Annotated in this window: 100 protein-coding genes and 1 other RNA gene (2 of these 101 cut by a window edge); 55 read left to right on the top strand and 46 right to left on the bottom strand. The window is 57.4% G+C overall.

Annotated elements, in window-relative coordinates:
- Positions 1 to 1,056 carry the 5' portion of a peptidylprolyl isomerase gene (locus tag AU11_RS11855; protein WP_081848087.1) on the bottom strand. It extends 315 nt beyond the left edge of the window, so 1,056 of the gene's 1,371 nt are visible here — the first part of the coding sequence; its start codon is at positions 1,054 to 1,056; its stop codon lies off the left edge, out of view.
- A complete protein-coding gene (locus AU11_RS11850; protein WP_043319571.1) occupies positions 1,056 to 3,659 on the bottom strand; it encodes an LPS-assembly protein LptD in 2,604 nt (867 codons plus the stop codon). Before AU11_RS11850 ends, AU11_RS11855 begins: the two co-directional genes overlap by 1 nt.
- Positions 3,660 to 4,009: 350 nt before the next feature.
- Here AU11_RS11850 and AU11_RS11845 point away from each other — a divergent pair, with 350 nt between their 5' ends.
- The 8 genes from AU11_RS11845 to trpC all read left to right on the top strand — a co-directional run bounded on the left by AU11_RS11845 (position 4,010) and on the right by trpC (position 12,326).
- Entirely contained in the window at positions 4,010 to 5,116 is a 1,107-nt protein-coding gene (locus AU11_RS11845; RefSeq protein ID WP_043319570.1) for an aminoglycoside phosphotransferase family protein, read from the top strand.
- A 23-nt stretch (positions 5,117 to 5,139) separates the two neighbouring features.
- A complete protein-coding gene (gene murU, locus AU11_RS11840) occupies positions 5,140 to 5,835 on the top strand; it encodes an N-acetylmuramate alpha-1-phosphate uridylyltransferase MurU (protein ID WP_043319569.1) in 696 nt (231 codons plus the stop codon).
- A gap of 211 nt (positions 5,836 to 6,046) precedes the next feature.
- Entirely contained in the window at positions 6,047 to 6,715 is a 669-nt protein-coding gene (gene rpe / locus AU11_RS11835; RefSeq protein WP_043319568.1) for a ribulose-phosphate 3-epimerase, read from the top strand.
- A gap of 612 nt (positions 6,716 to 7,327) precedes the next feature.
- The gene (trpE, locus tag AU11_RS11830) at positions 7,328 to 8,809 is read left to right on the top strand and encodes an anthranilate synthase component I (protein WP_043319566.1); all 1,482 of its coding nucleotides are present in this window, start codon (positions 7,328 to 7,330) and stop codon (positions 8,807 to 8,809) included.
- 36 nt (positions 8,810 to 8,845) lie between these two features.
- Positions 8,846 to 9,703: an ion transporter gene (locus AU11_RS11825; RefSeq protein WP_051687213.1), complete on the top strand. Its 858-nt coding sequence runs from the start codon at positions 8,846 to 8,848 to the stop codon at positions 9,701 to 9,703.
- Positions 9,700 to 10,278, top strand: a complete 579-nt coding sequence (locus tag AU11_RS11820) for an aminodeoxychorismate/anthranilate synthase component II (protein ID WP_043319565.1) — start codon at positions 9,700 to 9,702, stop codon at positions 10,276 to 10,278. The genes AU11_RS11825 and AU11_RS11820 overlap by 4 nt, the downstream gene beginning before the upstream one ends.
- Positions 10,279 to 10,492: 214 nt before the next feature.
- Positions 10,493 to 11,527, top strand: a complete 1,035-nt coding sequence (gene trpD / locus AU11_RS11815; RefSeq protein ID WP_043319564.1) for an anthranilate phosphoribosyltransferase — start codon at positions 10,493 to 10,495, stop codon at positions 11,525 to 11,527.
- A gap of 4 nt (positions 11,528 to 11,531) precedes the next feature.
- Positions 11,532 to 12,326: an indole-3-glycerol phosphate synthase TrpC gene (gene trpC / locus AU11_RS11810; protein WP_043319563.1), complete on the top strand. Its 795-nt coding sequence runs from the start codon at positions 11,532 to 11,534 to the stop codon at positions 12,324 to 12,326.
- Between the two features lie 60 nt (positions 12,327 to 12,386).
- On the opposite strand, the gene AU11_RS11805 is transcribed toward trpC, so the two are convergent.
- The 4 genes from AU11_RS11805 to crp all read right to left on the bottom strand — a co-directional run bounded on the left by AU11_RS11805 (position 12,387) and on the right by crp (position 19,869).
- A complete protein-coding gene (locus AU11_RS11805; RefSeq protein ID WP_043319562.1) occupies positions 12,387 to 13,961 on the bottom strand; it encodes a sulfotransferase in 1,575 nt (524 codons plus the stop codon).
- 86 nt (positions 13,962 to 14,047) lie between these two features.
- Entirely contained in the window at positions 14,048 to 16,516 is a 2,469-nt protein-coding gene (locus AU11_RS11800; protein WP_043319561.1) for a TonB-dependent receptor, read from the bottom strand.
- Positions 16,517 to 16,733: 217 nt separating this feature from the next.
- Positions 16,734 to 18,860 carry a transporter substrate-binding domain-containing protein gene (locus tag AU11_RS11795; RefSeq protein ID WP_197023831.1) on the bottom strand — a complete coding sequence of 709 codons (2,127 nt, stop codon included), beginning with the start codon at positions 18,858 to 18,860 and terminating at the stop codon, positions 16,734 to 16,736.
- Between the two features lie 373 nt (positions 18,861 to 19,233).
- Positions 19,234 to 19,869 carry a cAMP-activated global transcriptional regulator CRP gene (crp, locus tag AU11_RS11790; protein WP_051687212.1) on the bottom strand — a complete coding sequence of 212 codons (636 nt, stop codon included), beginning with the start codon at positions 19,867 to 19,869 and terminating at the stop codon, positions 19,234 to 19,236.
- A gap of 337 nt (positions 19,870 to 20,206) precedes the next feature.
- On the opposite strand from crp, the gene AU11_RS11785 reads away from it, so the two are divergent.
- From AU11_RS11785 to AU11_RS11765, 5 genes are all read left to right on the top strand, one after another.
- Complete coding sequence (locus AU11_RS11785; protein ID WP_043320461.1) at positions 20,207 to 20,614, top strand: OsmC family protein; 408 nt, start codon at positions 20,207 to 20,209, stop codon at positions 20,612 to 20,614.
- 127 nt (positions 20,615 to 20,741) lie between these two features.
- Complete coding sequence (locus AU11_RS11780; protein ID WP_043319557.1) at positions 20,742 to 21,266, top strand: asparaginase domain-containing protein; 525 nt, start codon at positions 20,742 to 20,744, stop codon at positions 21,264 to 21,266.
- 120 nt (positions 21,267 to 21,386) lie between these two features.
- Positions 21,387 to 22,904, top strand: coding sequence for an aldehyde dehydrogenase (locus tag AU11_RS11775; protein ID WP_043319556.1), 1,518 nt, complete (start codon positions 21,387 to 21,389; stop codon positions 22,902 to 22,904).
- A gap of 165 nt (positions 22,905 to 23,069) precedes the next feature.
- A complete protein-coding gene (locus AU11_RS11770) occupies positions 23,070 to 23,459 on the top strand; it encodes an STAS/SEC14 domain-containing protein (RefSeq protein WP_043319555.1) in 390 nt (129 codons plus the stop codon).
- Between the two features lie 90 nt (positions 23,460 to 23,549).
- Entirely contained in the window at positions 23,550 to 24,308 is a 759-nt protein-coding gene (locus AU11_RS11765; RefSeq protein WP_043319554.1) for a TerC family protein, read from the top strand.
- An 82-nt stretch (positions 24,309 to 24,390) separates the two neighbouring features.
- Here AU11_RS11765 and AU11_RS11760 read toward each other — a convergent pair whose 3' ends face one another.
- Positions 24,391 to 26,904: a choice-of-anchor D domain-containing protein gene (locus AU11_RS11760; protein ID WP_043320460.1), complete on the bottom strand. Its 2,514-nt coding sequence runs from the start codon at positions 26,902 to 26,904 to the stop codon at positions 24,391 to 24,393.
- A gap of 225 nt (positions 26,905 to 27,129) precedes the next feature.
- Positions 27,130 to 29,361, bottom strand: coding sequence for a hypothetical protein (locus tag AU11_RS11755; protein ID WP_043319553.1), 2,232 nt, complete (start codon positions 29,359 to 29,361; stop codon positions 27,130 to 27,132).
- 236 nt (positions 29,362 to 29,597) lie between these two features.
- Between AU11_RS11755 and AU11_RS11750 the strand changes: the two genes are divergently transcribed.
- Positions 29,598 to 31,811, top strand: coding sequence for a transporter substrate-binding domain-containing protein (locus AU11_RS11750; protein ID WP_197023830.1), 2,214 nt, complete (start codon positions 29,598 to 29,600; stop codon positions 31,809 to 31,811).
- An 87-nt stretch (positions 31,812 to 31,898) separates the two neighbouring features.
- On the opposite strand, the gene AU11_RS11745 is transcribed toward AU11_RS11750, so the two are convergent.
- Positions 31,899 to 32,276, bottom strand: a complete 378-nt coding sequence (locus AU11_RS11745; protein ID WP_043319552.1) for a RidA family protein — start codon at positions 32,274 to 32,276, stop codon at positions 31,899 to 31,901.
- Between the two features lie 447 nt (positions 32,277 to 32,723).
- Here AU11_RS11745 and AU11_RS11740 point away from each other — a divergent pair, with 447 nt between their 5' ends.
- Both AU11_RS11740 and AU11_RS11735 read left to right on the top strand, forming a co-directional pair.
- Positions 32,724 to 35,543, top strand: a complete 2,820-nt coding sequence (locus AU11_RS11740; protein ID WP_043319551.1) for a hypothetical protein — start codon at positions 32,724 to 32,726, stop codon at positions 35,541 to 35,543.
- A complete protein-coding gene (locus AU11_RS11735; protein WP_156035294.1) occupies positions 35,521 to 36,636 on the top strand; it encodes a hypothetical protein in 1,116 nt (371 codons plus the stop codon). Before AU11_RS11740 ends, AU11_RS11735 begins: the two co-directional genes overlap by 23 nt.
- A 63-nt stretch (positions 36,637 to 36,699) precedes the next feature.
- On the opposite strand, the gene AU11_RS11730 is transcribed toward AU11_RS11735, so the two are convergent.
- Both AU11_RS11730 and AU11_RS11725 read right to left on the bottom strand, forming a co-directional pair.
- Positions 36,700 to 38,193 (bottom strand): CoA-acylating methylmalonate-semialdehyde dehydrogenase, encoded by a 1,494-nt coding sequence (locus AU11_RS11730; RefSeq protein ID WP_043319549.1) that lies wholly within the window; start codon positions 38,191 to 38,193, stop codon positions 36,700 to 36,702.
- A gap of 407 nt (positions 38,194 to 38,600) precedes the next feature.
- Entirely contained in the window at positions 38,601 to 39,887 is a 1,287-nt protein-coding gene (locus AU11_RS11725) for an aspartate aminotransferase family protein (protein ID WP_231492018.1), read from the bottom strand.
- Between the two features lie 211 nt (positions 39,888 to 40,098).
- On the opposite strand from AU11_RS11725, the gene AU11_RS11720 reads away from it, so the two are divergent.
- The 6 genes from AU11_RS11720 to AU11_RS11695 all read left to right on the top strand — a co-directional run bounded on the left by AU11_RS11720 (position 40,099) and on the right by AU11_RS11695 (position 47,753).
- A complete protein-coding gene (locus AU11_RS11720) occupies positions 40,099 to 41,025 on the top strand; it encodes a LysR family transcriptional regulator (protein ID WP_043319547.1) in 927 nt (308 codons plus the stop codon).
- A gap of 140 nt (positions 41,026 to 41,165) precedes the next feature.
- Positions 41,166 to 42,293, top strand: coding sequence for a StlD/DarB family beta-ketosynthase (locus AU11_RS11715; RefSeq protein ID WP_043319546.1), 1,128 nt, complete (start codon positions 41,166 to 41,168; stop codon positions 42,291 to 42,293).
- An 11-nt stretch (positions 42,294 to 42,304) separates the two neighbouring features.
- Positions 42,305 to 42,985, top strand: a complete 681-nt coding sequence (locus tag AU11_RS11710; protein ID WP_197023829.1) for an iron-containing redox enzyme family protein — start codon at positions 42,305 to 42,307, stop codon at positions 42,983 to 42,985.
- Between the two features lie 68 nt (positions 42,986 to 43,053).
- Positions 43,054 to 43,965, top strand: a complete 912-nt coding sequence (locus tag AU11_RS11705; RefSeq protein ID WP_051687210.1) for a hypothetical protein — start codon at positions 43,054 to 43,056, stop codon at positions 43,963 to 43,965.
- A gap of 193 nt (positions 43,966 to 44,158) precedes the next feature.
- The gene (locus AU11_RS11700) at positions 44,159 to 46,009 is read left to right on the top strand and encodes an ABC transporter transmembrane domain-containing protein (protein WP_081848179.1); all 1,851 of its coding nucleotides are present in this window, start codon (positions 44,159 to 44,161) and stop codon (positions 46,007 to 46,009) included.
- Positions 46,010 to 46,112: 103 nt separating this feature from the next.
- A complete protein-coding gene (locus AU11_RS11695; RefSeq protein WP_043320456.1) occupies positions 46,113 to 47,753 on the top strand; it encodes an acetolactate synthase large subunit in 1,641 nt (546 codons plus the stop codon).
- 19 nt (positions 47,754 to 47,772) lie between these two features.
- On the opposite strand, the gene AU11_RS11690 is transcribed toward AU11_RS11695, so the two are convergent.
- The 8 genes from AU11_RS11690 to AU11_RS11650 form a co-directional block, all read right to left on the bottom strand.
- The gene (locus AU11_RS11690; protein ID WP_043319543.1) at positions 47,773 to 48,702 is read right to left on the bottom strand and encodes a tetratricopeptide repeat protein; all 930 of its coding nucleotides are present in this window, start codon (positions 48,700 to 48,702) and stop codon (positions 47,773 to 47,775) included.
- 195 nt (positions 48,703 to 48,897) lie between these two features.
- Positions 48,898 to 49,302 carry a hypothetical protein gene (locus tag AU11_RS11685; RefSeq protein ID WP_043319541.1) on the bottom strand — a complete coding sequence of 135 codons (405 nt, stop codon included), beginning with the start codon at positions 49,300 to 49,302 and terminating at the stop codon, positions 48,898 to 48,900.
- 18 nt (positions 49,303 to 49,320) lie between these two features.
- A complete protein-coding gene (locus AU11_RS11680; protein ID WP_051687209.1) occupies positions 49,321 to 49,698 on the bottom strand; it encodes a DUF3574 domain-containing protein in 378 nt (125 codons plus the stop codon).
- A gap of 200 nt (positions 49,699 to 49,898) precedes the next feature.
- Positions 49,899 to 50,318 carry a hypothetical protein gene (locus AU11_RS11675; protein WP_043319539.1) on the bottom strand — a complete coding sequence of 140 codons (420 nt, stop codon included), beginning with the start codon at positions 50,316 to 50,318 and terminating at the stop codon, positions 49,899 to 49,901.
- 187 nt (positions 50,319 to 50,505) lie between these two features.
- Positions 50,506 to 50,715, bottom strand: coding sequence for a cold-shock protein (locus AU11_RS11670; RefSeq protein WP_043319538.1), 210 nt, complete (start codon positions 50,713 to 50,715; stop codon positions 50,506 to 50,508).
- Positions 50,716 to 50,974: 259 nt separating this feature from the next.
- Positions 50,975 to 52,582 (bottom strand): ABC-F family ATPase, encoded by a 1,608-nt coding sequence (locus AU11_RS11665; RefSeq protein WP_081848082.1) that lies wholly within the window; start codon positions 52,580 to 52,582, stop codon positions 50,975 to 50,977.
- A 257-nt stretch (positions 52,583 to 52,839) separates the two neighbouring features.
- On the bottom strand, positions 52,840 to 53,268 hold the full coding sequence (locus AU11_RS11655) for a DUF1294 domain-containing protein (protein ID WP_051687208.1): 429 nt from the start codon (positions 53,266 to 53,268) through the stop codon (positions 52,840 to 52,842).
- A gap of 2 nt (positions 53,269 to 53,270) precedes the next feature.
- On the bottom strand, positions 53,271 to 53,639 hold the full coding sequence (locus tag AU11_RS11650) for a PH domain-containing protein (RefSeq protein WP_043319535.1): 369 nt from the start codon (positions 53,637 to 53,639) through the stop codon (positions 53,271 to 53,273).
- A 175-nt stretch (positions 53,640 to 53,814) separates the two neighbouring features.
- On the opposite strand from AU11_RS11650, the gene AU11_RS11645 reads away from it, so the two are divergent.
- From AU11_RS11645 to AU11_RS11605, 9 genes are all read left to right on the top strand, one after another.
- Complete coding sequence (locus AU11_RS11645; RefSeq protein ID WP_043319534.1) at positions 53,815 to 54,180, top strand: DUF3302 domain-containing protein; 366 nt, start codon at positions 53,815 to 53,817, stop codon at positions 54,178 to 54,180.
- Positions 54,181 to 54,191: 11 nt separating this feature from the next.
- Positions 54,192 to 55,346: an HlyD family secretion protein gene (locus AU11_RS11640; RefSeq protein WP_043319533.1), complete on the top strand. Its 1,155-nt coding sequence runs from the start codon at positions 54,192 to 54,194 to the stop codon at positions 55,344 to 55,346.
- 35 nt (positions 55,347 to 55,381) lie between these two features.
- Positions 55,382 to 56,737, top strand: coding sequence for an efflux transporter outer membrane subunit (locus tag AU11_RS11635; RefSeq protein ID WP_231491876.1), 1,356 nt, complete (start codon positions 55,382 to 55,384; stop codon positions 56,735 to 56,737).
- Between the two features lie 61 nt (positions 56,738 to 56,798).
- Positions 56,799 to 57,248 (top strand): ion channel, encoded by a 450-nt coding sequence (locus AU11_RS11630; RefSeq protein ID WP_231491868.1) that lies wholly within the window; start codon positions 56,799 to 56,801, stop codon positions 57,246 to 57,248.
- 74 nt (positions 57,249 to 57,322) lie between these two features.
- A complete protein-coding gene (locus AU11_RS11625; RefSeq protein WP_156035292.1) occupies positions 57,323 to 58,222 on the top strand; it encodes a hypothetical protein in 900 nt (299 codons plus the stop codon).
- Between the two features lie 58 nt (positions 58,223 to 58,280).
- Entirely contained in the window at positions 58,281 to 59,657 is a 1,377-nt protein-coding gene (locus AU11_RS11620) for a TolC family protein (protein ID WP_197023828.1), read from the top strand.
- Complete coding sequence (locus AU11_RS11615; protein WP_043319527.1) at positions 59,647 to 60,633, top strand: HlyD family secretion protein; 987 nt, start codon at positions 59,647 to 59,649, stop codon at positions 60,631 to 60,633. The genes AU11_RS11620 and AU11_RS11615 overlap by 11 nt, the downstream gene beginning before the upstream one ends.
- The gene (locus AU11_RS11610; protein WP_043319526.1) at positions 60,630 to 61,769 is read left to right on the top strand and encodes an ABC transporter permease; all 1,140 of its coding nucleotides are present in this window, start codon (positions 60,630 to 60,632) and stop codon (positions 61,767 to 61,769) included. The genes AU11_RS11615 and AU11_RS11610 overlap by 4 nt, the downstream gene beginning before the upstream one ends.
- Positions 61,766 to 62,944: an ABC transporter permease gene (locus AU11_RS11605; protein ID WP_043319525.1), complete on the top strand. Its 1,179-nt coding sequence runs from the start codon at positions 61,766 to 61,768 to the stop codon at positions 62,942 to 62,944. Before AU11_RS11610 ends, AU11_RS11605 begins: the two co-directional genes overlap by 4 nt.
- Here AU11_RS11605 and AU11_RS11600 read toward each other — a convergent pair.
- Both AU11_RS11600 and AU11_RS11595 read right to left on the bottom strand, forming a co-directional pair.
- Entirely contained in the window at positions 62,917 to 64,326 is a 1,410-nt protein-coding gene (locus AU11_RS11600) for a glutamate decarboxylase (protein WP_043319524.1), read from the bottom strand. The genes AU11_RS11605 and AU11_RS11600 overlap by 28 nt on opposite strands.
- 42 nt (positions 64,327 to 64,368) lie before the next feature.
- Positions 64,369 to 65,334, bottom strand: a complete 966-nt coding sequence (locus AU11_RS11595; protein ID WP_043319523.1) for a linear amide C-N hydrolase — start codon at positions 65,332 to 65,334, stop codon at positions 64,369 to 64,371.
- A 219-nt stretch (positions 65,335 to 65,553) separates the two neighbouring features.
- On the opposite strand from AU11_RS11595, the gene AU11_RS11590 reads away from it, so the two are divergent.
- The 4 genes from AU11_RS11590 (at position 65,554) to AU11_RS11575 (ending at position 68,143) form a co-directional block, all read left to right on the top strand.
- Entirely contained in the window at positions 65,554 to 66,813 is a 1,260-nt protein-coding gene (locus AU11_RS11590; protein WP_197023827.1) for an RNA polymerase sigma factor, read from the top strand.
- A gap of 89 nt (positions 66,814 to 66,902) precedes the next feature.
- On the top strand, positions 66,903 to 67,286 hold the full coding sequence (locus tag AU11_RS11585; RefSeq protein ID WP_043319520.1) for a YciI family protein: 384 nt from the start codon (positions 66,903 to 66,905) through the stop codon (positions 67,284 to 67,286).
- 36 nt (positions 67,287 to 67,322) lie between these two features.
- The gene (locus AU11_RS11580) at positions 67,323 to 67,766 is read left to right on the top strand and encodes an SRPBCC family protein (protein ID WP_043319519.1); all 444 of its coding nucleotides are present in this window, start codon (positions 67,323 to 67,325) and stop codon (positions 67,764 to 67,766) included.
- A 26-nt stretch (positions 67,767 to 67,792) separates the two neighbouring features.
- Positions 67,793 to 68,143 carry a YciI family protein gene (locus AU11_RS11575; RefSeq protein WP_043319518.1) on the top strand — a complete coding sequence of 117 codons (351 nt, stop codon included), beginning with the start codon at positions 67,793 to 67,795 and terminating at the stop codon, positions 68,141 to 68,143.
- 73 nt (positions 68,144 to 68,216) lie between these two features.
- Here the strand turns inward: AU11_RS11575 and AU11_RS11570 are convergent, their stop codons facing one another.
- Positions 68,217 to 69,047 carry a hypothetical protein gene (locus tag AU11_RS11570; RefSeq protein WP_043319517.1) on the bottom strand — a complete coding sequence of 277 codons (831 nt, stop codon included), beginning with the start codon at positions 69,045 to 69,047 and terminating at the stop codon, positions 68,217 to 68,219.
- Between the two features lie 211 nt (positions 69,048 to 69,258).
- Here AU11_RS11570 and AU11_RS11565 point away from each other — a divergent pair, with 211 nt between their 5' ends.
- On the top strand, positions 69,259 to 70,875 hold the full coding sequence (locus AU11_RS11565) for a DUF1254 domain-containing protein (RefSeq protein WP_043319516.1): 1,617 nt from the start codon (positions 69,259 to 69,261) through the stop codon (positions 70,873 to 70,875).
- Between the two features lie 26 nt (positions 70,876 to 70,901).
- On the opposite strand, the gene AU11_RS11560 is transcribed toward AU11_RS11565, so the two are convergent.
- Positions 70,902 to 71,867 (bottom strand): YafY family protein, encoded by a 966-nt coding sequence (locus tag AU11_RS11560; protein WP_043319515.1) that lies wholly within the window; start codon positions 71,865 to 71,867, stop codon positions 70,902 to 70,904.
- Positions 71,868 to 71,975: 108 nt separating this feature from the next.
- Here AU11_RS11560 and AU11_RS11555 point away from each other — a divergent pair, with 108 nt between their 5' ends.
- Both AU11_RS11555 and AU11_RS11550 read left to right on the top strand, forming a co-directional pair.
- Complete coding sequence (locus AU11_RS11555; protein WP_043319514.1) at positions 71,976 to 72,599, top strand: glutathione S-transferase family protein; 624 nt, start codon at positions 71,976 to 71,978, stop codon at positions 72,597 to 72,599.
- Complete coding sequence (locus AU11_RS11550; RefSeq protein ID WP_043319513.1) at positions 72,596 to 73,000, top strand: GFA family protein; 405 nt, start codon at positions 72,596 to 72,598, stop codon at positions 72,998 to 73,000. Before AU11_RS11555 ends, AU11_RS11550 begins: the two co-directional genes overlap by 4 nt.
- A 397-nt stretch (positions 73,001 to 73,397) precedes the next feature.
- Here the strand turns inward: AU11_RS11550 and AU11_RS11545 are convergent, their stop codons facing one another.
- From AU11_RS11545 to AU11_RS11535, 3 genes are all read right to left on the bottom strand, one after another.
- Positions 73,398 to 73,862: a hypothetical protein gene (locus tag AU11_RS11545; protein ID WP_043319512.1), complete on the bottom strand. Its 465-nt coding sequence runs from the start codon at positions 73,860 to 73,862 to the stop codon at positions 73,398 to 73,400.
- 157 nt (positions 73,863 to 74,019) lie between these two features.
- Entirely contained in the window at positions 74,020 to 76,485 is a 2,466-nt protein-coding gene (locus AU11_RS11540; protein ID WP_081848079.1) for a GH36-type glycosyl hydrolase domain-containing protein, read from the bottom strand.
- 13 nt (positions 76,486 to 76,498) lie between these two features.
- The gene (locus tag AU11_RS11535; protein ID WP_081848078.1) at positions 76,499 to 77,971 is read right to left on the bottom strand and encodes a glycoside-pentoside-hexuronide (GPH):cation symporter; all 1,473 of its coding nucleotides are present in this window, start codon (positions 77,969 to 77,971) and stop codon (positions 76,499 to 76,501) included.
- Positions 77,972 to 78,456: 485 nt separating this feature from the next.
- On the opposite strand from AU11_RS11535, the gene AU11_RS11530 reads away from it, so the two are divergent.
- On the top strand, positions 78,457 to 79,026 hold the full coding sequence (locus tag AU11_RS11530; RefSeq protein ID WP_043319511.1) for a hypothetical protein: 570 nt from the start codon (positions 78,457 to 78,459) through the stop codon (positions 79,024 to 79,026).
- Between the two features lie 650 nt (positions 79,027 to 79,676).
- Here AU11_RS11530 and AU11_RS18685 read toward each other — a convergent pair.
- On the bottom strand, positions 79,677 to 79,784 hold the full coding sequence (locus tag AU11_RS18685; protein WP_369797832.1) for a nuclease-related domain-containing protein: 108 nt from the start codon (positions 79,782 to 79,784) through the stop codon (positions 79,677 to 79,679).
- Positions 79,785 to 79,958: 174 nt separating this feature from the next.
- On the opposite strand from AU11_RS18685, the gene nhaA reads away from it, so the two are divergent.
- A complete protein-coding gene (gene nhaA / locus AU11_RS11520) occupies positions 79,959 to 81,299 on the top strand; it encodes a Na+/H+ antiporter NhaA (protein WP_043319508.1) in 1,341 nt (446 codons plus the stop codon).
- A gap of 236 nt (positions 81,300 to 81,535) precedes the next feature.
- Here nhaA and AU11_RS11515 read toward each other — a convergent pair whose 3' ends face one another.
- The 6 genes from AU11_RS11515 to AU11_RS11490 form a co-directional block, all read right to left on the bottom strand.
- Positions 81,536 to 81,877 (bottom strand): hypothetical protein, encoded by a 342-nt coding sequence (locus AU11_RS11515; RefSeq protein ID WP_156035290.1) that lies wholly within the window; start codon positions 81,875 to 81,877, stop codon positions 81,536 to 81,538.
- Positions 81,878 to 81,978: 101 nt separating this feature from the next.
- The gene (locus tag AU11_RS11510; RefSeq protein ID WP_051687206.1) at positions 81,979 to 82,347 is read right to left on the bottom strand and encodes a hypothetical protein; all 369 of its coding nucleotides are present in this window, start codon (positions 82,345 to 82,347) and stop codon (positions 81,979 to 81,981) included.
- 42 nt (positions 82,348 to 82,389) lie between these two features.
- Positions 82,390 to 82,689: a hypothetical protein gene (locus tag AU11_RS11505; protein ID WP_043319506.1), complete on the bottom strand. Its 300-nt coding sequence runs from the start codon at positions 82,687 to 82,689 to the stop codon at positions 82,390 to 82,392.
- Between the two features lie 166 nt (positions 82,690 to 82,855).
- The gene (locus AU11_RS11500; RefSeq protein WP_043319505.1) at positions 82,856 to 83,488 is read right to left on the bottom strand and encodes a hypothetical protein; all 633 of its coding nucleotides are present in this window, start codon (positions 83,486 to 83,488) and stop codon (positions 82,856 to 82,858) included.
- Positions 83,489 to 83,794: 306 nt separating this feature from the next.
- Positions 83,795 to 84,568 carry a nuclease-related domain-containing protein gene (locus AU11_RS11495; RefSeq protein ID WP_043319504.1) on the bottom strand — a complete coding sequence of 258 codons (774 nt, stop codon included), beginning with the start codon at positions 84,566 to 84,568 and terminating at the stop codon, positions 83,795 to 83,797.
- A gap of 43 nt (positions 84,569 to 84,611) precedes the next feature.
- Positions 84,612 to 85,469 (bottom strand): DUF2971 domain-containing protein, encoded by an 858-nt coding sequence (locus AU11_RS11490; RefSeq protein WP_043319502.1) that lies wholly within the window; start codon positions 85,467 to 85,469, stop codon positions 84,612 to 84,614.
- Positions 85,470 to 85,986: 517 nt separating this feature from the next.
- Here AU11_RS11490 and AU11_RS11485 point away from each other — a divergent pair.
- Entirely contained in the window at positions 85,987 to 88,875 is a 2,889-nt protein-coding gene (locus AU11_RS11485; protein ID WP_043319501.1) for a pitrilysin family protein, read from the top strand.
- 72 nt (positions 88,876 to 88,947) lie between these two features.
- On the opposite strand, the gene AU11_RS11480 is transcribed toward AU11_RS11485, so the two are convergent.
- Both AU11_RS11480 and AU11_RS11475 read right to left on the bottom strand, forming a co-directional pair.
- Positions 88,948 to 90,021 (bottom strand): hypothetical protein, encoded by a 1,074-nt coding sequence (locus AU11_RS11480; protein ID WP_043319500.1) that lies wholly within the window; start codon positions 90,019 to 90,021, stop codon positions 88,948 to 88,950.
- A 400-nt stretch (positions 90,022 to 90,421) separates the two neighbouring features.
- The gene (locus tag AU11_RS11475; RefSeq protein ID WP_043319499.1) at positions 90,422 to 91,942 is read right to left on the bottom strand and encodes an aldehyde dehydrogenase family protein; all 1,521 of its coding nucleotides are present in this window, start codon (positions 91,940 to 91,942) and stop codon (positions 90,422 to 90,424) included.
- A gap of 234 nt (positions 91,943 to 92,176) precedes the next feature.
- On the opposite strand from AU11_RS11475, the gene AU11_RS11470 reads away from it, so the two are divergent.
- Positions 92,177 to 93,082 (top strand): AraC family transcriptional regulator, encoded by a 906-nt coding sequence (locus tag AU11_RS11470; protein WP_043319498.1) that lies wholly within the window; start codon positions 92,177 to 92,179, stop codon positions 93,080 to 93,082.
- Here the strand turns inward: AU11_RS11470 and AU11_RS11465 are convergent.
- Positions 93,075 to 93,686 (bottom strand): phosphotransferase, encoded by a 612-nt coding sequence (locus AU11_RS11465; RefSeq protein WP_043319497.1) that lies wholly within the window; start codon positions 93,684 to 93,686, stop codon positions 93,075 to 93,077. The two genes, AU11_RS11470 and AU11_RS11465, sit on opposite strands and share 8 nt — an antisense overlap.
- 346 nt (positions 93,687 to 94,032) lie before the next feature.
- On the opposite strand from AU11_RS11465, the gene AU11_RS17780 reads away from it, so the two are divergent.
- The gene (locus tag AU11_RS17780) at positions 94,033 to 95,271 is read left to right on the top strand and encodes an OmpA family protein (protein WP_051687205.1); all 1,239 of its coding nucleotides are present in this window, start codon (positions 94,033 to 94,035) and stop codon (positions 95,269 to 95,271) included.
- A 97-nt stretch (positions 95,272 to 95,368) separates the two neighbouring features.
- Here the strand turns inward: AU11_RS17780 and AU11_RS11455 are convergent, their stop codons facing one another.
- Positions 95,369 to 96,418, bottom strand: a complete 1,050-nt coding sequence (locus AU11_RS11455; RefSeq protein WP_051687204.1) for an AraC family transcriptional regulator — start codon at positions 96,416 to 96,418, stop codon at positions 95,369 to 95,371.
- Positions 96,419 to 96,599: 181 nt separating this feature from the next.
- On the opposite strand from AU11_RS11455, the gene AU11_RS11450 reads away from it, so the two are divergent.
- Complete coding sequence (locus AU11_RS11450) at positions 96,600 to 96,929, top strand: helix-turn-helix domain-containing protein (RefSeq protein WP_043319496.1); 330 nt, start codon at positions 96,600 to 96,602, stop codon at positions 96,927 to 96,929.
- 24 nt (positions 96,930 to 96,953) lie between these two features.
- Here the strand turns inward: AU11_RS11450 and AU11_RS11445 are convergent, their stop codons facing one another.
- The 3 genes from AU11_RS11445 to rpiA all read right to left on the bottom strand — a co-directional run bounded on the left by AU11_RS11445 (position 96,954) and on the right by rpiA (position 98,845).
- Entirely contained in the window at positions 96,954 to 97,298 is a 345-nt protein-coding gene (locus AU11_RS11445; protein ID WP_051687203.1) for a DUF4168 domain-containing protein, read from the bottom strand.
- A gap of 211 nt (positions 97,299 to 97,509) precedes the next feature.
- A complete protein-coding gene (locus tag AU11_RS11440) occupies positions 97,510 to 98,136 on the bottom strand; it encodes a transglycosylase SLT domain-containing protein (protein ID WP_043319495.1) in 627 nt (208 codons plus the stop codon).
- A 31-nt stretch (positions 98,137 to 98,167) separates the two neighbouring features.
- Entirely contained in the window at positions 98,168 to 98,845 is a 678-nt protein-coding gene (gene rpiA, locus AU11_RS11435; protein ID WP_043319494.1) for a ribose-5-phosphate isomerase RpiA, read from the bottom strand.
- A 150-nt stretch (positions 98,846 to 98,995) separates the two neighbouring features.
- Here rpiA and ilvA point away from each other — a divergent pair, with 150 nt between their 5' ends.
- Together ilvA and AU11_RS18480 are read left to right on the top strand one after the other, a co-directional pair.
- Positions 98,996 to 100,519, top strand: coding sequence for a threonine ammonia-lyase, biosynthetic (gene ilvA, locus AU11_RS11430; protein ID WP_043319493.1), 1,524 nt, complete (start codon positions 98,996 to 98,998; stop codon positions 100,517 to 100,519).
- Between the two features lie 331 nt (positions 100,520 to 100,850).
- The gene (locus AU11_RS18480) at positions 100,851 to 100,997 is read left to right on the top strand and encodes a hypothetical protein (RefSeq protein ID WP_197023877.1); all 147 of its coding nucleotides are present in this window, start codon (positions 100,851 to 100,853) and stop codon (positions 100,995 to 100,997) included.
- Positions 100,998 to 101,111: 114 nt separating this feature from the next.
- Here the strand turns inward: AU11_RS18480 and AU11_RS11420 are convergent, their stop codons facing one another.
- The 4 genes from AU11_RS11420 to AU11_RS11410 form a co-directional block, all read right to left on the bottom strand.
- Positions 101,112 to 101,723: a 5-formyltetrahydrofolate cyclo-ligase gene (locus AU11_RS11420; RefSeq protein WP_231491863.1), complete on the bottom strand. Its 612-nt coding sequence runs from the start codon at positions 101,721 to 101,723 to the stop codon at positions 101,112 to 101,114.
- A gap of 70 nt (positions 101,724 to 101,793) precedes the next feature.
- Positions 101,794 to 101,973, bottom strand: a non-coding RNA gene (gene ssrS / locus AU11_RS18110) — 6S RNA.
- 171 nt (positions 101,974 to 102,144) lie between these two features.
- Entirely contained in the window at positions 102,145 to 102,453 is a 309-nt protein-coding gene (locus AU11_RS11415) for a cell division protein ZapA (RefSeq protein ID WP_043319491.1), read from the bottom strand.
- Positions 102,450 to 102,656, bottom strand: coding sequence for a TIGR02449 family protein (locus AU11_RS11410; RefSeq protein ID WP_043319490.1), 207 nt, complete (start codon positions 102,654 to 102,656; stop codon positions 102,450 to 102,452). The genes AU11_RS11415 and AU11_RS11410 overlap by 4 nt, the downstream gene beginning before the upstream one ends.
- Before the next feature lie 306 nt (positions 102,657 to 102,962).
- Between AU11_RS11410 and AU11_RS11405 the strand changes: the two genes are divergently transcribed.
- From AU11_RS11405 to AU11_RS11370, 7 genes are all read left to right on the top strand, one after another.
- Complete coding sequence (locus AU11_RS11405; protein ID WP_043319489.1) at positions 102,963 to 103,550, top strand: UPF0149 family protein; 588 nt, start codon at positions 102,963 to 102,965, stop codon at positions 103,548 to 103,550.
- A gap of 32 nt (positions 103,551 to 103,582) precedes the next feature.
- On the top strand, positions 103,583 to 104,917 hold the full coding sequence (gene pepP, locus AU11_RS11400; RefSeq protein ID WP_043319488.1) for a Xaa-Pro aminopeptidase: 1,335 nt from the start codon (positions 103,583 to 103,585) through the stop codon (positions 104,915 to 104,917).
- Positions 104,914 to 106,167: an FAD-dependent monooxygenase gene (locus tag AU11_RS11395; protein WP_043319486.1), complete on the top strand. Its 1,254-nt coding sequence runs from the start codon at positions 104,914 to 104,916 to the stop codon at positions 106,165 to 106,167. The genes pepP and AU11_RS11395 overlap by 4 nt, the downstream gene beginning before the upstream one ends.
- A 96-nt stretch (positions 106,168 to 106,263) precedes the next feature.
- Positions 106,264 to 107,499: a UbiH/UbiF/VisC/COQ6 family ubiquinone biosynthesis hydroxylase gene (locus AU11_RS11390; protein WP_043319484.1), complete on the top strand. Its 1,236-nt coding sequence runs from the start codon at positions 106,264 to 106,266 to the stop codon at positions 107,497 to 107,499.
- Between the two features lie 103 nt (positions 107,500 to 107,602).
- Positions 107,603 to 108,664: a rhomboid family intramembrane serine protease gene (locus AU11_RS11385; protein WP_043319482.1), complete on the top strand. Its 1,062-nt coding sequence runs from the start codon at positions 107,603 to 107,605 to the stop codon at positions 108,662 to 108,664.
- Positions 108,665 to 108,670: 6 nt separating this feature from the next.
- A complete protein-coding gene (locus AU11_RS11380; RefSeq protein ID WP_043319480.1) occupies positions 108,671 to 109,882 on the top strand; it encodes a hemolysin family protein in 1,212 nt (403 codons plus the stop codon).
- 520 nt (positions 109,883 to 110,402) lie between these two features.
- A complete protein-coding gene (locus AU11_RS11370; protein WP_051687201.1) occupies positions 110,403 to 110,969 on the top strand; it encodes a CBS domain-containing protein in 567 nt (188 codons plus the stop codon).
- Positions 110,970 to 111,188: 219 nt separating this feature from the next.
- On the opposite strand, the gene AU11_RS11365 is transcribed toward AU11_RS11370, so the two are convergent.
- Both AU11_RS11365 and AU11_RS11360 read right to left on the bottom strand, forming a co-directional pair.
- Positions 111,189 to 111,890, bottom strand: a complete 702-nt coding sequence (locus AU11_RS11365) for a 2OG-Fe(II) oxygenase (protein WP_081848075.1) — start codon at positions 111,888 to 111,890, stop codon at positions 111,189 to 111,191.
- 140 nt (positions 111,891 to 112,030) lie between these two features.
- Positions 112,031 to 113,860: an SLC13 family permease gene (locus tag AU11_RS11360; protein ID WP_231491861.1), complete on the bottom strand. Its 1,830-nt coding sequence runs from the start codon at positions 113,858 to 113,860 to the stop codon at positions 112,031 to 112,033.
- A 289-nt stretch (positions 113,861 to 114,149) separates the two neighbouring features.
- Here AU11_RS11360 and gcvT point away from each other — a divergent pair, with 289 nt between their 5' ends.
- On the top strand, positions 114,150 to 115,238 hold the full coding sequence (gene gcvT, locus AU11_RS11355; protein ID WP_043319475.1) for a glycine cleavage system aminomethyltransferase GcvT: 1,089 nt from the start codon (positions 114,150 to 114,152) through the stop codon (positions 115,236 to 115,238).
- Between the two features lie 78 nt (positions 115,239 to 115,316).
- Positions 115,317 to 115,343 carry the 5' end (the start) of a glycine cleavage system protein GcvH gene (gene gcvH / locus AU11_RS11350; RefSeq protein WP_043319474.1) on the top strand. It continues 360 nt past the right edge of the window, so the window shows 27 of its 387 coding nt (coding positions 1-27); its start codon is at positions 115,317 to 115,319; the stop codon falls past the right edge of the window.

Below are 115,343 nucleotides of genomic sequence, written 5' to 3'. Positions count from 1 at the left end.
GGACCAGCCCAGGTCACCGCCCTGCAGCATGGTGCCGATATCTTCTGAATTGTCTTTGGCCGCGTCTTCAAACTTGAGTTCGCCGGCCTGGATCTTTTGGCGCAGGTCGGTCAGCAGGTTGTAGGCGGCGTCATCGTCGCGGATCGCGGAGGTTTTCACCAGGATATGACGCACCTTGGTCTGCTCTACTACCTGCTCGGTGGCACCGCGTTGCTCATGGATCTTCAGCAGGTGGAAACCGGCGTCGCTGCGGAACGGCTTGGTGGTTTCACCGACGCTGATCCCGTCCAGGGCATCGGCGAACAGGGTGGGCAGCTCCACGGTTTTGCGCCAGCCCAGATCACCGCCCTGCAGGGCGTTCTGGCCCGCTGAGCTGGAGATGGCCAGGGCGCGGAAGTCTTCGCCGCCCATGGTTTTCTCATAGATGGAATCTGCTTTGGCGCGGGCTGCGGTCACTTCCTCCGCCGGTGCGCTGGAGCTGACCGGAATCAGGATATGACCCAACAGGTACTGGGGCGACTTCCAGAACTCACCCTCTTTGGAGCGCAGGAAGTTGTTGATGTCCTGATCGGTAATCTGGATGCGGCGGCTGACGCTGCCCTGTTCCACCCGGCGAATAATCAGCTCCTGGCGGATCTGCTGGCGGAAGGCGTTGTTGGAGAGGCCATCCGCTTCCAGTTTCTGCTGGAACTGGGCCGGGGACATGTTCATGTTCTGCTGCACCCGGGCAATGGCCTGATCCAGCTCTTCCTCCGCGATGGTGACACCGGCGCGGGCACCCATTTGCAGCTGCAGGCGCTCGATAATCAGCTGTTCCAGTACCTGGCGGCGCAGTACGTCTACCGGCGGTGCCTGCACGTTCTGAGCGGCGATCTGCTGTGTGATGGTTTGCATACGCTGATGCAGTTCACTGGCCATCACCACATCGTCGTCCACCACGGCCACCACGCGGTCCAGCTGTTGTACCTGGGCCCAGGCGGGGAGCGCAATGGCGCTGGCTGCGGCCAGAGTCAAAAGACCGCGGCGAAGAGAGGTGAACATCTGCATTATTGTCATCACTGTTTCAGTACTTCTCGTTGTTCAAAGTTGGCAATGCCCTGGGTGAGTATGCGCGTGACCGAGCCGCCAATGCCAGCCAGGCCCTTCAACTGCAGTTCAATATAGACGCCTTCGTCGAATTCCAGCTCCTCCGGCGGGACGACGTCGGCCAGGTCATTGTCCAGTTCACGGCGCCACAGCAGGCGGGTGCGGTAGCAGCAGGTGTCGTATTCGATCCCTGCCAGGTACTCCAGTTCCCTTTCAAAGGTCAAATCGTAGTTGGCCCGTGCCAGGAGTGAAAGCCGGTCATTCACCGGCCACGCGGCGGAAAGGTCGATCTGCTTGACCGGGCCCTGGATCAGATAGGTGTCAGTGCTGTCGTACACCTCCTCCTTGCGCAGGTAGCGGTAACTGGCGTTGATCAGACGGAAATTGTCGTCCAGGTAGCGCAGGGTGACGTTGCCGCGGTTAATGGTGTGGTCGGTATCGTGGTAGATAACCTCACTGCTGATGCGCAGGGCGTCGCTGGGCCGGCTCTCCAGTCGCGCGGCGAACTCCGAGCGCGGTACATCCTCGATAAAGTCTCTCAGCTCGATACGACTGGCTTCCGAATAGAAGATCTGCCCGGCGCTGGCGGCGAATAGGTCGCGGCCGCTGCGCGGGTCGATAAACCGGGTTGTGAGGCCAAACGAGGCGCGATCGGCATCATCAATGCGGTCGTGACCGTTGAAGCGGCTGTCGCGGAACAACTGGTCGTAACTGAAGGTGAACAGTGAGGTGTCGTACAGCAGATCGTTACCCCCGTCGCTGGAGCTGTTGCTCACATTGAGGAAATCCGACTGGTCCGCGTCGGTGCTGGCCATCAGGAACAGGCGCGGCTCCAGCGTCTGCACATACTCCTGCTGGAACAGGTTGCCGTAGCGTTCGAAAAACAGGCCGCTGTCGATGGATATCTGGGCGGCGGAAGCCTCCGGGGTGTTCATGTCCGGGTCGGCGAGGAATGTCTCCGCCAGTTCGTAGCCCAGGTAGATGCCGTTGATCTGCGGGTTGAAGAAGCCCCACAGCCACTGTTTGTCCCAGCCAAAGCTGTAGTTGGCGTAGGCGCGGGTGGCGTTGACGAAGTCGCGGGTGCTGGTAGTGACACTGTCCGGGTCATCCACATCCGCGATGTACTGAATCGTCTGGGTATCCTCGTGATCGAAGGTGGTGATTTCGTGTTCCAGCAGTAACTGCCAGTCATCCCACTTGTAGTTGCCGTTTACGTTGAGTCGCGGCAACTGGCTGTAGGTATCGAAGCGGTCCTTCACCAGCTGCTGGTATTCCTGCGCGCGGAGACTGGCAAACCAGTGCTCGGTGGTGAGGCTGGCCTGCGCGGACTGGCCCAGGCTGGTCATGGCGCGAGCGCTGACGTTTTGCGGCACCTTGATCTCCGCGTTGTCCAGGTCGCGGAAATAATCCGGGTCGCTGACCTTGGTGTAATCGATCTTGGTGCGCCACAGGCCACCGGTACCACCGAGCTGGTTCAGGTTGGCATACCAGCGGTCTTCCCCTTTTGCCGGCAGCACCAGGTCTTCCGGAAAACCCTCGTTGATCAGACGGCGGGCATCTTCATCATTGCCGCCCTCGTCGTCCGGCAGCCCGGCCAACCGTACCTCGGTGCTGAAGGCCGGGCTCAGGTGCCGCCCCTCCAGTTCCAGGCCGGTACCCCGGTACTGCACATAGCGGGGGGCGATAGTGGCGTCCAGCTGCGGCGCGATATTCCAGTAGTAGGGCACTGCGATGTCCCAGCCGTTCTCATCGCTGTTGCTGATGCTCGGAAACAGGAACCCGGAAAGGCGCTCATCCCCCACCGGAAATCGCAGATAAGGGAAATAGAAGACCGGCACATCGGCAATCTCCAGGCGCACATTGCGCGCGGTGCCCTGGCGCTCCACATTGTCGATGGCGATCTCGCCACCAATCATGCGCCAGAAAACGTCGTCCGGTTCACAGCGTGTGTAATTGCCTTCCGTCAGAATCAGCTCCCCGCTGGCCTCGCGGGATGCGAAACGGGCAGAGCCGTGGGCGGCGTCCTCATGCACTACGTAGGTAGCATCTTCGATAGAGGCCGCCTTGCTGTCCGTGTGGACCTCGGCGGCCTTGCCGCGCACCAGCATGCCCGGTTCACGCATTTCGATGGCGCCACTCAGGTAGGCGGTGTTTTCCTCGCGGTTGACGTCGACCTGGTCGGCAAACAGCTGGCGGTACCCCTGAGTAATGTGCACGTTGCCACGCAATTGGGCGGTGCCATTTTCCAGCCAGTCGGAGCTGTCGGCGGTGGCGCGCAGGGGTGATTCTTCCGGCAGCTTGTCCGAATCGGGGTATGCTCGCAGCGGTTCCACAAACATGCCGCCACAGATCGGGGAAACCTGATTGCGCAACGTGGGGTCCAGCTGACTCTTGGGGAACCAGTCCAGGTACAGGTAGGGGTTTTCCACGGGCTCGGGCGCGGATTCCGTTTCGGCCGTTGCGGTGAGCGGCCACAGAGAGTGGGCGGCGAGCAGGCCGAAAGCGAGGGAGCGGGGGCGTGACAATTGTCCAATGGCCAGCGCAAGACGGCGCCAGCGGGAAGCTTCCAGCATCGAGTGATTGGTTCCAGCTATCTTTAGAGTCTGTCTTGTAATCCGGCCATGGAGTGTGGCCCTGATTTGGCCTTGGGCGAGACCGCGCGCGTGGCGCCGAAAAGCGCGATTCCGGCAAAGACGGAGCCGGCGCGCAAAAATCAGCGGTCGATTCTACTTGAATGGCCGTAACCATGGAAACCGCCCGTGCGTCGACTCGGCCAGATTAGCGGGTGAACCCGACCGCCGCTGCCGCTACAATGCACAGCTTTTAGGCGATAAAGCCCGCGGTGAAAAAGTGCCTCCGGGTATTTTCCGCCAATCGGTCGCCGCAGACCGTAAATGAACGTTTCGATAATGACAGGTGGTGGATGAACGAGTGTGTATCCCAGGTCCAGGATGAGCGCAGAGATCAGCTGCGCCAGTGGGCTGTCCGCGCCCTCCAGGCCGGCCACGAACCGCTGCAATTACCCCCCCTGGAAAACACCCTCCACCTGCAGCCCCTCTCGGGAGACGCCGGTTTCCGGCGCTATTTCCGTACCGATACCACCCCCAGCCTGATCGCGGTGGATTCCCCGCCGGGAAAAACCAACGTCAGCCGTTTTGTCGCCCTGGCGGATTACCTGCGCCGCAATGGTATCCACACTCCCCTGGTGATCTCCGCGGATATCGAACACGGCTACATGCTGCTGGAAGACCTTGGGGATACCCAGCTGCTCCGAGAGCTGGATGACGACAGCGTCTCTGGTCTCTACGCGGAAGTCATGAGCGAACTCCTGTGCCTGCAGCAGATCAGCCGCCAGGAGGGATTATTCCCGCCCTACAATCGCGAACTACTGCATATGGAGATGCGCCTGCTGCCCGAGTGGCTGGTGGGCAAACTGTTGCAGCGGGAGCTGAGCGAGGAGGAAAACCAGCTGCTGGAGCGCACCTTCGCGCACCTGCTCGACAGTGCCAGCAGCCAGCCCCAGGTGCTGGTGCACCGGGACTACCACAGCCGCAACCTGATGATCCGCGACGGCGAACGCCCCGGCGTGGTCGATTTCCAGGACGCTGTCTGGGGTCCGGTTACCTACGACCTCGCGTCACTGCTGCGCGACTGTTACATCCGCTGGCCTCGGGAGCAGGTGGAAAACTGGGCGCTCGCTTACGCCTCCACCGCCATGGACGCCGGGGTGATACCCCAGGTTAACGGCAAAACCTTCCTGCGCTGGTTCGACTGGATCGGCCTGCAGCGCCACTTCAAAGTCCTGGGACTCTTCCCGCGCCTGTATCTGCGCGACGGCAAACACGGCTACCTGCCGGATCTGCCCCTTGTCATACGTTACACCCTGGAAGTGTGTGATAAATACGAAGAAATGCAGCCGTTCGCCCAGTGGTTCCGGACCGAGTTGTTGCCGCTGATCGAGCAGCAGGACTGGTACCGCGACTACCGCACCGCCGGCGATCGCCGCAATGTAGAAACCGAATCCTCCTGATCAACGCGCGAAAAAGCCACCAGATGACAGCCAAAACCTCAAAGGCACCCACCGCCATGCTTCTTGCCGCCGGATTCGGCAAGCGCATGCGCCCGCTTACCGATCACACCCCAAAACCGCTCATCCCGGTGCTGGGCAAACCCCTGATCGAATACGCCATCGAGCGCCTGGCCAAAGCCGGTGTCACCAACCTCGTCATCAACCTCGCCCACCTCGGCGAGCAGATCCGCGAGCACCTGGGCAGTGGCGAGCGCTTCGGGGCAAGCATCCAGTATTCCGAAGAAAACGAACCCCTGGAAACCGCCGGCGGCATCACCAAAGCCCTGCCGCTGCTGGGGGATGCGCCTTTCCTGGTGGTCAACGGCGATGTCTGGTGTGATTTCGATTTCTTGGGCTGGGTCAACAACCCCCTACCGGAAAACTGCCCCGGCCGCCTTCTCATGGTGCCCAACCCGCCGCATAACCCCGAGGGGGATTTTGGCATCGACGACGGTCTTCTATCCGGCACTACCAAACCCAGATTTACCTTCGCCGGCATCAGCTACCTGCGCCCGGAAATTCTCACCAGCTACCCCAAAGCCCGCGAGCGCTACGGCCTGGGTGAAGTGTTCGCGTATAACGAAGACAAAATGCAGGCGGAAGTTTACGAAGGCGACTGGTGCGATGTGGGAACCCCAGAAAGGCTGAATAAGCTGGAAGAAAGACTAAGAGCGAGTTAACCCACCCGCTTACGAAGTACAAAAGTACAAATCGAAGGCCGGGTGCCGGGTGGGGCTTTTCAGGATCGTCGCAAACAGGATGTTTGCGCCGAAACTCCCAGGGATGGGTTCACCGTGGTCCTGAAAAGCCCCACCCGGTGCCCGGCCGCCACCGGCGGTCGTAAAAGCACCAAAGACCCTGGAGCTATAACCAAAGCACCGAGATGAGAAAATGCCAGACTACAAAATTGCACCCTCCATCCTCTCCGCCAACTTCGCCCGCCTGGGCGAAGAAGTCGACAACGTCCTCGCCGCCGGCGCCGACTGGGTGCACTTCGACGTAATGGACAACCACTACGTCCCCAACCTCACCATCGGCCCCATGGTCTGCAAGGCCCTGCGCAACCACGGCGTAACCGCTCCCATCGACGTTCACCTCATGGTCGAACCCGTCGATGACATGATCCGCATGTTCGCCGACGCCGGCGCCACCTACATCACCTTCCACCCGGAAGCTAGCAAACATGTCGACCGCTCCCTGCAACTGATCCAATCCCTCGGCTGCAAGGCAGGCCTCGTTTTCAACCCCGCCTCCAGCCTCGACGCCGCCAAATACGTACTCGATAAACTCGACATGATTCTCCTCATGTCCGTAAACCCCGGCTTCGGCGGCCAGAAATTTATTCCCGCCACCCTCGGCAAACTGAAGGAAGCCCGCAAACTCATCGACGACTCCGGCCTCGATATCCGCCTCGAGATCGACGGCGGTGTCACCAAAGACAACATCCGCGAAATCGCCCAGGCCGGCGCTGACAGCTTCGTCGCCGGCTCCGCCATCTTCAATGCGGATGACTATGCGGAAGTGATCAAGGTGATGCGTTCGGAGCTGGCGCAGGCCTGAGGGCCGCTTCGTAGCCTTGGGAGCTTTGTAGTGGACACCGTGGCGGCCAGATGCCGGGTGGAGCTTTTCGGGACCGCTGTGAATACGTCCCTGTACGCTTCGTCGGCAACATCCCTGTTGCCGACGATCCCGAAAAGCTCCACCCGGCACCCCGCCTTCGCATCATATTTCAGCGTTCTTAAGTACCATACGAAGCTGGAGTGCCGGGTAAAGGTTTTTGAAAGCGTCGCAAACAGGATGTTTGCGCCGCAGCGCCCAGGGATGGGTTCACAGCGGTTTCAAAAACCTTTACCCGGTGCTCCGGCGCCACAAAAGGTTATAAAGGACTTAATCAGGGCTGTTAAGAACCACGAAATCCCAAGCTTGCCGCCTCTACCAGAGATTTGTACACTTGCTCGCCGGAATACAGGGAAGCAACTCGACGCTGCGAGATTCTGACATTGAACTGCACTGCCCCCCACATCAACAGCTGGCGATGGCGCCACTGATCCTTAAAGCCTGAAGACCAGGAACTGGTCCGACGGGCGCCTCTCTCGCGGGTAGGATTTCACAACTCATGCGCAATCCAGACCCGAATACAAAACTCAACGCATTGCATACACCGGAGTCGCCATGACCCCCAGCGAATACGCCCAACTTGCGTCTAAAGGATTTAACCGCATACCTCTGGTCCGCCGCGTACTGGCAGACATAGAGACCCCGCTCACCACCTACATGAAGCTCGCCGCCCGCGATGGCGGTCGCTACAGCTACCTGCTGGAGTCCGTGCAGGGCGGGGAAAAGTGGGGGCGCTACTCCATTATCGGCCTGCCCGCGCGCACCGTACTGAAAGTGACCGGCTACGATATTGTGGTCGAGCGCGATGGAAAAATCGTCGAGCAACACACCGTCGAAGATCCACTCGCCTTTGTCGAGGAGTTCCGCGGGCGCTACAAAGTGCCGGAAATCGCCGGCCTGCCGCGCTTCAACGGCGGTCTCGTCGGCTACTTTGGCTACGACGTGGTGCGCTATATCGAGCCCAAGCTCGCCGACAGCTGCCCGCCGGATACCCTGGGTAACCCGGATATCCTGCTGATGGTCAGCGACGAGCTGGTGGTGTTCGACAACCTCGCCGGTGCCGTGCTGTTTATCGTGCACGCCGATCCGGAGCAGGGGGATGCCTTTGAAATCGCCCAGCGCCGCCTGGATCAGCTGGTGGGGCAGCTGTCGCAGCCGCTCGAGAGCGTCGAGCCGCTGGGGATCGACGGCGATCACACCGCCGAAGACACCTTTACGTCCCATTTCGGCGAAGAAGCATTCAAACAGGGCGTACATAAGGTCAAGGATTACATCCTCGCCGGCGACGTGATGCAGGTAGTGCCGTCCCAGCGCCTGTCGGCCCCCTTCACCGTTCCGCCGCTGAACCTGTACCGCGCCTTGCGCAGCCTGAATCCGTCTCCATATATGTACTTCCTCGATCTGGGGGATCACCAGGTGGTGGGTTCCAGTCCAGAGATTCTGGTGCACCTGGAGGACGGCGATATGACCGTGCGCCCGATCGCCGGTACCCGCCGCCGTGGCGCCACCGAGGAACAGGATCTGGCGCTGGAGAAAGATCTGCTGGCGGACCCGAAAGAAATTGCCGAGCACCTGATGCTGATTGACCTCGGCCGCAACGACGTGGGCCGGGTTGCGCAGACCGGTACCGTGCAGGTCACCGAAAAAATGGTGGTGGAGCGGTACTCCCACGTGATGCACATCGTCTCCAATGTGACCGGAAAAATTAAACCGGAGCTGCACGCCATCGACGCCCTGCGTGCGGCCCACCCGGCAGGTACCCTGTCCGGCGCGCCCAAGATTCGCGCCATGGAAATCATTGACGAACTGGAGCCGGAAAAACGCGGTGTCTACGGCGGTGCCGTGGGTTACCTGGCGTGGAACGGCAACATGGATACCGCCATCGCGATTCGCACCGCGGTGATCAAGGATGAAAAAGTGTACGTACAGGCCGGTGCCGGCCTGGTCGCAGATTCCGATCCGCAATCCGAGTGGGACGAGACCATGAACAAGGCGCGGGCGCTGTTCCGCGCCGTGGCCATCGCCACCGGGCAATAACTTATTTTTCTTGATCCATTGGAAGCAGTTGAACCGATGAATAGTGAAATTTCAGTAGGGCAGAAGCGTAGTTTTGCTGAACAGTGTCGCCGCCTGGTCGATACACCGATTTTCAATCAGGTGATTATCGCCCTGATCTCGGTGAATGCCGTGGTGGTGGGGCTGGAAACCTCCACCTGGGTGCTGGAGCGTTTCAGCGGTGCCCTGCACGGCATCAACCAGCTGATCCTGGGCGCGTTTATGGTGGAGGCGGCAATCAAGATGGCCGCCCACGGCAACCGCCCCTGGCGCTATTTTGCCAATGGCTGGAACTGCTTCGATTTCTCCATCATCGTGCTGAGCCTGATTCCGGCGGCGGGACCTATGGCCACGCTGGCGCGCCTGGTGCGGGTGCTACGGGTGTTGCGCCTTGTCTCCGCGTTCCCGGAACTGCGCCTGCTGGTAGACACACTGCTGCGCAGTCTGCCGAGCATGTTCCATATCAGTCTGCTGATGGGGATCATTTTTTATATATACGGGGTGGCCGGTTATTTCCTGTTTCACGAAATCGACCCCACCCACTGGCGCAACCTGCCTATCGCCCTGCTGAGCCTGTTCCGCATTGTCACCTTTGAGGACTGGACCGACATCATGTACACGGCGATGGAATCCATGCCTTACAGCTGGATTTATTTCCTCAGCTTTGTGGTGATGGGCGCGTTTGTGATGATCAACCTGTTTATCGGGGTGGTGCTGAACAATCTGGAAGAGGCCAAACTGCGCCGCCTGGACGAACTGGCAATGCCGCCGAGCCAGACCGAAATTCTGCGCGAACTCCGCGCAACCCAGGAGTCCCTCGCTCGCTTGCAGAAGCGGTTGGGAGACATGGGAGATGAGAAAGGAAGCGAATCATGATCCTGATGATCGACAATTACGACTCTTTCACCTTCAACATCGTGCAGTATCTGGCGGAGTTGGGCGCGGAGGTCGTGGTCAAACGCAACGATGAAATCACCGTAGCGGATATCGAAAAGTTGCACCCGGAGAAAATCGTAATCTCCCCGGGCCCCTGTACGCCGAACGAAGCGGGTATCTCCATGGAGACCATCCGCACCTATGCGGGCAAGCTGCCCATTCTGGGTATTTGTTTGGGACACCAGAGTATCGGTCAGGTGTTCGGTGGTCGCGTGGTGCGCGCCGGGGAAGTGATGCACGGCAAGACCTCGCCGATCATTCACAACAATGTCGGCGTATTTAATGGGCTGTCCAATCCGTTCGAGGCGACCCGCTATCATTCGCTGGTTGTGGAGAAGGGCAGTCTGCCGGATTGTCTGGAAGTTACTGCCTGGACCGAGACCGAAGACGGTGAGATCGACGAGATCATGGGCATCCGTCATCGCGAATTGCCGATCGAGGGGGTGCAGTTTCATCCGGAGTCGATTTTGACTCAGCACGGGCACGATATGCTGCGGAATTTTTTGGAGTCTTGAGGTATTGGTGCGGCGCTCCGTAGGTGGCCTGGTGGCGGCGCTGCTACCGGTATCCGTTTGCGAGACACGCCGTGAACCCATCCATGGGGGCTCTTCCGCGAGGTCCCTCTCGCGGAAGGTCTCGCAAACGGATCCCGGCATCAGCACCTTAGCTTTGGATGCCGGAGACATAGCGAACCCCGGGAAACGAAAATCTTAGGGAAGGGGAAGAATAATGAATATCCAACAGGCCATTGGAAAACTGGTCGAGGGTGAACATCTAACCCGTGGGGAAATGCGCGAGGCCATGGGCCAGATTATGCGTGGGGAAGCGGAAGACGCGCAGATAGGTGCATTTCTGGTGGCCCTGCGCATGGGTGGTGAATCCGTGGAGGAAATCACCGGTGCCGTAGAGGTGATGCGCCAATTGTGCACCAAGGTCGAGATCGATCAGACCAACGCGGTGGATATCGTCGGTACCGGCGGCGATGGTGCCAACCTGTTTAATGTCTCCAGCGCTTCCAGTTTTGTCGCCGCTGCCGCCGGCGCCAAGGTGGCCAAACATGGCAACCGCTCGGTTTCTTCCTCCTCCGGCTCAGCAGACCTGCTGGAAAAAGCCGGTATCTACCTTCCCCTGACCCCGGAGCAGGTCGCCCGCTGTATCGACGGTGTGGGAGTGGGCTTTATGTTTGCACCCAGTTATCACAGCGCCATGCGTCACGCCATTGGCCCGCGCAAGGCACTGGGCCTACGCACCATTTTCAATCTGCTGGGCCCGCTCACCAACCCCGCCGGCGTGAAGCGCCAGGTGATTGGAGTGTACGATCCGCACTACAGCCGTATGCTGGCGGAAGTATTGCAGACCCTTGGTTCCGAGCATGTGCTGGTGCTGCACAGCGATGATGGACTGGACGAGGTGAGCCTCGCTGCGGATACCCGCGGCTGGGAGTTGAAGAACGGTGAACTGAAAAAAGTCACTATTTCTCCGGAAGATTTTGGCATCGAGCGACAGAACCTGGACGGATTGTGCGTGGACGGCTCTGAAGAGTCACTGGCGCTGATCCGCGATGCCCTCGGCAAGCGCGAAACCGCCGCGGGAGACAAGGCAGCTGATATCATTGCCATGAATGCCGGCATGGCCATCTACGTGAGTGGTGTGGCGGCGAGCCGGGCAGAAGGGGTGAGCATGGCGCAGGACGCCATCTATAGTGGCCTCGCCGGAGAGAAGATTAACGAGCTGGCCGCCTTTACCAGCGCATTCAAAGAGTGAAGTAATGAATACCCCAACGATTCTGAAGACCATCGTCGAGCGCAAATGGGAAGAAGTGGCCGAGCGCAAGAAGCTGGTCAGTCAGGATGAAATGCAGCAGCGTGCGCTCAGGCAGCCAACCTGCCGCGGATTTGTCCAGGCCATCGAGGCCAAGCGCAACGCCGGTGAAGCGGCGGTGATCGCCGAGATCAAGAAGGCCTCCCCCAGCAAGGGCGTGATCCGCGAAGATTTTATTCCCGCAGAAATTGCCACCAGCTATGAGAAGGGCGGAGCCGCCTGCCTGTCTGTGCTGACCGATGTGGACTTTTTCCAGGGTGCCGATGAATACCTGCAGCAGGCCCGCAATGCGGTGCGCCTGCCGGTAATCCGCAAGGACTTTATTGTCGATCCGTATCAGGTGTACGAGGCCCGCGCCATCGGCGCCGACTGCATTCTGCTGATCGCGGCCTGCCTGGATGATGCACAGCTCACCGGCCTGAATGATCTGGCATTGGAACTGGGTCTGGATGTGCTGGTGGAGGTGCACGATCGCGCTGAGCTGGAGCGCGCACTGAAGCTGCCCAATCGCCTGATCGGTATCAACAACCGCAACCTGCACACTTTTGAAGTGCAGTTGGAAACCACCTTCGGCCTGCTGGAGCTGATTCCGGAAGATCGCATTGTGGTCACCGAAAGCGGTATTCACACTACCGACGACGTGGCGGCCATGCGCGGCCACAATGTGGATACCTTCCTGGTGGGTGAAGCCTTTATGCGTGAGGAAGAACCGGGCCGTCGCCTGATGGAGCTGTTCAACTAAAACGTCACCCCGGACTAGACCCGTGATCCGGCACTGCAGAGTGCGTAGCCCGAGGCCGGGTTAAATCAACCCGGCCTTCGCAAAGATTTCGATGGCCGGCTGCAACTCTTTTTCATACTTTCGCCAGCGTGCCACCGCACTGCGGTAGATGGGCTGGCGTACCTGTACGCTGCTCGCCGTGGAAACTGCCGCATCGGACTGGTGGAACTCCAGGCAGGCCTCCTCCCAAGGCAATCCCAGATAGTCCATCAATGCGTGGGCTTCCCTCCGCGGGTTCTCGGTAATTTGCTCATAACTTACCGTGTGGATCCTGTCTCTGAAAATTGTCTGCCAGTGATCGATCAGGTCCCGGTAGGCACAGATATAGCGCGCGGTGTCTTCCAGACTGTAGTGGTAGTGGTAGTAGCGAAAGTTGAAAGAAAACAGCTGGCGAAAATTGCTCAGGCACACATCCAGTGGATGCCGGTCGAGTACCACGATTTTCGCATTCGGCAGGCTGCGCAGAATAAACCCGAGATAGAGAAAATTCATTGGCAGCTTGTCGATCAGGTATGCGGCACTTCTGCCCCGTGCGCGGCAACGGGTTTCGTAGTCCTGCCCGATAGCTGCGGGGGCCACATTCATTGCTTCGGCAATGACGTCCAAATCCAGTGTGTGCGAAGAACCGGTGTTTGAGTGTCGCTTGATCGCCAGTGGAAACTCGTGAAGTTCACCCAGCGATTCGATTTGTGAGTGGCTGGCGAGAATACGCTCTACCAGTGTGGTGCCGGAGCGGGGCATGCCCACGATAAACAGAGATTGGTTGCCGAGCCCTGTTGCGCTATCCGGCGCAGTCGATGAGAACGCGGATTTCAGCCCGTCAAACAGTGCCGCGTCCTGGGCAAAGGAATAACCGATCTTTTCCCGGTAGCGATGCTTGGCTGTATTCAGACATTCGAAAGCCTGTGCGTAGTCGCCGCTGCGCTCACAATCACGCGCCAGCGCGTGGCTCAAGTAGAGCCGGTCCTCGGCGCTCAGTTGTGGTAGCTGTAGTCGTTTTTTCAATTCGGCGGTATTTTCTATACTCGCGTTGTTCTTTCCCAGTTCCGACAGTGCCCAGCGCGCGCGGGCGAAATCCGGCTGCAGCGCAATGGCTTTTTCATAGGCTGCGCGCGCTGCATCCATATTGCCGAGGAACTGCTCGGTAGAGGCGAGATTAAATTGAAATTGCGGATTTTCCGGTGCCAGTGACACGGCGCGGCGCAGGGGGTTGATGGCCTTGTGGTGTTCGTCGAATCGTGCGTATATCACACCCAGTGTATCGAGAATCAACGGCCTCTCGGGGTTTGCCGCGAGTGCCAAGTCTGCCGCCTGAAGTGCCCGGTCGTAGTCATTCAGTTGCGCATAGTAACGCGCCTTTTGCGCGAGATACTCAGGATTATCCGGGCTGCCAGCCAGTGCCCGTTCGACCATCTCGACTGCCTTGTAGAGATGGCCCGCCGCTGCCGCTGCGATACTGGCGAGAAACCAGGCATCGCTGTGCGCCGGGTCGCCCTGCAAGATCTGACGGCAGTAGTGGTGGAGTGCGCGCATGTCGCCCCGGTTGAGGGCCTGCTCTGCAGCACTGTGCAATTGCGCAATGGAGGGAGTCTGCATAGATGGCAATAAAGTAAGGATCAACAAATAAAAAAGCCGGCCGGGACAGTGTATCCCAGACCGGCTTGATGGAAAGCCTACAGGTGTCAGAAGCTGTAGGTGAAGCGGGCACCAATGGTGCGCGGTGTGCCCACGTACTGGCCGTAGGAACGCTGGGTAAAGCCGTTGCCCCACTCGATACCCGGACCGTTGTTTTCGTCCTGCAGGTTGCGGCGGCTGGTGCGGGTTCCAGTGATGTAATACTTGTCCCACAGGTTGTCTGCGAATGCCTGCACGGTCCAGTTGTCTAGGCTCAGGGTTGCGGACAGGTGGTGTACCGCATAACCCGGAATGGCTTCGCCGCCGCGGTCACCCGCAGTAATGCTGCCATCTTCCTCGACCATGTACAGCGGGTCTTCGGGGCCACCAACCATGTTGTACACATCGCTGGCGAACACGAGCCCGTAGTTCAGAGCCAGGTCATAGTTGCCCAATACCGTGGTGGAGTAGTTCAGGTTGAGAGAGCCCTGGTGTTCGGCGTGTCCCGGCAGGCGGGCGCCCGCATAGACATCGTAGGGGCCGACCAGACCCGGGGCATCCTCGGTGAGCTCGGCGTCGGTGTACGCGTAGGTGAAAGCCAGATCCAGACTGTCACTGATCAGCCAGCTTCCCTGGAGCTCAAAGCCCTGGCTGATGGCGGCGCTGCCGTTGCCGGTAATGGGCAGAGAGCCATTGGTGGTGGTGGTGGCAACCTGCAGGTCGCTCCAGTCGATGTAGTACAGCGCGGTGCTGATATTCAGGCGCTCGCCGACCAGGCCTTTGTAGCCGATTTCGTAGTTGTCGATTTTGTCCGGGTCAATCAGTACTTCTTCCGGCAGTGCGCACAGCTGCTGATTATCGCTGGCGATTTGCTCCGGGGTACATTCCGGTACGGAGTTGACGCCGCCGTTGCGGTAGCCCTGGGAGTAAGTGAAATACACCATGCCGGAATCGGTCGCATCCCACGCCAGGTTGAACTTGAACAGATCTCCCTCGTCTTCCCCCTGATTGGTACCCAGGTCTACGTTGATGGCGTCCTGAGGCGCTCCGAGGAACACGGTATCGTACAGAGGCAGTCCGAATCCGCCGGTAATATCGGTTTCAAAACTGTAACGACGGTAACCGCCGGTGACCGCGAGTGTGTCGCTCAGGCTATAGGTCAGTTCACCGTAAAAGGCGGATTCTTTTTCGTCGATATCCGTAAGCTGAATGTATTCCAGGCTGTCTGGGCGAAGCTGCACGGCATCCCAGTTATCCACAGCGAACTGGTCAAAGAAGGGGGTAAACTCTTCACTGATCGCGTCGGAGACATACTCGTTCTGGAAGTAACCGGCGACCCATTTGAAAGGACCTTCATGCTGTGAAGACATGCGCAGTTCAAAGGTGTCGGCTTTGTCTTTTACTTGTTCGCGTGTATAGGCCGAGAACGACGGGAAGGAATCGTAACCGTAGTCCAGATCGAGCAGCAGGTCGGTCTGATCGCGCTGGCCCAGCTCCTCATATTCGGATTGGCCGTAAACCATGGTGGCCTGGGCAAAACCGAGGTCACCGATCAGCTCGATACTGGTGAGTTTATTGGTGTAGTGATTGGGCTCTTCATAGCGCATGCCGGATTCGTAGGGTCCGGTACCAAATGAGAGCTGGTTGGCCAGTTGGCGACCCTCTGCCTTGGTATCCTGGTAGTAGTGCCACAGGTTGGCTTCCAGCCAGTCGTTTGCTAGCCAGCGCACATTGATACGGCCGGACTTGGTGTCTTCACCGTTGGCATCTTTGACTTTGCGCAGGTTCGCGGCGACATCGTCGGGATCATTGAAATCCGGATCCGGGTTGGAGACACCGGATTCACGCACCACATAGTTGTAATCGATAAAGCCGGGGTCCTGTACGCTGTCGGCGTTTACCCGAATGGCCAGGGTATCGGTCAGGGCGAAATTCAAAGTGGCGCCGTACTCCTGACCGATGCCGGAGCTTTCATTTGTGCTGCTTGCACTACCGCGGAAACTGGCACTGTAGCCCGATGGATCCGCTTTCGCCGGGATATAGCGGATGGCGCCGCCCATGGTGCCCTGTCCGTAAAGGGTGCCCTGAGGGCCGATAAGTACCTCCACCCGCTCGAGGTCAACGGGCTTCAGGTCCACCTGCAGGGGGATATCCCCCAGGTACATGGCCACGGTGCTGCTGCTGAAGCCCGGGCCCAGGCCACCGGTGTTGAGTCCGCGTACCATCATATCCGGTACTTCGTCCCGCGGGCCGCGGTCCACTACCGTCAGCCCCGGGGTGTAGTAAGCAATTTTGGCGATGCTGGTGAGGCGCAGGTCTTCAATCTTCTCTCCGCCCACCGCCGAAATATTGATGGGAATATCCATCACATTTTCTTCGCGCCGCGAGCCGGTCACCACAACTTCTTCGAAAGCGGGTTTGCTTTCGCTTTCCGTATTCTGTGCCGTGGCGAACTGCGGCAACGGCATCGCCGCGCACGAGATGGCCAGGGCCAGGTGGGATTTTTTGAGTGAGAGGTAGTTGTTGTTGTCCCTCATTGGATCTCCCTAAGACTATTTATTTATGTGTTGAGTTGGCTGTAACCAACGTACCAGTGCCGGGGAGAATAATTTGCTAAATGTGCGCGCTCAGCAGTGTTTAATTTTGCAGTATTGCTTTATTTTGGTTCTTTAGGCCGATATTTGTTCGTATTGTGCGTCATTTTGGTGCTTTCGCCAGTATAAAATGCTGGTCGGTCGTCCAGTGCCCTGATGGTTACTGGGATACCGGATGGGGCGGCACCTGATGGGTTGGTGAGAGGCGGTGTTGCACCTGGTTGAGGTCAATATCGCCGCTGGCGACGTTGGTGTAGGCGTGATACAGGTGGCTGATCTTGCGTACGTATTGGACTGGCTCCGCACCGCGGACATAGCCGTAGCGGGCTTTGGTGAAGTATTGGGGTTCGGACAGTTTGAGCATGGCCTGCTCCACATTGCCGAACCAGACATCCGGGTTGAGACCGAGCTCCCGGGCCAGTCGGCGCGCATCCAGTAAATGCCCGTAACCGGCATTGTAGGAGGCGAGAATAAACCAGAGTCTTTCCACCGCCGGCAGTGTGGGTTCAAACCGGTCGCGTACCCAGTTGAGGTATTTGAGTCCCGCCTGAATATTGCGGTCCGGCTCGAACAGCGGAGGCGGGAAGCCCATATCTTCCGCAGTGGCGGGCATTACCTGTAACAGCCCCTGGGCACCCACCGGAGATACAGCTTTCGGGTTGAAGTTACTTTCCTGCCACATCTGCGCCACCACCAGGCGCCAGTCGAAGCCGTATTCCAGCGATGAGTGTTTTACCAGGGTGTCGTAGGGGGAGAGGTCTTTCCCTGGAATAACACGCGCAGCGACGTGCTGGGTAAAGCGCTTGTTCGGCTCGAAATAAGCCGCGATTTTTTTCGGGTAGGCCTCGCTCTTGCGATACTTGGCGAGAAAGATATCGAGCTTTTTCAGCAGCTGTTTGTTTTGCGGCATGACCATCCACCCCTGTGGACGCGGGTCACTGACCAGGGTGCCGGGGGACAACTCGGGGTGCAGGGAGGCTGCCATCATCACATCATCGTTATCCACGATGGTGGCATCCAGTTCGCCCTCCGCGATTCGGTCGATAAGTTCGGCGATAGAAATATCCGCCGGGGCGACTTCTACGGCAACATCAATACCGCTGCGTTTCAGTGTGCGCGCGGTGGTGGTAAAGGGAGAGTTGGCCCTGACCGTCAGGGTGCGTCCGGCAAGATCCTGAATCTGTTTGATCTCCGGTTTGTTCCGGTTGCTGACAACCTGCTCCGGGGTTTCACGATAGGAGCGTGTGAAGGCAATCCCCTGGTCGATGCGTTCCTGGGTGATATTTTTTACGGCACCGGCGAAATCGCCTTTCCCGGCTTTCAGCCAGTCAATCAGGGTTTCATCGTAGGGCACCACAATCACTTGCAGCTGCAGGTCGTGCTTTTCTGCAAAGGCTTTCGCGAGGTCGTAGTCAAAGCCCATAAGCACGCCTTTCCACAGGTAGTAAACGGATGGGCGGTTGTAGGTGAGGAAGCGGATAACGCCGGACTGTTTGATTGCTTTCCAGTCGCTAATGCGTTCGCCCGGCGCTTTGACCAGGTTGCCGGTTAGATAGTTGTTAACCCTGGTGAGCAGCTTTTTTGAACCTTTGCGTACCGCCCAGGCAATATTCTCTCTCTCCGAAACCGCCGCGCCCACTCGAATATCCTTGCGGTAGCTGAGCATGTTATCCGCGATATAGTCATCGAGGATGGCCACGCGATTTCTCTTTTCTTTGAGCAGGTCGACCAGGGCATCCCGGTCCTCGTAGACTACGGCCTGCTTTATCGAAAGGTTGGCATCCGGATTCTGTGCAATCAGGCGCTCGGCGGTCTGTATGTAGACGGAGCCTGTTTGCGCGATTAACTCGGCGTCGCGTAGTTGTTCTGGATCACGGATGTCCGGACCGTCCAGACTGGTCACCAGCTTCTGCCGGGTCTGCAGCAGCGGTACCGTAAAATCGACGAGCTCGCGACGGGCTTCGGTGTCGGTCAGCGAGTAGGCTGCAATGTCCGCTTTCCCCGCCTGCACCATCTCGATGGCTTCCTGCGGGGTACGCGCCACAATCCATACGGTTTCAAGCTTCAGTTTTTCCGCTAGCTTGTTCGCCAGGGTGATGTGTTTCAGCGTGACGATGCTGTCCCTAGGTAGCCGGTCGAGTTCGGACCCGCCGAGATTGACGAAGCGGATAACGCCGCGGTCGCGAATTGCCGCCAGGTCACCGGTTTCGATATATGGGGGAATTGCCTGCGCCGCTGTGGCGCTGGCGTTGACTGGGGTCTCGCGGGGTGGCTGATTCCGTTCCACCGCGCCTCTGTCGCAGGCTGTTACCAGCAAGACCAATATGGTCGAAATTAACAGCGTAAATGCTGCGAGGTGGGCAGAGTTGTGACTGTTTCCCATTCCTGGCTCCCCGGGGTGCATGACCCCTGCGACTTACCGAATAGTAATGTCGCGGGTCCTTTCCTGCGCACGTTGCGGTAGCTGCCGGAAAAATTTTCTGAAAAGTTGGGCTTTGTGGGGTTGGGATGGCCTGAATGGCGACGGAAGGGGGTAGAGTTGCCGCTTGCCAACCTGTAGGGATGAACGGACGGTCGTATGATTGTGGGCGGGGCGACGCGTGGGAGGGGTGCGTTGCTGGCATTGGGCCCCGGCGCCTGGGGCCCATACCGAAGGTGGATCAGCGGGTCCCGTAGACCACCATGGTTTTACCTTTTACCGATACCAGGCCCTGTTCTTCCAGGGTCTTCAGTACCCGGCCCACCATTTCGCGGGAGCAGCCGACAATGCGGCCAATTTCCTGGCGGGTAATCTTGATCTGCATACCTTCCGGGTGGGTCATCGCATCCGGCTCGTTACACAGGTCCAGCAGGGTACGGGCCACACGACCGGTCACGTCGAGGAACGCAAGGTCACCCACCTTGCGGGTGGTGTTGCGCAGGCGGCCTGCCATCTGGGTGGCCAGGTTGAACAGGAATTCCGGGTGCTGACGGGTCAGCTCCTGGAACTTGGTGTAGGAGATTTCCGCAACTTCACACTCGGTCTTGGTGCGCACCCAGGCACTGCGGGTGTCCTGGTCGAACAGGCCCATCTCACCGAAGAAATCGCCGTCGTTCAGGTAGGCCACGATCATTTCGCGGCCCTCGTCGTCCTCGATCAGTACGGTGACGGAACCGCGCATGATGAAGTACAGGGACTCACAGCGGTCGCCAGCGTAGATGATGGTGCTCTTGGCCGGGTAGCGGCGGCGATGGCAGTGGGCGAGAAAGTCTTCGATGTTGCCAGTAGTCAGAGTGTCTTCGGTAGCGACCGTCACGGATCTACTCCTTTTCTTGAAATTTTTGTGCCTGATCCCGGGTAAGTGGATGATTATCCCGCTAAAACCCCGATGCCAACAGGGGGCATCTCAGGTTAATGCTCCGCAATGTGATCTGGGCCACTTTTTGCCCAGCTTAGGGGCAGGGTGTTGTTTATAGCGGTTGTCGGCAGCGGTGACAACCGTCGTTAGTGAAGGCTTACTCTGCAGAGCCTGCCGCCAGGGGATAATGTCTCCCGGGTCACTGGGGTCTCGACACGCTGCGGATTCCGGCGACTGTTGTGATAAGCTCCCGGCCCCCATCCAATCTGAAGGAGAGAGTTCCATGGCGGGCGTAATGCAGGGTCAGGTGACCTGGGTGAATGGTGTCACCTTTATCGGTGAGTCGGGCAGTGGCAATTCGGTTGTGATGGAAGGCGGCCAGAAGAATAACGGCATTCGCCCCATGGAAATGATACTGCTGGGTGTCGGTGGCTGCGCCTCCTACGATGTGGTGGGTATCCTGCAGAAGACCCGTCAGGACGTGGCCAGCTGCCATGTGGAACTGAAGGGCCACCGCCCGGACGCGGTACCGGCGCCGTTCGAGAAGATCGAGATGGAGTTCGTGGTGCGCGGGCGCAATATCAAGGAGTCCCAGGTGGCGCGCGCGGTGGAGCTGTCGGCAGAGAAGTACTGCTCCGCGTCCATCATGCTGGGCAAGGCCGGGGTGGAGATTGTGCACTCCTATCGGATCGAAGAAGTCTGAGCCGCCAACTTTGTTGTTGTAAGCCCGCAGCGTGCGGCTGCGGGTGACTGTCCCTAACGCTACAATTGTCTCGTTCTCCCGTGCCCACTAATATGCGCACATTTGTACTCATTCAGCGGGAAAAACGATGACAGATCTCAACCACAAGACCACCATCCGCATCCTCACCACCGGTGGCACCATTGAAAAGAGTTATTGTGAATCCGAGGGCACTCTCAAGAACCGCGCGTCCATCATTCGCGAGGGCCTGATCAGCAGCCTGCGTCTGCCCTATACCCATCTGGAACTGGAGAGCATCCTCAACAAGGACTCCCTGGAGATGGACAACAGCGATCGCGACCAGATCTGCGCCGCTATCGCCAGCACCGCACAGCAGGGCGACCCCATCGTTATCCTGCACGGTACCGACACCATGTCGATCACTGCGGAATACTGCTACGAAAAAATGGGGACCCCCGCTGTCCCTGTGGTGTTCACCGGTGCCATGCGCCCCATGGGCTTTATCGATTCCGATGCCCGCCAGAATGTCACCGAAGCCCTGCTCACCGCGCGCCTGATGCAACCCGGCTTCTATATCGCCTTCCACAACCGGGTGTTCCCCATCCCCGGTGCGCGCAAGAACCTGCAAACCGGTACCTTCGAAGCGATTTAACCTGAGCCATTTGACCCTGTTACACTGCGCCCTTTGATTTGTGATCACATTTTAGGTATAAACTGAACAATCCTTCAGTTTTACTGGCTGCCAACTTTCATATTGAAGACCGAGGTGTCCATGACCGATCAGCAGAAACCGCAATCCACCCCGCAATCCCTGCAGGAGTGGCTCGCCATGGCCGACACTCTCACCATCGAGGGGCGCGCCTTTATCAACGGCGAATATGTGGATGCCCGCAGTGGCCAGACCCGCCCCTGTACCAGCCCGGCGGACGGCCGCGAGCTGGCGCAGGTCGCCAACTGTGGTCCGGAAGATGCCGAGGTGGCGGTCAAGATTGCTCGCGACACTTTTGAATCCGGTGTCTGGTCCCATATGCCGCCTATGGATCGCAAGAAGATCCTGGTGCGTTTTGCCGAGCTGATCGAAGCCAACCGCGAGGAAATCGCCCTGCTGGAAAGCCTCGATGCGGGCAAGCCCATCAGCGATACCATGAATGTGGATGTGCCCAGCGCGGTGACTACCATCCGCTGGAATGCCGAGGCCATCGACAAGATCTACGACGAGATCGCCCCCACAGGCCCCACGGAGATAGGCCTGATTACCCGTATGCCCCTGGGGGTGGTCGCGGCGATTGTGCCTTGGAACTTCCCTCTCTCCACTACCGCGTGGAAACTGGGCCCGGCACTGGCCACCGGTAACAGCGTGATTCTGAAGCCCGCTTCCAACACCCCGCTCACCGCCATCAAACTGGCCGGCCTGGCAAAAGAAGCAGGCCTGCCGGATGGCGTACTGAACGTACTGCCGGGACCGGGCAGCAGCCTCGGCAAGGCCCTCGGCCTGCACATGGATATCGACGGCCTGACCTTCACCGGTTCCACCGAGGTGGGCAAGACGCTGACCGAATACTCCGGCCAGTCCAACCTCAAGCGCACCTTCCTCGAGCTGGGCGGCAAGAGCCCTAACATTGTTTTTGCCGATGCGGATCTGGACAAGGCGGCGGAAGCGGCGGCGCTGGCAGTGTTCTACAACCAGGGTGAAACCTGTACCGCGGGCACCCGTCTGCTGGTGGAAAAAGGCATCGCCGATACCTTTATCGAAAAGGTGAAAAAGGCCTCCGAGCGCTTCAAGCCGGGTCATCCGCAGGATCCGAACTCGGTGATGGGTGCACTGATCGACCAGAGCCAATTCGACACCGTCGAGTTCTACGTGGCCAAGGGCCTGGAGCAGGGCGCCAGCCTGGTGTGCGGCGGCAAGCCCGCGCAAGCGGTAGAGGGTGGCCACTACTACGAGCCCACCATTTTCCGCGGCGTAAGTGGCGACATGACCATTGCCCGCGAGGAAATCTTCGGTCCGGTGCTGTCCATCATCGAGTTCGAGACCGAAGAGGAAGCGCTGAAAATCGCCAACGACTCCATCTACGGCCTCGCTTCCGGCGTCTGGACCAAAGACATCAGCCGCGCCCACCGTATGGCTCGCGATATCCGTGCCGGATCTGTGTGGGTGAATAACTATTTTGGTGGCGATATCACCGTGCCGTTCGGCGGCTTTAAACAATCCGGTAACGGCCGCGATAAGTCCCTGCATGCGCTGGACAAGTACTGCGAGCTTAAGTCCACCTGGATCGATATCAGCTGAGGGATTGCCGAGTTATTGAAAACGAACGACTCCGTTGGGCCGCTTTTGCGGCCCTTTTTTTGTATGGGGTCCCACTACTGACAAATTGATCCTTTTGTTTCGCCGGCTGCTCGAGGCTATACCTCGTTATTGGCACTAGTAAACGGCCTATAGGGAGATGTGCTCATGAGCGATTATCACCACGGCTTTTCTGTCAGTATCGAACGCACCGGAAATCAGCGGGTACTTTTGACCTTGCACGCGCGCGGCAAGCTGGAGCACGAAGACTACGAAACCCTGGTGCCCATGCTCGAGTCCGCAATTGCGGGGATGGAACATCCCAAGATTGATGTACTGATGGACATGCGCGAACTGGAAGGTTGGGAAATCCGAGCCGCCTGGGATGACCTCAAGCTGGGTGTAAAGCACGGTCGGCAGTTCAACAAGGTGGCCATGGTGGGCAACAGGGCCTGGCAGGAAACCGCGGCCAAAATCGGTACCTGGTTTATCGGAGGCGAAGCCCGTTATTTTGAAGACAAGGCACCCGCCTTGGCGTGGCTGGACGAAACCCCGTAAACTCCTCCCGTTTACCTTCCGCACCGTTGCGAGTTGTGCTCAACGGAGCGCGACCGATCACTATGACAATAAATTGACAGGAACCGCCGCATGTTCGAATGGATTGCCAGTCCCGAAGCATGGATTGCCCTGGCCACCCTGGCCGCGCTGGAAATCGTGCTGGGCATCGACAACATCATCTTTATTTCCATCCTCGTAGGCCGCTTGCCGGAAAAACAGCGGGAGTCCGCGCGTTTTATCGGTCTGGCCCTGGCGATGATCACCCGCCTGGGGCTGCTGTTCTCCATCGCCTGGATCATGGGACTGACTGAGCCCTGGTTTACCGTGTTTGGGGAGGAAATCTCCGGACGGGATGTGATTTTGATTGGCGGTGGCCTGTTCCTGCTGTTCAAGGCCACCCACGAAATTCACAACAGCCTGGAAGGCGTCGATGGCGAGGCCACCTCGACCAAGACCGCCACCTACGGCATGGTACTGGCGCAGATTGCGATTCTGGATATTGTATTCTCACTGGACTCGGTTATTACCGCGGTGGGGCTGGTGGACCATATCTCCATTATGGCGATTGCCATCATTCTTGCAGTGGCGGTGATGCTGCTGGCGGCCAAGCCTATTGGCGATTTTGTCGACCGCCATCCCACCATCAAGATGCTGGCGCTGTCGTTCCTGATTCTTGTAGGGGTCACCCTGATTATCGAAGGCTTTGAGGTACACGTACCCAAAGGCTACATCTACTTTGCCATGGCGTTCTCGGTGGCGGTGGAAATGCTCAATATCCGCATGCGCAGCAAGAAGGCGAAAGTGGTCGAAGCGGTAGAATTACGCAAGCCAATCCGGGAGGCGGAGTAGGGGATACACGGAAACATCCATAAAAAAGGGGCGCTGGTGGAAAGCCAGCGCCCCTTTTTCATTTCTGTCTGCCGGTGGTGAATTACTGGCAGAGGCTGCGGATAGCGTGCGCTTCCTGTGCCGCATCCATCCACAGATACTCGTCGTCATCACCAAAATAGTAATAGACCGAGTTGTTGGGCAGGATCAGCACAGAAATACCGCCATAGCCCGACATAAACGGCAGCCAAAGAGGATTGCTGCATCCGCTCATATCGCTGCTGACTTCGTGGGCCCAGAAGCCGTTGTTGTATTTGTAGTCGGTGAGCGGTTCCAGACCGCGGTCACTGCTATCCCGCTGCAGGGCCGCATCCAGCTGCCCCTGGTGCAGTATGGACTGGTTATCGTCCGCCAGGAACGCGCCGATTTTCGCCACATCATCCCGTAACCACATCAGCCCCCAGCCGGCGAAAGGCTGTTGCACGCTGTCATAGGTGCGACGGGTAAATTCTGCGGTGGGGCTGACCCCCAGCGGCGCCAATACTTCGTCGAGGAGAATATCGGTGAAGATATCGCTGCTGCTGCCCTCAATACCCTGTAGGTAGGCGTTCATCGCGGTACCCAGAATGTAGGTGTCCGAGGTGTGATATACCCACTTGGTACCCGGAGTCGCCTTGCGTGGGTACTCGGTACAGCTGTAATTGATTTTGCTGGCGTGGTCTTCCGGCAGGAACAGGTCGTTGGTATGGCTGGCGCCTTCGTCGCTCATATAGCTGGCGAGTTTATAGTTGCCGGTACCCATATCCAGTGCATTGCCAAAGGTCACGTCATTCCAGTTGCCGTTGGTATTGCATTCGCTGATATAGCTGCCGATGGACTGGTTGAAGGTGCCCGGATATTTCTGTTCCAGTCGCATCAGCGCGCCACCGGCAAATACCGACTTGGCGCTGGAGTAGGACGGAACCACCAGGGATTCACAGTATGGGTAAGTACCCTGGCGAGTGCTGCAGCCACCGACATAGTGGGTGCCGTCGATCACTAAGCCCACCAGGGAAATTGCCAGCGGGTCCTTGCCGTTGGGGGTGGCGAAGGCGGTGTAATCCGTGCCCGGGTAGTCCTGTGCCAGTGCGCTTAGCGGCTTGCTTGGCATACGCGCTGCAACTTCCGCCTGGTAGTCACTGACCAGAGCCGCGCTGTTGCCGACGGACTGTGGCGTGTAGCTGGCGGAGAGCTGCCCCCACATATCAAACTGATAATACAGGCAGGTTTCACTGGCGATCTGATAGGCCACATCGGAAACGGAGCCGTCGTCCTTGAACAGGAAGCTCATCACCCCATTGTGCATGCAGTTGGCGTTTTTCTGTTGCAGGGCAAAGGGCAGGGCAACCCGGCTGTAGCCCGCATCGCCGTTTTCATTCCACACCCGTCCCGGTGTCAGTACATATTCCCATTCCGGGTGGCTGCTGGGAATGGAGCCCCGCTGCCTGGGTACGATATGACTGCCCGTCTGCACAAATTCAAAATCGAATTCCGGCAGGTGTTTACGTGTTGCATCCTGGGATCCGGTGTAGCGGAAGGTATCCTTGTGCTCATCAAAGGCACCGCCGCTGGCTTCGCCGAACAGCTCCAGAGAACCTTCAAACTGATTGGTGGGCATGGCTGCGTCGGCTGGCAGTGCATAGTGGGAAAAATTCACCAGGCTGCCGGGATCGCTGCCGTTGATCAGAGTGGTCATGGTAAGTGCGGAGCGGGAAACATTTCCGCTGCCGGTGAGCGGGTCAAAATCTTCCACACTGCCACCGCCCTCACTGGAAGAGCCGCTCAGGTTGATGGTGAGGCTGGATTCATCCGGGTCGTTGGAGGTCAGGGTAATGGCACTGCCAAAGCTGCCTTCGCTGGACGGCGAAAATGTCGCTGAAATTGCACAGCTGCTGCCTGCGGCAACGGTGCCGCAATTATTGCTGGTAATACTGAATGGCGCGGTGGGTGAGCTGGTGTTGCTGATCACCAGTGGGGCAGAACCCTGGTTGGATACGGTAATTACCTGGGAGCTGGTATTGCCCGGGGCAACATTTGAAAAGCTGACACTTGCCGGCGCGCTGATATCGGGATCGGTGGGCGCGCCGCCGGTGCCGGTGACCAGAGCCTGGTGACCGTAGCAGTAATCACCTGTGGTGGAGCCGGTTCCGCGGAAGCGGAGTTGCACGTCGGTATTGTTGTCGATCCCGGTCGGTGAGCTGCTGCTATTGAACTGGGTGCCATTGTCGTCACCATTGGCGACGGTGACCGCGGTGATCCAACTGCTGCCGCCATCGGTGGAAATTTCCCCGTAGCAGAATTCATTGTTCTCCAGTGAGCCCGCGGACATGGTCAGCGATACAGAAACCGCGGAATAACCGGCGGTCGATAACGTGTGGGTTGCACTGGATCCACCGCGCAAGCGCAAGGTGCCATTATGCGCATCCACAGTACCGGTTGCGCTCCAGTCGCTGATATTGCCGCTGCTGAAACTGTCGGAATATATAGTTTCCGCCTGAGCGCTGGCTGAGCCCGCCGCACTCAATAGCAGAATGGCCGTCGCGAGTCCTGCCCGCGATCGCTGGTCACTCGATTTCATATTCACACCTTGATTATTTTTATGAGCTGGGACTGCCGCTGCATGGGCGCGACGCGCGTACAGTGGCATGGACATAACATGGGCTTTCTGCAGTTAAATCTGTAGGGCCAGCTCTCTTGGGGTTGTAGTGCCAGTGGTGAACTGTCGTGAAATAAATCATCAGGCAGAAAAAAGGCGGACCCGCAGTCGGGTCCGCCGAAGCGCGATTGCGCAGGAGTCAAACGGTTACTGGCAGGCGCTCTGGATCTGGTGTGCTTCCTGAACCGCTTCCAGCCAGTAGTAAGTGTCGTTGTCGCTAAAGTAGTAATAAACACTGTCGTTCGGCAACAGAACCACAGTAATGCCGCCGTAGCCGGACAGGAAAGGAATCCACTGTGGGCCACTGCAGCCATTTAAATTACCGGCCACATTGTGTGCCCAGAAGCCGTTGTTGTAGCGGTAGTCGGCGAGCGGTACCGTGCCTGTATCGCCGCTGTTGCGCTGCAGGGCGGCATCGAGCTGATTGCTGTCGAGCATTTCCTGCCCGTTGATCTCGCCACCGTCGATACCTACAAAACTCGCGATTTTTGCCACATCGTCCGGCAGCCACATCAGGCCCCAGCCAGCGAATGGTTGCTCAACAGAATCGTAAGTGCGGCGGGTGTACTGGCCGGTAGGACTGACGCCAATCGGCTGCCACAGGTCGGCGACAATAGTGTCATCGAAGATATCGGCGTTGCTGCCCTGCTGATCCTTCAGATAATCGTTCATATGAGTGCCGGCGATGTAGGTGTCCGAGGTGTGGTACACCCACTGGCTGCCTGGTGTTGTCTTGCGTGAATACTGCGTACAGCTGTAACTGATCTTGCTGCTGTGGCTGTCGGTCAGGAACAGGTTGTCGGTATGGGAGGCGCCTTCATCTTCCATATAGGTAGCATTGCCGTAATTACCCGTCGCCATATCGAGAAGATTGTTCAGTGTCACATCAGACCAATTGCCGTTGCTGTTACATGCGGGAACGTGGCTTGCCACAGAGGTGTTGCGCACGCCCGGGTACAGCTTTTCCAGTCGCATCATCGCCACGCCGCCAAAAAACGATTTGGCGGAAGAGTAAGACGGTACCACCATGGAGTCGCAGTAGGGGTAGTTGCCATAGCGGGTAACACAATCGCCGCGGTAGTGGACACCACCGTAGATAAATCCAGCGGTGGAAACATGGCTGGCATCGGTACTGTTCGGTGCTTCGAAGGCGGAAGGGTCAGTACCCGGATAGTCCGTGCTGAGTGCGGACAGTGGTTTGGTCGGCATGCGCCCGGCGATCTCGGCCTGGTAGTCCTGGATCAGCTGGCTCTGATTGGCGATGGTTTCCGGGGTGTAGCTGGCGTCGAGCAGTCCCCACCAGTCAGCCTTGAAGTACAGGCAGGTCTCGCTGCTGATCTGATACGCCACCTTGGATGTCGAGCCATCCTCTTTGAACAGGAAAGTCATCACGCCGTTGTGCATGCAATTGGCGTTGCGCTGCTGCAGGGCAAAAGGTATTGCTGCGCGGGTGTAGCCGCTGTCGCTGTTTTCCTGCCATACACGTCCAGGGGTCAACACGTATTCCCAGTTGGGGTGCGCGCTGCCGATGGAGCCGCGTTGTAGCGGGAATATATGGCTGCCGGTCTGGACAAACTGGAAAGAAAATTCCGGCAGGTGTTTGCGGGTGTTATCGCCACTACCGGTGTAGTTGTAAGTATCCTTGACCTCCGAGAAACTTCCCCCTGAGGCTTCGCCACTGAGCGTCAGGGTTCCGGCAAAAGCATTCAGCGGGTGAGCCGCATTCTGTGGCACCGCGTAAGCGGAAAGATTCACCCGGCTGCCCGGGTCGCTTCCGTTCATCAGCGTGTTGTAAGTCAGCAGGCTGCGGGAAACATTTCCTGAACCGCTCAATTCATCGTAGTAATCGTCGTTACTTCCGCCGCCACTACTGCTGCCCCCGCCGCTATCCACGTCACCGGTGACGAGAATGTTGTCGCCGTAACAGTAATCGTAGTAGTCGTTGCCGCCATTGCGATAGCGAATCATCAACTGGGACTTGTTGTCCGCATCAATGGCCACACTGCTTGCGGTGTAAAGGGCGCTGTTATCCTGCCCGTTGGACAGGGTGAGCGCGTTTACCCAGGAACTGCCGCCATTATTCGATACTTCCGCGATACAGCTTTCACCGTACTCAAGGGAGTGCGCGGAGATGTCCAGGGAAATATTGACGTTTACATATCCGGATGTGGACAGGGTATAGGTCGCACTGGCGGTGCCGCCACGTAAACCGATGGAATAGTTTCCGTAATAGGCGTTTGCATAGACAGTGCCGGTCGTATTCCAGCCGGCGATATTTCCATCCTGGAAGTCTTCGTCCAGAAGGGTTGCCGCGCTCAAGCCTGGAGATGCACAGGCGCTGAGCAGAGCGGCGATCGTGAGATGTCGAATTATTTTCATGGTTTTATCGCATATGTCGTTTGCAGTTTTCTCAGGAGCTTGCGCGACCTGAACAGGCCGATTCAGGTTCTCGCAATCCTGAACCCGGCCATAGCGCCACTTGATGGCCGGTGATAGGACCAGCGCCCTGCGGATTGTTCAATAAGTGAGCGGAATCGAAATGTGTCACAGTTTGTGAGACATTTATTCCCCATGCGGAAGTGAATTACTCAGCAGAATTTAGAGGTATGCGGGAGATGGCAATTAAGCCTGATAGGGGACGTCGGCAGTTAATAGGGGTGGATGCAGTGCGCTGGGCCTGCAGTCTGCTGGTCATTCTGTTGCTTGCTGCCTGTGGCGCGGACCGCGATGTCCCCGCCCGGGCACAGGCGCCGGAAGCCGACCTGGAGCCACTGGTGGTGGACGAGGTCGAAGAGGAAGTGCTGCCGCCAACATTCGACAACTATATCGAGCGCGGCGACCTCGAAGCGATTACCGCACGGGGCACCTTGCGGCTGCTGGCTCCCCAGGGCCTGGAGGAGGAGTCGCTGCCGCGTGACGGGCTGCCCACCGGCGAGTGGCGTGAACTTGCGGAAAAGTTCGCCCGCCAGCGCGGGCTCGAGCCGCAATGGATCTATGTGGAAGACTTTGCACAACTGATTCCCGCCCTTATCGACGGGCGCGGTGACCTGATTGCGGTCAACTTTTCCCGCACCCCGGAGCGCGCCAGACAGGTCGCCTTCACCCGGCCCCTGGAGTACGTGCAGGAGCAGCTGATTACCCGTCGCGACCGTCAGCAACAGACGGCGGAGCTGGAAGTCGCACTGCGCAACGGCAGTGCCTTTGTTGCCACTCTCGCGCAACAATCCAGCGAAGAGCGGGTACTGATTCCCCGGGTACTGGAAGGACCCGTCACCCAGGATGAACTGCTCGATGGCGTAGCCGAAGGTGAATACGACGGTACCGTGATCGACAGCAATCTCGCCGAGGTCATGCTTGCGGATTACCCGACGCTGCAGGCGGAAAACCTGCGGGATAGCCGCCGCGCCATCGCCTGGGCCGTGCGCAGAAACAGTGCGCAACTGGAGCAGGCGCTGAATGAATATTTTACCGAGGAGCATCTGATTGCGGCCCAGCGCCGCGCCAGCGCCCTGCGTGACTGGGAGCAGATCAAACAGACCAAAACCCTGCGGGTGCTGACCCGCAACCATCCTGCGTCCTACTTTATGTGGCGCGGTGAGCTGATGGGGTTTGACTACGATTTACTGAAACGCTTTGCCAAGGATAACGGCCTGCGCCTCAGTATGGTGGTGCCCGGCCCCGAGGTGGATCTTGCGGATGCACTGGCTGAGGGAATGGGCGATGTTATCGCCGCGTCACTGACCATCACCGAGGCGCGCCAACAGCAGGGCCTGGTGTTTACCCGTCCCTATATGCAGGTGACCGAACAGTTGATTGCCGCGGTGGACAGCAGTGCGCAGCTGGATATGGCGGTACCCGTGGCTGAGCGTTTACAGGGGCAGTCGGTGGCGGTGAACCCGCTGAGCAGTTATTACTCCAGCCTGCAGCTGCTGCAGGCCTCCGTGAGCGGGGACGCGACGCTGGATATTCGCGCGGTGCAGGGGGCAACCACCGAGCAGCTGATTGATGCGGTGGCCGAAGGGCGCTATGACTACACCGTGGCGGACTCCCACCTGGTGCAGATCGAGCAGACCTACCGCGACGATTTTATGGTGGTGGGCAATCTTTCTGGCGAACAGGATATCGCCTGGGCGGTACGCGGGGATCAGCCGCAGTTGCTCGACAAGCTGAACGGCTTCCTCAATCAGTATTACCGCGGCCTGTTTTTCAATGTCACCTACAACAAATACTTCAGGGAAGAGAAGCGCATCCGCGGTAAGCACCGGGAGCGGCTGCGGGATACCTCGGAACTGTCTCCCTACGATCCACTGGTGCGCAAGCACGCGGTACCCGCAGACAGGGACTGGCGCATGGTGGTGTCGCAGATGTATCAGGAGAGCCGCTTCAATCCCAAGGCGCGCTCCTTTGCCGGTGCCCGTGGCCTGATGCAGGTGATGCCGCGTACCGGTCAGCAATTGGGCATTTCCGATTTATATCAGCCGGAAAACGGAATTCGCGCGGGTATCTCCTATCTCGGCTGGCTGGAAGAGCGCTTCCCGAGAGCCCTGCCATTTGACCAGAAAATTTATTTCACCCTCGCCGCGTATAACGCGGGCCACGGGCACGTGCGGGATGCGCGGGTGCTCGCGGAAAGGTTGGGGAAAGACCCGAACCGCTGGTTCGGCAATGTGGAAGAGGCCATGTTGCTGCTGTCACAGCCAGAGCACTATAAAAAAGCCCGCTTTGGTTACGTGCGGGGGCGTGAGCCTGTGAACTATGTGCGGGAAATTCGCGACCGCTATTTTGGCTACCTGTCGGTGGCGCAAAACGAGCGGGCGTCAGAGCGTTAATTCCGTGTGAATGCGGAAGGACCAGGCGATCCTTCCGTAATTTACCATTCAGGTGACCGGAGCAGGTGACCGGATCAGGTGACCGGATCAAATCCGCGCGGTGACCTGAATTTCAATCTTCATTGCATCGTCCAGCAGTCGCGCTTCAAAAACGGTGGCGGCAGGGCGCACCTCGCCCAGCCACTTCTGAAATACCGGCCAGCAAGGCTGGAAGTCATCCCGGTTCGGCAGGATATAGGTAACCCGCGCAATGCGCTCGATACTGCTGCCGGCTTCCTTCAACGCCTGCTCGATATTGGCGAAACACTGGTCTGCCTGCTCGGCTACATCGCCGCTGATACTGTTGGTAGCGTAATTGAAGCCGGTGGTGCCGGAGACAAAAACATAGTCGCCATCCACCACTGCGCGGGAGTAACCAATCTTGCTCTCAAACTCCGATCCGCTGGAAATCAGCTTTCTGCTCATTCTGTGTATTCCTTTCGTTGATTGGCTTCCCTGAAACAGATCTGGCCGGTGGTCACCCGCTCGGGCTTTTCTGCTCTGGTTGGCCGGTTTTTTGGCGCGCGGATGATGACACAGGGCAGCGTTTTCTCCTACGGCAAGAGAGCGTCGTCGTTAGCCCCTTTTACTCATGCAATGACACTTCTGGGTGGAATGTCACCACTTTGCTCGCAGGGCAATCAATGAGGGCCACAAAAATGATTAAAAGGGGCTATTGAGGCGCCAAACATCCACCGGCATCATTTTCCGCCTGTGACGAAGTGAGATACGCGTCACAGTTTTTGGGCGACTGCTTGGGGGCAGCCCGAAAAGGAGAGGTGGGCACAGAATGATCCAGTCAATGGGTGGTGTCCCGAGTTTTTCAAACGGTTATCGACAAGGAAGCACTCCAGCAGGAGTGAAGGGGAAAGCATGTATAAACAACTCGCACTGGCCATTGCGGTCACTGCACTCACAGCCTGCGGCGGCGGTGGCAGTTCTTCAGACAACGGAGGCTCCAGTAGCTCGAGCTCAAGCAGTTCGAGCTCAAGCAGTTCAAGCTCCAGTTCCAGTAGCTCGAGCGGTGGTAGCTCCAGCTCCAGTTCCAGCTCTGGATCCAGTAGCGGTGGTACAGGCAGCTCCATTCCCGTTGGCGGTACGGCCGCCAAGGGCATCATCGCCGGTGCACTTGTCGAGGCCTATGGCGCGGACAATACCCTGCTGGGCTCGGCCACCACTGGCGCTGACGGCAGCTATTCCATTGATCTCGCCGATTACACCGGCGCGGTAAAACTGGTACTGAAAAACCCGGCAGACAGTGTCGCCATGGTGACCTGTGATACCGCCGTGTGTCGCACCGCCGGCGACAGCGACGATGACACCGATAAAGATGGCAGCATCGGTTTCGGGGAAAAATACGCACTGGATTACCAGTTGAGCTCGGTGACTTTTGTTGATGCCAGCGCAACCAGTGTTTCCTCTAGCATTACCGCACTGACCACGCTGGTGGCTGAAAAAGCCGGCCCTGCACCCACCCAGGCATCCATCAACGCTGCCAACCAGTTTGTCAAAGATACCTTTGGTCTGGATGCAAACCCGAGCACCATCGCTCCGGTTGACCTGACCAGTGCCACGGAAGCCGGAGAGCAGGAACTGCGTTTCGCCCTGCTGAACGCGGCGGTAGAAGCCGCGGCTTCCGGTGACGTGGCTGCACAACTCGTCAGCCTCAGTGCCGGCTTCGATGCCAATACCGTTGATGCGGAAGCGGTGAAAGCGATCAGCGCTGCGTTGGAAGAAGTGGCCACTGCCACCAGCAAAAACAACGAAAGCCTAGCCGGTGTGGCCGACGCAGCCAGCGCAGCCCAGAGTGACGCCGACGAGGCCGTCGAAGAAAACTGTGGCGATCGCGCCAGCTGTACCCCACCGGTAGAAGTAGACTCCGAACTGGCAGATAACCTGCAGGCGGCAAAAAACCTGATTGCGACCGCGCGTAAAGTTTCCATAGAAGCGGTTGAAGCGATCCAGAATGAGCTGGATGGCGAATCGGATGGCTACAACGAGGAAAATATCGTTGTAAAACTGCAATCTGCAGAAGCCCTGCTGGACTCGGATGCTCAGGAAGTGATTGCCGGTTTCCGCGAGGTCAGTGATGTCCTGCTGAACCAGATCTCGGCAGTAGAGTTTGCCGCTGAACCAGCACTGGAAGCACCTTACACAAGTGTAACCGACGCAGCGGGCTACCTTTGGGACAAGTATCAGGAAGACACCGACTACGATTCCCGTGCCGATGCCCTGAGCCATTTCCCCGCGGGTACCATTTCTCGCAGCGGGACCGTCTGGACCCTGGCCGGAGGTATCTATGATATCGATGGTGACTCCTCTACCACTGCCGATCAGGTTGCGGTCAATATGGAAATCACGCTGCCAGTTCTTACTGGTGAGCCGGGCTCCCTGGCGTTGGCGGCGGCCGAGCATATATTCACGATCGAAGGTAGTGCGGGCCGTGATGATGTAAGCCTTTCTCTGAGCGACGCCTCCCAGGTGAAATTGAATCTTGCAGAGTCGTTCGGAGAAGAGTCGGAAGATGCGCCCGATATCAATAGCCTCTGGCTGATGATCAACGGTGGACTGGAAAATACTGAATACGCTTTCGAAGGCACCATTGAATTTGGCATTCGCAAATCTGCCGCACTACTCGCAGCTCAACCAGAAAATGATCACCTGGGTCTGTTGCCGGAAAAACTGCTGTTGAGCGGCGCCTTCTCTGATAAGGCAAATGAAACTTCTGTAGAAGCGCTGGTTTCACTCACTCTCGATAATATCGCCGAGTACAGTTTCACTCCGGAAGGCTACGAGCGCGATGACCTGACTTCCTATGCCTACAGCGCCGAAAACAACACGCTGACCGTGGTACATGGGAAAGTGGGCAACCAGGCTACCGTGGTTTATTCCTATCGCTACTCGGAAGAAAGCTATCAGCACTTTATCGACCTGAGCTGCAGTGTCGAGGGCGATGCACAGTGCCCGTGGGTAGGTGAGAGTTATGAATTCTGGGGGGTAAACGAACTGCTTGAAGGTGTCACCAGCCAGTACGAGTGTGAAAACGAACCCGTCTGGGGATTCTGGAACTGGGACACCAGCGGGTGTGTTAGCGGTGTGGCGGCTGGCCAGACTGATATCGCACAGGATATTCGCATCGCTTTCACCGCTGATCATCAGGACCTGATTAATGGCCTGGAAGCAACGGTGGCCGCCGAAGGTATATACACTGCGGGTCCGGAAGACTGGTGGGACGCAGGGCTGTGGACCACTTCGCTCTTTACCGGCAGCGATAGCGGCAGCCTCGTCGCAGTTCTGGATAACGCGGAAATGGACTTCGACGCAGAAGGCCGTTACCTGAAAGCGACCGCGCGCCTGCGCGCTGCGGGCAAGCTCTCTACGAATCTGCCAACCATGGATGTCGAGCTGGTGGTAAAACGCACCGGCTACGATATTGCCGAGGCGGTGCTAACCCTGTCCTGGGGCGCCGACCTGTTGCGTATCGACATCGACTACGCAGATGAAGCGGTGACCGAGGTGGTCCTGAGCGAGGGTGAGGGTACGTCCTTTATGCTGGAGTTCACGGAATCCGAAAATGATGAAACCCTGCGCGGTTACATCAGCAAAGACGGCACCGTTTACGGTACCCTTAGCAAAGAAAACGATATTTACCTGATCACCTGGATCGACAATGCGATTGAAACTCTGCTCTAAGCAGGGAGATATTCGCAGAAATGGATCGGGCCACCTCTGGTGGCCCTTTCTGTTTCTGGGGTTGATGAATGTGCCGCTACAGTCAGTCGCACTACCTAGCCCGGAAGTCTCTCTCGATTTTTACAGCCGCACCATCAGTGAAGCGCTGCCCATCAGTGAATTTGCCGGCAAATGGAAGCAGGCCCCGGGCCGCGGCGAGAATTCCTGGACCAGAAATCGCCTGGATACTGGTGTCTGGCTTGGTGACTGGGGGCTGTCTTACACGGTCCGTTACGATTACCAGTTGACCTATAACCGCGCCACGGCCGATCTCTACTATCGCGACGAGCAGGACCTCACTCCGCCTGAGGGTGCGGTGCCGGTATATCTGAACGCGCTGCAATTACTGGCCGACGGTATTCGCCTCAAGCGCCGCTGGAACCTGGACAGCGGCCTGTTCTTTCAGGCGGATGTCAGCCTGCTGAAAGCGCGGGAATTTCAGGATGGCACTATCGATGGGCTGTTGAGCAGCGACGAGCAGTTTTTTGCCGGTAATGCGTCTCTGGACTACCGCTATTCCGAAGATCTGTTGCTCGCGCACGATTTCGAAAAGCCCGAAGGTGAGGGGCTTACCCTGGATCTGGTGGCCGGGTACCAGAACAACCAGCGCAAAATGTTTGTGCGGGTGGAGGATGCCTACAGCCTGATTCGCTGGGAGCGGGCACCCTATACCTACGGTAAATTCGATACCGCCGACCGCGATGTAGAAGACGAGGTGCAGCTCGCCCCGGTATTTTCCGGTTGGCGCGAACTCGAGGACCATGAGTTCACCATGCCGGTGTACGCCACTGGCCGCTACGTCGAGCAGATGAGCGGCTATCAGCTTTCACTGGATGTAGAGTATTTCGCCGACACTGTGCGCTATCGCCCGGGAATCCGCTGGGGCAATTTACCCGGCAATCCGTATGTGGGTGTGGATGGTGAGGAGGGCCAATGGCTGTTCGCCCTGAGTGACGACAGTGCCCGGGTCAAATTCCAGTTGGGTTTTGACAACCCCAGCCTGGACAAATCCCACAGCCTGACCGTGGCCGTGGCCTGGTCGGCGCAGTTGTAATTCCGCACTCCAACGAAAAAACGCCCGCAGTATTGGCTGCGGGCGTTTTTTACTGGGCGGAAATTAATTGCTGGGGAAGGAGAACTGTGCTCCCTCACGTACACCGCTGGAAGGCCAGCGCTGGGTAATGGTTTTGCGCTTGGTGTAGAAGCGCACACCGTCCGGACCGTAAGTGCCGAGGTCACCGAACAGGGAGCGTTTCCAGCCGCCGAAGCTGTGGTAGGCCACGGGTACGGGCAGCGGCACGTTGATACCGACCATGCCTACCAGAATATTGTCACTGAAGTAGCGCGCCGCTTCGCCATCGCGGGTAAAGATGCAGGTGCCGTTGCCGTACTCGTGATCGTTGATCATCTGCATGGCCTGCTCCATGGAGTCCGCGCGCACCACCAGCAGTACCGGGCCGAAGATTTCCTCTTCGTAACAGGCCATGCCCGCTTTCACATTATCGATCAGGGTGCCGCCGACAAAGAAGCCGTTTTCAAATCCGGCGACTTTCGGGTTGCGGCCGTCCACCACAATGGTGGCGCCCTGCTCGGCGGCACTGGCGATATAACCGTTGACCTTGTTCATGTGCGCCTCGGTGATGACCGGGCCAAAGTCGTTGCTGCTGTCGCTGTAGGCACCCACTTTCAGGTCCTGCATGGCGGTGGACATCTTGTCGATAAACCTATCCGCCGCTTCGTCGCCCACGCAAACCGCTACCGACAGGGCCATACAGCGCTCGCCGGAGGAGCCAAAGGCCGCACCGGTCAGTGCTGCGACGGCATTGTCCATATCCGCATCCGGCATGATGATCGCGTGGTTTTTGGCTCCGCCCAGAGCCTGGCAGCGTTTACCGTGCGCGGTGGCGGTTGCGTAAACGTATTCGGCAATGGGGGTGGAGCCCACAAAACTGACCGCTTCCACGCGCGGATCCGTAAGCAGGGTGTCCACCGCCACTTTATCGCCATTGACCACATTGAATACGCCGTCCGGCAGGCCGGCTTCCTGCAGCAGTTGTGCCAGCAGCAGGGAGCAGGAAGGGTCGCGTTCGGAAGGTTTCAGTACAAAGGTGTTGCCGCACACAATGGCCAGCGGAAACATCCACAGGGGTACCATGGCTGGGAAGTTGAATGGGGTAATACCGGCAACCACGCCCAGCGGCTGCATCTCGCTCCAGGAATCGATATCCGGGCCCACATTGCGGCTGTGCTCACCCTTCAGCATCTGCGGCGCGCCACAGGCAAATTCCACATTGTCGATTCCGCGGGTCAGTTCGCCCATGGCGTCGTGAGAAATTTTGCCGTGCTCCTCGCCGATCAGCGCGCAGATTTTTTCCGCATTGTCTTCCAGTAATTGCCTGAACTTGAACATGATGCGGGCGCGCTTGGCGGGCTGGGTGTTGCGCCAGCTTTTATAGGCTTCCTGTGCTGCGGCAACGGCTTCTTCCACGGTGGCCTTGCCGGCAATCGCAACCTGCTTGGACACGGTGCCGGTGGCCGGATTGAAAACATCCTGGGTGCGCTCGGCGGCTTCGGTGGTACTGCCGTTAATAAAATGGCCTACGGTGTTCATGCTGTTTCCTCTCGAAAATATTTAATTGTTTTGTTCCCGTCATCCCGGGCTTGGTCCGGGGTCCAGCGCTACGAAGCTGGATAGTGCCACGTACACTGGATGCCGGATCAGGTCCGGCATGACGAACCGGGTCATCCCGGGCTTGACCCGGGATCCAGCGCTAGGAAGCTGGATGGTGCCACGCCCACTGGATGCCGGATCAGGTCCGGCATGACGAGCTATGTCATCCCGGGCTCGATCCGGGATCCAGCGCAACGAAGCTGGATGGTGCCGCGTCCACTGGATGCCGGATCGAGTCCGGCATGACGAACCGGGTCATCCCGGGCTTGACCCGGGATCCAGCGCTAGGAAGCTGGATGGTGCCGCGTCCACTGGATGCCGGATCAACTCCGGCATGACGATGATTGTTAACCCGCAGCAACCTCATTGATTGCATCGCCAAGCGCACTTACCAGCGTATCCACTTCCTCCGCCTCCGCCACAAATGGCAGGCCCAGCTGGATGGTGTCGCCACCGTAGCGCACGTAAAAGCCTTTCTCCCACATTTTCATTGCGATCTGGTAAGGGCGCAGTAGCGGTTCGCCCGGCGTCGGTTCGATAGTGAGGCCCGCGGCCACGCCGCAGTTGCGGATATCGGAAATCAGCGGTGTGCCCTTCAGCTGGTGCACCCGGTCTTCCAGAATCACTGCCAGCTCCGCTGCGCGGTTGAACAGGTTTTCATTTTCCAGGATATCCAGTGACGCCAACGCCGCAGCACAGGACACCGGATGGGCGGAATAGGTATAGCCGTGGGGCAATTCCAGCAGGTACTCCGGGCCACCCTGATCCATAAAGGTGTCGTAGATTTCCTGCTTGGCGATCACCGCGCCCATGGGCACTGCGCCGTTGGTGAGTTGTTTGGCGGTGTTGAGGATATCCGGGGTTACGCCGAACGCCTCCGCACCGGTGGCCGCACCCATGCGGCCGAAGGCGGTGATCACCTCATCGAAAATCAGCAGGATGTTGTGCTGGTCACAGATCTCGCGCAGGCGTTGCAGGTAGCCCACCGGTGGTGGCAGCACGCCGGCGGAACCGGCCATGGGCTCCACAATCACCGCCGCGATATTGGAGGCGTCGTGCAGGGCGATCATCTCCAGCAGTTCGTCCGCCAGGTGCGCTCCTTCCTCCGGCATGCCTTTGCAGAACCTGTTCTGTGGCAGCACCGTGTGGGGCAGGTGGTCGGCGTCTACCGCGGTGCCGTACAGGGCCCGATTGGCGCCGATACCGCCAACACTGATGCCGCCAAAGTTCACCCCGTGGTAGCCCTTGGCGCGGCCGATCAGTTTGGTCTTGGAGGGCATGCCCTTTTTGCGCCAGTAGGCGCGGGCAATCTTCAGGGAGGTTTCCGCCGACTCGGAACCGGAACCGGTGAAGAACACCCGGTTCAGTCCTTGCGGCATAAACTGGGTGATGCGCTCCGCCAGCTGGAATGCCTTGGGGTGGCCAAACTGGAAGGCCGGTGCGTAATCCAGGGTACGCAACTGCTCACTTACCGCATCGGCAATTTCCACCCGGTTGTGCCCGGCACCGCAGGTCCACAGGCCGGACAGTCCATCGAAAATCCGGCGTTCATCGGCGTCGGTGTAGTAGCAGCCCTCCGCCCCGGTGATGATCCGTGGGTCCTGCTTGAACTGGCGGTTGCCCGTGTAGGGCATCCAGTAGGCATCCAGCTGAGACTGGCTGAGCCCGGCAAACTTGTCGCTCACTCTTATTCTCCATTTGGCCGGGTATCCGGCGCGATTGACCGATGGGTTGCGACAAATGTAGAAGAGCTTTAATGTTTCATAAACTGCTGTTTATCGATGTTTAGTTTCACAATTATGAAACTAATGCTCCTGCAGGTAGAGTTCCCGGAGGATTAGCCGAATGGCCCGCAAACAAACCGCCCTGCTGGGCCAGCTCAGCGATATCGACCTGCGCTTGTTGAGAGTGTTTCGCGCGGTCGCCGAGGCCGGCGGTTTCTCGGCAGCCGAGCTGGAATTGAACGTGGGGCGCTCCACCATCAGCCGGCATATCAAGGACCTGGAGGTGCGTCTCGGGGTCACTCTGTGCCAGCGGGGGCGCGGCGGCTTTGCCCTGACCAGCGAGGGGCGCCAGATCTACCAGGCCACCCTGCGACTGCTGGGCTCCCTGGATACCTTTCGCGGTGAGGTGGCGGACGTCCACCGGCGCATGACCGGCCACATCTCCATCGCCCTGTTCGACAAAATGGTTACCAACCCCGCCGCCCACATCAGTGAGGCCCTGCGGCGCTTTGACGACCTGGCGCCAGAGGTGAGCCTGGATATCCATATCGAGCCGATCAATGAAATCGAGCGCGGAGTAATGGAGGGGCGCTTCCAGCTCGGCGTGGTACCCGCACACCGCACCTCGCCAAGCCTCGAGTACCAGCATCTGTTTTACGAGCAGATGTACCTTTACTGTGGCTACCGCCACCCGCTGTTTGGCACCGCGGATATTTCCATCGACGACGATGCCATTCGCGAGAGTAAATACGCGGGCCTCGGCTACCACTCGCCGAATATGGAAGTGGGCAACCGGTTGGGACTGGAGCGGGACATTACCGTCAACGACCAGGAAGCCATCGTCCACTGCCTGCAGACCGGGCGCTATATCGGTTACCTGCCGGACCACTATGCGGAGACGTTTTTGAAGAAAGGCGAGATCCGCGCAATCCACCCGCAGCGCTACCAGTACGAATGTGATTTCGTCGCGATCCAGCGGCTCTCGCCGCGGCCGTCGAGAATCGTGCAGACCCTGTGGGACTGCCTGGCCGAGGCGCATGCGGACTGATTGGTATTTCGGTCGATGTCTTGTTTGGAGAATTGTTTGGCGTATTGGTTGAAGTGTTGCCTGGTGTTTCCGGCACATCTGTCTCCGGACGATCCCGGTGATAATATGCCTGCCCAGAGAACGGACGGAAAGGAAAGTACATGCAGGACGTATTTATCACCGGCAGCGGCAGCTTTCTGCCCGGTGTACCGCTGGACAACCGCGAAATGGAATCGCGCATCGGGTTTCTGGGCGAGCACAGCCGCAAGCTCAAGGCGTTGACCCTGCGCCAGAACGGCATCCGCCATCGCCACTACGCCCTGGATGCTGAGGGCACCCCACTATTTACCAATGCCGAGATGGCTGCGTGTGCTGTGGAAGCCGCCTGTGATGCGGCACGCCGGGACCCTGTACAGTTGCAGTATCTCGCCTGCGGCACTACCCAGGCTGATTTGCTGGTACCGGGTATCGGCAGTGCGGTGCATGGCGAGCTGGGCGGTAGCAGCATGGAAATCAGCTCGCACCAGAGTGTCTGCGGCAGCAGCATGATGGCGATCAAATCCGCCTGGCTGAACATCCGCGCCGGCCAGCATCGTATTGCCGCCGCCAGTGGCAGTGAATTTTCCAGCCGCTGGTTTCAGCCTGATTTTTACCGCGCGATCGACTTCACCTCCATGAGCACGCAGCAGGCAATGCAGTACGAGTTTCTGCGCTGGACCCTGTCCGACGGCGCCGGCGCGCTGGTGATGGAGGCCGAGCCGGACCCGCAGCGCCCCAGTTTGAAAATTGATTGGATCGAACAGAAATCGTTTGCCGATCGTTTCCCCACCTGTATGTACGCCGGCACCCGCAGCAATGGTATGGAAGATTACCGACCCTGGGCGCACTATGGTTCTCCCGGTATCGCCTATGACCAGGGCGCCATCGTGTTGCGACAGGATTTCGAACTGCTGGACCAGATGTTTCCGGTCTGGATGGGGTACTTTCTCGAAGTACTGGACAAGCACCGACTGTCGCCGGGGGATGTCCGCTATTTTCTGCCGCATTACTCCGCGCGCGCACTGGGTGAAAAAATGAAAACATTGCTCACCCACTCTGCAGCCATGATTCCAGAGGAACGTTGGCGCAACCACCAGCAGGAGGTAGGCAACGTGGGCTCCGCGTCTATTTTCCTGTTGATTGACCGGCTGCTGCGGGAGGAGAAGCTGGAACGCGGTGATCGCATACTCTGTTTTGTGCCGGAGAGTGGCCGCTGCCTGGCGTCGTTTATGTGTCTGACCGCGGTGTAATGGAGAATAAAATGGAAGTTCTTGAAAACGAGCCGGCATTGATCATTCGCGAGCTGGGAAAAATCTGGGCGGATTTCGAGGGGCGCCTGGTCAAGGTGCCGATTGTCGCCCGCGCCCTGCGCGGCGCACTGCGACTGGAGGACTACCGGCTGCTGGTGCACGACCACTACCAACAGGTGCTGGATGGATCCCGCTGGATTGCCTGTGCGGTATCCTCCATCGGGCGGGAACATCTGGAGTTGCGCTCACGCTTTCTCGAGCATGCGCGCACTGAGCATCGCGACTATGAAATGCTGCAGCGGGATTACCAGGCCGTGGGCGGAGATGTAGCGACGTTGCGCAGCGGCAGGCAGAATATCGGTTCCCGTGCTCTGTCCGCATGGATGTTCCAGCGCGCAGGCAGCGCCGATCCGCTGGATCTGCTCGGCGCCATGTTTATTATCGAGGGGCTGGGCAAGCACTTTGCCGGGCTTTTTGCCCGCGCCCTGCAGCAACATCTGCAACTCGAACCTCATCAAGTCTCTTTTTATCGATACCACGCCGAGCACGACGAGGATCACCTGCAGGAACTGCAGGAAGTGCTGGAATCCGGTGTCCTGAAGGTCGACGGTCTGGCGGAGCGGATACTGGAAACGGCGCGCGTGACCGGACGCCTTTATCTGTTGCAGCTGGAAGAGCTGGGCCACTATTAAAAGCCCATGAATAAAAGACCGCGGTGAATAGGCCACTATTCAAAGGCTGCGGTTCAAAGGGAGAAACCATGAGCTGGAACAGCGACTTCGCACAGGAACGTATCGACCGGAGCGACCCCAACCCCTGGCTGGCGCTCTACCTGGATCGCAGCCTGCCTATCCACGAGCCGGCCAAGAAGGCGCTGCTGGCCGGCAACAATACCTGGTCGCGACGCCTGCTGTTACCGGTGGTGCGGCCACTGGCGCGGCTCAGCATCGTACTGGTGCAGCTGTTGCGAATAGTGATTCCGGAGCGCTGGAACTCATCCCGGCTGTTGCACAAAACCATTTACTGGGGGCTCAAATATTTTGTCCGCGGCGATGCCAACTACCTGATATTGCGTCATTTCAATATCGGCACCGAACTGCTGCAGTTTATTGCGGATAACGTCGGCGATGTGCGCATTGAAAGTACCCGCCCGCTGCGTCCGAAGAATTTGCGGGATCTGCTTGACGATACATTCCTGGTTCACGATCTGAATATCTACAACTTTATCGCCGAGTTGAATGAACAGCTGCGCCGTGACAATCGCGATATCGGCGCAGCCGAGCGGTTGGACTTTTCAGCAATCACCGATGGTGAATTTGATCTGCAACCGGGGGGGGATCACGCCACCAATGTGCTGGATCTGCAGACCGCTATCGAGATGTACACGCCACTGTATGCGCTGTTCCTCTCCGATCACGATTTCTGGCGCGCGAGTAACTCCCTGCAGCTGGACGAAACCATCTCGATCTATATCGGCAAGTTGCTGAACGACAGCATGGCCCTGTCCCTGGTCAGTAATCGCCACCCTATGGTGCCCCATTCGACACTGCAGGCGGGGTTCCGGCTGATGCTGCACGGGCTGGATGCGGAGCTGCTGCACGGATACCTGCGCAGTCTGAAACGGGCTGCGCTACCGCAGGCTGATGCCGTGGCACTGGAAAGCGAAGCCTGAAAAGGTTGGCCGTCACCGGCAGACAGTTACCGATAGATAGTTACCGATAGATAGTTACCGATAGATAGTTACCGATAGATGGCTGCCAGCGTATCACCCTGTACATTCAATCTATTCCCATAAGCGGATACACGTGAGTTCTGAGAAAAATACTTCACCGGCGGACTCCACCTCGACCCTGAGCGCGCGGCAAATGCTTATCGCACTCTGGCAATTCATGCGCCCCCACAAGGCGGTACTGCTGGGGGCGGCGATTGCGCTGGTGTTTACCGCTCTGGTGACCCTGTCCATCGGGCAGGGTGTGCGACAGCTGGTGGACCGGGGATTGTCCGGCAGCTCCAGCGAGGCCCTCACCCATACGGTTCTGGTATTGCTGGTGCTGGCGGGTCTGATGGCGCTGGGCACCTATGCACGCCACTACCTGATTTCATGGCTGGGTGAACGCGTGGTGGCGGATCTGCGCAAGGCGGTGTTCGATCATATCGTGACGCTGCATCCCAGCTATTTCGAGACCAATCGCAGCGGCGAGATCATGTCTCGTCTCACCACCGACACCACGCTGCTACAGCACATTATCGGGACCTCGTTTTCGATGGCGCTGCGCAGTGCACTGATGTTTGTCGGTGCGTTGATTCTGTTGCTGATCACCAACCTGAAATTGAGCCTGATGGTACTCGTCGGTGTGCCCGCTGTGCTGCTGCCGATTGTTTTGTACGGGCGGCGGGTGCGGAAACTCTCCAAGGCCAGCCAGGATTCCATCGCCGATGTGGGCAGCTACGCCGGGGAAATCATCCAGAACATTAAAACGGTGCAGAGTTACACCCGCGAAAACTATGAGAAGCAGGCGTTTGCCGGAGAAGTGGAGGCTGCATTTGATATTGCCCGGCGGCGAATACGCCAGCGTTCACTGCTGATTGCAGTGGTGATACTGCTGATGTTTGGCGCGGTCAGTGCGCTGCTGTGGGTGGGCGGCAACGACATGATTGCCGGGCGCATGACGAGCGGTGATCTGGCCGCATTTGTGTTTTATGCCTTCCTGATGGGTTCTGCGGTGGCGACCATTTCCGAGGTGTACGGTGAGCTGCAGCGGGCCACCGGCGCCACCGAGCGGCTGATGGACCTACTGGGTGTCGAGTCTGATATTCCCGCCCCGGCAGATAATGACGCTGCCGCAGCCGTCGCCGCGGCTCTGAACAGGACCCAACCTCAATCCCAGGATCAATCCCAAAATCATTCCCCGGCCCACGCCGACCCCCGGTACGATCTGCCCGTACAGATCGATTTCGAAGCGGTTGAATTCAATTATCCGTCGCGCCCGGATCAGCCGGCCCTGCACCAGTTGAGCTTGCATGTGGCGGCGGGCAAAAGTCTGGCGCTGGTGGGGCCCTCAGGTGCGGGAAAATCCACAATCCTGGAATTGCTGCAGCGGTTTTATGATCCACAGGGCGGGCGCATTACCCTGGATGGCGTGGATATTCGCGCGCTGGACACCGGTACCCTGCGCAGGCAAATAGCCGTTGTGCCGCAACAGCCCGCGCTGTTTACCGCCGATGTCTGGTACAACATCCGCTACGGCAAACCGGATGCCACTGAAGCCGAGGTCATTGCCGCCGCCAAAGCCGCCCATGCCCACGAATTTATCGAGCAATTGCCAGAGGGCTACAACAGTCACCTGGGTGAGCAGGGCACACGTCTGTCCGGTGGTCAGAAGCAGCGGCTCGCCATCGCCCGTGCCATTCTGAAAGACCCGAAAATCCTGCTGCTGGATGAGGCAACCAGCGCGCTGGATGCGGAAAGCGAATACCACGTACAGCAGGCGCTACAGGCTCTGATGAAAAACCGCACCACCATTGTGATTGCCCACCGCCTGGCAACCATCCTGCATTCGGACAGTATCGCCGTTCTCGAGCGCGGGCGGCTGGTCGCGCAGGGCAGTCACCGGGAGCTGGTGGCGTCATCGCCGCTGTATCAGCGCCTGGCGGAACTGCAGTTTCAGGACGGGGAACCGGGGAGCGGGGATATCCGTCAAGCCAGCGACGACTGAGTCCCGCAGACCCGCATCTGCTACCCTGCTTAACAGGTTATTGCGGCGTGGCGGTGATCAATCGCGCGCCGAGCCGGTTACAAAATCTGAGCGGGGATTTCTGGTGAAGGCATCTGACTTATTCGTGCGCGCCCTTGAAGCGGAGGGCGTGGAATTTGTTTTCGGCATTCCGGGGGAAGAAAACCTCGATCTATTGGAGTCCCTGCGCGGCTCCAAAATCAAACTGGTGATTGGTCGCCACGAGCAGGCCGCCGGTTTTATGGCGGCCACCTACGGCCGCCTGACCGGGAATGCCGGGGTGTGTCTCTCCACCTTGGGCCCCGGTGCCACCAACCTGGTGACGGCGGCCGCTTACGCGCAGCTGGGCGCCATGCCCATGGTAATGGTCACCGGGCAAAAACCCATCAAGAGCTCCAAGCAGGGGCAGTTTCAGATCATCGATATTGTCGACATGATGCAGCCGCTGACCAAGTTCACCAAGGTGATTGTCAGCGGTGACAATGTGCCGGCCCACGTGCGCGAGGCGTTCCGCCACGCGGAAGAGGAGCGCCCCGGTGCGACCCATATCGAACTGCCGGAAGATATAGCCCGCGAACACTCCACCATGCCGGTGCTGGAACCCAGTTATACCCGCCGGCCCATCGCCGAGGAAAAAGCCGTGTGTCAGGCCGCGCAGGCGATTGCCGCCGCGCGCAAACCTCTTTTACTGATCGGCGCTGGTGCCAATCGCAAGCTCACCGCGAAAATGCTGCGGGAACTGGTTATGAAACTGGGTATTCCCGTGGTGACCACGCAGATGGGGAAGGGGGTAATCGATGAAGCGAGCGCGCATTTTATTGGCAACACCGCGCTGTCCGATGGGGATTTCGTGCACCGCGCCATCGATCAGGCAGATCTCATCATCAACGTGGGTCACGATGTTGTGGAAAAACCACCATTCTTTATGCGGCCCGGTGGCCCGGCGGTGGTGCATATCAATTTCAGTTCCGCGCAGGTGGACCCGGTATATTTTCCACAGATCGAGGTGGTGGGGGATATTGCCAACAGTCTTTGGCAATTGAAGGAAGAACTGGAGCCCCAGGAGCACTGGAGCTTCGCCGATGCCCACCGTATTCGCAATGCCCTGCAGGCGCATATCCTCGAAGGCGCGCAGGAAGACAGTTTCCCCATAAAGCCCCAGCGGCTGGTGAAAGAGGTGCGCGATGCCGTACCCGAAGACGGCATCATCGCGCTCGACAATGGTATGTACAAAATCTGGTTTGCGCGCAACTATCAGGCGCACGAACCGAATACGGTTTTACTCGACAATGCGCTGGCCACCATGGGGGCAGGGCTGCCCTCGGCCATGGCTGCAAAGCTGGTGCACCCGGAACGCAAGGTGCTGGCCATCTGTGGCGACGGGGGTTTTATGATGAATTCCCAGGAGCTGGAAACCGCGGTGCGCCTCAAGCTCGATCTGGTCATTCTGGTACTGCGCGACGACGGCTACGGCATGATCAAATGGAAGCAGGCGCAGATGGACTTTCACGATTTCGGACTGGATTTTGGCAACCCGGACTTTGTGACTTACGCGCAGGCTTACGGTGCTTCGGGCCATCGCATAGAGAAAACCGCGGAGTTACAGCCCACCATCGAGCAATGTATGCAACAAGGTGGTGTGCACCTGATCGATATTCCGATGGACTACAGCGACAATGACCGGATCCTGAACCGGGAGATCCGCGAGTTATCTCGCAAGCTGTAAGCAAGTACATTAACCGCAATCAGCTCTCCTGGTCGGCATCGTTGGCAGTATCCGACAGCGATAGTGCCTGCTGGCTCTGCAGTGCGTAGACGCGCTTGAGATTATTCTTTGCCGCAGTATTTTTTTCGTCCAGCGACAGCGCCTGGGTATAGCTCAGCTCCGCCAGTTCCAGTTTTCCCTGCTGACGATACAGATAGCCCAGGGTATTCCAGAGGATGCTGGAGTCCGGTGTCAGCGTGAGCGCTTCACGCAACAGTGGCAGCGCTTCAGAAGTTCGCCCCGCGCGGGCCTTATCCATGGCCAGGTTGTTCAGATAGAGTGACTGTACTTCGGCGTCCGCAATCGCCACATGCCGGTGCAGGCTGCGCGGTTCGAAGTTCAGCTCGATAATTTGCGTACTCCAGCCAAATGAAACCTCCGCATTAATGTGCAGAATGTTCTGCACCAGCACGCGCCCGTCCGCACCGCGGGTCGCCCGCCGCGCCCGGGGCGCCTCGACCCGATTGAAATGTGCCGGCACACCCACTTCCCGCGCCAGAACCACGATCAATGCAGCGAACGAAATGCAGTTGCCGCGCCGGCTGGTAAACGCCTCTGCCGCGGTTGCGGTGGTATCCAGGTCGTACTCCAGATAAAAGCGATCCTGTTTCAGGGTGCGCAGAATCCGCCGGAACCGCTGCTTCGGTGACAGGCCTGGGCCGATGCCGTCTACAAAGTGTTTCATCTCCGGCGACAGTGCCAGCAGCCCCGGCGCGAGGTCTGAGGCTGGGGCGAGGGGCGTGTCTGAGGGCCACAGCTGATCGAGCTGCGCCAGGGCCAGCGCACTGCTGCCCGAACCATCGCTGGCCGGCACCGAGTAAGGCGCGTTCGCCCTCGCACTATCCGCTGACTGGGGGCCGCTGGCACAGCTGGCCAGCAGCACGCAGGTAAAAATCGCCATCCATTGCATTGGTCAATACTCCTGAAATTTGGATTATTGACGCACACAAGTTCTGTGCTGGATGCGCTGTGTCGATAAAAGTGCTGTTTTTGGCGGTGAGTGGAATGGGCTTGTGCCCTGTATCGGTACCGCGAGTATTGGGCGGGGATCAGCGGTGCGGTGAGCGGAGCCACAGGAAGGGTGACTGGGTGTGAAGGTCGGTTTCTATTGATCGCCGCCGTCGATCACCCGGAAGCGATTGCGGCGCGCAGATGCTATTTCAGCGCGCCTGCGCATCTGGCGTTCCAGTTTGATGCGGGCCTTCTCCTCATCCGAGGGCCAGCTGTCTGCCTCGGCCAGGGTGTGCCCAATCGCCTGCCAGATACGTGTGGGATTGAGACTGAGTGGGTTCTGGATGATCGGGTAGCGCTGCGCTTCATCGCAGACCTTGAGCCAGCCATGCCGCGGGTGAGAGACATGAATGGTCGCCCGGGTGCCGCTGGAAAAGGCGGAAAGCCGGATAAATGCCTCGTGAATACGTGCGCGCAGATTGCTTCGCCCCGCGGAAAAGGTGACCGTGTGATCGCGGAAGGTCAACCTGAGCTGGTACCACTGGCTGGGAAAGTTCATCTGACCACCCCGGTAGCGCTAGCGGAATGATACACACACAGCACTGCGCACTCTCAGAACGGACTCCTGCTGAAAGCGCCGCTTGTACGTGGTGGTGATCTCTTCAATAGCAGGCCCCACACCGGGCTCCTGGCGGTGCACCAGCGACAGTACGTGGCTGTCTTCGCGAATGATTTCGCCAGTGTCATCACGCCACTGCCCCTGCCCAGAGAGCACCGTCAGACCCGCGGGAAAATGCGGTGTCACAACACCTGCCAGAAATTCCGCCCACCGTGCATCGGTGACCCGGCCATCGGGTTTATCTGTACCGAAATAGATTAAATCATGAATCTGCGCCTGCTCCCCGGGTTGACAGGCCAGTGGGGCGGGGAAGGCGCAGCCTGTGACCGCTAACACGATTCCGGAGAGGGCTCCGGCGTACCCAATGCGGCAGGTGGCGGCGGAAAAAACTGTGGATGGGAAACCCCTGGGCCCTGATGTATTGTCCATGGTCAGGTACTTTATCCATTTAAGTCTTCATGAGCGGCAAATGCCCGGAGAACAGGTGCAGCAATTTATGAGGCGCCCACCGCCATTCTTTCTAAAGTCTGTGCTATCTAAAAAGCATTGCTTGCCGTAGTGGGTGGAATACTATCACCTTTGCGTTCAGGCACTGAGTAGGCGACTCCGCGGCACTCCATAAATGAGTAGCACCCAGGAATTGCTCCCGTTCCGCAGGCTTCTACCACCAATCCGTTGCCGCCGAGATTTTTGGTGCGCAGTTTCAGATCGCTTACCAGTTGCGATTTACTCGCCTTGCGTTCATCCATGCGTTCCTGACAGTAGCTGGCATCGACAAAACCGAGTGTCGTGGCATTGTACTGGTCGATTTCGGCGATGGAGTACTCGCGGACCATCTTGGTCTTGATGCGGTCTTCTACGTAGGGCTCCAAACTCGAATTGAATTGGATTCCACTGCACCCGGTAAGCGCGAGGCTGGCGGTCAAAATCGCAGGTACTGCGTGTTTGGTTGGCATGGTGATGGCCTCCGGTATTTATTTTTTGATCGAATATGGTGGCTAAGCCACCCATTACTTTAGAGTCGGAGATAGGCAAGATTGGACCCACAGTGGTGCAATAGGTTCTGATTATATCTGCGCCACAACAAAAACGGGCCCTATTGGGCCCGTTTTCGCAATCATTGAGATTTACATCGTTACGATGTTAAACCACTACGATGTTCTCAGCCTGAGGACCTTTTTTGCCCTGAGTTACGTTGAACTCTACGGCTTGGCCTTCGGTCAGGGTGCGGAAGCCGGTGCTGGCGATGGCGCTGAAGTGGGCGAAGACGTCCGGACCGGACTGCTGCTCAATAAAACCAAAGCCTTTTGCTTCGTCGAACCACTTAACGGTTCCAGTGACTGTATTTGACATATCAATATCCTGATGTAATTGAATTCATAAAAAGAGCCTTAAAAAGGCGGGTGTTGCTTGGAGTAAAGGCTCTTAAAACGACAGGACGAATAAATACGTCAAGTTCAGCATTAAAACGGTGTTCATAAAAGTCTTTCTTTCTAGCAGTTGATACTTTAGAGGTACAAAGCGCATCTGTCTATAAATTGTTCGGAATCTTGGCGTCAATCGTCGCAAAATTCCGGTTTAAGTGGGTATTCCCTCTTCCCCGGGGTGCCTCTCAGGCCGCCCGTGCCCCTTCCCGTGCCCGATCGGTCAGATATTCGTCATAGGTACCCTGGAAGTCCAGCAGACGCTGATCCTTGATCTCCAGGACCCGGGTGGCGAGGGATGACACAAACTGGCGGTCGTGACTGACGAAGATCAGGGTGCCCTCGTACTGGGAGAGCGCCTTGTTCAGGGCCTCGATAGACTCCATATCCAGGTGGTTGGTGGGCTCGTCCATGATGAGCACGTTGGTATCCATCATCATCAGCTTGCCGAACAGCAGGCGGTTCTTCTCGCCACCGGAACAGACCCGCGCTTTCTTGTTGGCGTCATCGGCGGTAAACAGCAGGCGGCCGAGCATACCGCGTACGGTCAGGTCATCGTGTTTGGGGGTGCGCCACTGGGACATCCACTCGAAGATGGTGAGGTCGTTGTCGAAGTCGGCGCTGGCGTCCTGGGGGCAATAGCCGATGGCGGCGTTCTCGGACCATTTCACCACGCCGTTGTTGGCCTGAATCTGGTCGACCAGGCAGCGCAGGAAGGTCGTTTTACCCACGCCGTTCTCGCCAATGACCGCCAGGCGTGCGCCCGCTTCCAGGATCATTTCGCCACCGGCAAACAGCGGTTCGCCGTCGAAGCCGTGGGCCAGGTCTTCCAGGGTCAGTGCCTGCCGGTGCAGCTTCTTGCATTGCTGGAAGGTGATGTAGGGTTTGACCCGGCTGGAAGGCTTTACCTCGTCCAGCTTGATCTTCTCCATTTTCTTCGCCCGCGAGCTGGCCTGCTTGGCCTTGGAGGCGTTGGCGGAGAAGCGGTTTACAAAGGATTGCAATTCTTCCAGTTCCGCGGACTTCTTTGCATTCTCCGCGTGCAGCTGTTCCTGGATCAGGGTGGACGCCGCCACAAAATCATCATAGTTACCCGGGAATACCCGCAGCTCGCCGTAATCGATATCCGCCATATGGGTGCACACCTGGTTCAGGAAGTGCCGGTCGTGGGAAATGATGATCATGGTGGATTTGCGTTGATTCAGCACTTCCGCCAGCCAGTGGATGGTGTGGATATCTAGGTTGTTGGTGGGCTCGTCCAGCAGCAGGATGTCCGGATCCGCAAACAGTGCCTGGGCCAGTAGCACACGCAGTTTCCAGCCCGGTGCAACCTGCTTCATCAGGCCAAAGTGGAGAGATTCCTCGATCCCGGCCTCCAGCAGAATTTCCCCTGCGCGGCTCTCGGCGGTATAGCCATCCAGCTCGGCAAACTGCACTTCCAGGTCTGCCACCCGCATGCCGTCTTCCTCGCTCATCTCCGCCAGTGAATAGATGCGGTCGCGTTCCTGCTTGATCGCCCACAGGCGCGTATCTCCCATGATCACAGCATCGATGACCGAGTATTCCTCAAACGCGAACTGGTCCTGGCTCAGAATGCCCAGAGTGCAACCGGGTGCCATGGAGACATTGCCGGAGGTGGGTGCCAGCTCCCCACTCAGGATCTTCATAAAGGTGGACTTTCCACAGCCATTGGCCCCGATCAGTCCATAGCGGTTGCCGTTACCAAATTTTGCGGAGATATTTTCAAACAGCGGCTGGGCACCAAACTGCATGGTGATGTTGGCGGTGGTGATCAAGAGCGTCTTCCCGGGGCTTATTGTGGTGAATCGTTTGCAGGTAAATGGATTGCAGTCGAAGGTCGGCGGTTTGCGGATGGCCGGCGTCGCCATAATCGAGAAAGATGGCGGGCCGCGCACTATACGGGGCTTGGGGTGGGGTGTCGAGAATATTGTCTGATTATTGAGCAGTTGGGTGCAGTAAGTCATGCAGTGGCCTCACCTTCCCCAGACCTTTCTGTGCGGATGCGACGCACGGTGGCCCCGGGCTTAGGTTTTTATACAGATGTGTACACAAACAGGGGGAACCCTGCGAGGAAACCGGTATTACCCCCACTGTGCAGCCAGGCCAACGCCATGAGATTTGCGGTAACCGTGAGCCAAAAGATCAGTCGGAATGGCTGCTTCCGGGTTTTGTGCCGCAGGTGCTGTTGTGCCACCAGCGCCCCGGGCCAACCGCCAAGTAGCGAAAGCAGGTGCAGGCTGTTCTCCTTGGTGCGCCGGCGGCCACTGCGGGCGGCCGATTTATCCAGGTAATAGACCAGGTAGGTCAGCAGACTCATTCCGGCATAGAACAATGGAATCACGGGTGGCAGCTGACCAATCAGTGTGAACACGGTAATCAGGCCAAAAAATATTCCTCCAATCGCTAGCGCGCGGGAGGTGCCGGCAGGGAGTCCGCCGGACTTGCGCTGACGGCGCTTCACGTCTAAAGCGCGTAGCGGGCTATGTAGTGCGCGATATCGATTAGTCGCGATTTGCCACTAAACTCAAAGCGAACCTTACCCAGGGACGAAAAGTGGAGTTCCAGCTCGCTGTCTATATCGAAGGTGCCGGAGGTCTCCACCGAATAGGCCACGATATTTTTATACGGCAGCGAGGTGAAATCTTTCTTACTGCCGGTAATACCCTGTACGTTGACCGCAATAATTCGTTTGCTGGTAAATACCACGCCGTCCCGCATGGATTTGAACGAATCGAGCACCTCCTCACCATCAATCAAAAGTGGCGCTACTTTTTCTGCAAAACCCGCGTTTTGCTTGAGCTTGAACAGGCTTTTATTTTCAAAATCGATCATGGGGGAGTTTCGCTGATTTCACTGGGTGAGTAGGTGGGATGTGCCGGTAGACTGCGACAATACTGCGGCTAAATCAACAGCCCTGATTGGCGATGTCGACGGGCTTCAACTATATGACTTTCTTGCCATGGAGAAATAATCAACAGTAATCGGCTCTGCTCAAGGATGCGTTCAGATGGGGTTCAAACTGACACATTGGGATTATCTGACCTTCCTCGTGATCGTGTGTGCGGGTATTGCGATCATGGCAATCCTGATCTGGATTGCCGGGCTTCCGGGGAAGATTGCCATCTCGCGCAAACATCCCGATGCGGAAGCGGTAAAGATTATGGGGTATGCCGGGTTTCTTGCGGTGGTGCCCTGGATCAACGCGTTTATCTGGGCATTCAAACCCACAGACACCATTGATATCCGTAACTTCCCCGAAGATGAAGCACGCGAAATCGAAGAGAAAATAGCCCGCCTGCGTGGCGAAGACGATAAGCCCGCGCCAAAAAACGGGCAGGACAAACAAGCGCCTGATAGCGATGCAACCAGTTAGGGAACCAGGCCATGCTGTTCGGATTTGTTCTCCTGTTTGTTTATGTGATTGCCGTCTGGCTCACTTTTTTCAAGTTCAAATGGATGAAGTTCAACATCGTCTGGGGCCTGGTTTCGGTCTCTGTTGGGCTGCATCTGCTGCTTATATTCATGATCGGGCTGCGATTCGTGACCCCGTACTCCACCAATGCCCGCCTGGTACAGCACACCATCCAGCTGACCCCACGTCTCAATGAACCCACTCTGGTGACAGACGTATTGGTGCAGCCCAATGTTCCGGTAAAGAAGGGGCAGCCCCTCTTTCAGTTTGACCGGCGCCCCTATGAACTCAAGGTAAAAGAGCTGCAGGCGGAACTGGCGAAGGCAACACAGAATGTCGAGGTGTTAGCCGCGGATGTACAGGTAGCGCGACAGCAGGTGGTCCGGCTTCAGAGTGAATTGGTGTACGCGCGTTACGAGCAGGAACTGTCGCAAAAGCTTGCCGGTCGCGGAGCCGGGCCCGAGGAAGATGTTCAAAAGTGGACGGCTAAGGTCGCCGCCAACGAGGCTTCGGTGCGGGAAGCCCAGGCCGAAGTGGCGCGGGCCGAACTTGAATACCACTCGGAAATCAACGGGGTAAACACCACCGTCGCCAGTATTCAGGCCAAACTCGATCTGGCCAGGTTTTATCTCGACAACACCCTGATGGTGGCGCCGGAAGATGGTTACCTGATCAATCTTCAGGTGCGCCCGGGTATGGTAGCAGGGGCTCTGCGGGTAGGAGCCATCGCCACGTTTATCTGTGACTCAGACCGCTATTTGCTGGCCAATTATTTTCAGGAAAATCTCAAGCACGTAAAAGAGGGGCAGGAAGTCGAGGTGGCGCTCGATCTTTATCCGGGACAGATATTTACCGGCAAGGTAGAGGCGATCTGGCGCGGCAGTGGCAGCGGGCAGATGCTGCCGAGCGGTCGCCTGCCGCATTTTGTCTATAAGCCCGAGGAGCTGCCGCAGGGACAGTTTGCGGTTGCCATCCGCATCGACGATAAAGATCAGTCCAAATTTCCTATTGGTACTCAGGGGCGCGCCGCTATCTACACCGATCCTTCCAGTGGTTTTGTGGTGCTGCGCAAGATTGGCATTCGCGCCTATTCCTGGTCCAACTGGCTCTATCCCTTCGCCGGATGATGTGTCGGAACTGGATCTTTCTCGCGGCCGTTGTCGTGACCATCGCAGGTTGTGCACTGAAGCCGCTTCCTGCACCCGAGGAAATACTCAACGAGGCGTTACCACCGCAGACAGGCATTCCTGAGCAGTGGGTGGCCGCCGCCTATTCGGCGCCGGTTCACAGTGGCTGGCTGCAATCGTTTAACGACCCGACGCTGGTCGCTTTAGTCAATGAGGCTCTAGCGAACAACCGAGACCTGCTAGAGGCCGCAGAGGCGGTTGCCATAGCCCGGGAGACGATAGCCGTGGTTGGTGCGCAGCTGTTGCCCCAGATTGGTGGTCAGCTGGGCGGCAAGCGCACCTATGACTATGGTGGTCGCGATGACGTAAAGCACTCGTTCACCCACACACTGATTGCGCTTGGCCTGAACTGGGAGCTGGATGTGTGGGGCAGACTGCGCGCGGAGCGTGCGGCGGCAGCAATCGACTACGAAGTGGCGGCACTGGACTACGCCTACGCACGCCAGTCCCTGGCCGCCACCGTGGCATTGAACTGGTATCTGGTGAGTGAGGCGCAACAGTTACTTTCTCTGGCAGAACGCGCCGTGGGAATTTACACGCGCCTTTACGACCTGGCGGACTTTCGCTACCAGAGCGGAAAAACCTCTCAACTGGATGTGGCGGACAGCCGCGCGCGGGTGGAGTCGGCGCAGGCCAATCTCCAGTCTGCGCGTATTGCGTTCGGGCGCGCAGTGCGCAGTCTGGAAGTCTTGCTGGGGCGATACCCGGCGGCGGAACTTGCCGCCGCCAGCCACTATCCCGCGGTTCCACCGGTGGTGGCCGCGGATACGCCCATCGCGCTGGTCAGCCGTCGGCCGGATATTCTTGCCGCCGAATACGCTGTACTCGCCGCCTTTCGCCGGCAGGAGGCCGCACGCCTTGCTTTGCGCCCAAGCTTTTCCCTTTCATTGACCGCAGAGCGTCTGGGGGATCATCTGCTGGAGCAGTTACACCTGAGCCAGGATCGCGCCTCTGCACAATTGGGTTCGATCATCCCAATCTATGAGGGCGGTGCCCTGTGCGCCTATGTACGCATCACTACGGCGCAGCAGGCACAGGCGGTGGCCAATTACGGCAGCAGTCTGCTGAGCGCCTTTCGCGAAGTGGAAAATGCGCTGGAAAGTGAACGGCTACTGGAGAAGCGACTCGGCTTTGCGCGGTCTTCATTAGCGGACAGAGATCGCGCAGTGGAAATTGCGATTGATCAATATCAGGCAGGGAAGCGGGATCTGCTATGGGTGGAAATTCTGCAGACTGAGCAACTGGTGGCACAGGCCGAAGTTATCAAGCTGGAAAACCAGCGTCTGGCGAATCGGATTCAGTTGCACCTCGCTCTGGGTGGAGACTTTTAACGCAGGATCAGACTATGCAGGTGTGGCTAGGGAATATCGCTTTCACCAATGGGAGCTTCAGTTGGATATAAGAATTGAAGTGCACCATTGGCGCCGAACATTTTTTCTCGCCATGTTGTTGGCGGCAGCCGTGTTTTTGTTCCACGCGATGGTTTTACTGGAAGCGACACGTCTGCTGAATGATATTCACAGCTGGCTAGCTGGACGGCACGGCCCGCAGAATGCAGGCAGAATCCTGATTCCTATGTGTTTCATCATCCTGTTTATTACACATGTTCTCGAGTCACTGGCCTGGGCGATTTTCATCTGGCGTAGAAAATTGATTGATACCCTGGGGGAGTCTCTCTATTACACCACTACATCCATCACCGCTCTGGGCTACGGCGACGTTGTGCAGCCACCGCCCTGGCGAATGCTGGGTCCGTTGGTGGCAATAAATGGAGTGTTGATGTTTGGTTGTTCCACCGCGTTTCTTTTTCTTGTTTTGCAAAAAGTATGGATGCATTTGTAAAGCTGCGGAAAAGAGCAGGAAAAAAGTACTATATTGAGGATGGTTAGCAGTGTTCAACTGGATGAATGGGTCTCATGGCCGACAAAGAATCAAGCGCGAGACCTGATCGGCCTGCCAATGGATCTAAAAAGTGGCTTCCCCTTTCAGAAAGTCGCTTCGGTCCTTTTCTGACCCGAAAAGTGTTTTTACTGCCGGGAAGTGTTCGAGTAATTTGGCGCTCGCGCGAACAGCGAAAATGTTACAACCGCTTGCAGGGGAAGAGTCTGCGCACGTGGTGGGCACCAACGGCGATCAGCTGGTGGATAGGTGTGCTGTTTGCAGTGGGCAGTACCGCATTCATGCTTGGCTCCGTATCTGTCTATGTGAAATGGGTTGGCGTGGCGACCGGGAATCTCACATTTTTTGTCGGATCGATATTTTTCACGTCAGCTGCGTTTCTTCAGTATCTCGAGGTTGCTGCCACAGCGTGGTCTCCGGGGGGGGGATTCATTGGTCAGGTATCACGGCGAAATTGGCAGCCGTTACGACTGGAATTGCGTCGCATTGATTGGTGGGCCGTAGTGATTCAGCTGATCGGAACCATATTTTTTAACGTGAGTACATACCAGGCTATGACGACCGGTATGGGTTCGGCTGAAGCCGATGTAAGAGTGTGGCGCCCGGATATGTGTGGCTCAGTCTGTTTTTTGCTCTCGAGTGGATTGGCGTGGATTGAAGTTTGCCATAAATGGATTGCGATTAAAGTACGACAGATTTCCTGGTGGATTGTTGCACTGAACCTGTCAGGTTCAGTGGCATTTGGTGTTTCTGCTGTCGCTTCGTATCAGCTTACAAATGGCACCATGGTGAGTGTGTCGTTGGATAATGCCGGAACGTTCACCGGCGCCCTGTGTTTTCTTGTCGGTGGGCTTCTCCTGCTGCCTGAGCGGGTTGCACTGTTGAAGCGGTCCGGGGTGGAAGCGGCCGGTCAGTAGATTTATGTGAAATCAACATTATTCCTTTTGGGAAAATTGATGTGAATGGATGCTAGTAGTGAACAGGTGGTTGCTTCTGACGCTGTTGGTCTGTTGCACCAGTGTGCGGGCTGAGCCAGCCTTTTATTCTGAGCCGTTAACATTCGCGAGCGCGGTACAGCACCTGCAGCAGAACCCACTGCTGGAGGCCGGTCGCGCACAACTCGCGGGTGCGCAGGCAAAAAGTAGTGCCGCCCGTGCATTGGCATTGCCCCAGTTGGGGGTTATATCCACTTACGGGAATTTCTCTGACGCGGTAGAAGTGGATCTCGGTTTTCTCAATCAGGTACTGGACTCGATTGATCCTGCCATACCGGAAATTCCCAACCCGATTCTGCAACCTCGCGACTTTGCTTTCACCATGGCAACGCTAACCTGGCCGGTATTCACCGGCGGGCGTACCAGCTCGCTGCGTCAAGCCAGCGCCATCGGGATTGAGGTGGCCAGTGCGGGGCAGGATGTCACGGAAAATACCCTGATGTTGGATCTCACCGCGCGTTATTTTGGTGTTTCTGTCAGTGAACGCGCGCTGCAGGTGCAGTCTGCGGTAGTGGGAAGCCTGCGTACACACCTGCAACATGCCCGCGCACTGGAAAATGAGGGGCAAATCGCCGCCGCAGACCGGATGCGCGCGGAAGTCGCCCTTGCCCAGGCCGAAGTGCTGGAGCAGGAGCGCAGGCACGCTCTGGAAAATACCCGTGCCGGGTTAAGCAGCCTGTTGGGACTGGAGAATAGGGCGGTCAGTGTGGCATCGGCGCCGCCCAGTCAACTGCCGTCGCCACAGGGCTTACCGCAGTTGCTCGCGGATGCGCAGCGCGCCAACCCCTTGATCCGGCAGTTGAATGCCACAGCACGACAGGCGGAACAGGTGGTTAGTGTAGCGCGCTCGGAATACTGGCCGGATGTGACCATCATCGGTGGGTTCGAATTACACAGCTATCAGCTGCCGGAATTGATTCCGGACTGGACGGTAACTGCCAATCTGACTTTCAAGATCTTCGACGGTGGTGCGCGCAGGGCGGGAGTATCACTGGCTCAGGAAGAGTGGCGGGCGACACGGGCACTGGCGAAGGAAGCGGAAGAGCGCGTGCAATTGAATGTGGAAACGCGCTATTCCGCATTTCTGGATGCCCAGAGTCGTGGGCAGGTCACCCGTAAAACGGAGCGGCTGGCAGCGGAAAGCTTGCGGATGCAGCGCGCCGCCTTTGCCGCAGGTGAAGGGCGCTCCATTGATGTGATCGATGCGGAAAATGCCTTGGCCGGAGCGCGCCTGCAACGGCTTGCGGCGGACTATGACAGCCTAATAGCCTGGACCAGCCTGATGCTGGCAAGCGGTCATGAAACGACAGTACTGGACGTACTTGCCCGACCGGGAGCGGTGCCCAATGTTAAATAAAGGTATCTACTTTCCCTTGGCAATCGTCCTGGGTATCGCCATCTTTACCGCGGGCTGCAGGCAGGAGAGTTATTTCGAGGGGCGTGTGGAAATGCGCGAACTCAACATTGCCACCAAATATCCGGGAAGGCTGGCCCGATTGAATGTTGAGGAGGGCCAGAAGGTTCGCAAGGGCGAACTGCTGGCGGAGATTCACGATCCGGAGGCACAGGCGCGTCTGGTGCAGGCCGACGCGATGGTGAAGGGCGCGTCCGCACAGCAATCGAAAGCCAATGAGGGCGCACGCCCGGAAGAGGTGGAGTCCGCTCACGCTGCCATGGAGGCCACCCTTGCGCAGGCGAAGCTGGCCAGGGTTACCGCAGGGCGGATGCAGCGTCTGTTTGATCAGGGTGTGGTGCCGCGCCAGCGACTCGATGAAGCGATGGCCGCGCAAAGCTCTACCTGGTCTGTGTATCAGGCATCGAAAGCCAATTACCAGCTGGTGGCCTCGGGGTTGCGCCCACAGGACAAGACAACAGCGGCTGCAGTGACCCGGGAAGCCGAAGGCGGACGGCAACTGGTGGAAACCGCCCTTGCCGAGCAACAGGTTGTGGCGCTGGCGGACGGTGAGATCACTGCAATCAACTTTCGCGAAGGAGAAATTGTCGCTGCGGGAATTCCCATCGCCACGCTGGCAAAAACCGACACTCCCTGGATCGCCTTTAACGTGCGTGAAGATCTGCTGAATGGTCTCAAGGTTGGCGACCGACTGACTGCGTCAATACCCGCCTTGGGGGAGCGGGGGGAATCGATTGCACTGCGTGTGTACCAGATTTCTGTGCTGGGTGACTTTGCCACCTGGACCTCGACTCGCGCTTTGGGAAGCTTTGATCTGCGTACTTTCGAAGTGCGCGCGCGGCCGCTGTCAGGCATTGCCGGGCTGCGCTCGGGTATGACTGTACTGGTTCCGGAGAGCGAACTGCGGTCGCAGCCATGAATGAATTTTCTGCGGCCATCCATCGCGAGCTGCAAAGCTGGCGCGTCGAAAAAACGACACACTGGTTAATACTGTGGCTTCCGATCATCGCGTGCATCCTGTTGATGAGTATTTTCAGTGAGCGCACTATTACCGGATTGCCGGTAACCGTTGTTGATCCGGACAATTCTGCGCTAACGCGCCAGATCCGGGCCGACCTGGACGCGGCCCCCGCGATCCGGGTTGTGCACACCACAACCTCAATGGACACCGCCAAGGCACAGCTGGAGCGGGGCGATAGTTACGGGATTATCGCGTTTCCCAGCGGTTTCAGCCGGGATATGGTGCGCGGCCAGCAGCCCACGGTTGCACTGCTGCTCAACGAGCAGTCCCTGGCCACCGCGGATGCCATAAGCAGCGATGTGCAGACAGTGCTGCTCACCGAGATGGGCGTGCAATCGGTGACCCAGCGTATGGCAGTGGGCGTGCCGATGCTGGAGGCAGAATCCCAGGCTCAGGCTCTGCGCACCCAGACCCACCCCCTGTTCAACCCCGGGCTCGATTACGCCGCATATCTCGGTATCGCCCTGATTGCGGCGAGTCTGCATTGCTTTGTGATTCTGCACGGTGCCCGCTGTATCGCCAGTGACAATCCCAAGTGGCTTTACGCCAACAACTGGAACCGACTTTGGGGAAAACTGGCAATCGCATTTGCGTGGTGGCTGTTCATCGGCATTGTGTTGCTGCAGTTGTGTTTTACCTGGTTGGACTTGCCACCCATGTCGGAGCCCCTGTGGTTTGTTATCGGGTGGGCGACAATGGTGGTGGCTTACCTGGGGCTGGGGTCCGCGCTGGCCATGGCGTTCCCTTCCCATGTAGCCTACTCCTGTGTGAGTGTTCTGGCGGGGCCCGCGGTGGCATTTTCCGGGGTTACGTTTCCGCAGGGCGCCATGCCTGTGGCGGCACGTCTATTCGGGGAGGCCCTGCCGGTAACCTGGTTTCTGCACCTGCAGACCCAGTTGGTTACCGAGCGGGTAAATATTCAATATGCGTTGCCTCAGGTGTATCACCTGTTTGGCTTTGCAGCAGTTTTTACCGTCTTTTCTCTCGGCGTTTTTCTGTGGCGTTCCCGCAGAAGCAACCGGGAGGCAGAATGAAAGCCCTGTTTGCCGGTGCCCGCTACGAAATTCGCGCATTGCTGTTGGCGCCGGCCACCCTGCTGATTCTCGGTGGCGCGGCACTGTTTTACAGCGCAATTTATCCCGGTCCCTATTCGCCCCAGGCTTATCGCGATATGCCGATCTATGCGCTGGATATGGATAACAGCGCGCTGTCGCGCCAGTTACTCGCACACATTGATGCCGCCGAGCTGTTGCATATTGTCGATCGGTCCGCCGACCCGCTGGCTGCCAAGCGCGCACTGGAGGCATCGGAAGTGCTGGGCATTGTCGAAATTCCCGCGGGACTACAGCGGGATCTGGTGCGGGGAGAATCACCGGTGGTAGGGCTATTGGCCAATGCGGGCTACCTGCTCGCCTATAGCCAGCTGGCCGATGCCGCTACGGACGCGGTACTTGAAGCCGGGGGAGAGCTGGGCGCGGTCGCATTTGCGGCAACTTCTGGAAAACCGGCATTGGCGGCGGTTACCCAGGCGCCATTTCAGTTAAAGGTTGTGGAACTGTTCAACCCTGGCGGTGGCTACGCCAGCTTTGTGGTGCCGGCGGTGGCCATGGTGATATTACAGCAGACCATGCTGATTGGGCTGGGCTTACTGTGCGATGCGCGGCGCCAGTTGAAAACGCCAATGCCGTCCACTCGGGGCGCGGCCATGGCATGGACCCTGGGGCGAAATCTCCCGTGGGTAGGAATCTACCTTCTACAGTTCCTGGTCATTCGCTGGATAATTTTTCCGGTCTACCATTTGCCCGCGGTGGGGCAGGCGGTGGAGCTGCTTCCATTTCTCGCGCTGTTTCTGCTGTCCGTTTCACTGCTCGGACTGCTGTTGGCTGAACTGTTCCAGAGTGCGGAGGATGTCATTCCGTTTTTGCTGTTTACCTCACTGCCCATCGTTTTCCTTTCGGGCTTTTCCTGGCCGCTGGAAAGCGTCCCGGCACCATTGCGGGCGCTGTCCTACCTAATTCCCAGCTCCGCAGGAGTACAGGGGTTTGTGCGACTCAACCAGTTGGGTGTCGGGGTTGAGTCAGTGGTTGTTCCACTGATTACCCTGACCGCGCAGTGCGTATTGTACGGCGGCATACTGTTTCTGCTTACACGCAGGCGCGAGCGCCTGCAAAGTCTGTCCACTCAGTCGGGGTTTTTTCGTCCGGAGTGACTGCTGGTCGGACGCGGTTCCGACGGCGTCGCCGGATGAGTAGAGAAATATTCGATGGCCCGGCGAATATCCTGCGCCAGCAGCGCGGCCATATCCCGGCTGACCCCGTGGCGGATCATAATGCGCTGGATTACCGTATCTTTGCGGTTGGACGGCAGAGGGTAGGAAGCGATTTGCCAGCCGCGCATGCGCAGGCGATCGGAAAGATCGTAGAGGTCAAACCCCCATTTGCCCGGCTTGAGAGAATAGCCGATGGCCGGTAAACCACCTCTTCCGTCGTAGAAAAGATCGAATGGGCCCATATCGGCCACCTGTTCACCGAGCCATACCGCGGTGTCCATACAGGCCTGCTGAATCTCCCTGTAACCTTCTATGCCCAGGCGTACGAAATTGTAGTACTGTGCAACAATCTCGCCGCCGGGCCGGCTGAAGTTCAGAGCAAATGTGGGCATATCTCCGCCGAGATAGTCCACATGGAAAATCAGCTCTTCCGGGAGTTCCGCAGCGTCGCGCCAGATGACCCAGCCGACCCCCAATGGTGCCAGACCGAATTTGTGCCCAGAGGTATTAATGGATTTGACCCGCTGTATGCGGAAATCCCATTTCAGGTCCGGCTGTACGAATGGTGCGATAAAGCCGCCGCTGGCCGCGTCTACATGAATGGGAATATCCAGCCCGGTTTCTTTTTCAATGGCATCAAGGACGCGGGCGATTTCTTCCACCGGCTCGTAGACACACGTAAACGTGACACCCAGCGTGGCGACTACGCCGATCGTGTTCTCATCCACATAATCTCGGATTTTTTCCGGGTTAAGGCACACCTCATTTCCGTCCAGCGGAACCTCGCGAATTTCCACATCGAAATAGCGAGCGAATTTATGCCAGCAAACCTGTACCGGGCCGCAGATCAGGTTCGGCTTATCGGTATTTTTCCCTTCCTGCTTCCGTCGCTTGCGCCACTGCCACTTTAATGCGAGACCACCCAGCATTGCGGCTTCGGATGAGCCCGTTGTCGAGCAGCCAGTGGAATCATCTTTGTCCTGCGCATTCCATAAATCCGCGAGCATATGTACACAGCGGGATTCGATCTCCGCAGTCTGCGGGTACTCATCCTTGTCGATCATGTTTTTATCGAAACAATCTGCCATCAGACGCTGTACTTCATCCTCCGCCCAGGTGGTACAGAAGGTTGCCAGGTTCTGTCGTGAGTTGCCGTCCAGATACAGTTCATCCCGCACCAGCTGGTAGCCGGTTCGCGCAGGCATGCTGTGCTTGGGCATTTTGTATCGGGGTACACTGTGATGTGCCGCATTTGCACTGAAAATATCTTCACCGATATAACCGGTTTGATGTCTGCGTTTGCTCTTCCGGTGTAAAGCCATTACGGAATACCTCTGTGCGAAAAACAGGGTGCGAAAAACAGGTCAGGCGGATAAGAACTTGAATGCGGGGGTTTCGATAAACCGGTCGGTAACATCACCCACCAGGCCGTCCTGACTCAGGTCGAGTTTACGGCTCTTAGTTAAGTCCATTTTGTTCAATTGCACCCACACAATGTCTGGACTGAAAGAGGACTCGAAGGCATAAACCCCGCGCTGCAAGTCGATCAGTGTGCGCCAGATCGTCATGGAAATGTTCGGGCGCGCCGGGTCTGGAACACCAAATGGTTGCGCGGCATTGCGCATTACGCTCAACAGCGCCGCGTAGGCCCGTTTGGGAGTGTCCGCTGGCGGCAACTTGGAGAGGTAATAGCTCGCCCGCACAAACCGGTCTGCGGCCTCAGTGGTTCCGGGTAACGGGAGATTACCACCGAACCCTTGGTACTGTTTGATGTGCTCCAACTGTTGCGCAAAGGGAGGGGAATTCGTCATCACGGTGAAGCTGCGATCGTGATGGATCTGGGTCTCACCATTGATGATTTCGATAACCGCAGAGTCACCGCTTGCGTCGCTGAGTGCCAGGTGCACCGTTGACCAGCGCCCGGATACCGGGTCACCCTGAGGGCGAACCTGGATGGGGTGTTTGCGGGTGTACTCGACACAGGCAGCGACACTGTCAAACTGGTCCAGATAAAACTGCGCCCAGAGTGACACCGATAAGCCGAGCTGGGATGTGTCGCGCTCACCGTAATCCGATTCCGCAAGCCACAGAATATGCGCCGCGAGCCCTTTTTCGTTCAAGCCATCGGCGGAGGCCAGGTCATAGGCGGTGGCTACAAGGCTGGCGTAGGTGGAGGTCCACTTGAGTGGATTACTGTCGTTTTCAATGCCGGTTCGCTCGGCGCCCGCAGGCAATATCCAGAGATTGGTGCCGAGGCTCTGTGCCCAGTCCATATTGCGCCCGGCAATGGGGCCTTGCCCGCTGTCCAGCCAGAGAGTTCTTGTGCACATAGTATCTACTCAAATAAATTCAAAGAGTTCGCAGAATTGAATTCAGAGGGAACAGGTATAGAGTGAAAATCTCGGTTTGGCAGTCCATTTTTAGACAGGAGTCGAACTTTCATCCTGCGGAAGTCTAGTGAGAGAACTTTTCGATCAGTAGGGCACCGGGACTGATATGCTCCCTGCACAATAATTCACTCGCAGAATGAAATGGTTACGAGCGTACCAATGATGGACAGTTTCAGCGCGCGCATTCAGGAAATTTATCAGCAGGAGTCCCGGCGGGTTCTCGCCACCCTGATACGACTACTTGGCAGCTTTGAACTGGCGGAAGAGGCGCTGCACGATGCCTTTGCCGCAGCGATGAATCAGTGGCCGGGGGAAGGTGTGCCGGATAACCCCCGTGCCTGGTTGGTCTCCGCCGGTCGCTTCAAGGCCATCGATCAATTGCGCCGCAAGGCGCGCTTCGATGTGTCCCTTGAAGAAGTCGCCGACCGGCTTGAAGCGGAACTGGCCTGTGAAGATGCGGCACCACAGGAGATTGAAGACGATCGCCTGCGGCTGATTTTTACCTGTTGTCACCCCGGTCTCGCGCCGGAAGCGCAACTGGCGCTGACCCTGCGCGAGGTGTGCGGCCTTACAACCGAGGAGATCGCCAGTGCTTTCCTCACCTCAACCCCAACCCTTGCCCAGCGCATCGTGCGCGCCAAAGCGAAAATTCGCGATGCCAATATTCCCTATGCGGTTCCGGAAGGCCAGGAGCTGCAGGAGCGGCTCGCCAGTGTGCTGCATGCGATTTACCTGATTTTCAATGAGGGCTATTCGGCTTCAGCGGGCGAAAGACTGATCCGTCAGGACCTGTGTGGCGAGGCCATCCGTCTGGCACGTCTTTTGTGTCAGCTGCTGCCGGAGCCGGAAGCCCGGGGGCTGCTGGCGTTGCTACTGCTTCAGGATGCACGTCGCAGTGCGCGGGTATCGGCGGACGGTAATCTGGTCCTGCTGGAAGATCAGGATCGCAGCCTGTGGAACCGGGAACAGATTCAAGAGGGAAGCAATCTGGTATTGCAGGCGCTCGCCAGCCGCCGCTTCGGCCCATATACCCTGCAGGCCGCCATTGCGGCGGTGCACTCGGACGCGGACAGCACGGAAACAACCGACTGGCCCCAGATTGTCGGCCTCTACGAGGCCTTACTGGGGCAAAGCCCCTCTCCGGTGATTGAGCTCAACCGCGCGGTGGCGGTAGCAATGCGCGATGGACCGGAGCGGGGATTGGCTTTGATTGACCACCTGCTCGCCGAGGGGCCGCTCAGTGACTACCACCTCGCCCACGCAGCGCGGGCTGACCTGCTCCGCCGTCTCGGTCAGAACAAACAGGCTCATGCCGCCTACAGGCGCGCTCTGGCGTTGTCGCAGCAGGGGCCGGAACAGCGTTTTCTGTTACGCCGACTGCATGAAATCGAGACCAGGTTGGCGACCGAAAAAAAATAAAAAATTTTTTCTTTATCTGTCGAATTCCCTTTCCCCCATTCGACTAACTCGTGAAACAGCCTCAATTGCTGTCACCTAAGGAGATCAAGATGAAGTACCTGGCACTGGTTTACTACGACGAAAAACTGATGGCGCAGAAAACCCAGCAGGAGTGGGATGCACTGAATCAGGAGTGTATTGCCTGTGTGGAAGGCCTGAGTGAAAGCGGTCACTTCATCACTGGAAGCCCGCTGATGCCCACCAGTGCTGCGACCACGGTACGTGTGCGGGACAAGCGCGTCACCGTGACCGACGGCCCGTTCGCGGAAACCAAGGAACAGCTGGCCGGCTTCTACATGCTGGAAGCGAAGGATCTCAACGAAGCCATTGCCCTGGCTGGAAAAATACCGCCGGCCCGTTACGGATCCATTGAGGTTCGCCCGGCGCGGGAGCTGGTGGCAGAGGGCAATCAGGCGGGCGGAGACGCCGGTTGAGACACTGAATCAACAGAAAATGCAGGGAGTAAACACATGCCTGGCACTGTAAAGCTGCATCGCGTACTGCGTGCACCCGCGGAGCGCGTCTATCGCGCATTTATCAACCCCCACGCCATGGCGAAATGGTCGCCGCCGGATGGCTTCTATGGCGTCTATGACGATCTGGAGGCCAGAGTAGGCGGTACCTACAAGGCTAAGTTCGTCAATTTCACTACTGGCGAGGAGCACGCTTTTGGTGGGGAGTATGTCGAGCTGGTAGAAAATGAACGTATCCGTTACACCGATCGCTTTGACGATCCTAATATGCCGGGTGAAATGTCCATGACGGTCACCTTGACACCCGTATCCTGTGGGACAGAGCTGACACTTCTACAGGAAGGTATACCGGATGTGATTCCGGTGGAAATGTGCCACCTCGGGTGGCAGGAATCGCTGGCCGCACTGGCGCGCCTTGTCGAGCCGGAAATCAATCAGTAACCAGTCTGTAAAGAAAAGGAATCGTCATGAAACACTATCTCGCCATGTATCTGGGCGCCCCCAAATCCATGAAAGGTTGGGAGCATCTTTCAGAACAACAGCGCGAACAGCGCATGCAGGAAGGTATGGCCGCCTGGGGCGGCTGGATGGAAAAGCACAGCGACATTCTTGTCGCCGCCGGCGGCCCGCTGGGGAAAACCAAGCGGATCGATCCCGAGGGTATCAGCGATACCAGTAACGACATGACCGGGTACGTGATTATCAAGGCCGAGACGCACGACGAGGCGGCGAAGCTGTTTGAGAACCACCCGCACTTCAGCATTTTCCCCGGCGATTGTGTGGAGGTCATGGAGTGCATGCCGATGCCAACGAAGTAATTCCTGATGAAATTGGTCTGGTAACTGGCGCGGGGTATAGCGTGATCCTTATCACGCTCCTGTGCCGAAGCCCCTATAAACCGAACAGGGTTTTTATTTCGCCATCCTCGGTCGATGAGTAGCCCATATCCTTCAGGGTTTTCTGTATTGCCCGCCAGATATACGGGTTGTTTTTCTCACTGCGCTGCTCCGCCTCGGGCCAGTTGGCGCGTTTAATACCGCGCTCTCTGGCTGCCACTTCGTCCATTTCCCGCAGCGTCTCCAGCAGGTGCCGGATAAAGGTTTTGCCGTGGGTGCCGTTATCCGCCCGTAGAATCAGCTCGTTCCAGAACTGGCTGGCATCGTAGGTTTTCTCGAACAGTGCCTCGCGCTGACCGCGACTTGCCGGCAGGAACCCTCCCTTACCCACACGCCCGCTCTGGATATTTTCGGACCAGCGCGCAGTACCTTCCGTGTACCAGCGGTTTTTAAAATAGGTGTAGCCATTCTGATAGATATGAAACAGCTCGTGTTCCGGGGTCTTGTTGCCCCAGTTGAGTGAATTAGATAGGTCAATCAGAAGTACGGGAACCGATTTCTGATGGGAAATACTGCGATCTAGTTTTGGCGTACCGTCGTAAGCGATGCCATTTCTGGGAATGTTCAGCAGGTTCACATCAATATAGTGCGCGTGACCCTTATAGCGCTCCCCGTCCAACGGTGAGGTCAGGCCCACTTCGTCGCGATAGAAGCGATCTGTCTGCAGGAAGCGCCGCCCCAGCTGGTCCACGTACTCCGGTATTCCGTCGTTATCATCATCTGCGCGGCGCGCAGGAGGGAGCGCGTCTTCCCCCGACAGGGAGTAGAAGATACGAAAGCGGTCGTAAACCGCCACTTGCTCCAGGTTTTCTCTGCGTTCAGCCAATGTCGTACCGCTAACAATGTCTGAGAAGATACAAATAACTACAAAGAGTACAGTTTTCACGCTCACCGTCGCTCAATTGGCTGTTGTAACGTCAATTTTAGTAAAAAAGAAGTAGGCGCCGTTCTCTGGCAGCCTGCTGAGCGGCAACTATCTTTTTAGCGACCCCAAAATCTGTCTCGCAACTCCTGCCCTCAACGCCGAAGGTATTCCCATGCAGAACTTGATCAAGTCTCTGGCGGTAGTGTGTGCGTCCACGCTACTGGTTGGCCCAGATCTCCTCCTAGCGCAGTCCGAAAGTGATATTCCAGCGTCCATAACAACGCCCGAGAAGGTGGAAACCCACCTGGGCACCCTGGAATTTGAGGACGGTATGCCAACGGAGGAAACCGTTGGCAAGATATATGACCATCTGGACCTCCATCATGCCTTCCGTACCTTCACCGAGTCTTTGCGCGGCGTGAGTATCCACGCCTTGCGCAAGGGGCTGGAAGATGTCGGGGTAAAGGACAACGAGGTCATCATCTTTTCCGAGTTGATGGATGCCAATTCCCTTTTTCTTACTGCCAATGCCGACACCATCTACCTGATTGGCGGGCTTGATTTGACCAAGGGTCCAATGGTGATCGAGGTGCCACCGGGTGTTCTCGGTACCGTACAGGACGCCTGGTTCCGCTGGGTCATCGATATGGGATTGCCGGGGCCGGATCGAGGCCGGGGCGGGCGTTATCTTATCGTGCCGCCGGACTACGAGGGCGCCCTGCCGGAGGGGGAATACAATGTGGCGCACTCTAAAACCCATTACGGTGTCTGGTTTGCCCGCGCCTTTCTGGAAAACAATGACCCGAAACCGGCGGTGGAGCGCATCCGAAAATTTACCAAAATCTACCCCTACCAGCCCGGCGGTCTCGGCACACCGATCGCGGAGTTCCTCGACGGCAAGTCAAAGCTCGCGAAGCTGGAAGCGGTGCCGGAGACGGTATTTCATGAGGGCAGCGGCAAGGTGATGAACACCATCCCACCCAACGACTGGCGCTTCTATGAAATGTTGAACGAAGTGGTGCAGCAGGAACCTGCGACCGCGCTTGATCCCGAGCTTATGGGACCCATTGCTGCGATTGGTATTGTCAAAGGCAAACCTTTCAAACCCGATGCGCGTATGAAGAAAATTCTCACCGATGCATTGCAGCTCGCCAATGCCACCGCCCGCAGCGTTTTTATGAGCCCCCGGGATCGCAGCTGGTACTACTACGAGGGAAGCAACTGGCAGAACATGCTGTTCGATACCGGCTATCAGTTTGAGACCCCGATTCCGGAAATTACCAAAGAAGGCGTCAAGCCATTCCCTGCCACCGGTTACCGCAAGCTGGACGCGAGAACCGCATTTTTCTACGGGGTAACCGGCATCACCCCGGCCATGGCCATGCGGCTTACCGGTATCGGATCCACCTATTTATGGACGATGGTTGATGCGGACAAAAATTACTTCGATGGTGCCAGGACCTACAAGGTGACCTTGCCGAAAGGCGTTCCAGCGGAGCGCTTCTGGTCATTTACCCTGTACGACACCCAGACTCGTTCGATGCTGAAAACGCCGCAGCGGTATCCCCGCGCCGGCAGCCAGAGTTATCCCTCTCCCGCAGCGGAACCCGGAACCGCAGGCTCCACAACAATATTCTTCGGCCCGGAGCAGCCTGCAGGGGTGGCACGGGGAAACTGGATACAGACCATTCCGGGCAAGAGCTACTTCCCGGTACTGCGCCTGTACAGCCCTCTGCAGCCGTTCTTCGATAAAAGTTGGCGGCCCACGGAAGTGGAACTGGTTAAATAAAAATGGTGTTTTGAGGGGTATCGGGTTCACTCCGCCGCCAGGGCCATCAGCCGTTCGGCCTGACGGCGGAGCTCCGCTTTGAGATTGGGCGGTGAGAGGATTTCGAAGCTGCAGGGCAACTGCATCAGCTGTGAGGAAAACCAGCCTAGGCAGCCCGTATGTGCCCGCCAGTGTACGGCGTTCCCCTGAGGTGTCAGTAGCCCCTCCTCGTGACCAAGCATGGCGCTGGCAGTGGCCAGGTTGGTGTGCAGTAGCAGTTCCACTTCCACGGCGGAATCCATCTGTGAGAAGCTCTGGTTGAGGTAGGACGCCGCATCAAAATCCCGCGGGCGTTCGAACGGGATATGCAGGCGCTGCAGCGCGCTCATACGGTCGAGGCGAAAGGTGCGCAATTCACCGCGCAGATGGCACTGGCCCACCGCGTACCAGCGGCCGCGGCGAAACACCAGGCCGTAGGAATCAAACTCCCGCCGCAAGGTGATCTCGGTGCCGGCTGCCTTGTCAGTGATGCTGGTGTACTCGAACACCGTGCGGCAGCGCTCCTGAGTGGCGGATGCCAGGGTAGCGAGAACCGAGCTGGCCGGTGCCGGGGAAGGTACAAAATCCAGGGTGATATTTTCATCCAGCGCGCGCAATTGTTGTTTCAGTTTCTGTGGCATCACCCGTTCGAGCTTGGCCTGGGCACTGGCCACCGCTGAGCCCATATCCCCCAGGTTCAGGCTGCGTGCCGCCAGCAGACCAAGGGAGATCGCCAGGGTCTCTTCATTGGTGAACATCATCGGCGGCAGTTTATAACCGGAGACCAGCCGATAGCCGCCGTAGCGCCCGCGCTCGCTGGTCAGCGGGATACCAATTTCCTCAAGGGTATTGATATAGCGCCGCAGGGTGCGCCCATCCACACCCAGCTTGCCGGCGAGTTCACTGCCCGTGGCGTTACCGTGCGACTGCAGCAGTTCCAGCAATGCCAGCACCCTTGTCGTTGGATTCGGCATCAATTGCATCCCGCTTGATTTTAATAGGGCGGAATATAGCCTAATTGCCCTTTACAGTCCTTTCAGGTTTTCAACAGACATCGACAACGGAACAACGGGAGATCCCCCATGACCAACGAAGTATTGCTCTACACCAACCCTCAATCCCGCGGGCGTACCGCGCGCTGGATGCTGGAAGAGCTGAATGTGCCTTACCAGGTGGAAGTGTTGGAGTACGAGAGCAGTATGAAAGCGCCCGCGTATCGGAAACTGAACCCCATGGGGAAAGTGCCGGCGATCGTGCATCAGGGCCAGGTGGTGACCGAGTGCTCCGCCATCTGCGCCTACCTCGCAGAGGCGTTTCCAGAGGCCGGGCTGGCCCCCACGCCGGAAGAGCGTGCCAGTTACTACCGCTGGTTGTTCTTCACTGCGGGGCCACTGGAAGCCGCAATCACCGACAGCAAGATACTGGGTATCGAGGTTGACGCCGAAAAGCAGCGCATGGTGGGTTACGGAAGCTATGCCGCAGTGCTGGATACACTGTCCAGCTGGTTTACGGAGCACACCTATGTCACCGGTGAACGCTTTACCGCCGCTGATGTCTATGTGGGTTCCCAGATCGCCTGGGGAGTACAGTTCGGCACCATCGAAAAACGTATCGAATTTATTGATTACGCAAAACGGGTCACCGGCCGCGATACCTACAAGCGCGCCAATGCCAAGGACGATGCACTCGCGGAGGCTGTCCAGTGAAAAAAACCTACAAAGGCAGCTGCCACTGCGGCGCGGTGGCGTTCGAAGCGGATATCGATCTGGCGGCGGGCACCGGCAAGTGCAACTGCTCCATCTGCACCAAAACCCGCGAGTGGGGGGCCATTATCAAACCAGCAGAGTTCCGCCTGCTGAAAGGCAGGGAGGCGCTGAGCGACTATCAGTTCGGCACCCTGCAGGCCCACCATCCATTCTGCAAACACTGCGGCGTGCGCAGCTTCGGCAATGGCGATGTGGAGGAGCTGGGTGGGGAGTTTGTCTCCGTCTATCTGTCGGCGCTGGACAACGTCACCCCAGAGGAGCTGCTCGAAGCGCCGGTGCAGTACTTCGACGGGCGCAATGACAACTGGATGAACGTGCCGGAAGAAACCCGGCACCTGTAAATTATTGGGCGGCCCGGGCCGCCCGACTCACATACGGTGCGTGGGCAGAGATTGCCTACTGTACTGCCGCCGGGTCCATCCACATGATTTCCCAGATATGCCCATCAAGATCCCGGAAGGCGCGGCCGTACATAAAGCCGTGATCCTGAGGTTCCCGATAGATGATGGGAAATCGACAGGTGGCGGCGAAATGATTGATGAGTTTTTGCGCTAATACTCTTCTGTGGGCTGTGTTGACCCCAGGGGGTTTTTCGCAAACCAGGACATAATCTGGGGCATATGCTGCTCAAAGCTACCCTTGGGAGCGTCTATCCATTCATCGCCCACCAGAAAACTCATGGTTCCTTCGAGATGACTTGATCAGAAGTTCCTTGGCACCTGACTTTTACGCTTCCGATTAAGCGGTAATCAATTCGGATTCCGGGGCATCTTTCGCCAGTTCGAAATTCCACTCTTTACGCGCGGCGTTGATGATTACGCCGATCACGAAGCGAATGGCGATGTATTCGGCCGCCTCTGGAATATAGGGGATTTCGATTTTCTTGTTGGCAAGAACCGACAGGCGGTTGATCAGGCGTGAGGCTTCGCTTTCGGTAATACCTTTGTCCAGACTTCTTACCAGGTCGTAAATCTCGTTGGGAAGATTGTCGTAGAGGAATGTATCTACTTTCAGAACAACCTTGATCAGGATTTTCTCTTCGGCAGTTTCCCACACGAGTGGAATATCCACCTTGTCATTCAGCCTTACAGCCAGCTCCCTGATTTCCTCTTCAGTCATTTTCTGTCGCTTCTCGGGCGGTGCAAAGTAATCGTCGAGAAGTTCTTTGAATTGAGTTTCGGTAAGTTCATTTATTGTCTTCATGGTGTGAATCCCGGTTTCTGAATTGAATATCTGATGTGTGCGTGACAGGAGAGAATTGAATTCTGCACAGAGAGTGTGACAAACAAATAAAGAAGCAGGCGTGTATGGCCGTCCAGCCGCCGCAGCGCCGCCTGACAGTGGCGCTGAAGCAGGTTCTTCAGGCGAGGTGGGGATTTTGTGTCGTGTTCGCGTCTTCCAGACTTTCTGCCAGTTGGGAGATATCCCCTGGCGGCAATAATACGCGCAAGTGGTAAACGCGCCCGGCCTCAACCGGGCTGATCAAGGGCTCCGCAAGCTGTTCGCCATCGGCGTACACCTGCAGCTCATCGCCGTGGACCCGACGCTCAAACTGAACATCAAACACCGCGCTCCGGAAACGGCGCTGCACCCGTGCCTGCGGCCAGTGGGAGGGTAGCTGCGGAGAAATGCGCAGGCCCTCGCCTTCACCTTTCAAGCCGAACAGCTCTTCGATAAGACAGCGGTAGATCCAGGCCGCGGTACCGGTATGCAGTAGCTGGCTGGAACGGCCGGCGTGTGCGGGGTACTGGTGCCATGCGCCGCGATAGTAATTGGGGATAAATACCGGTAGTTGTCCGCGCTGTACCAGATCCTCACGATCCGGGCCGGGAAGCATCTGCCGCAGCAAGCGCCAGGCCCGGTCACTCTCGCCGATGGTAAAGAGGCTATAGATATAAAACGCCGCCGCGTGGTTATACACAGAGCCATTTTCTGCCGAGCCGGGAAATTTCTGGGTAACACGGCCAACATCCTCGCGCATCCCCGTGTAAGCGGGAGCCAGCATCATCGGCCCAAAAGGCGTTGCCAGTTGCTGTTCCACCGCACGCAGCAGTCGCTTGCGCTGATTGTCATCGGCGGCACCGCTCAGCAGTGCCCAGCTCTGAGGATTGAGGAAGATACTTCCCTCCTGATCCTCGCTCACTCCGAAAACCTTGCCGTCATCGGTAATGCCGCGGGCGAACCAGTCGCCATCCCACAGGTGGCGATTGACCGCGCTGTTGAGCTCCGTGGCAACGCGGGCATATTTTTCCGCGGGCTCCAACTGTTTCTGCTGCCGGCAGATTTCCGCCCAGAGTTTCAGTGCATAGGCGGTGGCGAGGGAAAGCCAGCCGGATACGCCGCGCCCCCGGTAGCCCACCATATTCATCGGGTCACACCAATCCCCCTGACCGATATAACTGAGGCCTCGTTCGTCGCGGGCCGCTGCCAGCCAGTCCATGGCGCAGCTCACGCAGTGGAATACGCTTCGCTCATCACCTTCCATTTCACCTGCACTTTCGGTGATCACCCGCTCGTCGAGCAGTGTGTAATCGCCGGTTTCAGCGAGATACCCGTGCAGAAAAATCGACAGCCACACACAGTGATCCGTATGGGGGACCTGATTAATATATTTCAGCTCGGCGTCCGGGCTGAGCAGAATACCGTCGGGCAGGGAGCCATCCGGCTTCTGCTGACTGAGAGTACGCAACAGCGCGGCACGAGCCGTCTGTGGCCGGATATAGGCCATGCCCAGCTGATCCTGCAGGTAGTTGCGGGTTTGCGGGTCTGTGGTCAGGCGGTTGACGTCCCCGTGATAGAACACCTGCCGCGGCAGCCAGTGGTTGGCAAATGTATCCAGTGCCCGATCCGGGGTTTCGATCTGTAGACCACCGCGCCCTTGCGCCAAATAAACCTGATATTCGTGGGCGGCAGCGGCGAATCCGGTGGCGGACAGGTAGCGTTCGCGCAGCGCGGAAATTTCCTCGTCGTCCCGGGCCGGGCCGAACAGAAAGCGCAGAGTGCGCTCCTCCCCCGGAGCCAGTTGCATTTGGTATTGCAGCGCCGCCGTCGGCACGTGATAGCGGGCATCGCCGCAACCCAGCAACTGTTGACTTACCCCATCGGGGTTGTGCAGGCCACCCTCGCCCTCAAACACGGACTGGGCGGCCTCCCAGGCGTCCGGCGTAGTTTCATGCAGCAGGAAAGTTTTGTCTTTCAGATGGCGATTTTTGAAGTAATCGTCCACCTTCTGGTAGGGCGTGATACTGGAGCAGACGATACCGCCCAGGTCCGCGCGATATTCGCCGGACTGATTCATCCAGCTCATATAACCCACAGGAAAATAGGGGTAAGCGGAAATCCGTCGCGGCCTGGGGCCGTCATTGCGCAGGGTGCATTCCCACAATTCCACAGCGTCGTCCACAGGCAGGCGCAGCGTCATGGTCACGTCCACGCCGGCGTGATGCAGACGCCAGTTGATGTCACCACTGCCGACGGAAAAGCAGAACTGATCTGCGCTGGTGCGCACTGGCTCGTAAGGAGCGGAAAACAGCGCACCACTATCCTCGTCCTTTACATACAGAAACCGCCCCGGGTGGTGCGCATAGAACGGCTGCTCCGGCTGCATAAAGGTTTTGGCTTCGAGATTGGGAGCATGAGCGTAGGCGGCGGGCTCGGGTTGCATATGGCGCGCCACCACAAAGCCCCGGCAGTTTACCTGTACCAGCATGCGCCGGTTCCACAGAAAGGCGCTGGCTGTGGGCATGGCCGTGGGGCTTGTCAGCTCACAGCGTGCGCCATCTTCGCTATTGGCTACCAGCGGGGAATTACCGGTGGCGTTTTTCATACGGAAACTATCCTCACGATGTTGCGGTGCCCATGGATGGATTTTCCGGGGGCGGATTTTTTCCAGACGCTTGGGGGAATTCTTCTGTATCTGGCTGCGCGGTTGCGGTCCGCCTGCCCAGTTCCTGCTGAATACGCGCCAGGCGTGCATTGTCCAATGGATAGAAACTTGCCACTGCGGCTGCGAGCAGCGCGAAGACACCGGGTATGACCGTTTGCAGCAGGGCGATACCGGCTTGTGAGGCACCGCTCTGCGCCTCCCGTGCCACATAACCGATGGCCGCCAATACCCACAGCATCAATGCAGAGCCCATGGCTCCGCCCAATTTCATGGAGAAGGTGGCAGCGGAAAACGTCATCGCGGTGGCGCGGCGCCCGCTGCGCCACTCGGTGTAATCGGCGCAGTCGGCAAACATCGACCACGCCAGGGGAGATTTTGGCCCCAGCGCCAGGCTGATCAGAATGTTGAGGGTAAACATCAGCCACACCGCATCTTTCGGAACAAAATAAAAGGCCAGGGACAGTGTGCCGACCACCGCCATCAGAATCACGATCAAGCGGGCCTTGTCCACATAGCGGGTCAGCAGCGGCGTGATCGCCGCGCCGGCGGCCAGAGCAAGCGCCTGCACCGCCAGGTAGTTGGAAATCAGCTCCGGGCGCTCCACGTAGTACATCAGGTAGTAATAACTGGAACCGCCGCGCAGGGTAATGGTCAGCATGATGACCATCTGCAGCCCCACCAGAATCAGCCAGGGGCGATTGCGCAGGAGATCCTTTATGTCGTCCAGGGGTTTGGTTTTTTGTAATACCGGTGGCTCGATACGCTCGCGGGTAGCGAAAAAAGTCACTGTGAATATCACGCAAGCCAGGGCGCCGTACACCGTCATGGTGAGCTGCCAGCCAAGCTGCTCATCTCCCCGCCCCAACCATTCCACCAACGGCAAGGTGTATTTATTGACACAGGTCATACCGATAAAAGCGGCGATAAATCGCCAGCTGATCAAGGTGTTGCGCTCCTGCGCATGCGCGGTCATCACCCCGGAGAGCGATGCGTAGGGTGTGCTCAGCACGGTGTACCCCAACATCATCGCGCTGTAGGTGATAAAAGCGTAAATAATCTTGCCGGTTTCATTCAGATCCGGGGTGGTGAAGGTAAGCACCGAGGCCGCGGCCATGGGTAGGCCGGCAAACAGCAGGTAAGGGCGAAACTTTCCCCAGCGGGTACGGGTGCGATCTGCGATAGCCCCCATCAGCGGGTCTGTCACCGCATCAATAAGTTTGGTAACCAGCAGCAGGGTGCCGGCGATGGCCGCCGGCAGTCCAAAAACATCGGTATAGAAAACCGCAAGAAAAGAGGCAATACAGGTCCAGTAAAGATTGAAACCGAAATCACCGAGAGCGAAGCCGGCTTTCTCGCCCATCCCGAGCCGCGCGAGGCGAGGGTTAGGGTATTCGATCTGGGAGTTCTGTGAGTCAGGCGAAGGCATGGTTCGCTCCACTTTTATTGTTGTTATTGGGCAGTCAATTGGCGCTTCTACAGAGACATATTGATACCGTCGACAAGGGGTGCCAGGTTCAGTGGCGGAGACCGGTTATTATTTCGAGCGCTGATATTGAGTAGGCGTATCAGGTGGTCAAAAAGAACCGCTAGTCCGGAAAAAATGGCGGGAATTACATCTTCAGGGGCTGCCCAAGGCAAGTAGAGGGTCAGAGTGCGATGGCCAATACTGGCGGCTTGCGTTTCGTCGCCGGCACTTGACGCTGAAATGCGATGTAGAGCCGGGGGAGGTGTCATTGTCGATCTGCAAGAATTAAATCTGGCAGATAAAACATTCAAATCTTGCAAATAAGCCGTGGTTCTTCACGGAAAATTTAATTTCAAGCTGCTATATGCTTTTGTGCGCGTTCTCTCGGTGATAGATTCTCCCTCCGACTTTTATGGACATAACTTTTTCAGTCAAGGATTGGCATCATGATATATCTCTATTACCCATTTGATGACGGCACTGGCGTCGATACTTTAAAGAATCTCGTTCGTGGCGTCGGTCACAGAATGGTGCCCGCAGATGGCGACATACGGTCACCGGCGATTGGTGAGCTGTTTTGCGATAATGGCTCCTGCCCCGCCACATTGAATGCTGCGGGTGACGATGATGAAATCTATATTATTGGTCACTCATACAAAAGCTTTAAGGTACTGGGTGATGCCAATAAAGGGGTAATTGACCAATCGGAGATAGTTGATCGACTGAGAAGGTGTGGACTTCGGAAGGTAGCCAAATGCCGGATCAATGTTTACGCCTGCTATTCGGGAAGAACGGCTGATAACCAGCGTAGTCTCGCATCTTATATCGCCACATCCTTGCGGACCGAAGGGTATGCCTGCTGGGAAAATGTATATGGCTACACGAAAAAAGTATTGAATAAGACAAAGATGGTTGACGGAAACTTCGAGATCCACGTTGAAAGCGACAGAAATACATGGTCTCCATTAGCGTGGTTTCCATTTGTCTTTGTCGAGGCCCGGCCTCATATTGATTAACGCTCTCGATAACACTGTTTTCGAAGCGCGGCGGTGACCATTTTAATACGCGGCTCTGGCTCTGGCTCTGGCTCTGGATCCGGGGTAGGGCGGCAAAGCTGCGGAACACCATTTCCGCCATAGGAGTTTGCATCCAGTTCAAGGTTCAGTGAAGAACCCAGGTTACTGCCGATGCCCACACCTCCAGCCAGACCGCCGCTGTTCCTGCCCCCCAGAAAGCCCCGCCCTTGAATAGCAGACAGATATCGCCGGATGTGCGATAAGTGGCAAATAAACCACCAAAGGTCCCCACGGTATCTCTGGTGAATTTACCATGGACACCCTAGCCGAAGTCTTCTAGAAATTAACTGGACCGAAGCTCCATGCGCGCGGTTTTTAGTTGTGTCCCGGACTAAGGAGCCAGGTTTTCTCTCAGTGTGGTCATGAAATTCTTGTCTGAATTGTCGCGAAGCCGAAAAATCTTCAGGACTGGAGACAAGTAATTAAATGCATTTGGAAATGTCTGTCTGCATTGTGAATAGTATCCGGTGGTACATCAAGCAGTGTCTCAAGTGCTTCCATATTTTGTAGTCCGCCTGAGCGGGTTCTGGAATCTGAGTGATTTCTTGTAGGCCTTCAGGGGCGACTGTCTGGTGTTCGCCGCCAAACATTCAGCCCTGCATGTTCTCAGTTTCTACCACGAAAACCCCGAATCGCGATACGAAGATATGGTCTATGTTTCTGATATTCATATTCTGAAAGGCAGTGTCCCAAAGAATCGAAGTGTCTTATATCAGGGGTCGCCCCGGTATAGGCCTCGATCCGCCAATGGCGGCCGCGTGTTACTGGCGAGCCCATATTCGCCCGACTAAGATCCATGGGCGCAGAAGCTGATTGCCAAGGTGGATGCGCGCGTCCCCCAATGCCACAAACGTCGAGCTCACCAGCAGCGAATGACTACAGAGCAGCAAGAAGCACCAGAAACCACGCAATTGCCCCGGGAACTCGTTCATCGGCTGAAGCAACCCTTTGTGCGCTTCCTGCACATCGAATCCGCCGCTGGCGCGATGCTCCTGCTGTTTACCATTGCCGCCCTGGTTCTATCCAATTCACCCTGGGCCAATGCCTTCGAACATATCTGGGAGACATCGATCGGTCTCAAGATCGGTACGCTGGAGTTTGCGCGCGCGCTGCGGGAGTGGATAAACGATGGCCTGATGACACTGTTTTTCTTTGTGGTCGCACTGGAGCTCAAGCGCGAGCTGGTGCTTGGCGAACTCCACAACCCGCGCATGGCGGCGCTATCCATATCCGCCGCCCTCGGCGGTATGCTCGCGCCGGCGTTGATCTACCTGGCGCTGCAATCTGGTCAACCCGGCGAGCCGGGGTGGGGCACCGTTATGGCGACGGACACGGCGTTTGTCATCGGCTGTCTGGCACTACTCGGCTCACGCATACCGCTAAGCTTGCGCGTCTTTATGCTGTCACTGGCGATCGTTGACGACATCGGCGCCATCCTTGTGGTGGCCATTGGCTACAGTGGCGACCTTGTGTGGGGCTTCCTGGCGCTGGCCGTACTGGGCCTGATCATCATTCGCGCCATGGCAATGCTCGGTTTCCGCGGTTTTCCGCTGTATTTCGTGATGGGCGGGCTCACCTGGCTTGCGGTGGATGCCTCTGGCATTCACGCCACCGTCACCGGCGTGATACTGGGTTTGATGACTCCCGCGCGCCGCTGGGTGAGTGCCGAGCGCCTGTACGCGATACTGGGCCAGGTAGTGGCGCACCCAGGCATTACCCAGAGCAGTGCCGATACCGCCGATCGACACACGCTGCAAGCGGCAGAAGTTGCCGCGCGAGAAACCCTATCGCCACTGGAGCGGCTGGAGATGTGGCTGCACCCCTGGGTGGGCTTTTTCATCATGCCCCTGTTCGCCCTTGCCAATGCCGGGCTGACACTCAACTTCAGCGACTTTGGCAGTTCGGTCACGCTGGCCATTGTCGCCGGTTTTGTAATTGGCAAGCCGCTGGGAATCCTGCTGTTTAGCTGGCTGGCTTTGCGCACACGCATAGCGACCCGCCCCCCGGATCTCAGCTGGCAGTTAATGGTCGGTGGCAGTTTTCTCGCCGGCATTGGCTTCACCATGGCGCTGTTCATCGCCAATATGGCGTTCGATAAAACCCTGATCGACAGCGCCAAGCTGGGGATCGTCATCGCGTCCCTTTGTTCTGCAGCGGTCGGTCTCACCGTGTTGATGTGCTTGCCTGCCCGCGCGGTGGCGAAGGATCAATAACCGCGCAACCTCACCAATCTTGCCAACCCCGCGAGCAGCTCGGCATCAGCGCCAAGCGCTACCAGGCCATCCTGTTCGCCGGCTTCAGCAACGCGGAAGAAAAAGCGGTAGGCCTGACAGACGTAGTGCCCTGCCTGTGTTGAGATTTACACAGGCGGTCACCGGACTCTTTTGTATCGTCGGGAAGTAATACCCTGCAGAGGCGCAGTACATCGTGGTCTTGATATGTGGGTGTCCTATTGCCAGATGCCCGTACCGCGCAAGATTTGCGTCAGCTTGTCCGCAATTTCAAACTGCGGCGCTTTCGCCGCGTTGGTCAGTAACACCAAGCCATTGCGCTCCTGTGGATAACTGATCAGCAGCGATTTGTATCCGCGCACGCTGCCCGGGTGACGCGCGATAAACCGGCCATCTTTCTCATACACCCGCCACGCCAGTGCCACCTGGATGCCACTCCAGGGCGTTTTCTCACGTGGCTCCAGCATCTGTGTATAACTGGCATCGCTTATAATCCTGTCGTCGCGCTTGAGCGTGGCACTGTGCCACGGTCGCGGCTGTTGACCCTGCGTATGGGGCACAACTGGTTCATCCAGATGGCTTTAACGTGCAGCAGAAATAACCGGGATTACCGCAGTGGTGCCAGCACAGGTAGCTGGCGCTAAATCGGACTACTTTAAATCTAGGGCCTTCCGTAGCTACACAGCCTGCTGATTCTGGTGAATTTTACGCTTGAGAAGGCTATGACGTGACAGAAATGGATTTGCTCTCCCTGGTTGTTGGTGCTGACCCCATTTACTGCACCAATTTTTCCGTGCGAGATAACATGCGTAATAGTTACTGAAGAAAGTTTATTTTTTCTCTGCTCGATGTGGTCCGAGACTTCTTGTCCCTCTGCGAGGAGGTTATCTGAGCGTTCCCAGATAATTTCATCGTCCAGATACTCCTTCAGAAAGGAAAGATCACCTACCTCAATAGCGATAGCCACTTTCTCCACCAGCTGATTCTTGGGAGAATTTCCGCAGTCTTTACTTCCGCTTATTTTTACCATCCTGGATACTCCGAACAGAAACTATCATACGAATGAGCGTGCTCAGCTGATCGCCCATGCGAGGAGCGATAGAGCGAGCGCCGCAAGCAGGAAAAACAGGCCCTTGATCATCAGTGATTTCGGGTATTCGGCTTCGTTGTAGATCAGGGAGTATGGAAATCCCGTTATCGGGCCGAGAACAAGCGACGATAGCCCCCAACCCCAGCGGTTGTTACCCAGCGCCGTCAGCGCTGCCATCAGCCCACCGAACCAGAAGAGCGTAATGCCGATTACCAGGATGATGAATATCGGTATGGTGAGCCACTGGTTGGCCAGGAATATTCTGAGAATTTCATGTTCCATTACTTTTTCCGGTCCATATTTGGTGAAGATTGTATCTGGGGAGCCTTCGCCGCATTGTTCAGTAGCGGCCGCCTCTGTCTAATAAGTGCATGTAAAGCCCTACTCATCATCGCGACTGATACACAGATCTTCTCTTGCGGCCGTATGGCGGAATTTTACTCCGGTCCTAGATGTTTGCCGCATTGCAAGTGCTGTCGTCGGTGATATTGACGATGACTTCGTTGATCGGGTTTTCCCCTTCATGGGCATCATTCAAAATCTCCCGAAAAAAGGATGAAAGGGATTTTTTAACGGACTCCTGAACGGTGGTATTTTCAAGGTAGCGAGACGCAGTGTCTTTCATTTTTTTGTTTGCCGTTTCTACCATCCATTCCTGCGCGGCAACCTGGGTGGCCTTGAAACCGCCATTGAAGATTTTCTCTGCCTTCGGCGATGCATCAGACCTGTTGAGTTGCGTGATCTTTGGTGCATTGATAGAGATGACACCTTCTTCCTGGTCTACATTAATACACCAGTCCCAGTTGTCTTCGATCTTGTAACCAAAATTGAACGGGTAGCTCCATGTATAAAGAGCTTCCCACTTTCCATTTTTGGGGCCGATGTTTTTTTCCTTCATATAATATGTAAACTGGTTTTCCACTTTCATAAAGGTAAACTCAGTGGCCTTGGAGAGCATCGTGGAGTCAATAGAAATTTTGCCGCGTTTGACTTCCTGTTCGAGATCCTGGTTCTTGTCCCAAAGTGAGTAGGAAAATACCGCGAGTACAGCAGTAATGACGCCTAAGATAATACGGTCCATGTAAATAGCCCTTTTCGTTATTGTTGATATTGTGCGCCGGACACCTGTCTCGGCAGGTGCAGGCGGTCGCATCAGCGTGCTGCCGGTGAAGGATGCTTGCCATTGTGAGAATGGCGCTGACAGCTATACGACTCAGACTATTCTATAGGGCAATGACAGACTTGTAACCACGTAACCCGATACTCACGGCCGGCAGTGAGAAAGTGAAATTCTAGAGATATGGTGGCGCATTGGTTCTCCGCGCTCCGAGTTTATAGTGAAGCGGGGCCTAGTGTTTTCCACCTGAAAAACCGGTTCTGAAAGGGATCAATTGGCAGCGAGCGTGCCCCTACATTTGGGAAATGACGAACAACCCCAGAACTGACTACCCGCATTCGGTCCCCGCTTGCTTGTCCGCTTGACCATTTTGCTGCCACATTTCGGACAGATCCGTTTGGCATCCGGATGGCTGCGGGCCTTTAGCTGTTCTACATGCTGCGTGTGGGTTTCCCGCGTGGGTGCGAGTCGCCCCGACTGAATCCTACCGATAACTATCTCGACTTCATCTTCAGTAAGAACCGGGGTGGTGAAGGATTTGATATAGCGGATATATCCGCCTTCCTTGCTGACATTGGCAGGCATCGGTGTTTTAAAGGTGCTGTTACCAGCAAAGACTACCACCGAGTGAATAACATCCGGTGTTACATCAAGCAGTGCCTCCAGCGCTTTAACGTGCTTGTAGTTCTGCCTGAGAGGGTTCTGGAACCTGAATGATTTCTTGTAGATCTTCTGGGTCCACTGCGCCTGGCGTTCACTGCCAAATATCCAGCCCTGCATATTCTTGGTTTCTATCACGAAAATACCAAAGCGGGACACGAAGATATGATCTATCTGTGTGGTGCCGTCTGGTGTGCATAGCGTTACGTCGTGCAGTCGCCGGTAAGTCCCGGATGGCAGTAGCAGCCAGCCGAAGAAATTGACCAGCGCCTCGCCCCAGAGACCTTTGAACCAAGGAGATTTTATGATCGCGGCGATCAGGGCGATGGGGATAAGCCATTGGGCTATTGAAAATGCTTGACTGATAAGTGGATCGAAGTTCATGGTTTTATACTGTTATGTCAAGATTTGACCTCTTGCCCTCGCACTAGCCCTTCGCAAGTGATTGATTTTTGCGCTGAATTTTCTCTTTGTTTAGAAGGAAGTACTTTCTGTCAAGGGATAATTGAAAAATTTTAACTGATGGGATTCTTTCTTCGACGAAGGCAATTACATCCTCTTTTATCGAGTCAGAAATTCTAGAGCCTAGGTAGATGTTTCTGATGGAGCTCTTGCTGAATTCATAAAGGCCTGGTCCTCCACTGTCAAGCAGGATCTGAAGTATTTCGTCTTCTTTTTCTGGGGATTCTTTGTAAATTCTCTTGTAATAATTGAGTTCATCTTCTTTCGCTTCACGCTTTACTATTCTCCACTCTTTTTCATATGACCAGTCTATAGACTTTGTTAAGAATGTTTTTTTTAGAGAGTTATCTGTTTTATTTTTGCCTGGATTAAAAGGCAAAGATGGTCGTATTTTTTCATAGGCAATCTTATTCGCCGAAGAGAAAAATTTTGAGCTCGAGTCAAACCCAATGCAAACCCCTCGATGAGAATCTCCATAGTGTGCCCACATTAATAAGTTGTTCGGTTCCTCTGTAAGGCATAAAATTCCAAATCGATTTAACCAATTTTCGGTGGCAAGAGAGGAGCTTTCTTTTAAAAACTCCTGGTTTGCCATGTTCGTAATAATTTCTTTTTGACTTTTGTTGAGTTTTATTGATCTGTCGTTTTCAAAATATTCATAAATCTCTCTGCTTTTCGGCATTGAGATATTTGGAGATAGTTCAAACGGATCGTTAAAGGTGTTGGGCGATGCAAGGAATATTTCGCCATTGAGGATTTTAAAAAACCTGTCTAGCTTGACTTTATTGTCTAATGACAAGTATTTATATAGGGTCTTTGACATGTCTGACGATTCGTTGTGTACTCATGATTGTTGACAAACTTAAAGTGCGCTCATGAATAGAGGGTGAAGTACAGTCTTCGTTAAATCTGTTATTTTATTTTCGGCGGATAAATTTAAACTAGACTTAAAATGCTTTTACTTGCGCTGGATGATTGGGTGTTCATCGATGTCCGGCTGATATGCTTTTTGATGTCGCTTTTTATAGCATGTTGGCTTGCGGCTAGCGAGGTGATGTAATTTGTTGTAATTTTATAAGCTTGTACTCACTTACTGTGTGCAATTTGGGTGCTTGAGCATAACTAGTTAGTGAGAGCTTTCGCGGTATGGGTTTTCTCGTCGGCTTTATAAATGCTCGTTAGCATTTATCTGGTGCGGTTTTATGGTCTTTCTAGACGAGGCCGCCCTAAAGCCATCCCTCCATCATCTGTACCCAATTTAACCTAAGCCCCGACACCCTGTCGCTCAAACTCACCACTCCTGCTATCTTCCTCTGTATAACCACGCAAAGGAATGCCCCATGCCCCGCAATCTGTCTGTTCCCCTGGCACTTGTGATCACACTTTCCATCGCGGCCCTATCAGGCTGCGACCGCTCGCAACCGGAACCCGAGCAAAAGGCGCAGTCGGCCAGCGAAACCGACACTCCCTCTAAAGACGTCCCAAAACCCGATTTCGCCATCGAGTACGAACAGTTCCAGCTCGACAACGGCCTCAACGTCCTCTTCCACATCGACCGCTCCGACCCGGTAGTGGCGGTGTCGCTCACTGCCCACGTAGGTTCGGCGCGGGAGAAGGAGGGCCGTACTGGCTTTGCCCATCTATTCGAGCACCTGCTGTTTCTCGAGTCGGAGAACCTGGGCAAGGGCGGGCTGGATGCGATGAGTGCGAGGATTGGCGGGGCGGGGGCGAATGGTTCTACGTCGCGGGATGTCACCAATTACTACCAGACGGTACCGAAGGATGCGCTGGAGAAGATGCTGTGGGCAGAGGCGGACAAGCTGGGCTGGTTTATCAATACGGTAACCGAGCCGGTGTTGGCGAAGGAAAAGCAGGTTGTTAAGAACGAGAAGCGCCAGGGTATGGATAACCGTCCCTATGGTCATACCCAGTATGTGATCGACAGCAATCTGTACCCCCAGGGGCACCCTTACAGCTGGCAGGTGATCGGTTCACTGGAGGATGTACAGAACGCCACGCTGGACGATGTGAAGACCTTTTTCCGCCGCTGGTATGTGCCCAACAATGTGACACTGGTGGTGGCGGGGGATTTCGATCCCAAGCAGGCGAAGGCGCTGGTGCATAAATACTTCGACGAGATCCCCGAAGGGGAGACGGTGGAGCGGGCGCCCAAACAGCCCGCCGAACTGAAGGAAACCAAGCGGCTGTATTACGAAGATAATTTCGCGCGCCTGCCGCAGCTGACCATGGCCTGGCCCACGGTGCCCCGGTATAGCGCAGACAGTTATCCACTGGCGGTGCTTTCGCAATACCTGGCCTACGGCAAGCGCGCGCCCCTGTACCGGGTACTGGTAGAGGATGAGCAGCTGACCGCGAGCGTATCCATGTATGCCTACGAATCGGAACTGGCCGGGCAGTTGCAGTTGTCGGTGCAGGCCTTTGCCGGTGGTGATCTGGACGCGGTGTACGCGGGTATCGAAAAAGGATTTGCGCTGTTTGAAAAAGAGGGTATCGCCGAGGAAGACCTGGAGCGTATCAAGGCCGGCCAGGAAGTGGCGTTTTACAACAGCCTGTCCAGTGTGCTGGGCAAGGGATTCCAGCTCGCCCAGTATCAGATTTATGCAAACGACCCGGGTTACGTGAGTCAGGATATTGACCGTCTGCTGGCGGTGACCGCCGAGGATGTAAAACGGGTCTACGACACCTACATCAAGGACAAGCCCTTCGTGGCGACGAGCTTTGTACCCAAGGGGGAGAAGGCTCTGGCGCTGTCGGATTCCACCGTCGCGGAAGTGGTGGAAGAGAAAATCGTGAGCGGTGCTGAGGGGCAGTTCGATGCCTCCGCCAGTGCCGATTATGAAAAGACACCATCGAGTTTTGACCGTTCAAAAGAACCTGACTACGGTGAGCCGGCCCAGACCACGGTGCCGGATGTATGGCAGGCGGCGCTGTCCAATGGCATCGAGGTTTTCGGTATCGAAAACAGCGAGGTGCCCACGGTGACATTCAGCTTGGTGATTGACGGTGGCCAGCTGCAGGAGCGTATCGATAAAACCGGCGTGGCCAATCTCACCGCTATGCTGATGGAGCGCGGTACCAAAAACCGCACACCGGAAGAACTGGAAACCGCGGTACAGAAGCTGGGTGCGAATATCAGTGTTTCCGCCGGGCAGGAATCTTTCCGCTTTGATGTGACTACTCTGGCGCGGAATTTCAGCGAGGTGTTTGCGCTGTTGCAGGAGATGTTGCTGGAGCCCCGCTGGGACGAGAAGGAACTGGTACTGGCGAAGAAGGGCGTTGTCAGCCAGATCAAGCGGGCGCAGGCAGAGCCCAATGCCATTGCCAGCCGCGTCTACGGAAAACTTCTGTACGGCAAGGACAGCATTCGCGCTTATAGCGGCCTGGGCACCGAGGCGTCCGTGGCGGCCATCACCATGGATGATCTCAAGGCTTACTACAAAGACTATCTGTCACCCTCGGTGGCGCGGGCACATGTGGTGGGGGATATTGCCGAGGGGGATTTTCTCGCGGTGGCGGAGCAGCTGGCGAAGAGCTGGCCGGCAAAGCCGGTAAGCATTCCCGATCCGAAATCCGAGCCCGCCAAGCCGGGTATTTACTTTGTGGATGTGCCCGGTTCCAAACAGTCGGTGTTGCGGATTGGTCGCCTGGCAATGCCGGTGGTATCGGAAGATTATTACCCGGCGGTGTTCACCAATTACATTCTCGGCGGTGGCGGCTTTGCCTCGCGCCTGACTCAGGAGCTGCGTGAGAGCAAGGGTTATACCTATGGCGTTCGCTCCAGTTTCAGTGGCGATAAGACCGTGGGGCAGTTTTCTATTGGCACCGGTGTGCGCGCCAACGTGACCGCCGAATCGGTGCAGCTGATCGGCGATATTCTCAAGCAGTACGGTCCGACTTATACGGAAAAAGACCTGGAGGTCTCGCGTTCGTATCTGGTGCGTGCCAACACCCGCGCCTTTGAGACCGCGCGTGCGAAACTGGGCTTGCTGGAAAATATGAGTGAGTTCGGCTGGCCGGCAGATTACGTGCGCGAGCGCGAGACTATCGCGAAAAATATGACGATCCCGAAAGTGCAGAAAATTGCCCAGTCGTACCTGCAACCGGGCTCTATGATCTGGGTGGTAGTCGGCGACCGCGCGACCCAATTGGCAGCGCTGGAGGCGCTGGAAATGGGGGAGGTCAAGCTGCTGGAAAATAGCGAATCCTGATCGCGCTCCTGCTCCCTGTGGCCAGGACATTGGGCTCGTCGGGAGCAGTTTTCTCCGTTAGGTGAACGTCGCTTACAGGTGGAACTGCCCCCCGCGCTGTTCTACAAAGCCTTTCAGTTCGGCGGCGGCGTGAATCATGCCGTCGATACTGTTGAGGTTGCGCAGGTCGGAAAATGCCGCCTGTAGATACTCGGTTATCTGATTGCGGGTCTGGCAGAAATAGCGGTCGTCTCCCTGGGCAGTCTGTTCCTCGTCAAATTCGATACCGAAGGCGAGCTTGAACAGTTCCCGATGCACCAGAGGGTTATTCAGGTAATTGTGCAGCTTGTGCGTATTGCCGTATTCATCTGTCACTTCGTCAAACTCAAGCAGCTTGTAGGCAATAAATTGCCAGTCGCCGCTGGATATCCAGCGCCCATCGTTCTTGGGGTTAAACGGCCTCGCCCAGGTAATGGGATCGTAGCGATGACGATATTCCCGATAGTTGTACATGCAGCCGCTGTTTGAAGGTTTTACCAGTGATTGGTTGACCTTTATCGAGGATTCCATCAAACGACTGATATTGGCGACCATATGCACACTGCCGAGTTTGTGGTGGCTGGTGTCGAGATTGCCGAGGTCCGCCAGGGTTGGTGGCGGGGTGTAGAGTTGGCTCAGGGTGTCGTGGAGTACCGCAGTGCCCAGGGAATGGGCCAGCACATGCACATTCTGTACTCCGCCGTGGATAGTGCGCGCGGCGTGGGCAATGGCACGGCCGAGGCGCTCCCTGGCGATCTGCCCGAGGCGGGTGTAGCGATACAGAAAGGCGTCGAGGCCGTGGGTTTTCAAAAGGGGGGTGTTGCTGTCATCTTTTTCCAGGGCACTGAACGCGGCCTCCGCGCCGGGAAGCAGTTGTGTGCGGATCTCGGGAATGGACTCGATGGCTTCGCGGAAGGACCCTGTTGAGGTGGCAACCGGCAGCCGGTAGTCGTCTACCAGGTCACTGTAAGTAACCGGGATTATCTCGACAAAATGTTCCGGTGAGGTTCCCCTAAATGCATCGTAGAGACTGAAGGCGGAGCGGCAACCCTCTACAAATTCCTCCTTGAAGCTGTCCGCGGTATGTTGACCCATACCGTGGATAATAATGAGTTTTGGTTTGAACACGGATTGATCCTGAACGTGAAGTAAGTGGTACCTTGGTACCATCATGGCCTGACTGATTTACTGGAATTGGTTGCAATTCGCATTGCGCGTTGTTTTACCAATAGGTACGTAGGGCGATCAAATGCTGTGCATCGGTTGGCAGTCAAAATGCAATGCATGTCTCAATTGTGTCGCGTAATTCATTCTTGGCGCACACTTTGTCACCCTATTACAAATCGCTTACAGCATTCTCCCGCCAGGGGAATAGTCGCCCACTGGCGTTGGAGTAATCGTGTGAGCAACCGTTTGAATTGGCTCTGGGTGGGCTGATATCGCTTAGTGCATGGGCACAAAAAAGGGGAGCCGGCGCTCCCCGCAATGTCTCACAGGATGGGTCCCGCAATGGGGACGGGCTGCCAGGTTAGAAGAAACCCAGCGGGTTGGTGTCGTAACTGACAAGCAGGTTTTTGGTTTGCTGGTAGTGCTCCAGTGCGCGCTTGTGGGTCTCGCGCCCGATACCGGATTTTTTGTAGCCGCCAAAGGCCGCGTGGGCCGGGTACTGGTGGTAGCAATTGGTCCACACCCGGCCCGCCTGGATATTGCGCCCCATGCGGTAGGCGAGGTTCATGTCCCGGGTCCAGACACCGGCGCCGAGACCGTATTCGGTATCGTTGGCGATGGCCAGCGCTTCCGCTTCGTCTTTAAAGGTGGTGACGCCCACCACCGGGCCGAAGATTTCCTCCTGGAAAATGCGCATCTGGTTGTGCCCCTTCAGCAGGGTGGGTTGCACATAGAAGCCTTTCTGCAGATCCCCGCCCAGATTCTCTGCCCCGCCGCCGAAGATGACTTCCGCCCCTTCGCGCTGACCGATCTCGATATAGGTCATGATCTTGTCGAACTGTTCCAGCGATGCCTGTGCGCCCACCTGGGTTTCCGTATCCAACGGGTTTCCGCGCACGATGGTGCGGGTGCGGGCGAGCACGTGCTGCATGAAATCGTCATAAATCGATTCCTGAATCAGTGCGCGGGACGGGCAGGTACACACTTCGCCCTGATTGAAGAAGGCCAGCACCAGGCCCTCGGCGCACTTGTTGATGTAGGCCTCTTCCTGCTGCATCACATCGGCAAAGTAGATATTGGGGGACTTGCCACCGAGCTCCACGGTGGAGGGGATCAGGTTGTCTGCGGCGCACTTGAGAATATGCCCGCCGACGGCGGTGGACCCGGTAAACGCGATCTTGGCGATGCGGGTACTGGTGGCGAGGGCCTGGCCCGCTTCGTCGCCCACACCGTTGACGATGTTGATCACGCCCGGGGGAATAAGATCGCTGATCATCTCCATCATGACCAGAATTGAAACCGGAGTCTGCTCGGCGGGTTTCAATACCACGCAGTTGCCGGCAGCGAGTGCCGGGGCCAGTTTCCACGCCGCCATTAGTATGGGGAAGTTCCACGGAATGATCTGGCCCACCACACCGAGGGGTTCGTGGATATGGTAGGCAACCGTGTGTTCGTCCAGCTCCGCCATGCTGCCTTCCTGGGCGCGCAGGCAGCCGGCAAAGTAGCGGAAGTGATCGACACAAAGCGGGATGTCCGCGGCGAGGGTTTCCCGCACCGCTTTGCCGTTGTCCCAGGTTTCCGCCACAGCGAGGGCTTCCAGGTTCTGTTCGATGCGGTCAGCAATCCTCAGCAGTAGGTTGGCGCGTTCTGCGGCGGGGGTTTTACCCCAGGCATCTTTGGCGGCGTGTGCGGCGTCCAGGGCCAATTCAATGTCGGCGGCACTGGATCGGGGTACTTCGCAGAAGGCTTCGCCGGTCACCGGCGAAACGTTTTCCATGTAGTCCCGTTCCACCGGGGCGACCCACTCTCCGCCGATAAAGTTTTCGTAACGGGGCTTAAAGTTGACAAGGGCGCCATCCTGTCCGGGCTGTGCATAGATCATCGCTGAATTCCTCATTGAGCTGGTTATTCTGTTCTCCGCCCCTGGCTGCGTTGTTATCTTGTGGTGCGGGGAGTAATCTAGAAAACCGGTGATTGATTCCGGTTGCTGATTCCTGTTTTTGTGTGATCGAGGAATGAAAATAGTGGCTCTGGCAGCGGTGTACTTTCTTCTGAGTACAGATCCGTTGATCCAGAATCCAGTGTCTGCAACACATCACAACGCGATAATAAAAATATGACTGAAGCGATGGTCCGCGGTCGGCAACAGCCCCGCGAGTTGATCGAGAACCGGGTATCCTTTGCTGGCCCCAGTTCTGAACTCAGTGTCTACGACACTTACCTTCCGGCGGAACGTGTTGGCCTGTCTGCCGGTGAACTTCTGTATTGCGGCATGATCACCGGCCGCAAAATCATGCATGCGCACAACAGTTATGATGCGGAATTCCTGCCTCGGGAATCGTTCGTAATGGCGCCGGGGGAGCATGTGGAAATCGATTTTCCCGATGCGCGCATGGAGTCGCCCACCTCTTGTCTCACCATCGAGATAGCCCGCGAACGAGTGGAGAGTATCTGTTCGAAGCTGAACAGTGTCGCCCCTGTCCAGCGGGAGTTTGAAGACTGGCGCTATCGCCCGGATTCGCTCATACACACCCAGCACAGCCACGCGACTCAGGAGCTGTTGCAGCGGCTGGTCACCACCTTCACGGAGAACACCGCCGATCGGGATTTTCTGGTAGACCTGGGGGTGAGTGAGCTGGTGGTGCGAATGTTGCGGGAACAGATGCGCACTTTCTTACTGAAGGTGTGCGAAAACAATCCAGAGGTAAACGGGTTGGGTGCGGCGGTTCATTATCTGCAGTCTCACCTGGATCTGCCGCTGGATATTGAGCAGCTCAGCAAGCTCGCCTGTATGAGCCGCAGCCGTTTTTACACGGAGTTCAAGCGGCACCTGGGGTGCACTCCGGCTGAATTTCAGCAACATTTACGCATGCAGTCGGCAAGAGACCGGCTCGCGCGCGGAGAGTCGGTGACCCGGGTCTGTTTCGATCTGGGATATCGCCACCTCAGTCACTTCAGCCGACGTTTCCATCAGCAGTTCGGTGTGAGTCCAAAGCAATACCGGGCTCAGAACGTCAACTGATACCCGCAGACTTGCGTTTGGTCAGGGTGTGAATAAATGCGACAGCGCCTCTGAGGCGTGCACCGATCGCTACCAGGCGTGCCTGCTTTGCGCTCAGCAGTTGTGGCTGGTGCTCCTGAATCAGGCGGTACAGATGGTAGCGTGCCACCAGCGTGGCGATTGGCCAGTCCGGCCGCCAGTAAGCGGGACGCAGTGTCGCCCGTTCAAAATCTACCAGTCCGAGCCGGCCCTTCTGGTCGACGACAATATCGCGCACCGGCATGGAATGTCGGGCAACCCCGGCATCCAGCATTTGCTCAACGATTCTGCCGAGTTGCCGCAGGTTATCCGGGTTTAACCGCTTCGTGGATTCGCCTGGCAGGCGCGACATTTCCAGGGTAAATAACCTGTCGTCGCTATGGAGTAAGCTGGGAATTGCCCGAATATGGCGCAGCCGGTTTAGCGCTTCTTTCTCGGTACAGTAGCGGCGCCGGTGGGTTTTGGAGCGGGTCTTGAAGCGCTTGACGACCCGGTCTTGCCCGATATTCAGCAGTACTTTGTTGGTTTCGTAGACGCCGTTGATGACTGCCTTGTGCGGAAGGCGCGGTGCAACGTCGATTCCCATGAAACGTCCCTGTTTCAGTGGTTGGAATGTAAGTCCTTTCTCCGTCAGGAGATTTCTGTTTCCGAATTATGACTGGAAAGTTAATTTTTTATAAAGAGTTCTGGGTTGTAACCGGCGCCAACATAGTGTGCGACGCGGTTTAAGGGGCGCACCTGGGTGCCATTCAGAATGCTGATGGCGCCCAGGGCCTCTTATTCTGAATCGACCTAACTTGTGGATTTTGCTGCCGTACACTGATGGGAGTGATTTGATGAATGCACGCCCTTTGCTGCCAGAAACCTGCGCGGCCGGTCGGGGCGAGCATTCGAGTGAGTCGAAGCTAGGCGAATCAGGCAAAGAGGTACACATGGCTGACAATATTCTGGATATGGCGATACGCCACCTGGGTTCATCCGGTCTCAGTGCGTTAGGCAATGCACTGGGGTTGCCCGATGGCAAATCCGAAACCGCTTTTTCTACCGGTGCCGCTTCGGTGCTCGCCGGTATGCTGAACAAGGCGGGCAGTGAAAGTGGTTTGGGTTCATTGCTTAATATGGCGACCAAAAGCACCAATATGGACCTGTCTGCTCCGGGAGATATCTTCACCGACCCGGATCGGATGAGCAGCCTGCAGGATGTTGGGGGCAATATTCTCGGCTCGCTGTTTGGTGACAAGAAGGACGGCATCTTCAATGTGATTTCCAATGCGCTTGGGATGGATAGCACCAAAAGCGGCAGCCTGATGCGGATTGCCGCACCGGTAGTGATGTCACTGGTGGGCAAGCTGGTTAAAAGCAAAGGCCTGAATATGGAGGGCCTGGCGGCACTGTTGCTGGGGCAAAAGGCGCACATCAAGGGGCATATACCACCGGGCCTGTTAAATGAACTCGGTGCTGATAGCCTGGATGAAATGGCGGAGCGCACCGTAGTGGAAACCACCCCGCGTCAGACGGCCCACGCCGCTCATACCTCGCCGCCGGCGCGCAAAAGTGGCATTGGCAAATGGCTGTGGCCCCTACTGATCGCCCTGGGGGTGCTCTGGGCACTCAATATGTGTGCGAAAAAAGAGAAAATGGATGACGGTACCGGTGGGGTGGTGATGGAGCAGGATGAGGTGGTCGTGGAAGAGGCACCTGCGGGTTCGGCCGATGACCCCATGACAACACCGGATACCCAGAAAGACATCCCGATGGATTCCGACAGCGGTGATTTCGCGACAGATTTTCGCGCCTACCTGGCTGATGCAACCCGTGAGCCCGGTAAGGAATTCCCTCTGCATATCGAGTTCCCCACTGACGGCAGTATGCCGAATGCAGATTCACTGCCAGACGTTCAGTCGCTGATCAAAGTGATGCAGGAAAATCCTGGGCTCAATATCGTGATTGAAGGTTACACCGATAGCGATGGCGATGCCGGTGCCAACCAGAAACTGTCCGAAGCGCGCGCTCAGGCGGTAATGCTGATGATTACCGGAGCCGGTGTAGACGCGAGCCGCATCAAGGCCGTCGGCATGGGGCCGGCCAACCCGGTGGCGGATAACAACACCGAGGAGGGCAAGCAGAAGAACCGCCGCATTGTGGTGAAGGTGGAGTCTTTTACCCAGTAATTTTTGTTGACGGTACCCCTCCAACAAAAAAACCGCGGCTTGCCGCGGTTTTTTTGTGTAAAGCGTAGAGTTATATACTCGCGCTTAGGCTCGGTTTCTATCCCCGGTATTTTTCCCGGTAGGCACCCGGAGCCAGCCCGGTCCATTTCTTGAAGGCCCGGTTGAAGGCGCTCGGTTCGGAAAAACCCAGGCGTTCGGCGATTTCCGCCACCGCAGTCTCCTGACCCTTGAGCTGATACATGGCCATATCCCGGCGCACCGAATCTTTGATGTCCTGCCAGCTGTTGCCCTCGTCTTTGAGGCGGCGGCGCAATGTCTGTGGCGAGGTGTACAGGCGCTCTGCCACATCGTCCAGTGACAGGTTTTCAATACTGTTGTCACTTTGCAGCATACGCCGGATGCGACCGGTGTAGCTGTTGTCGGACTTGTACTGGCTGAGCAGACATTCCGGCGCGCGTGACAGAAACTCGCTCAACTGTTGTGCGTCCCGCACCAGCGGCATGCTCAGGTAGCGGGTATTGAATACCAGGCAGGTTTCCTGCTGGTGGAAATAGTGCCGGCAGGGAAACATATCAGCATATTCTTCCGGGTAATCCGGCGGTGGGAATGCAAGGTGCACCCGCTCCAGCAGAATGGTGCGGTCGATCAGCCAGCTGAAAAAGCGCAGCCAGATGACTGACAGAGATTCGACAAAATTCTGGTTGGGCAGCTGCTTGCGATTTTCGTGGTGGAAGATAAGACGGGCTTCTTCGCCATCTTCCACCAACTTGATATGCAGGTCGTCACTCACCATGTCCACAAAGCGCGCCGAGCGCAGCAGGGCACGGCGCAGGCTGGGACAGGTGATGGTGGCATGGCCCATCATGGCGAAGGTTCCGGGCAACCAGGGGCGTGCCAGGTAGCCACTGGACTCGTCGCCGAGCTCATCCCACAGGCGGCGCAGCAGGCGTGCCAGTTGTTCACGGCCGATTCGGGCGTCGGGGGCCATTGCTGTGGGCAGGTCGATACCAGCGTGCAGCAGTAGTTGATCACAGTCCACACCGGCGGCGCGGGGGCCGGCCAGATGCGCAAACACGGCGGCGGCCAGAATGCCGGGTTCCTGGCGCTGCTCGACTTCTTGAGGCTTCTCTTCTGTCTCCACGGTCACGCTTCCCGCTGTCTGCTAATTGGATACCTGTGGCCGGATTATGCAAAAAGGTGCATAAAAAGTCGCGCCTGTTGGAAGAGTGGTGCATTTTGGTGCGTGGCTGAATGTGTGCTTTCGGTGTGCTACAAAGGGGGAGCGGGCAGCCGAATCCTGCCTTTCAATGCCAATACAAGGAAGTCTTATGTCCCAATCCCTGAACAGCGGCCTCAACCCCACCATCTGTCGCCGGTTACTGGTGGCCTACCTGATCGAGCGGCTGCCGCGGCCGAATAACCCTGCGCTGGAGGACATAACCGGCTGGCCTCGCCGGACGATTCAGGATGTGATTGCCAAGGGGCTGCCAGGGCACGGGACTCTGGTGGAATTTGTGCAGCAGGGGGTGCGCAATAACGATGGGTATTACGAACTGAAAGACTGGGGGTCGATCGACCGCCACTGGGTGCGGGGGAACCTCGTAGCAATTGCCGAGGTGCTGGCACTGGCGCCGGAGCAGATCCCGGCGCCGGATTGAGCCTGGTTGGCTCCGTCGTGCGTGTTACTGTGGGGTCGCGGCTTTCTGCAGAATCGCGTTTACTTTTTTCAGCAGTTCAGGGTCGTTGCGCAGCTGGGTGGCGATGCCCTGGTATTCTTCTTTGCTCAGACCCGCGCTCTGAACAGCGGCCACCATTTTGCTCTGGGCTTCCACATTGATCGCTTCGGCGGCGGCGGCATCGGCAGCGGCTTTGATCTTCGGCGCGTATTCCTGGCTCAGGGTCACAATGGAACGGTAGGCGTCGGCAAATTTCTGCAGCTGTGCTTCGGATATGGCGGTTTCCGCAAAGGCGCTGGATACAGCGAGAGCCAGGGCGAGAGCGGCGGAAAAGATGACGGTCGGCTTCATGAGCACCTCTCATTATCGGAAAGAAACGCATCTGTGCGGAGTTGCACGCCCAGCGTCGGGTGAGGGCTACAGGGCCTTGGCATCGATAAAGATCGAGGGTGTGCGGCAAAGCGCTGTCTGCAAAGGGTAGTTGGTATTCCGGGGCGGTTGGGAAATTCGCCGCCACTTCCTCCGCTAAACGGCCAATTTTCTCGGCTTGGTAATCATCGGGTCAAAACAGCCCCAGGAACTTTTTCCGTTTTTTCAGCGAGGCCTCGCAACTGTTGAGCTGCCGCTGGTAGGTCTGTGCCCGCGCCGATACCTTTTTGGCCACATTTTTTAGCCATTGTTTGTTGCGGAAAGTGCGGCGGTTAAACCCGCCTTGGCCCTCGTGGTAGGCGAGATAAAGATGATAGGTATCGTTGGGCTTGATACGGCACTGGCGCTGGCTGGTGTTGTGGTACCAGCCGACAAAATCGATGGCATCTTCAAAGTCGTCGCGATCCCCGCGGTAGTTGCCGGTGGAGCGCTGGTAGCCTTTCCAGGTGGTGCCCAGGGCCTGTGCATACCCGTAGGCATCGGAGGGGCGCGGGCCCGGGATTATCCACAAAATCTTGGTGCGCGGTGGCTTGGCGTCGTGCACAAAGCGGGATTCCTGGTGCAGGGTGGCCATCATGGTGGCGATGGGGGTGTTCCACTTGCGCGCGGATTCCGCGGCTTCGTGGTACCAATCATCCTTTTCGCGGAAAATTTCACACAGGTCGTCGGTATTGCTCGGGGGCGTGGTGGCACAGCCCGTTGCCAGCAGGATTGGCAGGGCGAGCAGTGCCATGGCACATTTTTTATTGTTGTGAATCATTCGTTCGCTAGTAACAGGTTTTCGGTCAGGGTCAGACCTTGGACTTTACCGTTTTGACGCCGTCGGCTGTGCCGAGCAACAGAACGTCCGCCGGGCGTGCGGCAAACAGCCCATTGGTGACGACACCAGTGATATTGTTGATGGCGTCTTCCAGCTCCAGAGGTTTGGCGATCTGCATATTGTGCACGTCGAGGATGACATTGCCATTGTCGGTGGTCACACCTTCGCGATACACCGGGTCGCCCCCCAGTTTGACGATTTCCCGCGCCACATAGGAGCGCGCCATGGGAATGACTTCCACCGGTAACGGAAAATTGCCCAATACTTCTACCCACTTGCTGTCGTCGGCGATGCACACGAACTCTTCGGAGCAGGCGGCAACGATCTTTTCCCGGGTGAGCGCAGCGCCGCCCCCCTTGATCAGTTGCAGCAGCGGGTTGGTCTCGTCGGCGCCGTCCACGTACACGCGGATAGTGTCTACCGCATTGAGGTCATACACCGGGATACCGTGGGATTTGAGACGCTCGGCGGAGGCCTCCGAGCTGGCAACGGTGCCGTCGAACAGCCCTTTCTTCTCGGCCAGATAGTCGATAAAGAAGTTGGCGGTGGAGCCGGTGCCGACGCCGACAATGGTGTCGGATTCCAGCATCGGGGTGATGTATTCCACGGCGGCGCGCGCGACTGCCTGCTTGAGTTGATCCTGATTCATAAGGAAATATGCGTCCTTGTGCAATTTTTGCCATCAAAATGCCCGCGAATGAAAATTTTTGCGCGCAAAAGTGGCTCGTTGGTGGCTTTGCTGCTGTGTAGCGATTAGACTGGCGGGCTTGTAAACACTCATCGGCTGCCGATTTCTGCCATGCCCAAGTCCTATATCAAGCGCATTTTAGACGCGCGCATTTACGATGTCGCCATCGAAACCCCGCTGGAGCCCATGCGTCAGCTCTCTCACCGCCTTGGCAACCGTATTCTGCTGAAGCGCGAAGACCTGCAACCAGTGTTCTCCTTCAAGATTCGTGGCGCTTACAACAAACTCCTGCAGCTTCCTCCCGAGCAGCGCGCCAAGGGCGTGATTGCAGCCTCTGCGGGCAACCATGCTCAGGGGTTGGCGCTGGGCGCGCAACAGCTCGGTGTACGCGCCACCATCGTGATGCCTTCCACCACGCCGGCGATCAAGGTGAATGCGGTGCGTATGCGCGGTGCGGAAGTGGTCCTGCACGGAGACACCTTCGATGAAGCCGCGGCACTGGCGAAACAGCTGGTGGAGGAGCGCGGTCTGGTGTTTATCCACCCCTACGACGATCCCGATGTGATCGCCGGCCAGGGCACCGTGGCGATGGAGCTGTTGCGCCAGCAGCCGGGCAATCTGGATGCGGTGTTCATCCCCGTGGGGGGCGGTGGCCTCGCCGCGGGTATGGCTGCCTATATCAAGTACGTGCGCCCCGAGATCAAGGTGTATGCGGTGGAGCCGGAAGACGCGGCCTGCCTGAAGCTCGCCATGGATCAGGGCAACCGCGACGGGCGTCTGCCCCAGGTCGGCCTGTTTGCCGACGGTGTGGCGGTGGCGCAGATTGGCGAGGAAACCTACCGGGTGCTGCGGGAGACCATCGACGGGGTGATCACGGTCACCACCGATGAGATCTGCGCGGCGATCAAGGACATTTTTGAAGATACCCGCTCCATTGCCGAGCCTGCCGGAGCCGTCGGTCTCGCGGGCCTGAAGAAATACGCAGAGCAGAGCGGCGAACAGAATCAGGCACTGGCGACAGTGTGCAGTGGCGCCAACACCAACTTTGACCGCCTGCGCTATATCAGCGAGCGCACCGAAATCGGTGAGAAGCGAGAAGCCGTACTGGCGGTGACCATCCCTGAAAAAGCGGGCAGTTACCTGCAGTTCTGCCGGGATCTGGGTGACCGCTCCATTACCGAGTTCAACTATCGCTACGCCAATTCTGGCGAGGCGCATATTTTCGTCGGTATGCAGGTCACCACTGATGCGGACCGCACGCAGTTGGTGCACCAGTTGGAGAGTGGCGGCTACCGGGTTACCGACCTTACCGACAATGAAATGGCCAAGTTGCATATTCGCCACCTGGTGGGTGGCCGCGCCCCTGGTGTGGATAACGAGGTGGTGTACCGCTTCGAGTTCCCGGAGCGCCCTGGCGCCCTGCGTAATTTTCTCGAGCAGCTGGCTGGGCGCTGGAACATCACTCTGTTCCATTACCGCAATCACGGGGCGGCTTATGGCCGCGTTTTGGTGGGGCTGGAGGTGGCCGATGACGAGCGCGCGGAGCTCGGTGGGTTACTCGACAAACTGCACTATCCCTTCTGGGATGAGACGGAGAATCCAGCATATCGTTTTTTCCTGGCGCAGAAGGACTGAGTGGGATGGTGAAATGTGCGCCTGTCGCCAGTTTTTGCGACGGGTAGATCACTGAACTGGCTCTGTCGAACTTGCAATCTGTAATTTGTGAGGGATCTCTCAAAAAAAAGCGCTTGACGGGTTACTATTTGGCCACTGATCGAGTATCTTTTGAGCGGTAATTGGCCCCTACTGGTCAGTTTCGGACAGTGAAATCAACGGTGCGATTTTTTGTGCCCTTGAGGAACTTTCCGGATGGTAATGGTCCAATTCACCACTGGTGGCGCAGATCACCAGGCGCGACAAGAAGATACCGAAAACAACAAGAATTCAGATCTACAGGATGGTCCCCATGAAACCCGATGCATTGACACTCGCAGTAGTTGTCTTTGTTGCGGGCGTACTGCTGAGCAGCAGTGGCTTGACCGAGGTGTTCTCTTCCGACCAGGAAGAGGCTGACGTCCCGGCGGCCCTTCAGCAGGGAGTTGTCACTCGCTGACCGCTCCGCCCGTAGGCCTTATGCCAAACAAAAAAGCCGGCCCCTGGAAACAGGGGCCGGCTTTTTTGTATCTGCTCGTTGGTCGCATGAAGGGTTGGTTGGGCCGCGGGCTGCTCAGCGACAGCGGTAAAGACGCTGATCCGTCGCCACCAGGGCCAGCGGTATATCCCAGCTCTCTGCCGGTAACTTCGGCACGCACTGCAGTTGATGTGCCACGCCGACCAGTTGCGGACCGCTGCCCGGGCGCAGGTGTTTGAAGGCAAAGGTGCGGTCGTAGTAGCCCGCACCCATTCCCAGCCGTGCCCCGCTCGGGTCGAAGGCCACCAGCGGCACCAGCACCATATCCAGCTTCTGTGGCGCGCGAACGGCGCCGCCCCCGATCACCGGTTCGGGAATTCCATAGCGGTTACGGTAGCGCAGAAGGGCTCCGGGCCAATGGATAAAGGTCATGGTGGTGCGCCCGGGGCGCGGTAGTGCCGGCAGGTAGAAATGTTTGCCGGGAAAGCGGGCCAACAGGGGGCGCGGGTCGATTTCGCCATCCATTGGCCAGTAGATGCCGATATGGCGTGCCCGCTGCATTTCGGGGCTGCGTGCCAAACGCTGGCAGAGCCGGCGGCTGGCCCTTCGCTGCTGATTGGTGGTCAGCCCCCGGCGAGCGGCGCGGATCTGTTTGCGCAATTGTGTTTTGGCGGGCAGAGCAGATGGCAATGTGGCGGAGTCTGACATGGGCGCGCTGCAATCACCGGCGGCTGATGCTCCATGCGGAAAGCCCGACTCCGCCGGTATGACAAGAATTAGGAGCCCCGAAGATGCGGCTGAAGACATAGCCTTGAACCGTAAGGCTCAAGGTGGGGGTTCCCGGAATGCATAAGGCTTTCCGCTACATGGCGGACTTGCACACCAACATCCGCTGGGAACCTCCAGGGTAGAATTATCGGCTCAGGACATAGTCAACTGGCCAACACTTCAGGGCGAGTAAGCAGTATACCTCTTGGCACCCATCTTGGCTAAACGCACTTTCGCGCCAAAAGGGTCTTTTTTGTAATCGTCAAGGGCAATAGGGAGGTGTAAGCGAAAGGAGTTCAAGTGATTCGAACCGCTGCGAACGGCATCGAAGGCAACAACCGTAATTGGTTATTTATACCGTTCAGAGGTTGTCGAATTTGCTCAGTGCCGCTTGAACTTTTTCGTGCAGGCGGTCGAGCATCTGCTCTTCAACCGGTTGGCGCGCCAACCCGGCTTTGGCCTGGATCAGTTCATGGGCAATATTCAGTGCCGCCATCACGGCAATACGCTCAGCGCCGATGACGGTACCGCCATTGCGGATTTTTGCCATGCGTTCATTAAGCAGTTTCGCCGACGCCTGCAGGCCGGCCTGCTCGTCTTCGGAGCAGGCTACCCGGTACTCTTTATCGAGTATCGTGACCGCGACGGACTGGTTCGGTTTACTGCTCATGCGTTTTCTTGGCTCAGGCCCTTCAGGCGATTGATCATGGTTTCAACGCGTGTGCGGGCAATTTCATTATTTTTTATCAGCCGTTGGCGCTCCTGCTGCCACTGGCCTTCCTGCTCGCGCAGGGCGCGGTTGTCGGCTGCCAGCTGTTGATACTGTTGGATCAGAGTATCCAGCTTGAGTTCTAACGCCTGTATCTTGTCCATAATTCCTGCGTATTCGGTGCACCGCCCGCTCCGTTAACCTGACAGAAACCTGACAGAGGTTCCCTAGCCGGGGGATTCCGCTACTATATTGCCGGTGAAATTTAGGGTCAATTACCTACTATTACGGTTTGTGCGTACTCAAGTTCGCGCTGGCCGTTGCCTAGCCAATATTCCACCAGTTTGGTGAAATATTCACACATTCGGTTGCTCTTGTCGGATTATCCCGTGAGACTAGCGCGAATTCTTGGCGGCCGTTCAAATTTTCGGCATATCGTCTGCCGTATCGTCTATGCATTTGGAGTATTTATGTCCGCTGGATCCGCAAAGTCCGTAACTAAGATCTCGTTTGATGATCTGGCAAACCAGATCGTCGCCGCCGGCGGCAGAATCGGTCCCAGTGAATTGCACGGATTTATTTGCGGTGTACTGGCGGCGGGCGCGCGCCCGGATAAGTCCCGTTGGCAGAAAGAGGCAGCGGAATTTCTCGATCTCGACGGGGTGCCCGCTGATCTGAACAGTAACGTGCAGACACTGGTAGAAAAAAGCCTGGCGGACTTCACCGATAAAGAGTTTTCTTTTCAGCCCCTGCTCAGTGACAGCGATGAGCTGGCCGAACGCGGCCAGACTCTGTGTCTCTGGTGCGAAGGTTTCCTGCACGGTTTCGGTGTCGGCAAGTACGCGGGTGAACTACTGCCCACGAGCAGTGAAGCGCTGAAAGATATGGCGGAAATTGCCCAGCTGGATGCAGAGGGAATGGAGAATGATGTTGAGCAGGAGCGCCAGTTGTTTGAGGTGCAGGAGTATGTGCGTATGGGGGCACTGAATATATTTGTGGAGTGCAACGGCGCTCCTGCTGCGGGCGGCGATTCTTCCTCCGGGCCCACACTGCACTGATGTATTTCTGACCCTGGCGCTACTGCTCACCAATGAATATTTCTAAAGCCGAATACGCGCGTCGCCGCCAGCGCCTGCTGGATGCCATGCCGGAAAACAGTGTGGCCATTGTGCCGTCTGCCCGCGAACAGCTGCGTTCCCGGGATACCTATTTTCCATTTCGCCAGGACAGCGACTTTCTCTACCTGAGCGGTTTCGACGAACCGGAGTCTCTGCTGGTGCTGGCCCCGGGACGCGAGCAGGGAGAAACACTGCTGTTTTGCCGTGAGCGCGATGAGGAAAAAGAAATGTGGGATGGCCCGCGGCTGGGGCCGGAGCGGGCTGCGGCACATTGCGGCCTGAGCGATGCATTCCCCATTGGTGACCTCGACGATATCCTCCCGGGCCTGCTGGAAGGGAAAGATTTCATCTGTTTCACCATGGGGCGTTTTCCACAGCTGGATCGGCGCCTGCAGTCGTATCTACAGACCATTGAGTGCGCCCCTGGGAGCAGTGGAGCACCGCAGATGCGGACGCTCGATCCGCTGTTACACGATTTACGTCTGTACAAGAGTGCGGCGGAGGTCCGCCTGATGGCGCGGGCTGCGGAAATCAGCGCGCAGGGGCATTGCCGTGCGATGCAGGTATGTCGCCCGGGCATGTTTGAGTATGAGCTGGAAGCGGAGTTACTGCATACCTTTACCAGTGCCGGCGCGCGACAGCCCGCCTATCCGAGTATCGTCGGCAGTGGGGGCAACGCACTGGTGATGCACTACATCGCCAATAATGCGCAACTGAAAAGCGGTGATCTGGTGCTGATTGATGCGGGCTGTGAGTTCCGCGGCTATGCCGCCGATATTACCCGTACGATTCCCGTCAATGGTCGCTTCAGTGGTGCGCAAAAAGCGGTGTATGAAATTGTGCTCGCCAGTCAGCTGGCGGCAATCGCCCAGTGTCTGCCGGGCAATGACTGGGATCAGCCTCACCTCGCCAGCGTGGAGATTATTGTGCAGGGGCTGAAAGATCTTGGTCTGCTCCAGGGGGAGGTTTCCGGCCTGATCGAATCGGGCGCCTATCGGCAATTCTATATGCATCGGGTCGGCCACTGGCTGGGGATGGATGTACACGATGTTGGCGACTATAAAGTGCATGGACAGTGGCGCCAGCTGGAAGCGGGTATGACCATGACAGTGGAGCCGGGAATCTATATTGCTGCAGATGCGCCCTCGGTGCCGGAAAAATTCCGCGGTATCGGTATTCGAATCGAGGACGACGTGGCCCTGACCAAAGATGGCAACAGGGTATTGTCTGCGGCAGCGCCGAAAACCATTGCCGATATCGAACATCTCATGAGCGCCGGAGATCTTGTACAGGAGGCTCTGCTGTGACGGAATCCATTCAGGATACGGATATCGCGATTGTTGGCGGCGGCATGGCCGGCGCCAGTCTCGCATTGCTGCTGGCCCATCATTGTCCCCAGCTGAACGTTGCCCTGCTGGAGCGTCAGTCCGTTTCCGCGGTGGAAACACCGCTCACTCTGCCGAGTTTTGATACCCGTGCCACCGCCATTGCAGCGGGCAGCCTGAGTATTTTTTCGCAACTGGGGCTGTGGCCGGCACTGCAGGAATTTGCCGAGCCGATCCGCCAGGTACAGGTGTCGGATCGTGGGCACAGCCTTGGTGCCAGTCTCGATGCGCGTCGGGAAAAAGCCGCGAGCTTCGACGGAATGCTCGGGGCCGTGATCGAGAATGCGGCCCTTGGACCCCTGCTGTATCGGGCACTGGAAAAGACTTCGGTGCAGCTACTGGATAACGCGCAGGTAACGGATGTGGAGATGCTGTCATCGGGCGCAAAATTGCATATTCAGCGCGCCGATAACATATCGTCCCTGCAAACCCGCCTGCTGGTGATTGCCGATGGTGCCGGCTCTGCATTGTGCAACCGGCTCGGCATCTTGACGTCAAAGGTGGATTATCAGCAGCAGGCGCTGGTAACGACCGTGGGCCTGCAACGGGATCATCGCGGCATCGCTTTCGAGCGCTTTACCGATACTGGGCCGATGGCGCTGCTGCCGCTGCCCAAACGGCACGGGGTGCATCGTGCTGCACTGGTGTGGACCTGTGAGGAAAGCGCGCAACCATCCCTGGCAGATTTGCCGGAGAGAGATTTTATCCGGCACCTGCAGCAGACCTTTGGCTGGCGCGCCGGTCGAATTATTCGCGCCGGTAAAGTCCATAGCTATCCGCTCACCCTGTCACTGGCCCGGGAACAGGTGCGCCGCGGTGTAGTGCTGGTTGGCAACAGCGCCCATTTCCTGCATCCCGTCGCCGGGCAGGGTTTTAATCTGACACTGCGGGACTGCGATGGTCTGGCCCGTACCATTGGTCGGACAGTGGCGGAGAAAGGACCGGATTTCGTCCGTACCGGTCCCGGCGAGCTAGACTTACTGGAGGCCTATTGGCGCGAACGTCAACATGACCAGCAGCTCACTATTGGCTTCAGTGACAAGATTCCGCCGCTGTTTGCCTCCCGCAACCTGTTGACCAGTGGGTTGCGTCAATTGGGGCTGCTGGGGCTGGCGCTGACGCCGGCCACGCGGACGGCATTTGCCCGCCAGGCGGCAGGAATTACTGCTTAGGCGCGCCGCACACTATAAAGGTTCGGATTCTAGGTACGACCGATGCAGCGGTCACTCGATACCTTCACAACTCTTCATTCCGGAGATTTTCTGCCTATGAACAGACAGCGAATGGACGTAACCATCGTCGGTGGTGGCATGGTGGGTATGGCGCAGGCCGCTTTGATGGCGGTGCGTTATCCACAGTTGCGGATTTCGCTGTTGGAAGCATCGTCGGTGGAACCACCGGTGCGGCCCGATACCTACGACGCCCGGGTTGTGGCCCTCACCGAGGCTTCGCGCGACCTGCTGGAGGAGACGGGCGCCTGGTCGCTGATTGCCGGCAAGCGCGAGTGCCCCTATACGCAGATGCGGGTGTGGGACGCCGAGGGCACCGGCTCGGTGTACTTTGATTGCCGCGATGTGAAGTTACCCAACCTGGGGCACATTGTGGAGAACAACGTGATTCTCCAGGCGCTGCGTCAGCGCATTGATGCGCTTCCCAATGTGGACATGGTCACCGGATTCAAGCTGGAAAGCTGGTGGCGCGACTGCGGTCTCTGGCATTTGCAGTCACGGGATCCGAACCGTGAGCAGGTAGAAGGGCTGGAGGAACAGGCTCCAGTGCTTACCACCCGATTGCTGGTGGGTGCCGATGGCGTGCGCTCGCGGGTGCGGGATCTGCTGCGCATTCGCACGCGGGATGTCGAGTACCAGCAGACCGCACTGGTATGCGTGGCGCGGTGTGAAAAATCGCATCAGAATACCGCCTGGCAGCGTTTCCTGGATAGCGGACCGCTGGCGTTTCTGCCGCTGTCTGGGCTGGGTGATGATCGTCACTGTGCGGTGGTGTGGTCCGCCGATGACAGCCTTGCCCGTGAATTGGTGATGCTGGATGACAAGGCATTCGCGCTGAACCTGGAAAAGGCGTTTGAAAGCCGTCTCGGCGGTATTGAATCGGTGGGCGAACGTTTTTCCTTTGCCCTGCGTGCCCGTCACGCGGAATCCTATTACGGCCCCGGTGCGGTACTGGTGGGGGATGCGGCTCACAGCATCCACCCCCTCGCAGGCCAGGGGGTCAACCTGGGCATGATGGACGCCCGGGTACTGGCGGAGGAGGTTGGACGGGCGCTCGAGCGCAATATTTCTCCGGCACACGCGTCAGTACTGTCCCGTTACCAGCGCCGCCGTCGCGGTGAAAATGCGTCCACCCTGAAGGCAATGAGCACCTTCAAGTCGCTGTTTGGCGCGGGTGATCTGCACTGGCGCTGGCTGCGCAATACGGGGCTGAGTATGGTGGATGCGAGTCCAATGTTGAAAAAACGCATCATCATGCGGGCCATGTCTGTGTGAATGGATCACGGATGATGAATCTCGAAAACGCGGCGCACCAGCCGCGTTTTTTGTTAGAGTCTGCCACTGATTTTCATGTGTATTCACCGAGTAGGGGCGCCGTTTGAGTAACTGGATAACTGTCTGCGATTTCCCGCTGGGCAAAGATCTGTCGCCATTGGCGGAATTTATTCGCCGCCATCAATTACCCCTGCGTATCACCGAGGAAAATAACACCCAGGTGGTAGCGAGCCTCGCACCGCAGCTGGTGGATCCCATGCGCCAGTTGCTGACACGCTGGCAGGAAGGCGGAGTTGATCTGGCAGAGGTGACTGTGCACGTACATGACCCTGGCGCGGAGTACCCGCAGGCGGGGGCGGCGGTGGATTCACAGGCGGGTACCGAAACGGTTGATGACGGGGGGCGGCAGGCGGCTGAAGTAGATACTGCACCTGGCACTGAAGAGCGCACCGGCGCGACAGATCCGGTGCAGCGACCCCCTGTGAGTGTGATTCCCCAGTGGCCACTGCAGCAGACCCCGGTGTCGCTGCTATTGATTGCGCTGTGTTTTATCGGCTGGTTTATGCTGCGCCAGGGCTGGGGGGAACCGTTACTTATTTTTCCGCAGCCGAGTGGCGATCTGGAATTGCCCGGCAGCACCCTGGGATTGCATCTGGCGCAGGGTGAGTACTGGCGGCTCTGGTCCCCCGCGATGGTGCATTTTTCAATTCCCCATGCACTGTTCAACAGTCTGGGAATCTGGATTGTCGGCCGCTCACTGGAAGCGCGAGCCGGGTCCCTGTGGTTTGCTTTACTGGCGCTGGTCAGTGCCCCCGCGGCCAACCTCGCACAGTATTATTCCTCTCCACAGAGCCTGTTTGGTGGTATGTCTGGTGTGGTATATGCACTGATCGGCTGTGCATTGGTGGTTCAGCGCTTCCAGCCCCAGTGGCGTGATGTGCCCGGCGCACTGCTCTGGTTATCGGTGGTGTGGCTGCTGGTGTGCATGCTTGGCGTGGTGGATTATTTCATTCCCGGGGGTATTGCCAACGCCGCCCATGTGGGTGGTTTTGTAGCGGGGCTTGCACTGGGACTGGTGTTCTGTCTGGCCGGTGGTAGCCGATACTTTGCGCCGCCGTCAAAAAAAAACGATGATGCGACTCACCATCGCCGGCAACCTTTCTGACAGACAATGCTATTACTGATTATCTACGTCCTCGTCGCTCTGGGATTTTCTTTTCTGTGTTCCATCGCAGAGTCGGTCATCCTGAGTGTCACCCGCCCTTATATTCAGCTGCTGGAGCGGGAAGGGCATGCCTCCGGGAAACTGTTGAGTGAGCTGAAAGCAGACATCAACGCCCCGCTGGCTGCCATTCTGACACTTAATACCGTCGCTCATACAGTCGGTGCCGCTGGTGCCGGGGCGCAGGCGGCTGCGGTGTTCGGCAATCAGTATCTCGGGATCGCGTCTGCGATTCTCACCCTGCTGATTCTGGTATTTTCCGAGATCATTCCCAAGACCCTGGGCGCGGTCTACTGGCGTCAGCTGGCACCGATCACCGCGTTTACCCTGCGTTACCTAGTGATGGTACTAAAGCCCTTCGTATGGTTGTCGGAATGGCTCACCCGCGGTCTCGCACACGGCACCACGCTGACAGGTTTCAGCCGCGAGGAGTTTGCGGTGATGGCGGAAATTGGCGAGGCGGAGGGCCAGCTGGAGAGTCGCGAGTCCAGTATTCTGCACAACCTGTTCTTCACCCTGCGCGATCACACGGTTCGTGAGGTGATGACGCCACGCACCGTGGTGTTCTCCCTGTCTCAGGACATGACCGTCGCCGAAGCCTATGAGCAAGTGGAGAAGAGTCGCTTTTCCCGTATTCCGGTATACGAGCAGGACGATCCCGACCTGGTGGTGGGCTTTGTGCTCAAGCAGGATTTACTACAGGCCTACGCACGGGGTGATCTTGAAGACACCCTGCGTAACCTGCGTCGCGATCTATTGATGCTGCCGGAGACCGCGCCCATTTATCAGGTTTTTCAAAAGATGCTGTCCCGTCGCGTGCAGATCAGTGCCGTTGTCGATGAGTACGGCAGTCTGGAGGGGTTGGTGGCGCTGGAGGATATTCTCGAAACCCTACTGGGTGAAGAAATCGTCGATGAAGCGGATAAAACCCCGGATCGCCAGCAGGTAGCCAAACGCCTGTGGCGGATCCGCGCCAAGCGCCATGGCCTGCGCGTGGATGAGGCTGCTCAGGAAGTGCAGGAAGACGATTGGCCACAGGAAAAACTCGAGCAGCAGGTGAAGTCCGAGGTTAACCAACTGAAGCAGCAGGTGTCACAAGCCGAAGGCTCTACCGCGAAGGATAGCGACACGGATGCGGTGTCAAAAAAACGAAAAAAATAAACCGTTCGTCGCAACTCCCCTTGAATAACAACCTGACAGGGCGCATAACGAGATTGAGAAAAACGTTAAGCCCATCTAGAGATCTGTAGCGTGCGTTTCGGAATTCTGCTGATACTGATGCAATCCTTGCTACTCTGCGCCGAAGGCCGCGCAGAGCCGGCGGGAGTACAGCTGGATTCCGCCGATAAGGTTGTCCGTGTCCTGTTGCAACGGGATGGTGAACCGCCACAGATTGAGAAAGATTCGGCTGCGGTTGCGCCTCAGGCCACCTTCGACACCGAGGGTCCGCTCGTCGCGCCTGCGAAAATTTTTGCATCCCCCATCTTGTCAGCAGCTCCTGCTGCACACACCATCCGCGGGCCACCCGTCCGGTAGTAATTTTCTTTTTATCCAATAAATCACTGGTGTTGGCCGCGCTTTTGTTGCGTTCAATACCTCACGCATTATCGGGCTACGAGCGCGCATTCTATTGTCCGCCCCGACAGCGGCAGCGTGCGCCCGAAAAAAGAGAAGTACTACTATGAAAAAACTGGATTTGGCTCCCCTGCAAGACCTGGACAAACTGGTATTCCCGGAAGAGTTTCACGAACTGAGCCTGGACTCGCCGGCACTGAAATTTGTCACCGATTTCAAAAAGCACCACCCCGCGGTTCTCACCGCTTCCGTCTCTGCTCTGGACGCGGCCCAGGTCCTGCGCACCGGCCATCTCGCCTGGGTACTGGTGATGGATCATCGCGGAGATTTTATCGGGCTGCTCACCGCCGAAGACGTCTCTTATCAGAGAGTCATGCAGCGGGTGGCGGCAGGACAGGTGCGCGGCGACCTGACCGTGGGCGATTTAATGCAGCGCCGGAACCAGTTGCAGCAAATGAAACTCGGCCAGTTACGCGGTGCAAAAATTCGCGATGTACTGCTTGCCATGCGCCAGAGTGGACAGCGTCACTGCCTGGTTGTGGATACCGACAACCACCACGTGCGCGGTGTGATCAGTGCGGAAGATGTGAGCGCGCGCCTGCATCTCGATTTCCCCATTGATCGCCCGGCGAATATGGCGGCTATGGTGCGGGAAGTGGCGGCGGTGCATTAATTTCACGAAAGCTGCCGAGAAGGCCCTGATGCCGGGACAACCTTCTGAGACGTTGATTCGGGCTAAGGCCCTCACCCTGCGGGCGCCTTCGGCGTCCAAAACTTCGTTTTGTCCGCGAGAGGGACCTCGTGGAAGAGCCCCCAGGGATGGGTTCACGGCGTGTCTCAGAAGGTTGTCCCGGCAGCAGGGCCGCCACATAAATAGATCGAGCCTCAGAGCTCAGCGGGCCGGATCAATATTCTCTCCAAGGCTGTTGTTCACCCGGAACCAGCCGGTAACGCTGTAGCGGGGGCGGTGGCTGGTGAGGACTTCGTGGGGGAATTCCTCGGAAAGGAAAATCACCATCTGGCCAAAACGCGGCGCCACCTTCTCGATCACCTCATCACTGTCAGGCGCATAGATCTGCAGCTCACCGCCATCCTGCGGCTGCCAGTTCGGCGTCAGGTAGAGCACCGTACTCACTACCCGGTTGGTGCTGCCCTTGAACGCATCCAGGTGCTTCTTGTAGAAACTCCCGCGATCGTAGCGCGCGTAGTGACATTCGTAATCGAACAGCCCCAGAAACAGCCGCTGGTTCAGTCCCAGTCGCAATGTTTCCGCCCAGCTCAGATACGCTGCCACCGCTGGATTCGAACGGTCCAGCCAGAAAATCTCATCGCTCCGTACAAACTGGTTCAGCTGGTGCTCCTGTTCCCGACCAATGCCCGCGGACTGAAAGCGTGTGCGGTCAATGGAGCGGAAATGCCGCAACATGGAGCCCAAAAGAGAGGGTGGCAGCGGAGCCGGCAGCACAATATAGCCGGTCTCACGCAGAGCGGACGCAATGCGGTCCAGTGGATCGTCGCCATCGGGGCCACGGCGCCGTTCGCGCTCGGTATCAGCCTGCGGGAGTAGCTCCGCAGTGGAAAATGCAGCGTTCAAACAGATCGGTTCCGCAAAAGCTGCGCAGGAAGGGGAGTTGGCATGGTGCCAGGCACAGCGGGTTGAACAGGGCGGACTTTATAACCCCGCCCGCACCACCGCGCCACAAATATTTGTGCCTGGATCGACCGCTCTGAAGATCAGCCCAATACCAGGTTCCAGTTGGTCAGCAATACCGTGATGGTCACGGCACCGACCAGTAGGTTCATGGGGATACCCACCTTCAGGTAATCGGAAAAACGGTAGCCACCAGGGCCGTATACCATCAGGTTGGTCTGGTACCCGAGTGGCGTGGCAAAGCTGGCAGATGCTGCCATCATCACTGCAAACATAAACGGCTCCGGGTTTAGCCCGGCGCTGGCAGTAATCTGCAGAACAATCGGCACCATGATGATGGCCGCCGCGTTGTTGGTCACCATCTCGGTGAGCAGAGAAACGCACAGGTATACCAGAATCAGCATCAACCAGGGGTGGCCGGAAGACAGAGAGATGACGCCTTCTGCCAACATCGCCGCCACGCCGGTTTTCTGCAGGGCAACGCCAAGGGCGAAGGAGGCAGCGATGGTGATCAGCACCGGAAGGTCGAGGCTTTTCTGTGCCTGGTTCACCGAGCAACAACGGGCTACCAGCATGGCGCCGGCGCCCATCAGCGAAGCATTCAGCATACTGACCACACCGGAAGCTGCTGCCAGCACGATGGCGATCAGGATCAGCCAGGCGGTGAGGCCTTTTTCATGGCGCGGGCTTTCCGCCTCCAGATCATTGATCAGCAGAAAGTCCTTGCTGTAGCGCTGGCGCAACACGAAACCGGGGCGCGCCTCCAGAAGTAATGTGTCACCGGCTTTCAGTTTCGTGCTGCCCAGATTGCCGGAAACACGTTCCCCCTGACGCGCCACCGCCAATACCGCGGCGCCGTAACGCTTGCGGAACTGGGCATCGCGGATGGTGCTGCCGATCACCTCGCAGTGCGGCGAAACCACCACCTCCACCAGACTGCGCTCCTCAAAGCCGCCCTTGAGCGCGGCTTCCTCGTGGTCGTGATCCGAGGGCACAATGCCGCGCATACGCAGCAGGTCGGAAATGGCTTCGGTGTCGCCGGCAAACACCAGACGATCGCCGCCGCGCAGCTTTTCTTCCGAACGCACCGGCGTAATCACCCGGTTGTCCCGATCAATTTCCACCAGATACACCCGACGCAGCCCCCGTAGCCCGGCCTCTTCCACGGTCTGGCCCACTAGCGGCCCTTTGCTGTCCACCGCCACTTCCAGAGTGAACTCCCGCAAATTGCCAAACGGCTGTTTTTCGCGGCGATCCGGCAGCCAGCGCGGGAAAAAGATCAGCATGAATGCGACGCCAACCAGTGCCGCGGGCAGGCCCACGGCGGCAATTGAGAACAGAGAGAAGCCCTCGTTGCCGGTGATCGACTGGTACTGGCCGTTGACCACCAGATTGGTACTGGTACCAATAAGCGTGAGGGTGCCACCGAGAATGGCGCCGTAGCTGAGCGGAATCATCAGCTTGGAGGGGGGCACATCGATACGCTTGGCCCAGGCGTTCAGGGCGGGAATCATGGTGGCCACCACCGGCGTGTTGTTGAGGTAGCCGGACAGGGCCACCACCGGCGCGAATACCCGCATCATGGCGGAGCGGGTGGTTTTGGGGCGCCCCAGCAGGTGTTTCACCATCATGTCGATCCCACCGGAGGCGTGGATGCCGGTGGCCACCACGAACATGGCGGCGACGGTAATCAGGCCGCTGTTGCTGAAACCGGACAGGGCCTCCTCGGGTGACAGAATACCGGTAACGCTCAGCAGGGTGAGCGCCGCCATCATCACCAGATACGCGTGGACGCGGGTAAAGATCAGTGTGGCCAGTACGGCGAAGACAAGAAAGAGTGAAAACCAGCCAGACCAATCCATAGCGGTGTATTTATTGAGTAGGTAACGGGTGAGAAGGCCTGAGAGGCCCATTTGACGGTTAAAGCTACTGTAAACCCCTTAGCGCCAAAAGTTCTTTTTTCGCATATTTATATAGCGAGTGCGTGATAACCCGCCCAGACAAGGTCCGGCCACAGGCGCGCGGAAAGCGGGCGGCGGCTGACATTGCGCTCCATAAGTCATGGCAAAGCATATTTTTCACTGCGGCTGCTAGTCTTTGCAGAGTATCGGCATCTGGTAAGCCCGGTAACACGGCCGTTAGAATACGCGGCTTTCAGGCAAATGCTCGACAGACAATAACCGACACGGGATTCAGCTCAGAATGGGAAACAAAACCGCGCTTTATGATGCCCACGTCGCCATGGGCGGCAAGATGGTGGACTTTGGTGGCTGGGATATGCCGCTGCACTACGGCTCACAGCTGGAAGAGCACCACAAGGTGCGCAAGTCCGCGGGCATGTTTGACGTTTCTCACATGACCGTGGTGGATGTCGATGGCGAAGGTGCTCGGGATTATCTGCGCATCCTGCTGGCCAATGACGTGGCCAAGCTGGATGGTAATGCGGGTAAGGCGCTGTATACCGGCATGCTGAATGAGAGTGGGGGCGTGGTGGACGACCTGATCGTGTATTTGCGCGATCCCGGCTACCGGGTTGTGGTGAACTGCGCTACCCGCGAGAAGGATCTGGCGTGGATGAGCGAGCAGGCCAAGGCTTTTGACGTAACCCTGACCGAACGCCCGCATCTGGCGATGGTGGCGATTCAGGGCCCGGAGGCCATCGCTAAGGTAAAGGAAGTACTGGGTATCGACTGGACGGCGACGATCGACGGTCTCAAGGTGTTCAACAGTGTGGCCCGTGGCGACTGGTTTGTGGCGCGCACCGGTTACACCGGTGAGGACGGTCTGGAAATCATGCTGAACAATGAAGATGCACCAGGCTTTTGGCACGCGCTGGCGGACGCTGGTGTGGCGCCCTGTGGTCTCGGCGCGCGGGATACCCTGCGGCTGGAAGCGGGTATGAACCTGTACGGCCATGAAATGGACGATGACACTTCCCCACTGCAGGCCAATATGGCCTGGACCATTGCCTGGGAACCGGCAGATCGTAAATTCATCGGTCGCGAGGCGCTGGAGCAGGAAAAAGCCGCCGGTGTGGAAAACAAGCTGGTGGGCCTGGTACTGGAGGAGCGCGGTGTTCTGCGTGCGGGCCAGCAGGTTGTGGTGGACGGCAGTGATCGCCGCGGTATCATCACCAGCGGCACTTTCTCTCCGACATTGGGCTTTTCCGTTGCGATGGCCCGGGTGCCGGTGAATGTAGGTGATTCTGCGCAGGTGGAGATCCGCAACAAGCTGATCCCGGTGCGGGTGGTTAAACCGAGTTTTGTGCGCAACGGCAAGTCGCTGGTGTGAGCACGGGGTTGGGCTTTTGGCCTGACAAATGGATAGACTGTTTACAGTATTTTTTGAGCTTATCTGAGGGAAGAACCCATGAGCGAGATTCGCAGCGAACTGAAA

The sequence above is a fragment of the Microbulbifer sp. HZ11 genome (assembly GCF_000708675.1).
Lineage (GTDB): Bacteria > Pseudomonadota > Gammaproteobacteria > Pseudomonadales > Cellvibrionaceae > Microbulbifer.
Note: the sequence above shows the minus strand (reverse complement) of the source record. Positions and strands in the feature narration are given on the sequence as shown.

What these genes read in the sequence shown, in the direction of transcription:
- rpiA (WP_043319494.1), bottom strand. Translation starts at nt 98,845, where the DNA reads ATGAATCAGGATCAACTCAAGCAGGCAGTCGCGCGCGCCGCCGTGGAA.
- AU11_RS11755 (WP_043319553.1), bottom strand. Translation starts at nt 29,361, where the DNA reads ATGAAAATAATTCGACATCTCACGATCGCCGCTCTGCTCAGCGCCTGT.
- AU11_RS11785 (WP_043320461.1), top strand. Translation starts at nt 20,207, where the DNA reads ATGCAGGGTCAGGTGACCTGGGTGAATGGTGTCACCTTTATCGGTGAG.
- pepP (WP_043319488.1), top strand. Translation starts at nt 103,583, where the DNA reads ATGAATATTTCTAAAGCCGAATACGCGCGTCGCCGCCAGCGCCTGCTG.
- AU11_RS11745 (WP_043319552.1), bottom strand. Translation starts at nt 32,276, where the DNA reads ATGAGCAGAAAGCTGATTTCCAGCGGATCGGAGTTTGAGAGCAAGATT.
- AU11_RS11625 (WP_156035292.1), top strand. Translation starts at nt 57,323, where the DNA reads ATGGCCGACAAAGAATCAAGCGCGAGACCTGATCGGCCTGCCAATGGA.
- AU11_RS11615 (WP_043319527.1), top strand. Translation starts at nt 59,647, where the DNA reads ATGTTAAATAAAGGTATCTACTTTCCCTTGGCAATCGTCCTGGGTATC.
- AU11_RS11590 (WP_197023827.1), top strand. Translation starts at nt 65,554, where the DNA reads ATGATGGACAGTTTCAGCGCGCGCATTCAGGAAATTTATCAGCAGGAG.
- AU11_RS11410 (WP_043319490.1), bottom strand. Translation starts at nt 102,656, where the DNA reads ATGGACAAGATACAGGCGTTAGAACTCAAGCTGGATACTCTGATCCAA.
- AU11_RS11370 (WP_051687201.1), top strand. Translation starts at nt 110,403, where the DNA reads ATGAAAAAACTGGATTTGGCTCCCCTGCAAGACCTGGACAAACTGGTA.
- AU11_RS11735 (WP_156035294.1), top strand. Translation starts at nt 35,521, where the DNA reads ATGCGATTGAAACTCTGCTCTAAGCAGGGAGATATTCGCAGAAATGGA.
- AU11_RS11780 (WP_043319557.1), top strand. Translation starts at nt 20,742, where the DNA reads ATGACAGATCTCAACCACAAGACCACCATCCGCATCCTCACCACCGGT.
- AU11_RS11760 (WP_043320460.1), bottom strand. Translation starts at nt 26,904, where the DNA reads ATGAAATCGAGTGACCAGCGATCGCGGGCAGGACTCGCGACGGCCATT.
- AU11_RS11730 (WP_043319549.1), bottom strand. Translation starts at nt 38,193, where the DNA reads ATGAACACCGTAGGCCATTTTATTAACGGCAGTACCACCGAAGCCGCC.
- AU11_RS11825 (WP_051687213.1), top strand. Translation starts at nt 8,846, where the DNA reads ATGAATAGTGAAATTTCAGTAGGGCAGAAGCGTAGTTTTGCTGAACAG.
- AU11_RS11605 (WP_043319525.1), top strand. Translation starts at nt 61,766, where the DNA reads ATGAAAGCCCTGTTTGCCGGTGCCCGCTACGAAATTCGCGCATTGCTG.
- AU11_RS11490 (WP_043319502.1), bottom strand. Translation starts at nt 85,469, where the DNA reads ATGTCAAAGACCCTATATAAATACTTGTCATTAGACAATAAAGTCAAG.
- AU11_RS11675 (WP_043319539.1), bottom strand. Translation starts at nt 50,318, where the DNA reads ATGCCAACCAAACACGCAGTACCTGCGATTTTGACCGCCAGCCTCGCG.
- AU11_RS11535 (WP_081848078.1), bottom strand. Translation starts at nt 77,971, where the DNA reads ATGCCTTCGCCTGACTCACAGAACTCCCAGATCGAATACCCTAACCCT.
- AU11_RS11595 (WP_043319523.1), bottom strand. Translation starts at nt 65,334, where the DNA reads ATGTGCACAAGAACTCTCTGGCTGGACAGCGGGCAAGGCCCCATTGCC.
- AU11_RS11420 (WP_231491863.1), bottom strand. Translation starts at nt 101,723, where the DNA reads ATGTCAGACTCCGCCACATTGCCATCTGCTCTGCCCGCCAAAACACAA.
- rpe (WP_043319568.1), top strand. Translation starts at nt 6,047, where the DNA reads ATGCCAGACTACAAAATTGCACCCTCCATCCTCTCCGCCAACTTCGCC.
- AU11_RS11800 (WP_043319561.1), bottom strand. Translation starts at nt 16,516, where the DNA reads ATGAGGGACAACAACAACTACCTCTCACTCAAAAAATCCCACCTGGCC.
- AU11_RS11405 (WP_043319489.1), top strand. Translation starts at nt 102,963, where the DNA reads ATGTCCGCTGGATCCGCAAAGTCCGTAACTAAGATCTCGTTTGATGAT.
- AU11_RS11775 (WP_043319556.1), top strand. Translation starts at nt 21,387, where the DNA reads ATGACCGATCAGCAGAAACCGCAATCCACCCCGCAATCCCTGCAGGAG.
- AU11_RS11640 (WP_043319533.1), top strand. Translation starts at nt 54,192, where the DNA reads ATGCTGTTCGGATTTGTTCTCCTGTTTGTTTATGTGATTGCCGTCTGG.
- AU11_RS11685 (WP_043319541.1), bottom strand. Translation starts at nt 49,302, where the DNA reads ATGAACTTTCCCAGCCAGTGGTACCAGCTCAGGTTGACCTTCCGCGAT.
- AU11_RS11725 (WP_231492018.1), bottom strand. Translation starts at nt 39,887, where the DNA reads ATGCCCTACACGGGCAACCGCCAGTTCAAGCAGGACCCACGGATCATC.
- AU11_RS11545 (WP_043319512.1), bottom strand. Translation starts at nt 73,862, where the DNA reads ATGAAGACAATAAATGAACTTACCGAAACTCAATTCAAAGAACTTCTC.
- AU11_RS11700 (WP_081848179.1), top strand. Translation starts at nt 44,159, where the DNA reads ATGCTTATCGCACTCTGGCAATTCATGCGCCCCCACAAGGCGGTACTG.
- murU (WP_043319569.1), top strand. Translation starts at nt 5,140, where the DNA reads ATGACAGCCAAAACCTCAAAGGCACCCACCGCCATGCTTCTTGCCGCC.
- AU11_RS11440 (WP_043319495.1), bottom strand. Translation starts at nt 98,136, where the DNA reads ATGATTCACAACAATAAAAAATGTGCCATGGCACTGCTCGCCCTGCCA.
- gcvT (WP_043319475.1), top strand. Translation starts at nt 114,150, where the DNA reads ATGGGAAACAAAACCGCGCTTTATGATGCCCACGTCGCCATGGGCGGC.
- AU11_RS11770 (WP_043319555.1), top strand. Translation starts at nt 23,070, where the DNA reads ATGAGCGATTATCACCACGGCTTTTCTGTCAGTATCGAACGCACCGGA.
- AU11_RS11580 (WP_043319519.1), top strand. Translation starts at nt 67,323, where the DNA reads ATGCCTGGCACTGTAAAGCTGCATCGCGTACTGCGTGCACCCGCGGAG.
- AU11_RS11610 (WP_043319526.1), top strand. Translation starts at nt 60,630, where the DNA reads ATGAATGAATTTTCTGCGGCCATCCATCGCGAGCTGCAAAGCTGGCGC.
- AU11_RS11450 (WP_043319496.1), top strand. Translation starts at nt 96,600, where the DNA reads ATGTCCCAATCCCTGAACAGCGGCCTCAACCCCACCATCTGTCGCCGG.
- AU11_RS11750 (WP_197023830.1), top strand. Translation starts at nt 29,598, where the DNA reads ATGGCAATTAAGCCTGATAGGGGACGTCGGCAGTTAATAGGGGTGGAT.
- AU11_RS11705 (WP_051687210.1), top strand. Translation starts at nt 43,054, where the DNA reads ATGAGCTGGAACAGCGACTTCGCACAGGAACGTATCGACCGGAGCGAC.
- AU11_RS11805 (WP_043319562.1), bottom strand. Translation starts at nt 13,961, where the DNA reads ATGCAGACTCCCTCCATTGCGCAATTGCACAGTGCTGCAGAGCAGGCC.
- AU11_RS11820 (WP_043319565.1), top strand. Translation starts at nt 9,700, where the DNA reads ATGATCCTGATGATCGACAATTACGACTCTTTCACCTTCAACATCGTG.
- AU11_RS11715 (WP_043319546.1), top strand. Translation starts at nt 41,166, where the DNA reads ATGCAGGACGTATTTATCACCGGCAGCGGCAGCTTTCTGCCCGGTGTA.
- AU11_RS11390 (WP_043319484.1), top strand. Translation starts at nt 106,264, where the DNA reads ATGAACAGACAGCGAATGGACGTAACCATCGTCGGTGGTGGCATGGTG.
- AU11_RS11415 (WP_043319491.1), bottom strand. Translation starts at nt 102,453, where the DNA reads ATGAGCAGTAAACCGAACCAGTCCGTCGCGGTCACGATACTCGATAAA.
- AU11_RS11555 (WP_043319514.1), top strand. Translation starts at nt 71,976, where the DNA reads ATGACCAACGAAGTATTGCTCTACACCAACCCTCAATCCCGCGGGCGT.
- AU11_RS11720 (WP_043319547.1), top strand. Translation starts at nt 40,099, where the DNA reads ATGGCCCGCAAACAAACCGCCCTGCTGGGCCAGCTCAGCGATATCGAC.
- AU11_RS11670 (WP_043319538.1), bottom strand. Translation starts at nt 50,715, where the DNA reads ATGTCAAATACAGTCACTGGAACCGTTAAGTGGTTCGACGAAGCAAAA.
- AU11_RS11645 (WP_043319534.1), top strand. Translation starts at nt 53,815, where the DNA reads ATGGGGTTCAAACTGACACATTGGGATTATCTGACCTTCCTCGTGATC.
- AU11_RS11505 (WP_043319506.1), bottom strand. Translation starts at nt 82,689, where the DNA reads ATGGAACATGAAATTCTCAGAATATTCCTGGCCAACCAGTGGCTCACC.
- AU11_RS11565 (WP_043319516.1), top strand. Translation starts at nt 69,259, where the DNA reads ATGCAGAACTTGATCAAGTCTCTGGCGGTAGTGTGTGCGTCCACGCTA.
- AU11_RS11495 (WP_043319504.1), bottom strand. Translation starts at nt 84,568, where the DNA reads ATGAACTTCGATCCACTTATCAGTCAAGCATTTTCAATAGCCCAATGG.
- trpD (WP_043319564.1), top strand. Translation starts at nt 10,493, where the DNA reads ATGAATATCCAACAGGCCATTGGAAAACTGGTCGAGGGTGAACATCTA.
- AU11_RS11510 (WP_051687206.1), bottom strand. Translation starts at nt 82,347, where the DNA reads ATGGTAAAAATAAGCGGAAGTAAAGACTGCGGAAATTCTCCCAAGAAT.
- trpE (WP_043319566.1), top strand. Translation starts at nt 7,328, where the DNA reads ATGACCCCCAGCGAATACGCCCAACTTGCGTCTAAAGGATTTAACCGC.
- AU11_RS11445 (WP_051687203.1), bottom strand. Translation starts at nt 97,298, where the DNA reads ATGAAGCCGACCGTCATCTTTTCCGCCGCTCTCGCCCTGGCTCTCGCT.
- AU11_RS11585 (WP_043319520.1), top strand. Translation starts at nt 66,903, where the DNA reads ATGAAGTACCTGGCACTGGTTTACTACGACGAAAAACTGATGGCGCAG.
- AU11_RS11475 (WP_043319499.1), bottom strand. Translation starts at nt 91,942, where the DNA reads ATGATCTATGCACAGCCCGGACAGGATGGCGCCCTTGTCAACTTTAAG.
- AU11_RS11765 (WP_043319554.1), top strand. Translation starts at nt 23,550, where the DNA reads ATGTTCGAATGGATTGCCAGTCCCGAAGCATGGATTGCCCTGGCCACC.
- AU11_RS11690 (WP_043319543.1), bottom strand. Translation starts at nt 48,702, where the DNA reads ATGCAATGGATGGCGATTTTTACCTGCGTGCTGCTGGCCAGCTGTGCC.
- AU11_RS11500 (WP_043319505.1), bottom strand. Translation starts at nt 83,488, where the DNA reads ATGGACCGTATTATCTTAGGCGTCATTACTGCTGTACTCGCGGTATTT.
- AU11_RS11560 (WP_043319515.1), bottom strand. Translation starts at nt 71,867, where the DNA reads ATGCCGAATCCAACGACAAGGGTGCTGGCATTGCTGGAACTGCTGCAG.
- AU11_RS11740 (WP_043319551.1), top strand. Translation starts at nt 32,724, where the DNA reads ATGTATAAACAACTCGCACTGGCCATTGCGGTCACTGCACTCACAGCC.
- AU11_RS11575 (WP_043319518.1), top strand. Translation starts at nt 67,793, where the DNA reads ATGAAACACTATCTCGCCATGTATCTGGGCGCCCCCAAATCCATGAAA.
- AU11_RS11465 (WP_043319497.1), bottom strand. Translation starts at nt 93,686, where the DNA reads ATGGGAATCGACGTTGCACCGCGCCTTCCGCACAAGGCAGTCATCAAC.
- trpC (WP_043319563.1), top strand. Translation starts at nt 11,532, where the DNA reads ATGAATACCCCAACGATTCTGAAGACCATCGTCGAGCGCAAATGGGAA.
- AU11_RS17780 (WP_051687205.1), top strand. Translation starts at nt 94,033, where the DNA reads ATGGCTGACAATATTCTGGATATGGCGATACGCCACCTGGGTTCATCC.
- AU11_RS18480 (WP_197023877.1), top strand. Translation starts at nt 100,851, where the DNA reads ATGAAACCCGATGCATTGACACTCGCAGTAGTTGTCTTTGTTGCGGGC.
- AU11_RS11845 (WP_043319570.1), top strand. Translation starts at nt 4,010, where the DNA reads ATGAACGAGTGTGTATCCCAGGTCCAGGATGAGCGCAGAGATCAGCTG.
- AU11_RS11710 (WP_197023829.1), top strand. Translation starts at nt 42,305, where the DNA reads ATGGAAGTTCTTGAAAACGAGCCGGCATTGATCATTCGCGAGCTGGGA.
- AU11_RS11530 (WP_043319511.1), top strand. Translation starts at nt 78,457, where the DNA reads ATGATATATCTCTATTACCCATTTGATGACGGCACTGGCGTCGATACT.
- nhaA (WP_043319508.1), top strand. Translation starts at nt 79,959, where the DNA reads ATGACTACAGAGCAGCAAGAAGCACCAGAAACCACGCAATTGCCCCGG.
- ilvA (WP_043319493.1), top strand. Translation starts at nt 98,996, where the DNA reads ATGCCCAAGTCCTATATCAAGCGCATTTTAGACGCGCGCATTTACGAT.
- AU11_RS11850 (WP_043319571.1), bottom strand. Translation starts at nt 3,659, where the DNA reads ATGCTGGAAGCTTCCCGCTGGCGCCGTCTTGCGCTGGCCATTGGACAA.
- AU11_RS11485 (WP_043319501.1), top strand. Translation starts at nt 85,987, where the DNA reads ATGCCCCGCAATCTGTCTGTTCCCCTGGCACTTGTGATCACACTTTCC.
- AU11_RS11540 (WP_081848079.1), bottom strand. Translation starts at nt 76,485, where the DNA reads ATGAAAAACGCCACCGGTAATTCCCCGCTGGTAGCCAATAGCGAAGAT.
- AU11_RS11650 (WP_043319535.1), bottom strand. Translation starts at nt 53,639, where the DNA reads ATGATCGATTTTGAAAATAAAAGCCTGTTCAAGCTCAAGCAAAACGCG.
- AU11_RS11470 (WP_043319498.1), top strand. Translation starts at nt 92,177, where the DNA reads ATGACTGAAGCGATGGTCCGCGGTCGGCAACAGCCCCGCGAGTTGATC.
- AU11_RS11600 (WP_043319524.1), bottom strand. Translation starts at nt 64,326, where the DNA reads ATGGCTTTACACCGGAAGAGCAAACGCAGACATCAAACCGGTTATATC.
- AU11_RS11380 (WP_043319480.1), top strand. Translation starts at nt 108,671, where the DNA reads ATGCTATTACTGATTATCTACGTCCTCGTCGCTCTGGGATTTTCTTTT.
- AU11_RS11360 (WP_231491861.1), bottom strand. Translation starts at nt 113,860, where the DNA reads ATGGGCCTCTCAGGCCTTCTCACCCGTTACCTACTCAATAAATACACC.